This window comes from Catenisphaera adipataccumulans (assembly GCF_014202755.1).
In the GTDB taxonomy this organism is placed as follows: Bacteria; Bacillota_I; Bacilli_A; order Erysipelotrichales; family Erysipelotrichaceae; genus Catenisphaera; species Catenisphaera adipataccumulans.
Map to the genome: position 1 here is coordinate 115,344 of NZ_JACHHK010000003.1, position 115,343 is coordinate 230,686.

Consider the following 115,343-nt stretch of genomic DNA (forward strand, 5'->3'; position numbering starts at 1 on the left):
TTCAGCGGCAGGATCTCCAGCCGGACGATCTGAACAATTAAAATGATTGCCAATACCACGGAAATCCATGATAATGCGGCAATCAAAGGGATTCTGCGTTTTTTTGTTCCATTCACATTCATAGAAATATTTAAGCATCAAAAAGAGTCCTTGTCAATTTTACGCTATAGAAAAAAGCTCCCGAAGGAGCTTTGTTTTTAACGATTGAAGAAGAAATTCGGGATCGAATCGTCACCATTGTCTTCATCTTCCACACTAGTGACGACGCCGGCATTGCCCGGGGTCTGCACTTTCGGCTGGGTAAACAAAGACTGATCGTCATTGCTGCTGCCGGATAATGCTTGGATCGGTTCGACATCGGACTTCTTCGATTTTTTCTCTTCAAAACCAGTCGCGATGACCGTAACGATGATCGAGTCGCCCAACGATTCGTTGATCGCGATACCAAAGATACAGTCTACATCGCCGCCCGCTGCATCCTGAATGACAGCGACCGCATTCTGAGCATCGAACAAGCTGACCTTGTCGCCGCCGGTAATATTGATGATCGCAGAACGAGCACCGTCGATCTGGCTTTCCAACAGCGGTGACTGGATCGCTTTCTCGGCTGCCGTAACGGCTTTGTCTTCGCCTTCGGCCATACCGATACCGATTAATGCGCGGCCTTGGTTGGCCATTACCGCACGAACATCCGCAAAATCCAGGTTGACCAGTGCCGGAACGGCGATCAAATCAGAAATCGTCTGAACCCCCTGACGCAGTACGTTATCGGCTGCCTGGAAAGCTTCCTCGATTGGTTTACGTCCGATGACATCCAGCAGATTGTCATTGCTTACGACAATATAAGAATCAACGAATTTCTTTAATTCGTCAATGCCTTCTTTGGCGTTGTTGGCACGGCGGCGTCCCTCAAATGTGAACGGACGTGTAACAACAGCGACGGTCAATGCGCCTTCTTCTTTGGAAATCTTGGCAATGAACGGAGCTGCACCGGTTCCGGTTCCGCCGCCCATGCCGGCCGTGATAAATACCATATCACTGCCTTTGACCGCTTCACGGATCTCCGCTTCAGCTTCTTCTGCGGCTTTGCGTCCGAATTCCGGATTGCCGCCGGCGCCCAGACCTTTCGTCGTATCTTTACCCAATACGATCTTATTTTCACACGGAGAGTTTTTCATGACCTGTACATCGGTGTTGCAGATATAGAACGTTACACCCTGCACACCACCTGCGACCATGCGGTTAACGGCATTCGATCCGCCGCCGCCGACTCCGAACACTTTAATGTTTGCGACTTGATTCATTTCTGGCATTTTACTTCACTCCTAATCTTCTTCTGTTAAAATAACACTTTTCAGTTTCTTCGTAAATCCGCCCTCGCCCGAACGGGAACGCTGACGAATCGAATCGATGCTTGCTTCCAATTCATTGTTGTTGGGACTGGTCTGTTCCGTGTGGCGGATCTTGTTGATATCGTCAAACGCATAGATCATTCCCAGACAGCAGACATAGGCGCCGTTGCGGGCACCGACGCTCTGCGGCAAATAAACTTCAGCATCGCTGTTGAATTGTTTCATGAACGATTTCATGACTGCGATATCGGCTCCTTTTCCGGTCAGAACGTATAATGTCTTTTTCTGCTTGATGATCGGTTCGCAGGCCTTGTTGACTTCATCGATCCACGAACGGATCTTCGGCAGACAGGTTTCCATCAATTCTTTTGAAGAAATCTCGACGCGGCGGTCTTCCTGCTGTTCAATATAGACGATCACATCGCCGGCATCTTCTTCATCGGCTGTGAAGATATTCTGCAGCAGGCGGAAACAGACGTCATCCGTCAGATCGTACTTTGTCTTGAGTTCTTCAATAAATGAATTATACCCCTTTTCCAAATTTGCACAACTCATTAATTTACCGTCCGCAAACAAGGAAAGCACACAATGGTTTGCTTCCAGGTCCAGCTGGACCACATTACGGTCTTCGCTTTTGACCTGAACAGCCGATTCCTGCGCGATCGCATAAGAATCCAGGCACAGATCCAGAATTTCCAAATTGGCTTGTTCAATGCATCGCACATAAGAATATATGGTTGTTTTATCCGCATATAACAGATCCACATCCATGTAGAAATCTTCACACTCTTCATCGATCGGCATCTTGTCGAAAACTTCATCGTTGACACGATAGCTGATCCGATTTGTGTTGACCAATTCCACATCATCCCCCAGCTTCTTTTGGATCACTTTACTGTAGCCCTGCTGGATGTGAAATAAACGAATGCTCTTGGTGCCGTCCTCAATTTGAATATGGGCACGCTGACTGGTACGTCGGACATTGACGCTCGGTATCGCCAGCAACACACGCTCGATGCGGAATCCCAAAGCCGCTTGTGCATGGTTCAGTGCATCGCGCAGCGCCTGGACCACTTTGACTTCATCGACGATCTTCTGATCGACGACCCCCTGGCAGGCGACCCGTTCGACACGCAGAACGTTGATGCGTCCTTCAAAAACTTCCAGGATCGCAAGACGAACTTCCCGGTCCGCTATTTCTACGGATGCGTACACTTTTTTTCTGCTCATTCGACTACTCCTTTTTCATTCTACCAGTAAATAATACCATAAAATCGGCACTTAGAATATATCCCGATTTATTTTTCTAAAAAAGAACTCCTTGCGGAGTTCTAAGAAAGCGTTACCGAAATTTGTGAGTTCGAATCGATGGTTTTTCCCTTCTCGACCGACTGTTCCTTCACTTTGCCATGACCGGAAATCGCAATGGAAATTCCGGACAATTCAGCGAACGTCGTAACGTCTTTCCGCGTCCAGCCTGTCATATCCGGCATCGTGATCTCATTGCCGTTGGTCATCAGGAAAATATTATCGTTGGTATTGATCGGTGTTCCGGCATCCGGATATTGATCGATGATGCTCGAACCATCGCCGATATAGACTACATTCACGCTCTTGCCGCTCATCTGTTCTTTCGCATACGATTTTGTATGGTTGACCAACGACGGCATGGAATATGTATCCCAGGAATCATCACTCGTACTGCTGGTATCGGATGTATCGTTGCTTCCGGAAATTCCTTCGGCAACCAAGGCCGCTTTCATCACTTCCTGGAACGGTTCCGCAGAATAATTCAGATAATTATCCGAAACCATGCCCCAATAGACCATGACTTTTGGGTCATCTTCCGGAGCAGCTGCCATGACACTGCTGGTATACGTATTCTCATCGTACTCACCAGTCTCCGTGTTATAGATCTGGCCGGTACCCGTCTTAGCGATCATATCCACACCGTCCATCTTGAATTTTTCACCGCTGGCACCGTCATCCAAAACATGTGACATCAAGGAACGAACTTTCTCAGCTGTGCTGGATTTGATCGGCTGACCGACGACTTTCGTACTGTATTTTTTGATCACTTTTCCTGTATCCGGATCCTCAATGGATTCCACCACATACGGACGGACCATCTTGCCGTCATTGAAGATTGCTGAATAAGCCTGTACCAGTTGAATGACTGTAATGGAACTGCCCTGTCCAAAGCCGGTCGTCAAATAGGACGTCGGCATATCCACATTTTTCGTACCCAGTACCTCATTGACATACGGAATGCCGGTTGCCTGAAACAATCCGAATTTATCAAGATATTTTGAGAATTTTTTATAGTTGACATAATTCGCCAACAGTTCACAGATCCCGACATTACTGGAATACGCCAGACCTTGATCAAATGTGATCGTACCGAAGTTGTTGCCCATGGCTTCGGAAATGCCCGGATATTCCGTTGAATAATTCACACGGGTAATTTTTTTCGTGGACGGATCATACGTATAATAGAATGTCCCGGACTGGAAGGTTTTATTTTCCGGATAGACGCCGGTATCAATAGCGGTCGCATAGGTCAATGCCTTCATGACTGATCCAGGCTCATAGGCCATCTCTGTGACATTGTCCGTAAAACTTGGAATGTTGGTATGCTTGTTCTGGTTAAATGTTGGGTAGCTTCCCCAGCCTAATATGCGGCCGGTTTCCGGTTCCATGACCACGCACCAGGCGCTGGTCGCCTTGTTGTCGGAAATCGTTTCTTTTAAGGCGCTTTCTACGGCTGCCTGGACATTGGAATTCAACGTCAGATGCACATCATAACCATCTTGTGCCTCTTTGATCACTTTGGTCGTGCCTGGCAGCACGTCACCATCGACGGTCTGCTGATACTGCACTTCCCCGTCGGTCCCGGATAGATATTTATCCAGACTTTTTTCCAGTCCCATCTGACCGACAATTTTTTGTTTATCCTCGTCATAAGAAGCAAAACCGATGAGATTGCTGGAATATGGCGTCGTCGGATAATTGCGGCTGACGGTTTCCGTAAAATGGATGCCGTCCAGATCGAGTTTTTCAATTTTCTTCATTGTTGATTTATCCAGACGCTTCGTACCGGAGCCCAATTCTGTCTGAGCCTTGCCAGATTTCTTGGCTTTCTGGATAATTTTCGTCACACTGTCCACATCGATGTCTTTGAGCACAGTTTTTAATTTTTTGGCGGTCTTCCGGGCATTTTTCACATAATCCGGATTGCCGTCGGCATCAACCGTACTGGAATCGAGATACGCAACAATGGTATATGCTTTGACTTCCTGTGCAATCACCTGTCCGTCTTCATCATAGATCGTACCGCGTTTGGCGGATACGGTCGTATCAACAATACTGTTGTGTATGCGCTCATCCAAAGCAGAATTTCCGGACCACAAGTGTGTTTTTGTGACCATGGTAAAAAGAACATTAGCTGTCACTAATGTTCCTGCGATTACCATAATTTGAATGATGCGAAGTAATTGTTTATTGCTTCTTTTTCTATTCATCCTGATCATCCGTTCTAGTCGTCAATCACATAAATGTTTTTTTGATTGTCAGTGACTTTTTCATCTAACAATCCTAACACACGGCTTTTCTCTTGTAAAATATTTACTTCCGATGTTAGTTGATCGACTTGTTCCTGCTCTTTGTTCATCTTCTTTGTCAGCGTCTGATCCTGGTTGGATAATGTAATGTTATAGGAATAGACAAAGAACTTCGTTCCGATGAAGAAAGCCGCAGCGAACACGAACAGCGTCTTTACGAATCTTTCGAATGTAAATTTCTTTTTCTTTCTTCTGATTCTTTTCTTTTTAGCGGTTTTCATATTGATCCCCTATCCTCTTAATTCCGCGCAGCTTGGCGCTGTGTGCGCGATTATTATAAGCAAGCTCCGCTTCTGAGGCCGTAATCGGCTTTTTATTTAATAGTTGGTATTCTAATTTCTCTTCCCCTAATACCGGCAGCCGGCGATCATGCTTCTGCGGCACGGCCGCACGCCGGAATGTCTGCTTTACCATGCGGTCTTCCAAGGAATGGAATGTGATCACGCACATTCGTCCGCCCGGTTTTAATCGCCGCAGTCCCTCTTGTAAAGCAATTTCAAGCTGTTTTAATTCTCCATTGACTTCGATGCGGATGGCTTGAAAACTCTGTTTGGCCGGATGCCCCTTTTTTTTCAAAACATATGCCGGTACGGCGGTTTTGATCACATCAGCCAGTTCAAGCGTTGTGTTGATCGGTTTTCGTTCCCGTTCCCGGACGATCTTGCTCGCGATCCGTCCTGCAAACGGTTCCTCCCCATAATCGTGCAGTATGCGCATCAAATCTTCTTGTGAATATTCATTCACTACGGTCCATGCATCCAATTCCTGTTCCTGATTCATTCGCATGTCCAGTCGGGCATCGTGTCGGTAGCTGAATCCACGGCTGGTGTCGTCAAACTGGGGGCTTGATACACCAAGATCCATGATGATGCCGTCCACCCGGCCGATCCCGTAGGAATCCAGGACCTCTTTCATATTGCCGAATGGCTGGTGAATACAGGTAAAATTATTGCCGATTTTCTGCAGGATCGGGCTGCTCTCCGCGATCGCTGCTTGATCCAAATCGAATGCATACAAATGACCATGCGTACATCGTTTCAGGATGGCACTGCTGTGACCGCCCCGTCCCAACGTACAATCGACGTAAAGCCCATCGTCTTTTACGTCCAACATCGTGATCGACTCTTCAAGAAGTACACTTTTATGCTCCATCAAGTGTTACCCCATAATATCGGAAAGCTGCTCAGCAACATCTTCGAAAGAATCACTTTCGATCTGTTCCATTTCTTCCCAACGAGCCTTGGCCCAAATCTCCAAATGATTAGCCATTCCGATGATCAGACACTCTTTTTCCAAACCGGCCAAAGAAATCAATGACGATGGAATAAGAATTCTTCCTTGGCTGTCCATTTCACACTCTGCTGCCTTGGATAAAACCATACGCTGATACCAGCGCGCGTTTTTATTCGTGGTGGGTAAGGCGGCCAGTTTCTGAAATACGCTCTGCCATTGCTCACTGGTGTAAACGTACAAACATCCATCCAGTCCTCGCGTAACAACAACGTGCTCACCGAGTTCTTCTCTGAACTTAGCCGGCATGATCAATCGCCCCTTACGATCGATGTTGTGACTATATTCACCCATGAACACGTGTCATCACCCCCCACTTTCTGACACAAAGTGCTACTTTGTACCACTATAATACATCATGCTTTCCTAATTTTCCACAAAATATTTAAAAAACTCGCAATTTTCCAAAACATACTACTGATTTGGTATAATCAAAAAAGAAAGAGAGAGAGAAAAATGAATTTCCTATTTTTTATTCTGGGATTATGTCCCATCATCTGGCTCATCATCGCTTTGATCGGACTGAAGATCCCGACTTTTAAAGCTGCGTTTGGTTCCCTGGTCATTTCTGCGGTCTTAGCTCTCATTGTTTGGAAACTGCCGATCGGGCAAGTAACGACAGCTGCCTTGGAAGGATTTCTAATGGCCCTCTGGCCGATCATCCTCGTCATCATCGCGGCCGTCTTTACCTATAATTTATCGTTGAAGACCGGCGGCATGGAGATCATCAAACAAATGATCGCTTCCGTATCCAACGACAAGCGCATCCTCGTCCTGCTGGTGGCATGGTGCTTCGGCGGCTTTATGGAAGGCATGGCCGGATTCGGTACCGCCATCGCCATTCCCGCAAGCATGCTGGTGGGATTGGGCTTTGATCCGCTGTTTTCCTGTCTGGTCTGCCTGATCGCCAACGGCGTGCCGACGCCGTATGGATCGATCGGTATTCCGACCGTTACGTTGGCCAATCTGGTCGGTCTGGAAAATACCGGCTTGGCTGCGATGCAGACGATCCAGCTGTTTCCATTCATTATCCTATGCCCGATCTTGATCGTGATGGTCACCGGCGGCGGCTTCAAAGCCATGAAAGGCGTCTGGGGCGTGACACTGGCTTCCGGCATCAGTTTTGCGATCCCGCAGCTGATCGTTGCCAATTTTGTCGGCGCGGAACTGGCCGTTGTGGTCGGCAGCGTCTGCTCGCTGTTGGTTACCGTATTATTGGCATCGAAAAAAGAAACCGATCCAAATTATGCGATCGTCGTACCGGCTGAAGAAAAAATAACGGCCAGCCGTGCTTTAAAAGCTTGGTCGCCGTTCTTATTTATATTTATCTTCCTGCTGCTGACATCAAAATTGGTTGCACCGATCAATACCTATCTGGCACAGTTCTCATCGACGGTCACGGTTTATTCCGGCAAGGATCCAAACACGCTGACATTCAGCTGGATCAACACACCGGGAGTCTGGATCTTCTTATCTGCGATCATCGGCGGATGCATCCAAAAAGCCAGCCTGCATGACTTCACGGAAACGCTTGGCGCCACGATCAAGCAGATGAGCGAGACCATGATCACCATGTTATGTGTATTGGGGTGCGCAAAGATCATGGGATATTCCGGAATGATCGCAGATATTGCAGCGTTCGCAATTGCGGTCACCGGCAGTTTCTATCCGTTCTTCGCGCCTTGGATCGGAGCCCTTGGTACGTTTGTCACCGGTTCGGGCACTAACTCCGGGGTACTGTTCGGAGCCGTGCAGAAGCACGCTGCAGATACCTTGAAGCTGGATCCATATTGGGTCGTCGCACTAAATTCACTGGGCGTGGCAGCCGGCAAGATGCTCTCTCCGCAAAGTATTGCGATCGCGTTGAGCAGTGTCGATGCGAAAGGACAGGATTCCAAACTGCTTTCCATGATCATGCCATATGGCATCGTATTCCTTATTATTATGAGCTTCATCGCTTATTTCGGTGCGCAGATGGTATAAAAAAAACGATGGGCAAAACCCATCGTTTTTATTCATAATCTTCTTCATCGTCGGGATCTTGTTCGCTGCCGATCAGGATCTCACGATTTTTTAATGTCAGAATATACGTGCCGTCTTTCGGATACGGATTTGCTTCTTTATCATCCGAGAGGATCTCCAGTTCACACGGATATCCTTTCTCTTCCAGTATTTCCAACAAATTGTCTTTGCCTAATTTTTTTGTGATCGCACGTCCGCATGCGCAGTTGCCGTACTGATCCAGGCATTGAAAGATCCAATCTGGTATTTTTGTTTGTGTGGCCATAGTACCTCCTGTAAGCAATTTGCATTATACAATGAAATTTTGGAAAAGAAAAGGTGAACGCATGCGCTCACCTCATCATCTAGCTTTCCAGAATGTTCTTGATATCCGGATAGTATTTATAACGGTCATCGACATACTCCAATGCGCTGTTGGCAATGGATTTCGCTTTATCACGGTCGATATCATTGAAATAAACATTTGCGTAACGGAAGTAGATATAATCTTTGATCTGGTTCTCACGCAGAATGTAGTTGTAGTTGGCATCGCCCAGGCCGTAGTCTCCGTGCTGGATATACAAATCAGCGACATCCATCATCGCCTTGTTGCCTAATTTCTTATGCAGGTTTTCGAACTGCGACAAGACTGCGTAAATGAAGTTTTCATAATACTTCACATCATCGTACTTCCATAATTTCAATACGTTGTAGGCCAGATCCATAAATTTTTCGATCATGTCTGCCGGATCGACCTTGATCACTGCGACCATATCTTCGCTGCTGCTGATATTTTTGCGCTGCGCGATCATCAGGATCCGTTTGACCAAATCAAACTGTGCATTGTATTCATCATTGTTCGCGGTACTGTCATCTTTGATCTCGTAGTTGACGTGTTCCTTGACTTCATCTGCGATCTTCACGAAATCACTGGCTTTGATATCCATCGTGCCGGCGATCCGGTTCAGCAGTACTTCGATCAATTCCGCATCATAGCCATCATCTTCAAATGTGAAGTTCTTTTTATCCAGTCCATATTTTGCGACGATGTCTTTTGCCAACGCACTCAGATCGGCATTGTCCATCAGTTCGTTGACATATTGGTCATATTCCATATCCACGCCCATGGCTTTTGCCATATCGATACAAGTTTCTAAAGTGAAGCTGTTGTACTGAGCCAGTTTTTCTTCACGAGCAGCATCTTTTTTCGGTGCAGTTTCTGCAGCCGTTTTCTTAGCTGCTGGTTTTGCTGCAGTCTTCTTTGCAGCCGGCTTTTTCGCTGCTGGCTTTTTGGCAGCCGTGGTCTTTGCGGCCGTTTTTGTTTCCGCTTTGGCAGCGGTTGTCTTTTTAGCCGTTGACTTTGTTGTTTTAGCCGTCGTTTTCTTTGCGGCCGGTTTCTTGGCTGCTGCCTTTGCCGGAGCGGTCTTTACCGCAGATTCAGTTTTGCTTTCAGCGCTTTTTTCAGCAGTCTTTTTAACCTCTGTTTTCTTCGCTGTTGTTTTAGAATCTGCTTTTTGTACTTTTTTCGTTCCGCTCTTTGCTGTTTGCTTAACTTCTTTCTTTTCAACAGGAGCCTCCGTTTTCTTCACTGTGGTTTTTTTCACTTGTTTTGTTTGTTTCTTTGCAGGCATAGAATTCATCCTCCTAATCAACCGTAAACATTATACCATAGTTTTCTATTCGTTTCTAAAACGATGAAAAGAAAGGCATAAAAAATAATTTTTTCAGTTGTTTTTAAATATTTAATCGTATAGTTTATATATTCGGAGGGATATTTATGGAACAAGATATGGATAAAAAGAAAAGGATAAAACGGATCATCGCCGTCATTGCATTAGTAGCTGCCTGCGGCATTTCCGGATTTGCGGGTGCAAAACTGGGCGGCGGAAATTCTGTGACCATCAACCAAGTGACGGGCAAGGCCAGCAACAGTATCAAATCGAGTTCAGACTATTCGGATGTTGCCAGCAAATGCGGTCCAAGCGTTGTTGAGATTTCTACCGAAGGTGTCTCCTACGGAAGCAACCTCCAGCAATATGTCGAAGAAGGTGCTGGTTCAGGGGTCATCATCAGCAGCGATGGCTATATCGTGACCAATTATCACGTCATCGAGAATGCTTCGAACATCACAGTTAAAACAACGGACGGAAACAGCTATGATGCCACCATTGTAGGAACGGATTCAGATACAGATCTCGCCGTACTGAAGATCGATGCAGACAATTTGACAGCAGCAACCTTAGGTGATTCCGACAGTCTTGAGGTCGGCGACGATGCGATCGCGATCGGCAATCCGCTGGGGATGTTAGGCGGCACCGTAACGACAGGCATCATTTCAGCCCTGAATCGTGAGATCACCATTGATGATACGACCATGACCTTGCTTCAGACAGATGCAGCCATCAACCCGGGCAACTCAGGCGGCGGCCTGTTTGATGCGGACGGCAATTTGATTGGTATCGTCAACGCAAAAGCGTCGTCTTCCGGTATCGAAGGTTTAGGTTTTGCGATCCCGATCAATGATGCGATCGCCGTTGTGAATGAATTGATCGCCAACGGCAAAGTGACCAGCCGGCCGTCGTTAGGCGCGACATTATATGACTACAGTCAGGACTCTAACTATTACTACAGCGACAGTACGGAAAGCGGTGTTTACATCGTTCAGTTAACAAAAGGCGGTGCGGCGGCCGAGGCTGGTCTGCAGGAAAATGACCGGATCGTTTCGGTGGACGGTGAAAAAGTCTCCAGCGCATCCGAAGTCAAATCAATCATTCAAAAGCATGAGATCGGTGATAAAGTGAAGATCGTCGTCGAGCGGGACGGCGAGAAAATCACGAAAACCGTCACGTTGCAGCAGTCTACAGAATAATGTCAGGACTATGTGCAGAAAATGCACATAGTCTTTTTTTGTGAATTTGGAAGCGGTTTGATTTTCTGATTGTGAATACTGATAAAATTGTCTATAATATTAATGATAGTTATACAATTCAGTAGGAGGAGAAAGAGAATCATGGCAACTGAAAAAATTTCTAAAAGAAAGATCATGCTGGTCGGTACCGGAATGGTCGGTATGAGTTTTGCTTATTCATTATTATCAGAAAAAGGTATTGATGAACTGGTATTGGTCGATGTCAATGCAGATAAAGCAAAAGGTGAAGAGCTCGATATGAGCGGCGGCCTGCTGTATGCCGATACGAAAATGAAGATCAGAGCCGGTGACTACAGTGATGCAGCGGATACAAACGTTGTTGTCCTGACGGCCGGCGCACCGCAGAACCCGGGACAGTCCCGTCTGGAACTGGTAAAGATCAATGCCGGCATCACCCAGAATGTCTGCGAATCATTGAAAGCCAACCACTTCGACGGTATCCTGCTTGTCGCAAACAACCCAGTTGATATCATGGCTTACGTGGCTTGGAAAGTCAGCGGCCTGCCGAAGAATCATGTCTTTGGTTCCGGTACCGTACTGGATACGGCCCGCCTGCGTCACGCATTGAGCGAAAAACTTGGTTTTGCCGACAGCAATATCCACGCTTATATCATGGGTGAGCATGGTGATTCCAGCTTCGTTCCTTGGATCCATTCCTACATCGGTGTCAAGAATATCCTGGAATATCTGGATGAAGAAGATATGGATCTGTCCGAACTGCAGAACATCTACATCGAAGTACGTGACAAAGCCTATAAGATCATCGAAAAGAAACGTGCGACCTACTATGGTATCGGTTTGGCGTTGAAGCGAATCGTTACTGCCATCGTCAACAACGAGCGCTGCATCCTGACCGTTTCTTCCTACCAGAACGGTGAATACGGCAAGACCGGATACTTCATCGGCACCCCGGCTGTTGTCGGATCCAACGGTGTTGAAAAGATCATCAAACTGAACCTGAATTTGAACGATCAGGCACGCTTCGATAAATCATTCGATACCTTAGCAGAAACCATCCATCAGAATTTGGATGATATGCTGAAACAATACGAATAATCATTGAAAGGACGGCAATGCCGTCCTTTTTTCATGCCATGATCTGCCATAAAACCAATAAAGCTGCACTCGCTTTTTCGGCATCCACCGAAGCATAGTTAAGCACGAACGTATGGACAGCTTCCGGCGGAACCGGGCCTGTATAGTAATCCGCTAAAGCAGAAATACGAATGCCCTGTTTTGCCGCCTGTTCACAAATTATCCGATCATCTCGATTGGTTTTCACTTTTATTAAAAAATGCAGGCCGGCTTCCTGCCGTAAAATTGTCACATTTTTCGCAAACGGCCCCGCCGCAATGGCATGGATGATCGCATCGCGCTGACGGCGGTAATCGTTGCGCATCCGCGTGATATGCCGCTCAAAATATCCTTTATTGATAAAAGCGGCTAAAGTATATTGTTCAAAATTAGAAACCGTGCAAGTATAAAAATCTAACGTATCATAAAACTGTCTGACCAATGGGCGCGGCAGGACCATGTAGCTGATGCGGATCGTGGATGAAAGCGTCTTTGTAAATGTATTCATATAAATGACTTTTTCCTGGACGTCCATGCTCTGCAAGGTCGGGATCGGCCGGCCTTTCATTCGGAACTCACTGTCATAGTCATCTTCAATAATGTAGCGGGAATCGCTTTTGGCTGCCCATCCTAACAATTCATACCGACGGGCAACCGGCATGACGATCCCGGTCGGAAAATGATGAGAAGGTGAAATGTGGACGACTTGCGCATCAGTTTTTTCCAACTGATCGACCCGGATCCCTGATTCATCCATGGGAATATGACGGCAAGTCACATGATAAGCTTGATAAACTTGTTCGATCTTTCGATAGCCAGGATCCTCGATCGCATAACTTCGATCCAGTCCCAGCAGCTGAACCAGCAGACCGTATAGATATTCTGTTCCGGCACCGATGATGATCTGCTCTGGTTCGGCCTTAAGGCCATGAAACTGCCATAAATGATCTGCGATCGCCTGCCGCAGGATCAAACTGCCGCCGGCCGGTGAATTGGACATCAGTTCACTTTGGTGCTCGGATAACTGCTGCCGCATGAAATGAGACCAGATAGAAAACGGAAAATTTTCGGACCGTGTCCGGCTCGTCACGAAATCAACGCTGTATTCTGCCGGCACGGAAACTTCATAAGTCTTCGATGGCTTTATTGGTTCAGGAACCTGCCGGCTGACATCGCAGACAAAGTATCCTTTCTTCGGCTTTGAAAAAATATACCCTTCGGTCTGCAGCTGGTTGTATGCATTTTCGATCGTGATGGTGCTGACACCTAGATTTTTCGCAAATCCTCGTTTTGACGGCAGTTTCTCTCCGGCTTTTAGTTTGCCTTGGAGAATATCGTTTCGAATACATTTATATAAGTAGTCATACAGCGGATCTGACCCTTTTTCAACAAATGAATATGTCAGCATGTTTTCTTCACCTCTTCCATCTGACCATATAAAATTGTTTCAAAATGAATATTTTCATATGTTCAGATTCAATTATAATAAAACCTGTATAAAAAGTAAACGGAGGTTTTAGAAATGGAAGAAAATCGATATGAATTAAACAAGAACCTGGCACAGATGTTAAAAGGCGGCGTGATCATGGATGTCACCACGCCGGAGCAGGCAAAAATTGCCGAAACTGCCGGTGCCTGCGCCGTGATGGCACTCGAACGCATCCCTGCCGATATCCGGGCAGCCGGAGGCGTCTCCCGAATGAGCGATCCAAAGATGATCAAAGGCATCCAGAATGCGGTTTCCATTCCGGTCATGGCCAAATGCCGGATCGGCCATTTTGTCGAAGCACAAGTCCTGGAAGCCATCGATATCGACTACATCGATGAAAGTGAAGTACTCTCTCCGGCAGATGATATCTATCATATTGATAAAACAAAATTTAAAGTTCCTTTTGTTTGTGGAGCGCGCAATTTAGGCGAAGCCCTGCGCCGGATCGCCGAAGGAGCCGCCATGATCCGGACCAAAGGCGAACCAGGTACCGGTGATGTCATTCAAGCCGTGCATCATATGCGTCAGATGAATAAAGAAATTTCCCAGCTGGTCAGTCTGCGGGAAGACGAAGTCTTTGAAGCAGCCAAACAGCTGCAAGTTCCTTATGACTTGGCGCTCTATGTTCATGAGCATGGCAAGCTGCCGGTGGTCAATTTTGCGGCCGGCGGCATCGCTACACCGGCAGATGCCGCATTGATGATGCAGCTGGGCGCGGAAGGCGTCTTCGTCGGTTCCGGGATCTTTAAATCCGGCAATCCGGCCAAACGGGCTGAAGCGATCGTACAAGCCGTGACCAATTATACGGATGCGGCCAAGATCGCAGCTTTGTCAGAAGATCTGGGTGAAGCTATGGTCGGCATCAACGAAGAAGAGATCAAGATCTTGATGGCTGAAAGAGGCCAGTAATGAAGGCTGCTGTCTTAGCGGTCCAAGGCGATTTTATTGAACACGAAAACATGCTCCGACGCCTTGGCGTTGAAACCATGGAGATCCGACAGTCGGCCGATCTTTCTGAACCATTTGATGCTTTGGTCCTGCCGGGCGGCGAAAGTACGGTGCAAGGTAAGCTGCTCAACGAGCTGGATCTGATGAAGCCGCTGCACGATAAGATCGCAGCCGGTCTGCCGACGTTGGCAACGTGCGCAGGATTAATTCTTCTGGCTGAGCACATTGAAAACGATGGGTCCTATTTGGGAACGCTGCCGGTCACCGTACGCCGCAATGCCTATGGCAGACAACTGGGCAGTTTTTATACGGAATCCCAATGGCAGGGAATCGGCAAGATTCCCATGACATTTATCCGTGCGCCGTTCATCACCGCAGCCGATCCAACCATCGTGCGGGCAACGGTCGACGATCATATCGTCGGTGTGACCTACCGAAATCAAATAGCATTGTCGTTTCATCCCGAACTCAATGATGATCTTCGCATTTATGAACAGTTTATAAAAATGGCGGATCGTAACTGATCCGCCTTTAATGTACCACTTTGGAATAAGCCGTCTTGACGCTGATCCCGGCCAGCCGGCCGATCTTGCCGGATAAAGCAGAGATTTCATCCTGCGGTGCATCCATCGCAATAGAAATAATATGAATATTTTGTTCCCGGTACGGAATTCCCATTCGGCCGATAATATACGGACCGTATTCATGAAGCAGGTTATTCAGCTGATCCACCGATTCCGTGTTCTCCACGATGATCCCCATTACTGCTATTCGTTTTTCCATCATTCCTCCTCCGGCAGACGCTCGATCCAACGATCGACATCATCATATCTGATCACTTGATCATATAAACAGATGCTTGGGCGCTTCCCTTTTAAATAGACACAATCTCTATGATAATGCCCATGGAACCAATATTTGTAATCGAGGCGCTTTTCGATGCAGTCCAGCACCTGACGGATATCGCAGTAACCGGCGCCGTAAGGTGCCATGGAAACCGAATGGCTCCGTGACATCGGATCGCGCAGATAAACATCATGAGTGATCACACCGTCGACCTTCCATCCGACCCGATCCAGATTTGCGAATGCATTTTCGACATCCGCTTTCGTAGCCATCTCGCCGCGCCACCAGCTGATATGCTCGATACGAAACATCAGATCATGCGAAAACGCTCCGCCGAACGTGAAAAAGCGTCTGCCGTCAATATCAAAGACTTCGCCGCGCTGTAAATGCACGATATTCGATCGAATGCGATGCACACGGCCGCCGTGCCAGTCCGCGGTCGGAAACTGCTCGAGCAGCTCAAAATTCTCATGATTGCCGTCCACAAAACACGTGGTCCACGGCAGCGACTCGAGCCAGTCCAGCCAAAACGAGTCACCGGAGCCGCCGTCCCAGATACAGCCGAAATCCCCGCATATGATCAGATAATCCTGATCGGTCATCGTTTTCCCGGCCGCAAAGCGGTCATCCGGATTGATTTTCGCAATATCAATTTCCCGATGTGTATCTCCTGTAATGTAAATCATAAAACACCTCTGATAAAAAAACTTGGCAGACGAATCTGCCAAGTCCGTATTATTCTACACCGATAATGAATGAATAAACTGGCTGCTGGCCTGAAACGACATTGACTTCCGCATCACTGTTTTCTTCAATATAATCCGAAATTTCCTCTGCCTGTTCCTTTGTCGCATCGGTTCCATAAATCAACGTGACCAGCTCACTGTCCTCATCAAGCATTTTATCAGCCAAATGTTTGGTGGCAGACATCATATCCGGCTCTGCGACCTCGATGGCTTTGCCGAAAATTCCCATATATTCGCCTTTTTTAATTTCCATTCCTTCATACGTTGTATCTTTGATCGCATAGGTAACTTCACCGGATTTTACCGACTCCAATCCATTGTTCATTTCCGTCAGATTGTCTTCCGGTTCTACATCCGGGTTGAACATCACACAAGCCGTCAGGCCCTGCGGAATGGTCTTGGACGGCAAGACCTGCACATCCTTATCTTCGCAGACCTGCGCTGCCTGTGATGCCGCTAAGATGATATTTGAATTGTTCGGCAAAATAAAGATATGATCGGCCGGCAGATCGTTGATCGCGGAAACGAAATCCTCCGTGCTCGGATTCATGGTCTGACCGCCGCTGATCACAATATCTGCGCGCAGGTCCTTGAACATCTTTTCAATACCTGGGCCTGGTGCTACGGTAATGATGCCGTATTTTTTATGTTCTGCCGGTACTTCGGCTTTTTCTTCCTGTTCTTTTTCCAGGATGTTGTCGTGCTGCTGCTGCATATTTTCGACCTTGATCTTCATAAAACGGCCGCGGCGGCGTCCCATCTTCAAAGCCGTATACGGCTCTAACGTATGGACATGCACTTTGACCAGATCTTCATCCTGAACGCAGACCAGTGAATTACCGATCGATGCCAGTTCGTCCCGGAAATCGCTTTCGGAGAAATTCTTGCGGCCGGTTTCGCTTAGCTGCAGGATGAATTCGGTACAGAAACCATACTCTTCTTCCTGAGATTCGACTTTTGTCTGCGCTGCTTCCGAAGCTTTTTCGGTTTCTTCTTTAACAATGGCTTTGCCCTGCATAGCTGCAAGGAAACCTTCCAAAATTGTGCATAAACCTTTTCCGCCGCTGTCGACCACGCCGACCTCAGCTAAAACCGGCAATAATTCTGGTGTTCGTTCCAACGATTCGTTGGCTTCGGTCACCATTTTCTGCATCACTGCCGTGCAGTCGGTCACTTCCTCAGTCACTGTATACGCATAAGTATAATCAGCCGCTTCCCGGACGACGGTCAGGATCGTTCCTTCCACCGGCCGCATAACAGCTTTATATGCCACACGGGATCCATTGACAAATGCATAGGCCAGCTGCATGGCATCCATTTCTTTGACCTCTTTCAATGACTGATAAAATCCGCGGAAGATCTGTGAAGTGATCACACCTGAATTTCCGCGGGCGCCCATCAGCAATCCTCTGGACAAAGTTTTGCAAATTTTCCCAATTTCGTCTGCATCTTCTTCCAATGCAGCATTGACACCGTTGGATACGGTCAGATACATATTCGTTCCCGTATCACCGTCCGGCACCGGAAACACATTCAGTGAGTCGATCTCACTGGAGTGGTTCCCCAAATTGTTCATTCCGGAGGCCAGCATCTCTTTAAACATCTTTGCATCGATCTTCTTCATACTTCAAAAGCCCCCTATTTCGATAAACGTACACCCTGCACAGTGATGTTGACGTTCAGGCAATGGATCTCCAATGTTTTTTCGATCACATACTTCACGCGCTTCTGCGCTTCCTGAACCACTTCCTGCAGACGAATGCCCTGCATGGCGATAATGTACAAATCTAAAATAATTCCATCATCCTGCTGACGTACGACTACGCCTTTGGAATAGTTTTCTCTCTTCAGCAATTCAGCCCAGCCGTCACGAACCATTTTCTGACTGGCCATACCGATCACACCGTAACATTCGGTGATCGTTCCGCCGGCTAAACTGGCAATGGCATCCAATGAAATGGAAATCGTGCCATATTCTGTCGATTTATTAATAGGCATACTCCGAACCTCCTGACAACATTTTTTATATTATACCGCATCAATAACGCTAAAACAAACTATTCAGTCACCGGCTCCAGCTGCTGGGTTTCCTCATTCCAGTAATACTGCGTACCGTCCGAATCCATATACAAACCCGTCGACTCACTATACTGCAGACCGGTTGATTCATCATAGGTCCAATCCGAAGTCGTATCCGTCGTCTGTGTTTCGTCTGTGACGGCCGAATCGGTTGTCTGGGTCTCATCCGTTGATGTTGTATCCGTTGATTCCGTGCTGCTGTCGCTTGACGAATCATCGCTGGACGAATCATCCGAACTGCTTTTCTTGGAACTGCTGCTGCTCTTTTTCTTGCTTGATAGCTCGCTGCAGTCGACCTTATCAATTGCTGAGTTTTCTTCATCCAGCAGCAGGCAGACCGACTCGCCCTGCAGTTTTGTCAGCATTGCTTGATAGTTGGCCATCATCGCCAATCCAGAGATACTGGAATAAACCACATTCCCATCGACCATGGTCATCTTGACCATATTTGAGTCAAAGGATGTTTTATAGGGCTGGATCTCCGCGATCTTTTCGATCACCTTGCGATTCAGATCTTTATTCTTTTTAAACACCTTGCAGATTTCCGAACGTTGCGAGGCACTCAGTCCGCTCAGCAGCGGAAAATGGATGATCGTCTTCTCATATTCCGCAGGCACTTCGATGGATTCGTTATCTGTCGTCAGCATATATTTTTTTCCTTTGCGGATATAGTAACCAACCACCGTTTTTTCTTTGATATGGATCGTCAGCTTCTGTCCGCTTCGTTCAATGTCAACTGATTTTACCAGCGGCATATCATAGATGCGGTTCTCCAACAAATGTGTCGGCGTTAAATAAAGCCGCGTCTTGGTACTGACACCGGCAAGATCATACACCTGGGCATCGGTCAGATAATAATTTCCTTCACAGGAAAGCACATGTACTTGAGAATCGAACGAGAAATAATAGACGAACAACGTAACCAGGACCATGACCAAAACACTTAAACGGCGTACGGAAGCCATACTGCGTTTTTTTCTTTTTCTTACCAATGCAGCTGCTCCACTTCCGTGATCAAATCAATGTCATATGTGTTTTTGGCTTTTTCCTTGATCAATGCGATCAAATTCCGGACATCTGCTGCCGTTGCTTCGTTATTCTCGTTGACGATAAAATTACAATGTTTCTCAGAAACCTGTGCGCCGCCGATGCGGAAACCGCGCAGACCCAAATTCTCGACCAATTTCCACGCCGGTATTTGTTCCGGGTTGCGGAACACACTGCCTGCGCAAGGTTTATCCAGCGGCTGCGCTGCCATACGGCGCTGCCGTCGTGAGTCCATCAGATCCCGGATCTCATCACGGTCAGCCGGCTGCAGCTGCAGCCGGGCAGCGAGGATCGTCCAGTCTTTGTGCTTTTGAAAAATCGAATGACGGTAAGCCAGTTCCAATTCTGATTTATCCATCCAGACAATTTGATTGTCCCGCATCACGAAAACATCTTTGATGATCTCCGCCATGTTTGACTTATAAGCGCCGGCGTTCATATAAACCGCCCCGCCGATCGAGCCGGGGATCCCGCTGGCAAATTCCAGCCCGGACAACGAATGTTTCATCGCTTCAGCAGCGAGATTGACGACCGAACATCCAGCCTGAGCGACCAGGATACCGCTGGGTTCGATGTAAGCTTCGTTTAAAGTTCGATCCAAATTGATGATCGCACCATGAAAGTCTTCATCGTCGCACAGCACATTGGAACCACGTCCCATCACAAAATATGGAATGTGATTTTCATTTAATATATTGACAACACATAACAAAGATGTGCAGTTTTTCGGATATATAAAATAATCCACCGTTCCGCCGATATGGAACGTGGTATGTTTTTTCATGGATTCATGTTCTTTGACACGTGCATACGTCTCTAAACGTTCTAAAACCGACATAAATCTCCCCTACCTGTTTTTATTTCGATGCATTTACCAATTGATTACATAAATCGATCATATCATACGCCGCATGCGGCTTGCCCAGCCGCTTCGCATTTTTCATCGTCAGCTGACGCTCTGTTTCATCCAGAAACAAAGCATCGATCTGTTCACGCAGCGTCTTTGCGTTCAGATCTTTCTCTTCGATCATCCGGGCCGCATGTGCCTGCACCAGGACACTGGCGTTGTAAAACTGATGATTGTTGGCGACATACGGGCTTGGGATCAAGATGGCCGGAATACCAAGTGCTGTTACTTCGGCGATCGTTGTTGCGCCCGCACGGCAGATGATGCCGCTGATCTTCTTATAGATCTTCAGCGTATCCACATACGGTGTCACAAAGATGTTGCCGGATCCGTCAAACAAATGCAGATCCTGGTCATTATCTTTACCGCATGCATACAAAAACTGCAGCGATCGGTCGGCGTCCGGCAGCGCTTCTTTCATCAGTTCATTGACACTGCTTGAACCCAGACTGCCCATCATCACTAAGATCGTCTTCTTATCCGGATCCAGTCCGAGCGAGCGGAAATAATCCGGATCAAATTTCGATTCCTGTGCAACCGTCGCCCGCGGATTGCCCAGCAGATGGATCTTATCCTGCGGAAATACTTCGGAGCATTTCTCGTAACAAGTGACGATCGCGTCTACCTGATTCATGACCAGCTGATTGGCTTTGCCGACAATCGAATTCTGCTCATGGATCATCGTCGGAACATGCAGCGAATGCGCGGCTAAGATCACCGGCGCACTGACGTACCCGCCGAAACCGATCACGATATCCGGCTTGAATGCTTTCAAGTAATCCTTTGCCTGCCGACGGGCGCGGACCATCTGCCCGACCGCCTTTGCTTTATCAAAGACATTACCGACCAGGCCGGATGTATGCAGTGCTTTGAAGGCATAACCGGCCTTGGGCACCACGTCCGATTCCATGCGGTCATCGTTGCCGATGAATAAAATATCTACACTCGGAAAAAGCGCACGGATCTTATCCGCCAAAGCCAAGGCCGGATAAATATGTCCGCCGGTTCCGCCTGTTACTATACAAACTTTATCCATTTTTATTCCTCTAATCTGTAATTTCAATTTCATTGACCGGTTCCAGCACACCCGTCAGGATATAACGCTGATTGCTGTTGAATCCATAATCCAGGTTGCATGTCGAAAGCGTCACGAAATGACCTGTCGTCGTATCTACTTCACGATAGAACGTAGCCTGATCCTGCATGGTCTGCAGGACAGAGTCCTGTTCTGTCCCGAACTGTGTCGTGTAGTATACGGAACCGTCCGTCGTTTTCGCAAAGACCATGATATTGACACGGTAATTGCCCTGCGGCGTTGACAGATAAAAATACGGATGTTTCTTGAAGAATGATTCATCCGCGAAATTCTTCAGATCCGTAAACATGCCGCCGCCGTCGACCGAGTGGCCGTAAATCAATGAGTTGTCGTTGCCGAACTGTGCATCGGCACCAGCATCCAGGAAGATCGCACCGCGCGGATTCTCTGATCCATCGGCAGAATGCGTCAAGTAATACGAATTGTCGCTGCCCTGCACGACCGGAAAAGAAATGCCGCAGTCCGGAACATAGATCCAGGCAATAATATTCTGATTTTCCTCTTGGAGCTTCTCCCAATCAGGGTCCAGATAGCTCTTCTTATTTTTACTCGTTAAAGCACTTTTTTTGTATTTTTCTGTTTCTTGTTCAATTTCTTTTTTATCGCTGTAAATCGTGTACAAATTGTATGCACTGTAGCCAAAAACACAAATGCACACGATCAATATGACTCTCTTTATCCACTTTTTCATGACTTCATTTTACTATAAAAACATATAGTCTGCCAGTCAAGTAAAAAATTTCTGTCTGTGCAAGCCTGTGTGTTTATATTAAAATAGAATTATGCATATCCATACCTTTAAACGGATCATCGAACTGATCAACGAAGAAAGTCTGGAAGTTTTTCACAAAGAACCGCTGGTGCATACGATTTATTTGGAAACGGGCATTCAGCCGACGATCATCGAACATGCCATGAACAACCTGGAAAAAGTTGGTCTGCTGCGCTGGCCGCACCGGCAGCCCAATATCCTGCCGGCTATCCTGATCTATGCCAAATGCGGACACGGAAGCCGTCTGGAAGCCCTGGCACTGTATGAAAGCCTGCTGCTGCATTTTCAGAATTTTCTGCACCCGCATCATTTACAGATCGAACGGCTGCCGGTCTTCTGGCAGCGTCTTCTTAATAACACAGTGCTGACCGAGGATCCGGAACTGCAAAAATTAATGGAGCAGATCTACGAAGAATCGAAGCATGCGATCATCAGCGACACGCTTTGTGTGCTTTATACAAAACGGATCATGGATTTTTCGGATCAAATCGAATATAAAAACCAAAACCGCAAAATGATTTCCTTTGAACATGCAGATTTTATTCTTGAACAGCTGCCCCAGCACGGCATTCCGGAAAATCGCGATCTCAGTAAAAACCTGCAGGTCTTTTATAAAGATACGCAGATGCATGAGTTTGCGAAAACGTGCCCGATCTGCGGCATCACGCTGCCGCGGATCCTGATTGCCAGTCATATCAAACCGTTCCGTGACTGCGCACATATTTATGAAGCCGCCACTCATGAAAATGGGCTGCTGCTCTGCCGCAATCATGACTATCTTTTTGATCAAGGTTATATCTCTTTTGAGGATGACGGCACATTAATGGTCAGTCCGCAATTACCGGACAGCCGCCGGGAAAGCTATTGTCTGCATTCAATTGATGCGCGCTATATGACGGCGCATCGCCGCCAGTTCATGGCTTATCATCGGCAGCATATTTATAAAAAATGAGCAGACGGTCAATCTGCTCATTTTAATTCTGAGATGGTTTCTTCTTCGTTCATCGGCGTGCGCTGCACTTTCAGATGAGCGCCCATCTCTTTCATCTGACGGAAGGCCTCCAGGTCTGCATCGTCAACTGCTACACTGACAGCCACCTGTCGTTTTCCGGCCTGCATATGCATATTGCCGATATTCATGACATCGCAGGTGATATGATTTTGAAGCAATGTCAAAGCGTCCTGGGCATCCTTGCAGAGGATCAGCGTCGTCTTCTGCGGATCCACGGCGCCGGCTGCATCACGAAGCGTGGTATAAACCGGTTTGATCGCTTTCGGAGCAGCCAGGTTCATCAAGCTTTGATGAAAAGCATCATTGGCGACTTCATCATCGGCAACGATCAAGGCATCTGCCTGCAGCGCCTGCATCCAAAGGGACGTGATCTGACCGTGAATGAGCCGACTGTCAATACGTATCATTTTCACGTTCGGCATAAGCTACCTCCTGTGTCTCTTTTTATTCTATCATAAATCCTGCAGAACAAATCATGCGATGTGTCTATTTTGAAATGAATAAAAATATGATAATTATATATTATGCCAAATTTAGAGAAAACAGTCAGCGACTATATGTACGACAAAACCTATAACGATCCCGATGTCGCCCGGAAACGCTTGCTTCAAGCCTATAAAGCGTATGCCTTCAAACTTCGATACTTTCCGGACAAGAACCTGCCAAAATCAAGACAGTATCTCGGCCGCATCAGCATGGATCATATCATCCGTGCGTACGATCACCCAGAGCAGTCTGCCCTGACCAGTTTGTTCATGCCGAATGAAATCAATAAAGCGTTCGGCCTGCACGATCTTTGTGCTGAGCAGTTTGCCGCTTATATCGGCGGAGCCTGGTCGACAAAAGCGTATGTGGAAATTGCTGAACGGGCCGGCATTGCCGAAACGTTCTGCTCCTATCATAAGATCCTGATGGGAGCAGCCGTCCAGGGCATTCTGCCGAAACCGAAAGTCATCGTCAATACATCCTTGGCCTGCGATGCCAACAACCTGAGCTTCCGCGCTATTTCCAATTTATATGGCGTCCCGCAGTATTATGTAGATGTACCATATACGCAAAGTCCGGCAGCGGTGGAATATGTTGCCGATCAGCTGCGTAAGCTCGTGCCGTGGCTGGAAGAACATACCGGCCGCAAATTTGATGAACAAGCATTCCATGAAGCTATTCTGAATTCTAAGCACACCATTGAAAATATGCAGGAAGTACTGCGGCTGAAAAAGGACCACTACCTGCCGACCACTTTGACATGTGAACTATACGAAACGTTGGCACTGCACGGCGGTCTGGGTTCCAAAGAATCCCTGCGGTATTCTGAAAAACTTCTGCATGATTATCGTCATGCGGAAGCAAGACCGGGCAAGCGTATATTATGGATGCATACGAATCCATTTGGTCAGAACTGTGTCAAAGAACTGTTCAATGAATCGGAAAAATACCAGTTGATCGCCGGCGATATTAACTTTGATTCACTGGTGGACATGGATCCGGATCATCCGTTTGAAAGCATGGCCCGCCGTCTGGTCTATGGCATCATCAACGGACCGGTCACCAACCGCATCAACGGCGTCAGAAAAACGGCCGATGCGCTCGATATCGACGGCATCATTTGTTTCTGCCACTGGGGCTGCAAAGAAACCTGCGGCGCCAGCTCGCTGATCAAGGAACAGCTGGAACAAGCCGGTTATCCGACCTTGATCTTAAACGGTGACGGCGTTGATCCAAGCAACCGCAACGACGGTCAGACCCAGACACGGGTCGAAGCATTCCTGGAAATGCTGGAAAGGGACTGACATGATTTATTATACGTGTAAATATGCACCGGTCGAAATGATGGCTGGGTTCGGGCAGACATGTGAACGGCTGGATCCCAATCCGGCGAATTTTGAATGCGCCGACAGCTGTGCGCACCAAAATTTATGCGGGTTTGCCAAAGCGGTCATCGAAGAGATCCATCAAAAAAAGATCAAAGAACTGATCATCACAGATTGCTGCGATTCCATGCGCCGCATCAATGATGTGCTGAAAAACAGCGGCTGGCTGGATTTCCTTTATTTTCTGCCGTTGCCGCATACCGGCGGTGAAAAGTTCTTTGCCAAAGAACTGGAAAACCTCTGTGAAGCCTACAGCGAATACAGCGGCATCCCCTTTGATCTTGACAAAGCGCTGGCAGCCTTTCAGCCGCCGCAGAAAGAACCGTCCGGTCCGTACATTCGGTTTACCGGCGCACACGGCGGCCACATGCTCAAGAAACGGGTCGAGGCAACCTTCCCCGGCATCCCGATCGTCGATGATACCTGCACCGGCAACCGGGCCATGGAACGAGTCGCCGATGCCGATAATTTCTTTGAAGATTATGCAGAAATCCTGCTGCATCAGAAAGCATGCATGCGGATGTGGAATGTCCGCAATCGGACCATGCTCCATCCGCCGATCGGCACGATTTATCATACGATTAAATTCTGTGATTATTACGGATTTGAATACATGAACATGAAAGAGGATACGAAAATGCCATTATTGAAGATCGAAACCGATACCACGCCGCAGAGCAGCGGCCAGATCAAGACCCGTTTGGATGCATTTGCGGAAACAGTTACAAACAATGTGGAAGATCTGCATGTCAATATCGACCGCGATCACTTCCTGGTCGCCGGCATTGACAGCGGTTCGACCAGTACAGATGTCATCATCATGAATGAAAAACAGGCCATTCTGGCCAGCACGATCGTTCCGACCGGCGCCGGCGCGACCCGCACGGCCCGTCAGGCATTGGACCTGGCGCTGAATTCTGCACATAAGACGATCGATGATATCGATCTCGTGGTAACGACTGGATACGGCCGCGAAAATATCGCCCCCAATACGATGTCGATCACCGAAATCACCTGCCATGCCAAAGGCGCACATTATTTGGATCCCAAAGCCAAGACCGTGATCGATATCGGCGGTCAGGATTCCAAGGTCATCCGCATCGATGAAGATGGCCGCGTTGAAAACTTTGTCATGAACGATAAATGTGCAGCGGGCACCGGCCGTTTCCTGGACATGCAGGCGCGGGCTTTGGAAATTTCCTTGAAAGAGATGAGCGCACTAGGACTCGAATGGAAAAAAGATGTTACCATTTCTAGTATGTGCACCGTCTTTGCGGAAAGCGAAGTCGTCTCTCTGGTTGCCGAGAACGTCGCAACACCGGATATCATCCATGGCCTGAATAAAGCCGTTGCCTCCAAGACTGCTACCTTAGTGACGCGGGTCAAAGGTGAACCGGAATACATCATGACCGGCGGCGTCGCCCAAAACAAAGGTGTGGTCACTTGTCTGGAGGAAAAATTGGGAGCCAAGATCTTTATCTCCAGTCAGGCACAGTCGTGCGGTGCGATCGGCGCAGCCCTGCTGGGTATTGAAGCAATCCAACGATAAAAAAATCAGCGAAAAATTTTCGCTGATTATTTTTTTATAAAATTTCTATCACGTAGCCAATGGACCACGACTGGTTCGGTTCCAGCAGTTGGGTGCCTTCCCGATGATAGAAATCCACATCGACATCATCATAATCGGCATGTCCCATCCACGGTTCAATACATAAGAAATCGGACGGTGTCGGATGCGTCCATAAGGCCAGATAACGGAACCCGTCAAAATGAACACGCAGGCGGGCCTCATCCTGATGGAAAAGGGTCACATATTTTGATTTCAGATTGTCGTAAACAATCGTCGCATATCGATAAATGTCCTGGCGGTCGACTTTCCATTCATGGAACGTACGATTTTCCCAATGGCTCGGGCCGTTTCCGAAAATACACTGCCGACAGTTTTCTTCCTGCGCAAACCGCAGTGTATACTCTTCGTATGTTTCGCCTTCCCGCTGCGGAACGCGGAACGCCGGATGCAGACCGAAGCTGAACGGCATCACTTCATCCCCGGTGTTCTTGATCATATAATCGATGTGCACCGCATTTCCGTCCAGCGTATATTTCATTTCATAATGAAAATCGAACGGGTACTGTGCTTTGGTCGTTTCATCGGCATCATAAGTAAAAATGATCGCATCATCCCTTTGATTTCCTTTTAAATCCAGGTAACGGATCAGACCATGATTTTTCATCGCATACGTCCGGCCGTTGATTTCATAGCTGCCGCTGTAGGTATTGCCGACCAGCGGGAACAATGTCGGATTGCGCCCAGACCATCCTTGATCTCCTTGATATAAAATTTCGGTATTGTTTTTCTTGTCGATCAAATGACTCATCTGACCGGCGCGCTCGATGCATTCTAATTTGAGCGCATCATTTTCTAATTGATACATTATTCTACCTCACAGAATTTCTTGATTTCATGGATCCGTTCATGCGTCTCATCATATCCCAGCTGGAACCATGGTCCGAGTTTTTTCGGATCGGTCGTATAACGCGTGACGCCTAAGTCTTTATGCGGGCGCAGCACGATCGCATTGCCCTTTGCTTCTAAATCGTTGACTTTGTCCCACTGTTCCTGGTAGCGGATGTGTCGATTGCGGAAATCTTCGACGATCCGGTCATCTTTATACACTTTCTTTGCCAGTTTCAGCTGCCATTCCGGTGCCGGCTTGCGCACATAGCCCAGTTCTTTGGTGGAGATGACAATATGCTTGCGGTTGCCCTGGCGGATGCTTTGATTGATGCTGATCATATCGACCAATCCGGCATCCATGACTTTGCGGCCGCGGAACTCATATGGATGCGCCAGCAGCAGCAGCGCACAGCTCGCTTTGACCAAAGTATGATCTTCATCCAAATAGGATTTATTATAATAGCGGACCTGGTGATCGGCTAAATCATACAGTCCGAAATCCATCTGTGTTTCACTGCGCATAAACCGATCCATATCCAGCGGGGCATTGGATTCAATAAAGTTTTCCGTCTCTTCCAGTCCATATAAACTGCCTTCCGTCAGCAGCGGGCGTAAGCCAAAGACACCTTTCTGACACGGTGCCTGAATGCCGGTCAGTTCCAGCCGGTGCATTTGACGGGAAACATACGGTACAAGGATCTCACAGCCGGCTGAGATCCCGACCGCATACGGCAGGTAGATCTTTTCTTCCAAAAGACACTTCAGCACACCGGCAGAATACGCTGCCTTGGTGCCGCCGCCTTCCACGACCAGTCCAATATCTTTCCGCATGGTTACTCCCACTTCCGGATCACACCGGTTTTACGTGCGGCGTCGGCAACCGCCTGCGCCACTACATCCGAAACACCCGGCTGCAGTGCAGATACAATGATATTTGTTTCATTCAATTCATCTTCCGGCACCATCGAAGCGATCGCATAAACGGCAGCGATCTGCATTTCATAATTGATGCAGGTAGCTTCTGCTTCCAAAGCGCCTTTGAAAATGCCCGGGAATGCCAGTAAGTTGTTGATTTGGTTGGCATGATCGCTGCGGCCGGTACCGACGATCCGAGCACCTGCCGCTGATGCTTCATCCGGCTCAATCTCCGGTACTGGATTGGCCATCGGGAAGACGATCGCATCTTGATTCATCGAAGCGATCATTGCTTGGGATACGATATGACCGGCGCTGACACCGACAAATACATCGGCGCCTTTCAGCGCATCAGCCAATGTACCGGTTTTATGCTCCGGATTCAGACGGTCGATCAAGTTTCTCTGGCCGCTGGTCAGATCCATATCCGGCGTCAAAATACCGGCACGGTCCACCAGGATCACTTGACCTAGTTCCATGCGCAGGATCAAATCTGCAATGGCGCAGCCGGCCGATCCGGCCCCGTTGATCACAATGGTCGGATTGGTTTTATGCACGACGCGCAGTGCATTCACCAGCGCACTGCACACGACAATGGCCGTGCCGTGCTGATCATCATGGAAGACCGGGATATTCATCCGTTCCTGCAGCCGTTTCTCGACTTCAAAACAGCGCGGAGCCGCAATATCCTCCAGATTGATGCCGCCGAAGCTTGGCTCCAGGCGGGCAATCGTATCGACCAGTTCATCGGTATCCTGCGTCGCCAGCGCGATCGGTACAGCGTCCAATCCTGCCATGGCTTTAAACAGTACGCATTTTCCCTCCATGACCGGCATGCCGGCTTCCGGGCCGATATTGCCTAATCCTAAAATGGCCGAGCCGTCAGTCACGACGGCAACGGTGTGTTTCCGGCCGGTATATACATAACTCATCTTCGGATCGTTTTTAATTGCCAGACAAGGGGCAGCGACCCCCGGCGTATATGCAACCGATAAATCATCTTTATTTTCTATTTTCATTTTTGGGACGGTTTCCAATTTTCCGTTCCACTCTTTATGCAGGCGTAAGGCCTCTTTCGAATAATCCATAATGACCTCCCATCTCTCCATATTTTACAAAATCTGCACTAAAAAGAAAAGAAGCCGCTCAGACTTCTTTCATGATTCTAAGGACAATGCGGACCAGTTTTTCCATCTCATCGACACTGGCGTATTCATAACGGCCGTGATGATTGTAGGAGCCGGTGCCTAAATTCGGACAGATCAGGCCTTTTTCCGTCAGCATCGCCCCGTCGGTGCCGCCGCGTACCGGCGGAGAGACCGGCTGAAGTCCTTCAGCCTGAATGGCCTTTTTCGCTCTTTCAACACTGGTCAGATCGCCGTTCATAAAACGAACCATATTGTGGTATTGATCATGCATCTCCAAGGTCAGCCGGCCGTCGTATTTTTCATTCATCTGCTGCACGATCGATGTCATGGTCTTTTTACGTTCATCAAATCTTTCTGTATCGTGATCACGGATGATATAGACCAACTGTGCTTGTTCACACGTTCCTTCGATTTTCAGCAGATGGTAAAAACCTTCAAATCCTTCGGTCGTCGCAGGTGTCTCATCCGCCGGCAGCTTGCCCGTAAATTCTGCAGCGAGCAGTCCGGCATTGACCATGATGCCTTTGGCATCCCCTGGATGAATGCTTTTTCCTTTGATCGTGATCACAGCCTGTGCGGCATTGAAATTCTCATACTCGACCGCATCGATGCGGTCCCCGTCCACTGTATAAGCATAGGCAGTCGGGAACTTCTTCAAATCAAAGTGATCGGTCCCCTCCCCGATTTCTTCATCGACCGTAAAGGCCAGGAAGATCGGACCATGCGGGGACTGTTCGTCGATCAGGCGGGATGCGGCTTCCATGATGACAGCGATGCCGGCTTTGTCATCGCCGCCTAACAAGGTATTTCCGTCGGTCGTGATCAAGGTCTCACCGATGTGACCTTCGATCTGCAGCGTTTCGGTTTCGTTCAGATGGATGATCCTGCCGTCATATTGTTCAATGATCTGCGGCTGAACATCGGCTCCGCTGATTTCGGTTGCGGTATCCATATGTGCCAGAAAGCCGATCGCCGGCTTTGTTTCATCGCCGTTGATCTTCGCATAGACGATGCCGCAGGGATCCATTTCAACTTCATCGCAGCCGATCGCACGGCATTCATCGGCCAGATAGGCACCAAGCTTTTTCTGTTTGGCAGTGCTTGGTGTAGTGTGGGTCGTTTCATCCGATTGGGTATCAAAACGGATGTAATTCAAAAATCGTTCTTTTACGCTCATACCAATGCCTGTGCCAGTCCTGGAACGATTTGTTTCTTACGGGAAACAAAACCGCGGTCGGCGAATTGATCGATCGACGATGCCAGCATTTTTGACAAACTGCCAACATATAAGAACCGGCTTCCCTTTCCTTCTACATTCGTGAAAACCATCAGCGTCAGATCATTGCGATGGTTCTTATTTTTTTCTTCTTCCTCCATGAATTTGAGGAAGTCATCATGGATCGTATCCACCACGTTCAAATCATACGTGAAGACCTGACTGATGGAAATCCGATAACCGCTCAGTACGTACTCTTTCACATCGTTGTATAAAATATCTTTGAACGCACGGCCTTCGATCGTCGCTGTATTCTGGAACAAATCATCGGCCATCGCCTGGGTATCCAGACCATATTCTTCTTCCAGACGTTTTTTCAGGTTCCGGTCAATATCGGTGCAGGTCGGCGAATGAAAATTCATCGTATCGCTGATGACGCCGTAGGCGACCAGACGGGCGACAGTATCGCTCATGCGGATGCCGGCTTCCCGGTACATCATTTCTACGATGGTGCACGTGCTGCCCACGGTCATATTGCGGAATACGATCGGGCGGTCGGTTTCGATATCACCGATGCGGTGATGATCGACGATTTCCACGATCTCTCCTTGTTCAATATCATCAATGCTTTGTTTCAGTTCATTATGATCCACCAGGATCAGTTTCTTTTTTTCCGATTTCAGCAAATTATAGCGGGCCACTGATCCGACCAGCTTGTCCTGGGAAACGACCGGATAACTGGAGTGTCTTGTCTTCAGCATTTCCCGCTCGACGTCTTCGACAAATTCCGTTTGATTGAATGTGATCAATTTATCTTTCGGCGTCATGATCAGACGGACCGGAATGGCCCGGTAGATCATCTGGATGATCTTCATCGTATTATATGGTGTGTTGATGAGCGTGACGCCCTCGGATTTTGCCATTTCAATGATATAGTCGGCCGGCACATAATTTTCGGCGATCACGATGACAGCGCAGCCGCGTCCCATACTTTTGATCATTTCATCTTCATGATCGCTCAGGACCATGATCGCGCCTTCCAGATCCCGTTCCATCAGGCGTTTGTCGCTGATGCGGACATAGCCGCTGCGTTCGTTGGTGCCTTCATAAAGGATCTTGCCTTTGACGACCTTGGCCAGATTCTCCAACGGTGTCTGCTTCAGAAGATCTTTGGTGATGTTTAGATCCTGCATCTGAACTTTGGAAATATCCCCCAGCGTGGCCATGCCGATGTATTTATCTTCATCGTCGATCACATATAAGGTCTTCACACTTTTTTCCATGCACAGATCCCAGGCTGAACGAATCGTCTCACCGTCGTGGATGGTGACGGCTTCGTCGATATCGATTTCCTGCAGCGTGCATTTTGCGGATGTTAAATAAAACGGCAGATCGAGATTTAATTTATTTAATATGAATTTGGTTTCCGGATTGGCATGACCCAGACGGGCAGCTACTGCATCGACCCCCAGACGCTGTTTTAACTCTGCCAAAGCCAGCGCGGAACAGATCGAATCAGTATCCGGATTTTTATGTCCAATCACATAAATCGGTAATGACATACTACTTACCTCCGTTAATTTTTATTATAACAGAAAGCCCTTTCTTCATCTCATATAATACACAAAAAAAACAGGTACATCATGTACCTGTTGTGTGCAGTTCTTTTACTTTACTGCATCTTTCAAAGCCTTGCTGGCTTTGAATTTTACGGCTTTGGTTGCCGGAATTTCAATTTTTTCTTTGGTTGCCGGGTTGATGCCGGTGCGGGCACTGCGCTCGGTAACGGTGAACTTACCGAATCCAAATACGTCAACGGTGCCGCCGTCTTTTAATGTTCCTGCAATCGTATCAAAGATCGTCTGCACATACTGAGTAGCGTCTTTTTTCGAGCAGCCGCTTTCATCTGCGAGCTTTTCAGCTAAATCTTTCTTATTTAAAATTTCTGACACAATAACATCCTCCTTTATAAGTATTCTAATTCTAGCACCCTTTATAACTTCATGCAAGGAGTTAATATTGGAATGATCCGCTCCATCGGCAGGCCGATCACATTCGTGACAGAACCATCGACCCACTCAGCAAAATCAGTATCTTGAATGGCATAAGAACCGGCTTTATCCAAACAAGTACCTTGGGCAATATAATTTTCGATATCAAAGTCAGAAAGTTCACGGAAGTGAACTTCGGTCGTTTCGGTAAAACTTTCCTGCTTTCCGCCGACCATGATGCATACGCCTGTCTTGACCAGATGGCTTTCATCACTCAAGGCATGCAGCACCTTCCTGGCTTCTTTGATGTCTTTCGGCTTGCCCAGACGGCGTCCTTCGAACCAGACGATCGTATCGGCTGCCAGAACGCAGCAATCCGGATACAGGTCATAGACATCTTGTGCCTTGCGGCAGGCGACTTTTGCCAGTGCGTCATCAACATCCAATGTCTCATCAAAAATTTCTTCGGTTTTTGACGGGACGACCTCAAAGGTAAATCCTGCTTGTTCCAGCAGTTCTTTACGCCGCGGTGATTGTGAAGCCAAGATCAGTTTCATTTTTCTTCCTCCCAAGCAATTGGTGCTTTTCTTCTCTGGTAGTAGATACAATAACCAAATAAGACCGCAAAAACGATCAGATCCGTGATGACAATACGTGTAACTAAAGCGTTAAAGACAAATTCCGGCAGCATGTCGATCATGAAATCGACTCCCGGCGTCAGGATCCAATAGTCGTTCTGCGGAAAAAAGACATAGTGAAAATGCACCCAGAAATCATTAAAATCGGTCGCCATCCAAATTCCCAGAAAGGCCATGATCGTCACAAAGCACAGTCCTGCCTGCAGGATCCCTCTTGACAGCCATTCGCGCCAATGATCTTTACGCAAATACAAAAATGCGCACAGCGCAAAGACAAGACAGCCATTCCCCAGTTTCAATACATTCTGATACAGATTTTTCACATCGACCATATGCAGACGTTCCCGTTTATCAAAAGCTTCCTGAGATCGACCATCTTTAGTGATCGTACAGTGAATGTCCTGCCGCTCATCTTCCAGATACGCAAGCAGCACTTCGATACAGCGGTTCAGATCCTGTTCGGATACATCAAGCTGTTCAGCCAGATGATTTTGTTTATACAAGGTTTCATAAAAAGACGGACGGAGCGCCCAAAATCGGATACTGCCGATCAATATCACGAGGATGATGCTCCATCCGAACAAAAACGAGATCAGTTTTTTCATTATTCGACCGCCACCAAATCGATCTTATCGACAATATCCAGCTCGTCCATCTTGCCGATCAACGATTCGATGCTGCCGTTCAATTCCGTGATATCCAACGTCAAAGACAATGTATGAATGCCGTTGATCGGAATGGTCTGATTGATCGCGAGCACGTTTGCGTTTTCATCAGCCACCAGATTCATCACCTGTGAAAGCGAACCGCTCGCGCTGCTGATGACCATTGTGATGACGGCCTTACGCGTTTGGGAATCATCAAACGTAAACACTGCATCCTTGTATTTATAGTAAGTGCCGCGTGAGATCCCCACTTGTTTTACGGCTTCGCTGATACGTCGGACTTTCCCCGACTGCAGCAAGGTCCGGGCTTCGATCACTTTCTCCAGAACATCCGGAAGGATGTCGGTTGATACTACATAAAACTTACTCATAAACTGCTGACGCTCCTTTGCGCGCGATCTGCACCGGCCTGCACGTTATGCCGAAACGGGTCTCCACTTCGTTTTTGATGTGATCAATTTCTGCTGCCGACATCGAGACTGCCAGCATCGTGCTGCCGGAACCGGAGATCCACATCGGTACGCCGGCCGCTGTACAAAGATCATGGACCGCATCAAATTCTTTTATTAATTTTTTGCGGTATGGCTGATGCAGATAGTCGACCGCATTCTCCAATAAGATATCCTGCCGGCCGGTCTGCAGCGCCTGAACGAACATCATCGCATGGGCGACCTGCTTGCTGGCTTGCTGATGCGGGATCGATGCCGGCAGCACTTTTCGCGCTTCCTTGGTACGCACCGGATAATCCGGCACCATGGCTAATCCTTTCCAATCAGCGCATGGCAGCACCGACGTATGCAGAGTGTCTCCCTGATTGCTGATGCAGAGATTGCCGTAAACTGCCGGTGCGGCATTGTCCGGATGACCTTCCATTTCGGTTGCCAGCCGTGTGATCGTTTCCCGGTCCAGCTGTGCATGATACCAGAGGTCAGCGGCATAAATGCCGGCGACCACACACGTGGCACTGGAACCCAGGCCGCGCTGGAACGGAATGGTCGTTTCCAGTTTGACGGATAAGGTCGGCATCGGTTTGCCTAAATACTCAGCCGCATGCCGAAAGGCACGGACGATCAAATTGTGTTCGTTACGATAGGCCGGCTCCACCCCTTCAATATGGAACGTATCGGATTCTTCAAATGTAAAGAGGCTCGACCAAGTCAGCGCCAGTCCCATGCAGTCAAAGCCCACACAGCAGTTGGCACTGGTGGCCGGCACGGTCACCTTAATCATGGAACAACGTCTCCATAGCGTTTTCAACGGACTGCTTCATCTCATTCACTTCGATCACATCTTTGTGCAGGATCGGCAGGGTCGGTAATTCTGCCAGTCCTTTCGGAACAGGATCGCTCCAGACTTTGTGCAGTTCGTTCATGGCCTGCAGTTGATCATCGGCCTTTTTGCCGATGGCATCGAGCACATCGACGCTGAATTTATAAGGTGAAGCCGTTGCCAACGAGACGACCGGCCGGTCCGCTTTTTCTGCAACTCGATAGCCGATCGCTGTATGTGGATCCAAAACGACGCCATCCTTTTCATATACTTCGCGAATGACGGCTTTGGTGCCTTCATCATCAACGTATCCGCAGTCAAACCGTTCGCGGATGCGTTCTAACATCGCCTGCGGAATAGTATATTTACCTTCTGTTTTCAGCTGTTCCATGCAGGAAGCGACAAATGCATTGTCTTTGCCGCTCATATAATACAGAAGACGTTCCAGGTTGCTGGAAATCAAAATATCCATGCTTGGGGAAATCGTCTGAATGAACGGACGATTGCGGTCATAGGTGCCTGTCGTCAAAAAATCAGTCAGCACATGGTTGGCATTGCTGGCGACATAGAACTTTTTGACCGGCAGACCCATCAAATATCCATAATAACCGGCCAGAACATCACCGAAATTACCGGTCGGCACGCTGAAGGAGATCGGATCACCGACAGTGATGACATTCTGTTTGACCAGCTGTTTATAGCTTTCAAAATAGTAGACGATCTGCGGCACTAAGCGGCCGATGTTGATACTGTTGGCACTGGTGAGCATGATCTTTTCTGCTTGTGCTTTTTGATTCAGTTCCGGATCCAGGAACAGCCGTTTGACTTGGCTTTGCGCATCATCAAAATTGCCTTTGACGGCATAAACTTTGACATTGCTGCCGCGCTGGGTCGCCATCTGACGATATTGGATCTGCGAAACTTTCTGATGCGGATAGTAGACTACGATACCGATATCGTCGACATCTCTAAATCCTTCCAGCGCAGCCTTGCCGGTATCGCCGCTGGTCGCTGTCAGGATCAGCGCCTTTTGGCCGGCGGAGCGCAAAGCGACACGCATCAGCTGCGGCAGCAGGGTCAGAGCAACATCCTTGAAGGCGGAAGTCGGTCCGTGGAATAGTTCGCAGACATAAATATCGCCTACTTTGCGCAGCGGCGTGATCTCTGGTGTATCGAAATTATCGGTGTATGCCGCATCGATACATTCTTTCAGTTCTGCTTCCGTATAATCCGGGAGCAGTCTGCTTAAAATATAGAGGGCGTTTTCTTTATAAGACTGGCGGCAGATCGTATTGAGATCAAGCTGGATCTGATCCAGATCCGGCCGTACATAGAGGCCTCCGCCTTTTGAAATCCCTTCCAAAATAGCTTGTTTACTACTGATTTTTCGTTCATTATTACGAGTCGATTCATAGTATGTAGGCATCGTAAATCCTCCTTGAAAAACTCTATACCTTATGATACAATGTGCACACTGTAAAAACAAGTGTTTTTTATCGGGGCACAGCCCGTAAACACGGCAGGACAGATATGGAGAAAATATATGCTGAAAATCACAAAATTCGGAGGCAGCAGCGTCGCAAACGCTGAGCAATTTAAGAAAGTCAAAGCGATCGTGCAGTCCGATCCGGCACGGCGATATGTGGTCGTCAGTGCACCGGGCAAGCGCAATTCGTCCGACAACAAGATTACCGATTTATTGTATTTACTGGATGCCCATCGTCAGTATCACGTGGATGCCAGCAATGTCACGAAGATCATCCGCAAGCGGTTCTTGGATATCAAGACCGAGCTTGGCCTGAAACAGCCGATCGAAAAAGAACTGGATGAATTCTTTGCCAAAGTTCCGCGCATGAGCCAGGCGGAAATCGTCAGCCGCGGCGAATATTTCTGTGCCAAATTAATGGCTGAATATCTTGGTTTCCCTTTCGTGGATGCCAAAGATACGATTCGCTTTCATTCCGATAAAACCATCGATTGGGAAGCGACAACATCCCGGATCCAGGCGAAAACAACACAATATGAAAATTTTGTATTCCCGGGCTTCTACGGTACAACTGCCAATAACCAGGTCCAAGTATTCTCCCGCGGCGGCGGCGATATCACCGGATCGATCCTGGCCCGCTGTACCAATGCCGATGTTTATGAGAACTGGACCGATGTGTCCGGTTTCCTGATGGCCGATCCGAAAATCGTCAAAAATCCGGAAGCCATCACACACATCACCTATTCCGAACTGCGTGAGCTTTCTTACATGGGCGCCAGCGTCCTGCATGAGGAAGCCATCTTCCCGGTCAAGGAAGCAAACATCCCGATCCACATCCTGAATACCAACCGTCCGCAGGATACCGGAACGATCATTCAGGAACAAAGCAAGCATAAGAATCCTTATGCGATTACCGGTATTGCCGGCAAGCCTGGCTTTGCGAGCATTTATGTATATAAAAAGCATATGCCCAACGAAGTCGGCTATATCCGCAAGGCTTTATCGGTCGTAGAAGACTATAACATCAGCGTGGAGCACATCCCGAGCAGCATCGATTCATTCAGTATCGTCGTTGCGGAGCAGGATATCCGCGACTGCGAATATGAACTGCTGGCCAAGATGAAAAAAGAACTGAAGCCGGATGAACTGAAGATCACACACGATCTGGCATTGATTTCGACTGTCGGCCGAAATATGATGGATAAACCGGGCACCAGCGGCAAGCTGTTCGCAGCGTTAGGCGAAAACAATATTAATATTGTCATGATCGCCCAGGGCAGTGATGAAATCAACATCACGGTCGGTGTGAAGGTCGATGATTTCAAAAAGACAATTCGAGTCATTTATGATACATTTGTGAAAAAGGAGAATAAGTAAGATGAAAATTGCGATTGTAGGGGCGACCGGCGCTGTCGGTCAGCAGATGCTTCAGTGTTTGGAAGAACGTAATTTCGACTGTGATCTGAAGCTGCTGGCAAGTGCCCGGTCAAAAGGAAAAGTCTTTTCGTACCGCGGCAAAGATGTCGTCGTGGAAGAATTAAATGAACATAGCTTTGATGACGTTGATTACGCTCTGGGCGCGACCGAGAATGATCTGACCAAAAAATGGATGCCGTGGGCACAGAAAAACAACGTCATCGTCGTAGATAATTCCAGCGCATTCCGCCTGGATCCGGATGTGCCGCTGGTCATTCCGGAAATCAACCCGGAAGATATTGCGAAAAACCACGGCCTGATCGCCAATCCAAACTGTGCGACGATCATCGCCCTGGTCGCATTGAACGGACTGAACAAACGGTATAAGATCAAGCGCATCATCTGCTCGACCTATCAAGCCGTTTCCGGTGCCGGTGTCAAAGGCATCAAGGATCTGGAAAACCAGTCCAAAGATCCAAGCATCCCGTCACAGGCATTCCAGTATCAGATTGCGTACAACCTGATCCCGCAGATCGGCAGTTTCGATGATCTGGGCATCTCAAAAGAAGAGTGGAAGATGCAGAACGAAGGCCGTAAGATCTGGCACAACGATGATCTGCTGGTCAACTGCACCTGCGTACGCGTGCCGATCTACCGCTCGCATTCCGAATCCATCACGATCGAGTGCGAAGAGGAAGTCGATGTCAAGGAAGCACAGGAAATCGTTGCCAAGACGGAAGGCTGCGTTCTGAAGGACGATCCGAAAAATGGTATCTATCCAATGCCGCTGGATACCACCAATCAGGATCTGGTTTATGTCGGCCGCATCCGCAAGGACATCAGCGACCTGACCGGCCACAGTCTGATCGTGTTCTGCTGCGGCGATCAGATCCGCAAAGGTGCTGCAACCAATGCGGTGCAGATCTTAGAAAAATTAGTGAAGTAAAACAAAGAGGCAGATGTTCGGCTGACATCTGCCTCCTTTTTTTCTGCTCATCGATTAAAAAAGACATCGAATTTTTCGATGTCTTCTTTATGACGTATTGATGTGCCGAAGCACATTTCCCTTGATCTTTCGGGATCTTTTTTTCAGAAGATTTAGTTATCTTTTCTTAAATCTTTTTTCTTTTCTAACTCTTTTACTTTTTCTTTTTTAAACTGTTTCTTTTTTCATCAAGAACATTGTGGAAAGTGCCGCCAATACACCAATCATCCACATCATCCAACCGGTATCTGTTCCGGTCTGGACACCGCTTGATGCTGCTTGCTTTGCTTCTGTTTTTTCTGTTTTCTGTTGTTTTGTTGAATCTTCTGTCGTCGATGTTTCTGTCGATTCGCTGCTATCTTCTGTTTCCTGCGAATCCGTTGTATCTTCTGAATCTGTATCTTCTTCTGTATCAGAATCATCTTCTGTTGTTGACTGCTCTGTAACAAGATAACGGAAATTTTCAGCATTCATTACTTCATCACTGATCGACGTAAAAGTGCCACCAGTTACTGTAAATGATGAAATTCTATTAGCTACGCTATCGTAATCAACCAAATCACCATTAAATGTACCACCAGTAATTACAACACTACTAGATACAGAATCAGTTGTAGTGGTGATAATTGGTGCATCATCTGATGTAAAAGTTCCACCGGTGATAGTTAATGACCCTAAATCAGGTGATTCTCCAGTACCGTTATTTAAAATCAACGATTTTCCATCAACTGCTGAGAAAGTACCTCCAGTAATTGTGGTTTTATTCCAATTCAGCAATGCGCCTTCACCACCACCTGTAAATGTTCCTCCGGTGATGGTCAAATCACCGCCGTCATCATTTTTTAAATAACGACCGCCTTTGAATGTTCCACCGCTGATTATCAGCGTTGGTTGTGCTGAATTTACACTGGATACATAACCTGTCCGAGAGTTACCATTGCTATTATAACTATAATAGCCGTTCTCAACCAAACTGGAAATCGTGCTTCCTGTCGCAGAAATTGTTCCGCCGGTAATACTCATTGTACCATGGTTAACAATTGTGTAATACGTATTGTCATCCGTATTTGCACGAGTCACGGTTCCACTTTCAATCGTCGTTGTACCATTGTTGAATATCGCTGCATAACCATTGGATGTGTTTTCAACCGTTCCGGTCTGAGCAGTAGATGTGTCTTCCAAGGTAAAACTTGCGCCAGAATTCACTGTAATCGTATCGGTATCAGTAGAATTTGTTAATGTGAAACCATTCAAATCGAGAATCGTATTATTAACGACCGTAATACTTGCCGTAATATCATTCGTCATCTGAACGGTTCCGCCATTTGCGACTGCAGTTGCCAAACTCGTCGCATCGCCAGCTTGCGTCACACTTGTTTCTTCAGCTTGTACACCAGTTGCAAAGAAAAACATTCCGCAAAACAAGAACAATAAGCTGTATATAACCTTTTTCATGTTTATCCTCCTCTCACTATCCGCTTATTCTTCTTGGCTGTATCATATCGCACGAAAAAAGGTATTTCAAATTAATACATTCAATTGATCAGCTCTGAACAAAACATCACTATCCCAAAATGCAGAAATTATTAATGTATAAAATAAACACAAAATAAATTTAGCTACTTAAATGTAACAATTTGTTCAAAAATGAAAAAAAGGAAAAATTTGTATAAATGACCTATTTTTCCACTTTTTTGACCGACTTTTCCACCCAATAAAAAACCCTGCATGCGCTGCAGGGTCTAAAATTCTATTTTGCTTGGTATTGTCCGACAATGTAATCGATAAATTGCTGAGCGGTCCTTCCGGACAGTCCGCCGTGACGCAGTTCCCACTGATTGGCCTTGGCATGCAGCTCTTCCTGTGAAATCTGCACTTCCGGGTACCGTGCCATCAAAGTATCGACAATATGGTAGAACTCCTTCGTCGATGGTTTGAAATAACCGATCCGCACTCCGAACCGGTCGACCAGTGAAAGTTTTTCTTGGATCGTATCGCTGCGATGCAGACCGTCCGTGCTCATATCGCTGCGGTCGCTCCACGTTTCGCGGATCAAATTGCGGCGGTTGCTGGTGGCATAAATCAACATATTTTCCGGCTTCGGTTCCAGTCCGCCTTCGATGACTGCCTTTAAATACTTATATTCGGTTTCGAATTCTTCAAACGACAAGTCATCCATATACAGAATAAATCGATAATTCCGGTTTTTGATCGTCGCGATGATACGGGTCAGTTCCTTGAATTGGTGCTTATAAATTTCAATCAGGCGCAGGCCCTGATCATAGTACTGATTCAGAATAGCTTTGATACTCGTTGATTTACCGGTGCCGGCATCGCCGTACAGCAGCACATTGTTGGCGCGGCGGCCATGCACAAACGCCTCGGTATTGTCGATCAGCTGCTGCTTCTGGATCTCATAGCCAACCAAATCATCCAGCCGTACTTCACTGGTGTTGGTGATTGGGATGAGCAGTTCTTTCTCCCCTTTCTCACCGACCCGGAATGCTTTATTCAAACCGAATTTACCGACGCCGTATGCCTGATAAAAGCGTGTGATCACATCATACAGTTCATCTTCATTCTGTGTTTTTTCGATTTGTGCACTTAGTTCCTGTACTTTTTCGCTCACGCTTTTATTGTAGATTTGATCTTTCTTGCCGACGGATCGATAATTCGAAATGGTCGAAAAGCAATGAATACCTAGCTCATTTTCCAACGGGTGGAAATTGTAGTCAAACAATGCCTTGAAGATCTTAAAATCATGCTTGGCAAATTCATTGACCGAACCTTGGATCGGGCCGACTTTCTCGGAAACCAACGTAAACGGTGTTTCCGTTGTTGCCAGTAAATAAGCCAGATAGTTGTGCCATAGGTTGGTGTTGAACCCGTATGTCGTAGCCACATCCAGCAAGCGGTGCACTTGTTCATAAATATCGGAAATCAGTGCTTCGCGCTGATAGTTTCCGGAATCGAAACGGCGGGTGATCTCACCCAGTTGATATAAAATACTGTCTTCATCTAAATCACGATAGACAATGAACTGAGAAATTAAACGATACATATTTCATCTCCTTTCGTCTATTATACAATAAATAAAAATGACTGTTATAGCTCAAATATATTATAATAGTTTTGTTATATTATATATTTATAGAGATTGACGAGAAAAGGAATCATCGATATAGTCCTTACTTAAGGGGTAGCTTATGAAATTTACAGAATTAACTGAACAAGAATTTGATGCCTTCGCACAGGCATATCCGAAAAACAACTTATGGCAAAGTACCGAAATGGCACAGATGCACAAATTACGCGGGAATACGATTTATTATGTCGGCATAAAAGACAATGATACGATCACCGCCGGAGCAATGATCTCCTGCCGGCCGGTCTTCCGCCAATATTGCATGGCCAGCGCGCCGCGCGGCTTTCTGATTGATTATAAGGATCAGTCTCTGCTGACTTATTTCAACAACGAACTGGTGCGCTTCCTGAAAAAGCGGCATTGTATCCGTCTGCGCATCGATCCATATATTGGCTATGTGCAGCGCGATCTGGACGGCAATGAAGTACCAGGCGGCTGGCAGAACAAAGATGTCTATCACACATTGATCTCGCTGGGATACACCCATGAAGGGTTTACACGCGGAATTGACATGGCACAGGAACCGCGTTGGATGTATACGATCCCCTATCAGGGACAAACGGCCGATCAGCTGCTGCATTCCTTTGAGCGCAAGACCATCCGTTCGATCCAGAAAACTGAAAAATATCAGATCGAAGTCCGGGAGCTTCCTTATGAAGAACTGGATTTGTTCATGAACGTCATCAAAAGTACGGAGGAACGTCGCCACTTTACCGGCCGTGACAAAACATATTATGAAAATTTATATAAAGTTTACAGTGCACATGATCACATTAAATTCCTTTACACCGAATTGTTTGTCGACCGTTATCTGAATGATCTGGAAAACGATCTTGCGAAGCAGAAACAAATTATTGCGGACGTCAAAGCGAAACATGGCGACGCTTTATCCAAAAAAATGCGCACCAAGATCCATTTAGCTGAGGAACAAATAGATGGCTTGAATAAAAAGATCGCAGAAGCCAAGCAGCTGCAGGCAGAAAAGGGAAATGCCATCCCGCTGGCAGCGGGTGTATTTTTCACTTATGGACGGGAAACCTTGTGCCTGATGAGCGGTGTATACGAAGAATATATGAAATTTGCTTCGCCTTATGCGATGCACTGGTACATGATGAAAAAAGACATCGAAGCACATCGGGAGCGCTATAATTTGTATGGTATTTCCGGTGAATTTGGCGAACAAGCGGATGACTACGGTGTGTACTTATTTAAAAAAGGATTCAACGGCGAAGTCATCGAACTGATCGGTGTCTTTGACTATGTGCTGAATCCTTTCATGAATACGATGTATGAGAAGATGCGGCGCATCAAACATCATAACGATTAGCAGGGAAAATTCCCTGCTTTTATTTTTTTAACGATTTATACATGGAATAAGCGCCTTTGCGCAGCGGATAAATAAAGTCGCCGACCAGCTGCTCTACGACACCATTAAATCCCTTCTTGAACATATACACGCCATAATCATCGGCATCTTCTGAGAAATTGCCGCTGATACCGTAGAAATTGTAACGCGGGATGCGGTGTTCCAGCGCATAACGGATCATATACCACTGAATCGCATACGGCGCATAATATTTACGGAACTGATCATGCGTTGCACTGAACAAGTAAACAACTTCATTGTCGTAAATTGTAAACACAGCCGAGGCCATGTAAACAATTTCCCCATATTTATCCATCAGTTCCTGCGCTTCCTTGGTCTTTTTCGCATTCAGATCCAAGGCTTCCTGTGCGACCCGCTGCCTTTTCAAGAACTTCTTCGACTTCGCAACCTCGGCCAGTTTCGCATCGATTTCCGCCATTTCTTTGTCTAAACGATCTTTTTCCTGTGCCAATTTATTCAGATAATCACTCACATCCAAATAGGCTGCAACGACTTTGACATGATCGCCGTATATTTCTTTCTGCAGTTTGAAAAAGTTACGATCTCGTGTTTCAAAGTGACGGCGTTCGGCGGTCTCGGTCATCATCGTATAGAAGATATCCATCTCGTCATCTGCCAGTTCTCGGACCTGAACGCCTTCTTTGCGCGTACGGTTCACGGACCAACGTGTCTGCTGGTGCATCTCTTTGAGAAGTGTTTTTTCGTCTTTGCCGTCTAAATACAAAGAAAACATCCATTTCACTTCGCCGCCGTCGTAAGAACGGATAAATGGCTGATGTTCAAAACCGCAGGCTTCCATATTTTCGATCACATAAGAATTGTCAAAGCCGCCTTCCACCAGCTCACCATTGATGTCACGTTCTTTATACAGCACGTAAGGATCCGCCAAGATGTACAAGCCTTTCTGATTTTTTGTATACTTCACAAGCTCATCCGTAAAGAATTTCAGCAGTTCCCGATCGGAATAATCAATCAAGAAGCCGCGCTGTACATAGAAATATCGATATACTTTCATGACCGGAATCGATGAGATCAATGCGGCGCACAATATACTGCCGTTTTCTTTTACGCCCACAAATTCCGTCTTCCAATTTTCTTTTTTCTTCAAAGCTGCCGATTCCGGCGAATTTAAAAAGGTACGATTTGGATATTGTTCCCAAAAGGAACGATATTCTGCTTCAGTCAAATTTACAAACTCCATCATTTATCCCTCCGCTCGTCCCTATATTATACTAATTTTCTATGACAGTTCAAACATTCCAGTATACAATTTATGGTAGACTCCGTCCTTAGCCACCAATTCTTCGTGGCTGCCCTGTTCAACGATCCGGCCATGATCAAGGACAATGATCAGATCCGCATTGCGTACGGTGGAAAGCCGGTGCGCGATCGTAAAGACTGTCCGGCCGTTCATTAAATGATTCATTCCCTTTTCGATCAATTTCTCGGTCCGGGTATCAATGGAACTTGTCGCCTCATCCAAGATCAGGACCGGCGGATCGGCTACCGCAGCCCTGGCAATGGCCAATAACTGGCGCTGTCCGGCAGACAGATTGGCACCATCACTTTTCAGGATCGTTTGATACCCTTTCGGCATACGGCGGATAAATGAATCCGCATTGGCCAGTTTCGCCGCTGCGATGCATTCGGCATCGGTCGCGTCCAATTTGCCGTAACGAATGTTTTCCATGATCGTGCCCGTAAACAAATGTGTATCCTGCAGCACCATGGCGATCGAACGGCGCAGATCGTCTTTTTTGATCAGCCGGACATCGATGCCGTCATAGGTGATCGAACCTTGATCGACATCATAGAATCGGTTGATCAGATTGGTGATCGTGGTCTTGCCGGCACCGGTCGCACCCACGAAGGCAATTTTCTCACCGGCATGTGCATGCACATTGATCCCATGAAGGATCATTTGTTTTTTTGTATATCCAAAATAGACATCGTGCAGCTGTACATCACCGCGCAGCGGCACCAGTTCAAGGCCATTCTCACGCGGATGGGCCCATGCCCATTTTCCTGTATGTTCAGGGGTCTGCACCAATTTTCCATTTTCCTCTTTCACATTGACCAAAGTGGCCTGCCCGCTGTCCACTTCCGGTTCGATCGACATGTATTCAAAAATACGTTCTGCACCGGCTAAAGCCGAGAGCACAATGGTTCCCTGCTGGGTGAATTGGTTGATCGGCATCGCCGCCTGACGGACAAAAACCAAGTAACTGGCCAGGGAGCCAATGTCACTGGTGTGATTTAATACCATATATCCGCCGATTACTGAAACCAAGGCATAATTGACATACGACAGACTGACGACCATCGGGATCATCGACTGCGCATAGCTGACAGCCGTGCGGCTGCTTTGTTTGAGATGACGGTTCATCGTATCAAATGTTTTCTGATTGGCTTTTTCATGATTAAAGACTTTGACGACTTTCTGGCCGGTCATCATCTCTTCGATAAAGCCGTTCATCCGTCCTAATTCGTGCTGCTGATCGGAGAAATACTGCTTGCTCTTATGGCTGCTGTACCGAATATATAAAAACATAAAGAAGTAGAAGATCACCACGATCCATGTCAGACGTGCATTCAAAATGAACAAGATCACCAGTGTACCGATCATTTGGATCAGGCTCTGGATCATCATCGCAAAGGAGTTGTTCAGCGCATCGCTGATCGTATCCACATCATTGGTAAAGCACGACATCAGCTCCCCATGCGGCCGGGTATCAAACACAGATACCGGAAAACGCTGCGCCTGCCGGAAAAGATCGCGCCGGATATCCTGCACGACTTTCTGTGCACCTAATGCCATTAACTGTGTATAGCCAAACGCGGCTGCCACACCAATCGCAAAGATCAATGCCATGGTGCGGATACTGCGCAGGATCTGAGGAATGTTTCTGGTCGGAATTTCGTTGATCACCGGCCGGATCATATACGTTCCCAGCAGGTTTCCCAAGGCACTGATGGCCACAAGGATACCGATAAGCAAGAACAGAAAACGATGATTGCCCATATAGGATAGGAATTTCTTCAATGTTTCACGCAAATCATGCGGCCGCATCCGGATCACCTCGTTTCTGCGAAAGATATAAATCATGATAGATCGATGAAGACTTCAGCAATTCATCGTGTGTGCCGATATCACGGACCTTGCCGTCTTCCAGGACCAGGATCTGATCACAGGACGCAATCGAAGAAATGCGCTGGGCGATCATGATCACCGTCATCGGCAGCCGCGACAATCCATCGCGGATCCGGCGGTCTGTTTTCGTATCCACGGCACTGGTCGAATCATCCAAGATCAGGATCTTGGGCTTTTTCAATAAAGCACGGGCGATGCACAGGCGTTGTTTCTGGCCGCCTGAGAGATTGCTTCCACTTTGTGAGATCTGCGTCTGGTAGCCATCCGGCAGCCGCTGGATGAACTCATCGGCACAAGCGATGCGGCAAGCTCGGTCCAAGTCTTTCTGTTCGGCATCCGGATCGCCCCAGCGCAGGTTTTCGGCGATCGTACCGGTAAACAAGACATTGTTCTGCAGCACCATGGCCACATCATCCCGCAAAGCATTTAGATTCAGCTCTTTGACATCATAGCCGCCGACTTCTACTGCGCCCTGCGAAGCATCATAAAGACGCGGGATCAACGCGACCAGTGTGGATTTGGCACTGCCGGTCGCGCCGATGATGCCGACATTCTGTCCGCTTTTGATCGACCAATTGATATGGCTGAGAACATCTTCTTCGGCCTGCAGATCGTACTTAAAGGATACATCGTGAAAATTGACCGAACCATCTTTGAGAAATTTTCCATCTTCCGGCGAGGTCAGCGTGACTTTTTCATTGAATACTTCCTCGATCCGGTTGATACTGGCCATACTTCGGGTCAGCAGCAGGAAAACACTGGAAATCATGACCAGTGAATTCATGATCTGCAGTACATAACTCAGCAGCCCAGTCAGTTCGCCGACTTGCAGCGTACCGCCGAAGATCATCTGCATGCCGATATAGATCAATGCGACGATCGTTGTATACATCGCTGCCTGAAAAGCAGGAATGTTCAGCGTCGCCACTTTGAATGTATCACGGGAAATGTCTGCCAGCTGCGAATTCACCGTTTCGAATTTTTCCGCTTCATAATCCTGCCGTACAAAAGCTTTAACGATACGGATCGCGGTCAGATTTTCTTGTATTCGTTCGTTCACGGCATCCATTGCGGCCTGCAGCCGCGGAAATTTTGGCCGCACATTGCGCACGATCAAATAGAGCACCAAGCCCAGAAACGGCAGGATCACTAAATAGATCCAGGCCATGCGGGCATCAATTAAAAAAGCCATGACCATGCCCGTGATAAGCATGACCGGTCCGCGGACCAATGGCCGGATCGCAGAAATGAGCGCATTCTGCACCGTTGTCACATCGTTGGTCAGACGCGTGATCAGGCTGCTGCGTTCAAAGTGATCCAGGTTTTCAAACGCAAAACGCTGAATGGCCTGGTATTCTTTGCGGCGCAGAACGGCGGCAAGTTCTGATGTAAAGGATGCTGCCATCCGTGCATAAATGATGCCAAATAGCAAAGAAAGTCCCGCACATATCAACATTTGCAGCCCTTTGGCTAAAAAAATGCTTTCGTCTTGTTTCATGATGCCGTCATCGATGATCTGTGCCATCAAAAACGGAATAATGACTTCAAACATCGTTTCCAAAGCGATGAAGATCACCGCTCCGATAAAATAATTACGAATCTTTCCCTTCGGGATCCGTTTCATGACCTCACCTCTTCAATAAAAAATGGTCCGCCTTCCGGCGAACCCATTAGATTTCCCACATATCGCCGGATCGAATGGACTGTGAGATTTCATCATAAAAAAAATAAACCAACACAATCAGCACGGCGATGATACAAATGATGACGACCCTGTTAAAAAGAAGATGTCTTTTCGAATCACGCTCATCTTCCTGCGGCATCGTATCCGATAGTTCCGATTCCGACAGCCGGATCCACTTCCGTTCCGTTCCCGTTTTCCAAACCAACGAAAAACCATCCAATGTTCCGTCTGCGATCAATGCGGTCATTTCCGCTTCGCTCAACGGACCGATGGGTTTATTTTTCCGCACATAATACCATTGTTTTATTTCCTGGGACGGTTCCGGCTGTTCATTTTTTTCAATATCTTCCGTCAGCTGCACCCGGGCATCTTCACCGACGTCATTGGCGTCAAAATCCGAGGCGCTGAATTTTTCTTTTTCTGCCATAACCTCATTATACACAAATTCCCGCAATTTGGCAGATATTACATCTGTTTTTCCGCCGTCACAGACTGCGCATTTTGAATAACGTTCAAAACTTCCTGCACCGTACGGCCGGCCAGATCATTGCGGAAATCCTGATCTAATTCTGCCAGCTGCCCATCCAGCGCGCGGTGGATATTTTTTCCGACCGGACACTGCGGGCTCGGGTTTTCATGAAAATGGAACATTTCATTTTTGCCATTTGTCTCCACGGCTTCATAGACATCCAGAAATGTGATATCATCCAGCGAACGGCACAGCGTGATACCACCGGGGCCGCGCTTGACTTTGATCAGACCGGCGTCCTGCAGATTGATCATGATATTGCGGACGATCACCGGATTGCTGCCAATACTGGAAGCCAGAAAAGCACTGGTGATCTTGTAGTCTTTTTCAAAAAATTTTACGGCAGCCAGCAGATGGATGGCAATCGTAAATTTTGTCGACACTTGCATAGGACTCTTCCTCCTGCCTTCATTATACATCCGGTAAAAGAAAAAAGTCCCGCAGGACTTTTCTTCATATTCATTAACAACTCTTTATTTTCATTCAATATTCAACGTTTTACTGCTCAACCGCCGCATACTGTTGGTCATCGACTGGTTCACACCACTCATTGGGTGTATTGTCACCAGGCAGTTCAAACGCCAAATGTGAGAACCAGGAATCTTTTTTAGCACCATGCCAATGTTTAACACCGGGTGCGATATAGACACTGTCACCTGGCTTCAATGCCTGCGCCGGTTTGCCCCATTCCTGATACCAGCCTTGTCCATCTACACAAAGCAGCACCTGACCTCCGCCTTTGTCTGCATGATGAATGTGCCAGTTGTTCCGGCATCCCGGTTCAAAGGTCACATTGAAGATATTGATCCCTTCTGTTAATACAGGGTTCAAATAACTCTGTCCTGTAAAATATTGCGCAAATCCATCGTTTGGATCACCCAATCCAAACATACCGCCATGATTATTCGTTGTCATCTGCATAAACCTCCTTTGCCATCCGGAATGCCGCCCAGGCATTCGGCCATCCAGCATAGAATGCCGCATGTGTTAATATTTCTGCCATCTCTTCTGCAGTAATGCCATTGTTTTTCGCATTTAGAATATGATACTTCAACGACTGGTCCAAAATTCCTTTTGACATCAATGCCGTCACCGTGATCATACAGCGGTCGCGCGTCGACAATTGCGTTTCGCGGGACCACACTTCTCCGAACAATACATCATCATTCAATTCCGCAAATTTAGGAGCAAATTCCCCTAATGCATCGCGTCCTGCCGTTACTTTTTTCATTTTGATCCTCCTGTCGTTTTTCTTTACAATTTATTTATATCGCATTTTCTGCAAAGACGGAATTTCCGATGTGTTATAATTGTATAAACTTTATGTTCAAACAATAAGGAGGTGCTCCGATGTACAATCCCTTGCTGGATACCTTTTTGATCACGGTGGACTGCGGCAGTTTTAACGCCGCCGCCAAGAAACTCTATCTCTCCCCCACTGCCGTCATGAAACAGATCAATACGCTGGAAAATCAACTAGGCCTGTCACTGGTCCGGCGCACACGCTCGGGAATTCAGCTGACTCCAGGCGGCAAGATCATTTACCAAGGCGCTTTGTTTCTGAAAGATTATTCCGCTAAAACACTGGCAGAAGCACGCAGCGCAATGGCAGAAGCGGATCATACATTCTGCGTCGGCACATCCCTGCTCAATCCCGCCAAGCCATTCATGGACCTCTGGTATCAATACAATGCACAGTTTGCGGACTATAAACTGCATCTGGTACCATTTGAAGACAACCATGAAGGCATTCTCAGTGAGATCGGTTTACTGGGAAGGAAATTTGATTTCCTGATCGGCGTCTGTGATTCCCGTGCCTGGCTGTCCATGTGCGAGTTTCTGCAGCTTGGCTATTATCGAAAGATGATCGCGGTTTCCCGCAGTCATCCGCTGGCAAAGAAAAAAGTGGTAGAGGTTTCTGATCTGCACGGACAGACATTGATGATGGTGCCGCAAGGCGATTCCGGCACCAATGATTTCATCCGCCATGATTTATCGATCAATCATCCAGAGATCCAGATCGAGGATACTTCGCAGTACTTTGATTTATCGGTCTTTAACCGCTGTGCAGAAAGCAATAAAGTGCTGCTTACCATTGAATGCTGGAAAGATGTCCATCCGGGGCTGGTAACCATTCCGGTCAACTGGAAATACCGGATCCCCTATGGCTTGTTATATAGTGCGGATGCTCCTGAAGACGTGAAAGCATTCGTGGAAACGGTGCGGAAAAACCAGCCGGATATGGAAATATAGATCCACGTTGAAAATAAGCGCTTCGATATCTGATATCTGAAGCGCTTTTTGTATTTCATGTTTTAAATTTTGATATTTTCATTTTTCCATTATTGAATTTCCCAAAATATTTTTTTACAAAGTTTTAAGATTTTGTAAAAATATGTAAATTTTATTTGCTTATTGATTTTATTAAAATAACCCTTCTCACTATTCAATATTTATATAATAAATTTTTTTGAAATTTTCAGATGAATTTTCATTCATTTTTTCATTTTTCCAATGATCCATTTTAAAAAAAATATTTTGTGATTTATATGTACTATTCACTTTGAATTTATTATTATCCTAATTTGAATATAATATTTTATTACGGTATTATTTAAGTGGCCAATATTTTATAAACCGTTTTCTTTGGTCTCCATACAAAGAAAAATGGATAGAGAGAGGGTGAAATGGAAAAATGAAACATCGGCTTATAAAATACCTCGCCATGCTCTCAGCTGTGATCGTGATTTTTGGCTTCAGTATCGCATTCACGAGAGCAGAAGAAACAAATACGCCGGTTTCTGACACGACGGTCCAGGAGGTAACCACTGTACAAACGGATACCACCCAGGAAGCTACGGAACAGGAAACAGATGATCAAAGTACTGCTGCTAAGCAAACGCAGACAGCGGCAGATCAAGATGCGTCCACGCAGCAGGATCAGTCACAGAAAGCGGCCGTGCAGCCAAAGAAATCGAGTTCTGCACAATTATCAGCAGCGTCTAGCGGAAGTAGAGATGTAAGCTCAACGGCTGTGGATTCCATCACTATAAATGATTCTACTGAAGACAGCGAAATTTACGCTGGAGAAGATTTTTTTGTCGAAGTCGCTTTTTCAGAAAAAGACAAAGGAAATTTTAATTTCCAAAGCGGCGATACAATTAAGATCAATTGGGATGCGCCGGATGGTGTAACATGGACAGGATATACAGGAACGATTGAGTTGCATCAAGATAATGAAGACAACAAGCCAATTATGGCAACTGCTGTAGTTAACGAGACGAATGTAATAATCACATTTAACGAGAATGTCAATTCGATGCAGCAAGTAAACGGATCCGTTTATTTTACGATCAGAAACGAGGGAACACCAACCACAGATGAGAATAATACTGGTAAAATTTATACTTCAGATATGTCAAAATCTGTTGCGATCAAGAGATATACAGGCCCAACTTTCACTAGTAAAGGCGGAAATCCAGTTGAGGGTACGAATACGATTGAATGGACAATTCAGATCAACAATACTTCTCTCACTAATCTGACTGGTTCTATTACGATTACCGATGAACTTCCGAGTACTGAGACTTTTAATGAATCTCAAGGAATTGTGGCTGGGTTATTTATTAAAAATGCCCAAAATGCCCAAGGAGAAACAAAAACAGTATACACCGGATTTCCTGAAAATGATTTTAATTTTTCTTATCAACTGAATGGGAAAAAAATTATCATTACAATTCCGGAGGGATATGTTTCGAAGTTAAATAACTACTCTTATACTGATAGTGAAGGGTATAGTTACACAGGTCCGATCGGCGTCTTCTTTACTTTTTATACAACGTCGGAGGCTACAGCAGGAAAAACCGTGACAAACAACATAACTACAAGTTATCAAGTAAGCGGAGAGACAGAAAAAACAGAAGAACAAACTGGCACAGCTACAATCCCTTCCTCAGGAGGAAGCATTACTGGTGCCCCGCAAGGAACGATCTGGGTCCATAAGGTTGTCAACGGCACGACGGATCCAATTGAAGGTGTACACTTCCGCGTCTACAAAGTAACAGACGAAACTGGCAATACAGTACAAACCGGATGGTACAATAATCAGGACTATGTCGAAATTGTATCTGATTCAACCGGCTTAGCTTCGCTCGCAAATCTGGATGACGGTTATTATAAGATCGTCGAAATTTCAGATCAGCTGCCGAACTGGATCGCTTCCAGCAGTTTAAAAACTATCGTGGTTCAATTAGGCGGAACGGCCGGAACCGAAACCACCATAGAAAATGATGTCAAAACAACAGACATTACAGCCACGAAGAATTGGACGCAGAGTGATGGTCAGACAGCAGATACAAGCGATCATCCAACTGTTTACTTCAAACTGTTCAGAAGTGTAAACAATGGTACAGCAGAAGCAGTAGATGCAGAAATCAAAGCAGTTCAAACATTAAGCGGACAAAGTACAGCATCTGTCACTTGGGAAGACCTCCCGCAATATGACAATCAAGGAAATCTGTATACGTATTCTGTCATCGAAGTCGATGCCTCGGGCAATGACTTCACACCGGATGGCTATACCAAGACCGAAGACGGCCTCATCGTCACCAACATGGCAAAAACCGGAGAACGGGAAGAAAAAGATTCCCTGACGATCATCAAAGTAGATGAAAATGGAAATGAAATTGATGGTGCTGAATTCACGCTGTATGATGGCAATCAGGCTGTTTTGACCTTTAACGGCGGAACATATGTACTGACTACGGATGAACTGAAAGCTTTGTTAGGTGATGCCGATCAAAAGACTTTCACACTGAAGGAGACAAAAGCTCCGAACGGTTATCAATTATCTACAAAAGAATATCAAATCACATTGTCAAAAACCACTGCGCAAGAGTGGGAAGGCGAGGGAGCCGATCGCGCCTATGTCACGATCACGACTTATAAACTCACTTGCGGTGATGCAGAAGACAATGTGCTTCAAGTTGTGAACACACCGGATGTCCCGGCAGAAGAAAAACCAAAGACACCGGAAAGCCCGAAAGCAAAACAATCAGGCGTTCCGACCGGAACCAACAGCAATTCCTTGCTTTGGATGTTCACGATGTGTGCCGCAGCGGCTGCTGCAGTGATCTTGCTGAAAAACAGAAAGCACGGTACGGATATTCATTAATTTATTCAAACAAAAAGATGCACAGACCTTTGGCCAGGTCCCTGCATCTTTTTATTATTCGATCACGATATGAAAAACGGGATACCGAAATATCCCGCTTCAAACAGCCCTGTTCTTACTCCTGTGCATCAAAATCCGGCCGCATTTCTTCATAACGTTTCAGCTGTTCCGGGGTCGCATGGTAATACCGGATGTTTTTATCCACACCTGCAATTTCTTTCATTTCCTCGTCGGTCAATTTGAAATCAAAGATATTGAAATTATCGCGGATGTGTTCCGGATTGCGGGAACCTGGGAATACGACATGACCCGACTGCACATGCCAGCGAAGAATGATCTGTGCATTGGATTTTCCATACTTTTTCGCCAGTTTCGTAAACACCGGTTCCTGCAGCAGGCTCTTATCCCCGTGTCCCAGCGGATACCAAGCCATCAGCCCAATATGGTTCGGCTTCAGGATCTTCTTCAGCTCGGTTTCCGGATAATATGGATGGGCTTCGACCTGTACCATCTGCGGTTTGATTTCCGCATTGTCCAATACCCACTGCAATTGGTCTTCCGGGAAATTGGAAAGGCCGATGGCTTTGATCTTGCCTTCTTTGTATGCCTTCTCCAACAATTTGTATCCAGCTTTCCAGTTGCCTGCCGGCTGATGCAGGAACATCAAATCGACATAGTCGGTATCCAGACGGCGCAGAGACTTCTCGACTGCATCCTCATCTTCATAGACGCTCGGCCAAAGTTTGGTGACCAGGAAAATCTCTTCCCGCGCCACACCGCTGCGCTTGATGCCCCGGCCGACACCGCGCTCATTTAAATAGGCGTTGGCTGTATCGATCAGACGAACGCCCTCCGTCAGCGCGTGATACACTGCATCTTCTGCTTCCTGCGGGCTCATCATAAATACACCGATGCCGTCCATCGGCATTTTGATTCCGTTATTCATTGTAAAATATTCCATGTTGATTTACTTCCTTTCGCACTTTCAATATAATGCGTTTTCCTCTCGATGTACAATATCAAATCCGATACCCTGTATTCATTCCATGAATGCTTAGCGAATAAAGTTCGTGCTGATCCTTGGCTCCGGTTCCGGCTTTTTGACACCGGCCTTTTCGCCGGCCTCCAACGATTTCATCAGCCAGGCCAGGTTCTGTCCCAAGACCCGCATGATCTGCACGCCTTCTGTATCCTTCCATACATCTTCAGGCGTCTGACCGTGCACCATGTTCCAGTAGCGAGATGTGGCAATCGGCATCTGCGCATAAAACAAATACTTATTCAGCACATCCAGCGATGCGGTCGTACCGGCGCGGCGGGCCGAGACAATGGCGGCACCTGGCTTCTGCGCAAAACAGTGCAGTCTGCCGAACTGATCGGCAAAAAACGCGCGATCCATGAAGCCGGCCATCGATGCCGCAATGGAGGCAAAATGCACCGGTGCACCGAACACGAATCCATCTGCTGTCTTTGCCTTTTCTAGAAACGGATTGACCGTATCCTGTACATGACAGGCATGATGTTCCCGGCACCAGCCGCAGCCGATGCACCCTGTGACCGGCTTGTTGCCGATCCAGAAATCCTCGGTCTCGATGCCGGCTTTATTTAACTCATCACCAACCAGATGCAAAGCTGTATACGTACAGCCCTTCGGATGCGGACTGCCATTCACAAGCAATACTTTCATACTTCCTCCTTTGCCGTAAATATCTTCGGCAGTGCATGCCGCAGTTCAGCACGCATCGATGCAAAACTGTGGCTGCCATCGTTATTTTCCCAATACTCCAGATTTTCTTCGTTGAACAAGCCCGAATCATCGGCACGCAATGCATCGATCTGCGGGATCATATCCTGCTTGGTGCCGTCGTTTTCACCAACCATTGCCTGAATATGCAGATCCTCTGCCTGCAGACCGGCCTTCTGAACCCCTTGGATCACATCGGCGGTGCCATTTTTTGACCAACAGTCCCCTGCCATCGGCAGATATTCCGAAAACCAATCCGCATGATGAATGATCACTTCCCATGTCGTAACGCCGCCCATGGAATAACCGCCGAACGCGCGATGTTCCCGATCCGAATACACATTGAAGTTTGATTCGGTTTTACGAATAACTTTTTTCAATTCTCTGCGCGCAAAGAACCGGTTCAGCGGATAATCTTCACTGTAATCATCCTGCACGAAATCCCGGGACGGATAATAGGTCGGAAATACGACAGCCATCGGCGGTATTCTTCCTTGTTTGATCCAGCGGTCCAACAAAGGCTGCATCTGCTTTGCCAAGGATCCTGCATCACCGGTCGATCCATGCATCAAATACAGTACCGGCAGTTTCTCATCAGTATCCGGCAGATACACATAGGCCGTCTTATGATATGTTTTATTTTTATATTGGATCGTATAGTCAAAATGTGAAAGTGAAGAAGCAGCCTGCACCGGCCGGCCTGTCAGACCAAAGCCGATACAAAATACTGCGAAGATCTTGATCCATCTTCTCATGCGATGCATTCTGTCAGGATCGTATAAATCTCATCAGCATCCATCTGACGGGCACAGCCTTTCGTGATGATCGTCGAATCTGCAATTTTCCGCAGAAGTTCCGGATCCGTCGGATCACCAGTGCCATGACGCATATTGTTTTTCAGTTCCGTCAGCGTACACGGCAGTCCAATTTCGCGGATGAACGCCTGCAGTGCATCAATTCCTTCACTTGCTGCTTGTTCCTCCGACTTTCCTTCGGTATCAACGCCGAAGACTTCTTTGGCAAAGCGGGCAAATCGTGCCGTGTTATCTTTCAGCAAGTGGCGGTAAACCGTCGGATGAATGACCGCTAAGCCCTGACCGTGGTTACAGTCGGTATAAGCTCCAAGTTGATGTTCCAGCATATGATTCTGGAAATCGGTGATCTTTCCAATTTTCAAGATCCCGTTTTCCGCCATGGAAGCATCCCACATCAATTCCGAACGGACTTTCACATCCTTCGGATCTTTGATCATGGCCCGGATATTGCGGATCACATTGCGCATCACGGATTCATTCATTTCATCGGATACATTGATCTCAGCCGGTTTGCCGAAGTACGTTTCCATACAGTGGGACAGTGTATCAAATGCACCGGAAACTGCCTGCATCATCGGTACGGTCAATGTATACGACGGATCTAAGACCACAAAGTCGGCCATCGCCCCTAACATGCCGTTTTTCTGCAGGGTCGATTCATTCGTGATGACCGCACCGTTGTTCATTTCTGAACCGGTTCCCGAAACGGTCGTGACGGCTGCTAACGGAATGTGATCGGTCGGATAGATGTGATCGACAAATTCGGACTGCCAAAGATCTTTATCCGTTTTTGCCTGCACGGCAATGACCTTGCAGCAGTCGATCACCGATCCGCCGCCGACTGCCAGGATCAGATCGACCTGTGCATCAACAGCAAGTTTGGCGCCTTCCTGTACTTTCGCATACGTCGGATTGGGCATGATGCCTGAAAATTCTACATACTTCATATTGCGGCTGGACAAATAATCAACGATTGAATCAAAGATCCCCGTCCGCTTGATACTGCCGCCGCCGTACGCGATCATTACTGTATGGACCGTTTCCGGAATTTCGGCATCCAGCGCCGTTTTTAAAATACCTTGGCCGAAATAGACTTTCGGCATCCCCATATACTGAAATGTCTCCATGATTGGTTCCGTCCTTTCTACAATTCACTTTACAAATGAATTTGTTTCGAATATATTTTTATTTATAGAAGATCATAAACATTCATTATTCTAATAATGAATACAAAGAAAGTGAGGCCGCCGATGCTTACATACGAAGAAATGCAATATTTTGTCGCCTTTGCGCAGGACGGCACATTGACCAAAGTCGCTGAACAATTCACGATCTCCCAGCCGACGATCACACGGGCAATGAAGAAAGCCGAAGAAACCTTCGGCGTCCCGTTGTTTGACCGCACCAAGAACAGTATTTCCTTGAACGAATGCGGCAAACTTGCTGCCCGGGAACTCTCGATCCTGCTGAAGCAGACCGATGACGTGCTCTTTCGGGTGCGTGCCTATGATAAAGCGAACCGAACCATTGCGATCGGCTCAGCAGCCGCCGTGGAAATTCCCGGTCTGATCCAGGCACTGACCCGCCGTTTTCCGGAAAAATCCATCAGCACCGAGCTGAAAATGCCGGATGAGTTGATACAAGGCCTGGAACAAAACACCTATCAGCTGATCATCCTGCCCTACGTGCCGGAAAGCAACAGCTACAGCGTCCGCAAGATCGGCGAAGAACATTTAATGTTCCTGCTACCCAAATCTCATAAGTACGCCCATCGCAAATCATTATCCTTGGCGGAAATGAACGGCGAAAACTTGCTTCTGTATTCCGAAATCGGCTTCTGGGCAGATCTTGTCCGCAAAGCCATGCCGGATTCTCGTTTCCTGGTCCAAAATGAACGTTACTCCTTCAGCGAACTGATTGAAAACTCGATCCTGCCCTGCTTTGTCACTGATCTGACCAATACTCAATATAAAGATCGTGTGGCAGTGCCGATCTCGGACGAAGCGGTCAATGTGACCTATTATCTCGTTTGTAAAAAATCGATGCGGCGGGAATACGCAGCTGTTTTTGATTAAATACGGACTTTGCGCGCTGATTTCCGGTCGGTGATCATACCGCCCCATTGAAAACCATACATGGCCGCAAAGCGCGACATTGTATATTCCCCGGCCTCCAACATCCATTGTTCCGGTGCTGCTCCCTGAAACAGGAAATACAACGTCTTGCCGCGCATGCTTCCCGAAGCGACCGGACCGTAAAAACGATCCAGCACATTCCGCACGCTGCCGCAGATATTATGCCAGTAGACCGGTGAACCGATCACAACGACATCCGCCTGCTGCATTGCTTTGACGACCTCGTCAAATTGATCGCCCGGCAATGTCTGACCATATGCGTTGATCCGATAATCCGTCAAATTCAATGTTTCATACGGTGTATCTTTCAATAAAGCGTCTGCCAAGGCAGCCGTATTTCCGTTCGGGTTCGGACTGCCGTTGATAAATAATGCTTTCATAAAATCCTCCTTGATTTAGTCTTCTTCGATCGAGTCGATCCATTCTTCGACATCTTCTTCTGATACATCAGAAGCAAATCGATGGCCTTTCTGCCAATCGCCGGTACCAGCCATCTCAGCCAGGTGATCGCCGCTGTCCCCGATGCCAGATTCCGAAGACGTACAGAATGGAATCACGGTCTTACCGGAAAAGTCGTTGTTTTTCACAAAGTTATTGACCGGCCAGGCAGCATCGCCCCACCAGATCGGATAGCCAATCAGTACAACATCATACGAATCCCAGTTCTCGACCTCTGTCGTCGTCAGCTCGATATCCTGCAGGTCTTCATTTTCATGTTCCTGCACCACACGGCTGTTGTCATTGGTCCAGTCAAGATCGTCATCCGTATATGGATCGGTCGGAGTAATTTCAAAAAGATCCGCATCCAGTTCATCGGCAATCATCTGTGCCGCTGACTTTGTATTGCCCGTTGCAGAAAAATAAGCAACCAGTACCTTCGCATCTTCCGGAATTAAAGCCGATGACCGATCAGAAGAGCCAGAAGATGCTGACCCAGATGAACATCCCGTCAATAATAGAGCTGCGGTCAGTAAAGCCGCAAACCATTTTTTCCTTGTTTTCATATTGATCCTCCTTGATCTCATCCTATACGAATAGTGCTGATCCGTACAGAATCGATTCTGTAACCTGCTTTACAAATTTTGAATCGTCATTCGTTCCCAAAACGCCAAAGCATCCTCGATCCAGCCTTCTGCATTGGTATGCAGACCCAAACCAAAGCCATGCCGCCTTCCGGGATACATGTGAAATTCGGTCGGGACCCCTGATCGATCCAAACGGGCCAGGCGATCTTTCATGCCTTGCCACCAGGCGATCCCATCTCGGTCTCCGACACACGCATAGGTCGGCGCATCGTCTTTTGAAACCGTATCATATCCCGTATACTGCATGATCACGGCTGCAGCCGCCGGCAAGTCCGTGCGGCCGGTGATCTGCCGCAGGCCTTTGCGATTGCCGCCGATAGCTGCCATCCGCGCGCCGGCCGATCCGCCCCAAAGTGAATACCCGGTGCGTTTTACACCAAGCGTTTCGGCATGATCTTCAATAAAGGATAGCGCACGTCCCAGATCTTCAAACGGATGATCCGGCCGATAGATCAACGCAAACGCCGGATGGCCGTGCCGGCTGATGGTCAGCGCCTGCGGAAAACTGTCGTGCAGAGCCGCTACATACATGAACCCGCCGCCCGCATTGACCAACGCAAACTCCTTTTCAGGCTGGCCGCGAAAGAAAAACAAACCCGTATTCCTGCGGGAAGGATCCTGTCTTTGTTCCACTGCTGAATAAATCGGATAAAAAATCTGTTCACCGGCACTGGCCCGTGCCTGCAGATCATTGAGCACATCCACGGTTGTATCCGCATTGATTTCCGAATACCAAATAAATGTTCTTTCGTTCGAAATGGCAGCCAGACTTTGATCCGGATCGATCGGTCGGTCCACTGGAAACAAGAGCCGGCCAAAATCACCGAATGCCGGATCATTGATGACCTGACGGACCGTCGTTTGTCTGGTAAATTTATTCAAAGTCGGCCTCCTCACTGACTGTCTTCCAGGCGCCGATCTCGTGCAGACGATTCGTATAATAGTTCTCGGCCACGCGGACCGCATCGCTGCCCAATAAGAGATGATGCACATCAGCACCGCTCTTTGCGATTTCATAGATGATCCGGCCGCATCGCATGGGATCATCCGGCTGCTTTGCGGAACCATCGATTTCTTCCTTACGGTAACGTTTTGCCAACGGGTCATAATCGGCGATCGTATGGTGCGTGCCGCCCATGCGGGAACCATAGAACCCCGTGCGCATCGCACCCGGCTCCACGCACATGGTCCGAATTCCTAAATGCCGGACTTCCAGACCCAGTGCTTCCGTTGCTAGTTCCATCGCGCCTTTGGACGCGGAATAATACCCGTTGCCTAAAGCACCGCGCAGCGCGCCGATCGATGTCACATTGATGATCAGACCGCTGTGTGCCTGCCGCATCGAAGGCAAAAGCGCATGGATCAGATGCATCGGACCGAAAAAATTGGTCTCAAATAATTCCCGGACGGCTTCCGGTTCACTTTCTTCAATGGCTGCCCGATAACCATGACCGGCGTTGTTGACCAGCACGTCGATCGGGCCGAACTGCTGGGCGGCATCTACGGCTTCTTCAATGCTTTCCGCCCGGGACAGATCCAGCGCCAATGCCAATGCCTGCTGCGGATATTCGGTTTCAAAATGTCGCACATGTTCCGCATCCCGTGCTGTCACAACAGCACGGTCGCCGTTTTCCAGCACAGCTTGTGCGATCCCTTTTCCCAGCCCGTCTGAGCATCCAGTGATCAACCAAGTTTTCATCAGATTCCTCCTTTTCTTTGCATTATAAAGATAGGATCTTTCTATGAACAGAATCAATTCTGCACACATGTTTTCAAAATTTGAATAGAAAAAAAAGACTGACAACGTCAGTCTTTGGTAAACAATGTCGGTACCGTCCGCTCATTATATTGTGTGGATATGATGCCGCCGTCGCTCATCCTTGAGTAGACGCCCGCAAATTCTCCCGCAAAAACATAGAGACCCGTCATATTGCTGAAGGTGCGGAACGCATCGCTTTCCACCAAATCAATATTCTCCGTTTTATACGGCACAATGTATTCCTGCACGATATAGTCTGCATCGGCAGCATCGTTCAGGATCTCATTCCACTTCTCTGCCGGCACATCGATCCCGGCCCAGACCCCTTTCGAGGCAAAGCCGTCCTTCGGTTTGATGATCCACCGATCCTTTTCCTGTAGTTTTCCGATGATCTCCGGACGCAGATCGTATGTCTTCGGCAGATGGGCATCGATAAACTGCTTTTGTTTCTCAGTGAAATATTTCTGCATGACTGGGTTGACCAGCACCTTGGAAATTTCCTTGTGATGGATCAGCTGGGTCTGAAACGCACCGATCAGGCAGACATGGTCATCCTTGACCGCCTGGATAAATGGCTGGATCTCATCATAGTGTTCCATGATATCCCGCGTCACGGCCCTTCGATAAACAACATCGATGGTCCGGTGCGTATACTTTGAGATCAGTTTTCCGTCTTCATACAGCAGATCCCGCAGATCCAGCACTTCTGCCTGATAACCACGATGGGAAAACAGACTCTGATACACGTAAAGCTCATTTAAATACGCATTTTCCAAAATGTCCACAATAGCAATGGTCGGCCGTTCCGGAACGTTCGGATCCTGCTGAAAGATCGTCACAAAATCGGATGCCCAGCGTTCCATGATCTCCATGATCTCATACGAACGCGGATCCCGGGCAAATACATTGTTTTGATCCAGCAGCACGTTCAGCCGGTTGTTTTCCATCATGGCACTGGTACCATCCGTATTGAACTCGCAGACATGGAAATCTTTGGTTTCTTCATCATAGAAAATATCGATCCGACAAATGGGGATCGGCGTCTGATAGTGCGGTTCCAGCAGGATCAATTCTTCCAATTCGTTTGAAAACGGAAATAAAGCCCGTACCGCCGGATCGATCCGGTAAGCTTCTATGACCCGCGTAAAAATGGCATAAAACGTATCAACGATGGTTTGAAAATTTCGTTTGTCTTCCTGACAGAAAAATTTGGGGATGTGCAGCGTCCGGGTATAATACCGTCCGCCGGCATTCAGTTCGCTGTTTTGGATGGCCATCGTCATCTGCAGCGCACTTTTCTTACTTTCAATGGGATGTTCTTTGATATATTGAATATATTCGTCGTTAATTTCTAAACAATTCACAAAACTATTGTACGACCGGTTTATAGTAAACAGATGCTTTTACTTGATCGCAGTGCTCCTTTCCGCATAATTTTTCCATAATTGCCCAGGCAAACTCAATACTGGCAGCCGCTGACCGGCCAGTGATCAGATTGCCGTCGGTGACGGCATACGCATCGACATACGTACCGCCGAAATCCTGATTCAGTGCAGTAAAGCAAGTGTAGCGCTTACCTTTCAAAAGACCTTCCTGTCCTAAGATCGTCGGGGAAGCACAGATTGCCGCAAGAACTTTTTGATCATCTTCGGCAAAGCGATGCAGTAATTTTAATACAGCTTCATTCCGGCGAAGCGTTTCGTGCTGCGGGCCGCCCGGCAGGATCAAACAGTCGGCTTGATCAAAATCATAGGATGAAAACGGCAGGGTCGGCTGGTACGCGATCCCAAAACGTCCGACCACCGGTCCGTCCTTCACGCTGACCAGATCCACATCCACACCTGCCCGCTTCAATAAGGCTGTCGGTCCCATGGCTTCCAGCTCTTCAAATCCGTTATCGAGTAGTACAGCTGCTTTCATTCTGTTTCCTCCTTATCTGGTTTTAGTATACTCTTTAAAAAAAAGAAGGGCAATTTAACAGCCTCTGGCGTATAATAGACGAAGAAAGGAAATATTATGAAATCACTATTAAAACAAGAAAGCAAAGAAGTCATCGGTTTAGCGATCTTCTTGATCGCGGCCGGCTGTCTGCTGCTGTTTCTGGGCATGGAAACGCTGCAGTTCGTGCTCGGCATCGTAGGCTGGGTGCTGATCGTAGCAGGCATCATTCAGTTATACATTTTCTTTATCAGCCGTGTTTCCGTCAGCGCCATTCCGCTGCTGCTGGGGATCATCAGTTTGATCTTCGGTTATTTCTTCGTCCGGGAACCGCGGCAGGTCTTGAACTTTATCACGACCATTGTCGGAGTGATCTTGATCATCAACGCGGTCCTGCACATTCAGCAGTCGTTTGTCTTCAAGGACTTTGGCTTTGAAAAGTGGCCCCGCCTGTTGGTCTATCCGATCATCATGCTTGTGATCGGTATCTTCCTGGTCAGCCGTCCGGATCAATCTTTGGATCAGATCATGAAGATCTGCGGCATCCTGCTGATCGCTGAAGGAATCGTCACTCTATGGAGCCAGCGTAAGCTGCATACGTTCACGAAACAAACCGATGACAACATCTATGATGTAGACGCGGTTGAAACCGAATCAAAAGATGATTAAAAAAGTTCGGCATTGCCGAACTTTTATTGTACCTGACTTTTTAAATAGGCGAAGATGAACTCATCCAGATTGCCGTCCAGGACCGATTGGACCTGTGTTGTTTCATATCCGGTGCGCACATCTTTGACAAGATTGTATGGATGCAGCACATAGCTGCGGATCTGGCTGCCCCATTCATTGGCTGCCTGTTTGCCTTTGATCGCCGCCATCTTTTTTTCCTGCTCTTCGATCTCACGCTGATACAAGCGGGATTTCAGTACGCGCATTGCCTCTTCACGGTTCTCGTGCTGGCTGCGCCCGTTCTGGCACGTTGCCACGATTCCGGTCGGTTTATGGACGATGCGTACGGCAGAATCGGTTTTATTGATGTGCTGGCCGCCGGCACCGCTGGCCCGCTTGGTCTCGATTTCGAGATCTTCCGGTTTGATGTCAATTTCAATTTCATTGTTGAACTGCGGCATCACATCCAAAGACGCAAACGACGTATGGCGCCGTGCCCCGGCATCGAACGGACTGATGCGCACCAGCCGGTGCACGCCTTTTTCCGACTTCAGATAGCCATATGCCTTATCGCCTTCTACCAGGAAGGTCACGCTCTTGATGCCGGCTTCTTCGCCCGGCAGATAATCTAAGACCTTGACTTTAAACCCCTTCTTCTGGGCGTAGTGCGTATACATGCGGTAAAGCATGGCACACCAGTCGCATGACTCGGTGCCGCCGGCGCCCGGATGCAGTTCCAGGATGGCATTGTTCTGGTCATATTCATGGCTCAGAAGCACCTGGATCTCAAAGTCTTCAAATTTCTTTGCGGTTTCTTGATATTCTTCTTCGGCAATTTCCATCAGCTCGTCATCAAATTCTGCTTTCAGTTCATCGGCGGTTTCATCCAATGAATTCAGCCCGGCATCCAGGGCTTGATAGTCATCGATGATCTGCTTGATACTGTTGCGCTTGCGGATGACGGCTTGTGCCTTCTGCGGATCATTCCAGAAATCTTCCTTCATGGTCTGCTGATCTAAATCATCTACTTGTTTTTGTTTATCATCCAAGTCAAAGCGACTCACCCAGAGCCCTTAACTTCTCCAGGTGAGTACGAATGCCTTGTTTCAGTTCATAAACTTCCATGGCGTTCTCCTAACGTTTCTTTTTCTTTTTCTTCGCCGAACGTTTCGGTTTCCGATGATCGGCTGCCTTTTTGGCTGCCCGGCGTTTGGCCTCATCGCTTGCCGATTCCGGCTCTTCCTGACGGATGCGGACTTTCAGTAAGAAGAACGTGATCTCACGCACGATTCGTTTATTCATTTGATCGAACATGTCGAAGCCTTCTTCGACATACTGCTGCAGCGGGTTGTTCTGCGCATAAGAACGCAGATAAATGCTGCCGCGCAGTTTATCCATCATATCAATGTGCTGCACCCAGTTGCGGTCGATGTTGCGCAGCACGACGGTTTTTTCAAACGGATAGAACTGCTCTTTGACCAGTTTGATCTCCTCTTCATATCCGTTCCACATATGATCCAGACAGAAATCATGGATCTCATCATATGACTTTCCTTCCAATTCACTTGGATGAATGGCTTTCTCCTCCTGCATGCCCATCATTTCCAATGATTTGCATAAGCCGGTAATATCGATCGGTGCTTTCTTATTGTCCGTCGCATTGGCTTCCAAGGTCTGGTTCAGCGTCTGATCAAAGATGTCATGAACCGTTTCATGGATCTCCTTGCTTTCCAGGATCTTATTGCGCTGTGCATAGATGATCTCACGCTGACGGCGCAGAACATCATCATAATCCAGCAGCTGTTTACGCATATCGTAGTTATAGCCTTCGACCCGTTTCTGTGCCATCGCGATCGAACGCGTCACAGTTTTGGACTCTATTTTCTCATCACCGACTTTTTCGAACAGCTTCTTCAATTTATCGCCGCCGAAACGAACCATCAGATCGTCTTCCAGGGAAACATAGAAACGGGAGAAGCCCGGATCGCCTTGTCGGCCGCTTCGTCCGCGCAGCTGATTGTCGATACGGCGCGCTTCGTGCCGCTCACTGCCTAAGACCGCCAGCCCGCCTAAGGAACGCGATTCTTTGGTCAGCTTGATATCCGTACCACGGCCGGCCATGTTCGTGGCAATCGTCACCATTTTCGGACGTCCTGCCGTCGCCACAATTTCCGCCTCTTTGGCATGGTTCTTCGCATTCAGCAGGTTATGCGGAATGCCTTCTTTCTTCAGCATATTACTGAGCAGTTCGGATGTTTCCACCGCAATGGTTCCGACCAGTACCGGCTGGCCTTTTTCATATAAACGTTTGATTTCACGGACCAATGCGGCATATTTATCTTTCTTATATCCATACACCTCATCCGGCAGATCCTTACGGATGACCGGCTTGTTGGTCGGAATACAAATGACCTTCATGTTATAGGTGTTCAGGAACTCTTCCTCTTCGGTCTTAGCCGTACCGGTCATGCCGGCCAGCTTTTCATATAAACGGAAGAAGTTCTGATATGTGATGGTTGCCAAAGTGCTGGTTTCCTCGCGGATCTCCACACCTTCCTTGGCTTCGATGGCCTGATGCAGACCGTCGGAATACGCACGGCCCGGCATCAAACGGCCGGTAAATTGATCGACAATGATGATGCCCGGACGGCCGTCGACATCGCCGACCACGTATTCGACCTCGTTGGTCATGATGTAATTGGCACGCAGGGCCTGATTGATGTGATGGACCAATTGAGTATGATCCACATCATATAAGTTATCGATCTTAAAGTACGCTTCTGCCTTGCGCACACCTTCCTCACTCAGCATGATCTGACGGGTCTTTTCGTCGATGTCATAATCCCCGCTGATCAAATGTTTCTCATGCGTGAAGGAATCCGTTTCATACTCCGGTGCTTCCAGCGTCTTCACAAAGTTGTCGGCCTGAATATATAAATTTGCGGTATTCTTTTTGCCGCCGGAAATGATCAGCGGCGTACGGCTCTCATCGATCAAAATGGAATCGACCTCATCGACGATGGCCATATGCAGACCGCGCATGACTCGATCTTCGACGCGTGTGACCATATTGTCACGCAGGTAATCGAAACCCAGCTCGGAGTTGGTCGTATACGTGATATCGCATGCATAGGCATCACGCTTCTGACGCGGCGAAAGCTCGCGCTTGTTGACGCCGACGCTCATGCCCAGGAAGCGATAAATTTCTCCCATCCAGGCCGCATCACGTCCAGCCAGATATTCATTGACCGTAATGACGTGCACGCCTTGTCCGGCCAACGCATTTAAATAAACACACATGGTTGCGGTCAGGGTCTTACCTTCACCGGTCTTCATCTCGGCAATATCGCCGCGATGCATGGCAATGGCACCCATGACCTGTACTTTAAATGGTTTTTCGTGGATCACACGGTAGGCAGCTTCCCGTGCCGTCGCAAATGCTTCCGGCAGTAAACTGTCCAGCGACTCGCCGTTTTTGATCCGTTCACGATATTCATCCGTTTTATTTCTCAGTTCTTCATCGGTCAGCTCTTCCATCTGCGGTTCCAATTTCAGAACTTTTTTGGCCTCTTTTTCCAGTGCGGAGATCTCTCTTTGCTCCTCGGAAAATACATTCTTGATTAAACCCACTCAGTAATTCCTCCTTTATAGGTATATTACGACTTATATATATTATCACAAGTGAAAAAAAAGTTGCAGTCTTATTGAAAATTTAACCATATTTTAATATTATTAGTTCGTATGCGTTAGGAGAGGATCATATGGAGAAGAAAAGGAATACATTTTCTGGACGCCTCGCTTTCGTATTGGCTGCCGCGGGTTCAGCCGTCGGATTGGGAAATATCTGGCGCTTTCCGTACCTGGCAGCAGAATATGGCGGCGGTGTCTTTTTATTTATTTATTTGATTTTAGTAGCGACTTTCGGTTATACGATGATCATGTCCGAGTCGGCTTTGGGACGAATGACCCAGAAAAGTCCGGTCGGTGCATTCGGGCATTTTGGTTCATCGTTTGCGTATAAATTCGGCGGCTGGATCAATGCGGTCGTGCCGATGTTGATCGTACCGTATTATTCCGTCATCGGCGGCTGGGTCTCAAAATATTTGTTTGAATACATCTGCGGTCATGTCGACCAGCTGGCAACGGACACATATTTTTCGTCCTTTTTGGCAGACGGCACGAGCGTAGAATTATGGTTTGTCTTCTTTGCCCTGCTGACCATCGGCATTATCTACATGGGCGTACAGAACGGCATTGAACGGGTATCCAGCATCATGGTGCCGATCTTGGTCGTATTAGCCGTGATCGTCACCATTTATTCTGTCACTCGTCCGGGCGCATTTGCCGGTGTGAAGTATTTTCTGATCCCGAATATGAAGCACTTCACATGGATGACGGTCGTCTCGGCCATGGGACAGATGTTCTATTCCCTTTCGATCGCGATGGGTATTCTCTACACGTTCGGTTCTTACATGAAAAAAGAAGTCGATATGGAGAAAGCAACGACCCAGGTCGAATGGTTCGATACTGCGATCGCCCTGCTGGCCGGTCTGATGATCATTCCGGCCGTGTTCGCCTTTTCCGGCGGCACCCAAGCCAAATTATCAGCCGGTCCGTCGCTGATGTTTATCACGATCCCGAAAGTGTTCGCAAGCATGGGCATGGGCCAGTTCGGCGGCATCATGTTCTTCCTGCTGGTTTTCTTCGCCGCCCTTACCAGCTCCATTGCCTTGCTCGAAAGTGCGGTATCCACCCTGGAAGATGAAATGGGCTGGAGCCGGAAAAAATCCGATACCATTGCCGGGATCATTGTCATTGCGTTGGGTACGTTATCATCGCTCGGTTTCAATGTGTTAAGCAATGTCACACCGCTGGGCATGGACTTCTTGTCCTTCTTTGACTTTATCACCAATTCGATCATGATGCCGATTGGTGCCATTGCCACCTGTCTGCTGATCCTGCGCAAAGTCACGATCCAGAAAATCTACGACGAAGTGCTGCCGACTTCAAAATTCAAACGTCGGAAAGTCTATGTCTTCGTCTTGAAATACTTGGCCATTCCGTTTCTGATCATCATTCTGCTCAGTTCGGTTGCCAACGTTTTAGGCATCATTCATATGTAAAAAAGAAGCAATCAACGGATTGCTTCGGCAGCGGCCGCATTGGCCGCTTTTATTATGGGACGAAGATCACGATCTTCGGCCAGCAGTTTCAAACAGATCCCCGCATGGGTATCACCGGCTCCTGTTACATCCTTGCTTTTTATCGGTATGCTCGGCTCTTTGATCAAACAACCATCATACGCATAAGCGCCTTTATCGCCGTCGGTCACGATCACCGGCCGGCCGGTCTTTTCCCACAGGTCCTTCATAGCCTCATCGCTTGGCCGTCCGGTCATTGCCTCTGCTTCCTCGCGGTTCATATGCAGGACCGGTCTTAATGCCAGGAGGCGCTTGACGAGCGTCGGATCCAGATGCGCAACTCGCGGTCCGGGCGCAAAAAAGATCTGCGCCGAACTGTCTTCCAATACATCGACCAAGCAGGCATTCTGCTTTTCTTCCAGATCGATGCCGCAGATATAGATCCAGTCCGCTTCCAGCTTGTCAAACCATTCCGGCCGGAAATGATACTCTGCCCCATGTGCGGGTAAAAAGGTCCGCTGGCCGTCCGGTTCGATCAGACAGACACAGATCCCGTTTTCCTCTTCGACCGTTGGACTGATCAGTCCAAACGGAGCAGAAAATAGATGTTCTTTGACGAAATTCCCGAACAAGCCAGTGCCGATCGGTGAAAACAACGTACAGTCTTCAATTACGGAAGCAACATTGTAGGCGCAGCCGCCCAGCTGGATCGTCCGTTTCCGGACCGCCTGATCGCCGGCGCGCTGCGGCAGAGCGTCCACATGCAGACGCAAGTCGACGCATGTCGAACCGATGACTAAAATACTCATACGATCTTTCTTTCATACGGATCGTCGGAAATGCCCTGTTCCAGGACCTGCTTGGCCCATTCTTTCGCACAGAACAAACTGTGATCGCGGTAATTGCCGCATTCTTTTTCTTTGGTGCCCGGTACATCTTCCCATTCGACATGATCCACAAAATCCTGCAGCGATTCTTTCAGCGCCAGCGCAATTTCATGCGGCGTATGTTCGCCCCAGGTCAATAAGTGGAAGCCGGTCCGGCAGCCAAACGGGGAACAATCAATATAGCCCTCGACCTTCGGGCGCAGTTCCATTGCCAGGATATGCTCCAACGTATGCATGCCGGCAGTCGGGATCGCCTGCACATTCGGCTGGGTCAGACGGACATCAAAGTTGGAAATCACATCGCCTTTCGGTCCTTTCGACGTATCGATCAAACGGACATACGGTGCTTTGACTTTTGTGTGGTCTAAGGTAAAACTTTCAATTTCTACATGTTCTTTCATTTTAAGATCTCCTTTACTTGTTGGTAAAACGGCTGGAATGCGCCGGGGATCGCATAATCCCGGTCGATTTCTGCCGTACTTTTGTAATCTGCATCCCATTGATCGGTAAAGACCGCATAGGCATCCATGTGCCATTCAACGTGGGAAAAAATATGGGTATATGGTTTCAGCGGCAGCAGATCCTCATATTGATCCGGCAGAGCAGCATCAAATTCGTACAAGCCTGCCAGCAGACCGGTTTCCGGCCGCTTGTGCAGATGGATCCGGCGGCCGCTGATCCAGATGTATATCTTCTTCTTTACGATCTTCCGCGGTTTATTTGCCGATTTCACCGGCAGCGTTTCTGCATCCTGATAATGATACGCCTGACAGTCTTTGCGGATCGGGCATTGTTCACAGTGCGGATGTTTCGGCAGACAGATCAGCGCACCCAGTTCCATGATCGCCTGATTGTACGCACTGATCCGATCGGTGTCCGGCAGGCTTTCATCCACCTTGGCCGTGATTGCCTTCCGGCCGGCACTGGTCTTGATGTCCTGGGTCATATGAAACAGTCGGCTGAACACGCGCAGCACATTGCCGTCCACGGCACTGACCCGTTCATCAAAAGCAATCGAAGCAATGGCTCCGGCCGTATACGGACCGATGCCCGGCAGTTTGACCAATTCAGCTTTTGTGCATGGCAGCTTGCCACCGTATTCTTTCATGCAGACTTGCGCGCATTTTTTCAAATTCCGACAGCGGGAATAGTAACCCAGCCCCTGCCAAAGTTTCTGCAGCCGCTCATCGTCGATCGAAGCAAGTGTTTCGATATCCGGTATCTCTGCCAGAAAGCGGGTATAATACGGCAGCATCGCTTCGATCCGGGTCTGCTGCGCCATGATCTCACTGATCCAGATTTTATAAGGATCTTTGTCTTTGCGGAAGATCAAGTCGCGCTTATGTATGTTGTACCAATTGATCAAATCATCCTGAAACATAAATTCATGATAAAACATCCTACCGCTTCTTTTCAAGCTATGCGATAATGAAAAAAGCCCAGGAGGTGTTTTTATGAACATTACCATGATCCAAGTGCCGGTGACCCCATCGGCTGAACAAAATATTCTTTATCTGCAGTCCATGACGGATGCCTGTAAAAACTCCGACATCGTCGTACTGCCCGAAATGTGGAATGCGCCCTATGACAACGAAGCCATGAAAAAAGCCGCCGATTCGCAGGAAAAATGCATGGAAGCGATGCGCTGCTTTTCCAAGCAGACGCATACGTGGCTTGTCGGCGGTTCGATTCCTTATAAGCAAGGTTCGTCTTATTATAATATGTGTCTGATCTACAATGACGGCCAGCTGATTTCTTCATATGCTAAGATGCATCTGATGGAATTCCACGGCCGCAGCGATTACCAGGAAAAAGATCTGTTCCGCGCCGGCAGCCGGCTGTGCCTGTTCGATACGCCTTGGGGCAAGATGGGCGTCATCATCTGTTACGATATCCGTTTTCCTGAAGAAGCCCGGCTTTTGGCAATGAACGGCGCTAAGATCATCTTCGCGCCGGCCGCTTTCAATGAAAAAGTCGGCAAAGCCCATTGGCAGCCGCTGTTTCAGACCCGTGCGATGGAAAATCAGGTCTTTATGGTCGGAGTCAATCCTTCCAACTATACCTACGGCAATTATACCGCCTACGGTCATTCGATCATCACGGATCCATACGGATATGTCCTTTGCCAAATGGATGAAAAACCAGGTTCGTTATCGGCCGAGATCGACCTGCACCGGATCGATGTGATCCGGAAACGGATGCCGCTCTGGCAGATCCGCAGGGATGATGTGTATCATTTAGATGATTGAAACATTTCGATCGGCAGCGGCGTAAAACGGCTGCCGTCAAATGTCATCAGTTCCCGATATCCCGCCTGTACGATCAGGTCCAGTGCCGCATCAAAGGCGCAGTCTAACTGCCGGCGGTCATGGCAGTCGCTGTTCAAGATCAGCGGGATCCCATGTTCATGCATATACCGCATCAGATGGATATCCGGATAGGGACGCTTGCGGTATCCGCGCGCGATCGCACCAGTGTTGACTTCAAATAAACGGCCGGACAGCGCATCGATCGTATCACAGGCCAGTTTCAAATAGCGTGGATCGTCAAAAGTGATATACGATTCATCTTCGTTGTATTTTGTCAATAGATCTACATGCCCGATGATGTCGGCTTCCGGATGACGGCGCAGTTCTTGTACATTTTCATAGTATGCTTTCGCGTAAGCGAGAAAATCTCCGCCGAACCAGTCTTTTACCATCGCATCCGTACGGGATCTGCTTTCATCGACACTGCCGATCTTGTCTTCATGCCGGATAAAATGCACGCTGCCGATGATATAGTCAAAATCTTCCGGATCCTCGACCGGCTGAAACAAGTCTTCCTCAATGCCTAAATAGATGCGGATCCGGCCCGCATAGGCGCGCTGCAGTTTTCGCACCTCGGCCATATATGCCTTCTGTCCGGTTTCCGACATCGAAACATCATCGCAGAAACAATGCCCATGGCCGGAGAATCCGAGCACATCAAAACCTTTATCGATCGCAGTTTCGACCATTTCTTTCGGTGTATCTTTGCCGTCGCACCAAGTCGTGTGCGTATGCATGTTCTGTTTCATTGCAGTTCTTCCTTCCAGCGCTGCAGCCACTGCGTGCAGCCTTCGATGATATCCCGATACGTGGTATTAAAATCATCCGTATACCATGGGTCCGCCACACTGCGGTCCGAAAGCAGCGGATAAACTTTATGGTCCGGATCGTGGTGCGTGAACCAATCCAGATCGTACCGATTTTCCCGATCCATGTAGATGATATAATCAAAATGCGCATAATCCTGACGGGTCATGATACGTGCCTGCCGGTGCGTGAACGGGATCCCTTCTTCCCGCAGTTTCCGTTTGGCCGGTGGATACATATCATTGCCAATTTCTTCCCGCGTCGTTGCCGCAGAAGCAATCTCAAATTGATCCGCGATCCCTTCCCGCCTGACCATGTCTTTCAATACAAATTCACTCATCGGCGAACGACAAATATTGCCGTGACAGACAAATAATATTTTCATCTTGTTTATCCTTTCCAGTGATGTTCCTTTTAAAAAGGCTCTTTGAACATTCAAAGAGCTAAAGCAGCTGCAGTCCCAGACAGAGCATCCAAATATACATGCATGTTTTCGGGATCATCAACAGGCCGACTTTGGGATGTGTCTTTGACCAGATTGTCACCGGCAAATAACATAAGAAACTGAAAAAGATCGCGGCAGCCATCTGGTTTCCGAAAGATGTGTGCATCGTCGCAAACAGATAAATCATACAGATACCGACGATCGTAAACGGAACATTGCGGAAGAAAGACCATTTCATGTTGCCTTCCTTATGGAACCAGTTGTTCTGCGGGAACAGGCACAGCACGATGCGCAGCAGGGCCATGCTTACGATCAGGATCTGCAGTCCGAAAGGAACAATGGGAGCACCCATCATGGTACGGATCACAAACAAGATCATATAGAAGATCGTCATCGTAATGGACGAGATCATCAAGCCCAGGCCTATTGTATATTCGGTATAACTGTCTTCACCGCGCAGGCTGCGCTTGATGCGCGGCACCAGATGAAACGCATCCCCGGTGCCGAGAAATAGGGTCAGGAATGCATACAAAATAAACATCTGCCGTCCCTGCGACTGACTGATGAACAGAACAAATGCGATCAAATCAAATAATAAATAACCGATTTCAAAGACAGATTCCATGATCTGTCCGACCGAAATCTTTCTTTCTTCCTTCATAAACAAAACTTCCTTATGGATATTATACCGAATTCCAAGTAATTTTCCATAGAAATCATTATACCGCTTCCCTTGCATATCTTTTTTAAATCCTTTAGGATAAAGCTATGCCACGACTCTATCAAGACTGTGTCTATTCAGCAGAAATCAAAAAAAGCAAGTTCATCACCTATCTTCATCGAACCGACAATGAAGAAGACGCAAAAGCTTTTCTGATGATGATCAAAAAGAAACACTGGGATGCGACCCATCACTGCACGGCTTTGATCATCGGAACGACCGTCCGTTCCAACGATGACGGCGAACCGGCTCAGACCGCCGGCCATCCGATGCTTGCGGTCCTGCAGCACGAACAAATGGATCACATTCTCGCAGTCGTGGTGCGCTATTTCGGCGGCACGAAACTGGGCACCGGCGGATTGGTCCGGGCTTACAGTTCCGGTGTGCAGAATGCTCTGAAAGAGGCTATTCTCTGTGAGGTACAGAAAGTCAATGAATATGAAATCTGTTATCCATACGATCAGACTGGCAAGATCGAGTCGTTTCTGCGCCGGCGCCATTTAGAAGCCGGTGAACAAGAATACGGTGAACAAGTGACGCTGCATTTTTTCTCGCCGAATGATGAAACCGAGGCACTGTCCGCTGCCACCAACGGCCGGATCGTGCCGAAGAAATTACGGACCATTGAAAAAGAAATACCGATAGAAAGGAAATAAGCCGATGTTCTTTATTTACTTTATCAATTTTTGGCTTTACATGATCCTGATCGTGCTGATCATCGGATTTGTCCGCTTTTTGATCGGCGGACGGAACCGGCCGCACAATAGCGGACCGTATGATCATACACCGCACGAAGATCCGGAAGCACAGGCACGCCGGAAAAATGCGATCGATGCGGAATATACAGAACGGGAAGATGACGAGCATGAAGATTCATAGCGGCAGAGCCATTGACCGCCGCACTTTGGAAACGTTTCTGACCTATGCCTGTCTGCAGAAGGAATCCGATATCCAAGCCTGGATCAAGTACCGCTATGAACCGGATACAGCCTTTACAGCTTATGAAGGTGAACAGCTGATCGGCTTGATGCAGTGCAGGATGGTGCCGATGCAGTTCGGCCGTCATCGTGTGCAGGCCGCTCAGATCGTCGATGCCGCTGTTCATCCTGACTTCCGTCAGCAGGCGGTCTTCAGCCATCTGCTGGATCAGGTCATGATCTGGGCCGATGCCAATGCGCTTTGTACCCTCGTGCTGACCAATCAGCCTTTTTTATACCGATCCCATCGATTCGAGCCCTATGGCCAAACCATCACCTATTGGCTGGAAAAACCGGACCGGCCGCTTTACACATGTGAAACACGTACCAATGCGGATATTTTTTCATTATATGAATATTTTATTTCCTGTTTTGACGGCTCGGTCCGTCTTCCGAAAGAAGCATTTACACGGCAGATACATTATCAACGCGGACAGATCTTTCTTTCCCGTTATGATCATGAGATCGACGGCGCTGCATTCTGTCATGCGGATGAACATACGATCCAGATCGAACCGGCTTTCTATACCGATTCATCGGCTTTGATGAACCTCGTCGGACATGCCTTCGAACAACGGCCGGCTGTTTCTCTGACCGTCGGTGAAGACGAACGCATCGAACGGTTTCTCACCGTCAAACAAGCACGGCGAAAGGATACCTGTCTGATCCATCTGAATACGGCTTCTTTGTTTGAACCTGTTTTCAAACAGCCGATCCACCATGCCGAAGAACTGAAAACCTTATTGAAAGCGCCTGCTTGGAATTACTGGATCTGAAAAGATCTTTTTTCTATTTGATATCACTGTACTATTGTATTACTGTATTAGTACAGGAGGGGTGAATATGACTTGGAAACTTGATCCGGATCGGCCGATCTATCTGCAGATCATCGATCGGATCCAAACAGATATCGTTACAGGGGTCTACCCGCCCGGAGGGCAGCTGCCTTCGGTGCGTGCCCTGGCACTGGAAGCAGGCGTCAATCCCAACACCCTGCAGAAAGCCATGAGCGAATTAGAACGCAGCGGACTGGTCGAAAGCCATCGGACGAGCGGCCGTTTCGTCACAACGGACGAAGAGAAAATCCGCAGGCTCAAAGAATCCTTGGTAAAGCAGGAGATCCAGACACTGTTAAAAAAGCTTAAGATCTACGGATTGACCAAAGCAGAATTGATCGAATATATTGAAAGAAATGAGGAAGAACAATGAATATATTAGATTGTCATGATTTGACAAAAATTTATCCCGGCCAAACCACGGCACTGGATCATATCAATTTATCCTGCGCGGACGGAAAGATCATTGGCCTGCTCGGCCCCAACGGCAGCGGCAAAACGACACTGGTCAAATTGATCCAGGGGTTATTGACCCCGACAGAAGGTGAAGTTCTGATCGACGGAAAAAAGCCCGGGCCGGAAACAAAGGCAATGGTTTCCTATCTGCCGGATCTGATGTCTTTCGATGAATCGATGAAGATCCGTGATCTCTTTTGGCTGTATCAAGATTTCTACGCCGATTTTGACAAAAGCCGTGCGGAAGATATGATCCAAAAGCTTCAGTTGGATCCATCGGAGAAGATCAAACTGCTTTCGAAAGGAAATAAAGAAAAAGTGCAGCTGATTTTATGCATGGCCCGGAATGCCCGTCTGTATCTGCTGGATGAACCGATCGGCGGCGTCGATCCGGCCACACGTGATTTTATCCTGCACACGATTTTATCCAATTACCAACGTGACAAGGCTTCGATCCTGATTTCGACGCATCTGATTGCCGACGTGGAAAATATCCTGGATGAAGCCATCATTATCCAAAAAGGACATATTCAGCTGCATGAATCGGTCGAGACCATCCGCGAACAATATGGCTGCAGTGTCAACGAATACTTCAAGGAGGCCTTCAAATGTTACTAAAATTATTTAAATATGATATGAAATCCGTCAGTCCGGCATTATTGCTGATATTCGGCGCAACACTGATCCTATCCTATATAAGCGGAAAGATAATGTATGATTATGATCAATCATCCCTTATCCTTTTCCAGGTTTTTAATTTATTATTGTTTGGGATGTTTTTCGTTTCTTCGATCGGCATCCACGTCGTTTTGATCCGGCGTTATAATCAGCGTATGTACCTGGATCAGGCATATTTATATAACTCTCTGCCGGTAAGCAAAGATCAGCTGATGGTATCTCACATCCTGGCGTATGTGGTCTGGGACGTGCTCAGTCAAGTGATGTTAGGACTGTCACTGCTCTTTTTATCCGATATGGCCATCTACGATCAATTTATTGATCATAAAGAGGGACTCAATAGTATGCTTCTGCAGAACTTCGATATTTCACTGAACGGCTTGATTGGCTTCTCATTTGCGTTCATCATTCTGCAGGCGCTTCTCTATGCGGTCTTCTGTCATTTCACATCAGCAATTGCGAACTTCTTTCCGACCAAACGAACCATGGTGTTGGTTTTATGCTACGCGGCCGGGATCATTGTTTACTCGATTTGTTTGGTGAATGTTGGTTCCGTTTCCTCTGCGGATGATCTGAAAAACAATGTCTTATGGTTATTTTTTGTCACTGCCATATTGGTCCTGGTGATCTATTTGATCAATCGGTATTTACTGAAAAGGAAGTACAATTTAATCTAATATCCTGCAAGGCGGAAACGTCTTGCTTTTTTGCATGAAAAAAGCTCCGTATACGGAGCTTCTTATTCACGGATTTGTCCGCTGCCATAAATCAGATATTTTGTGCTGGTCATTTCCGGTAAGCCGATCGGCCCGCGGGCATGCAGCTTCTGGGTACTGATGCCGACTTCGGCACCAAAACCAAACTGGCTGCCGTCCGTAAAACGCGTAGACGCATTATGATAGACACAAGCCGAATCCAAGGCATCCATAAAATACTGAGCCGTCGCTTTATTTTCAGTGACAATGGTTTCCGAGTGCTTGGTGGAATGATCATAAATGTGCTCGATCGCTTCATCCACATCATTGACCACTTTGACGTTCAATTTATAGTCATCATATTCGGTGCTGTAGTTTTCATCCGTTGCCGTCTGTCCCGGCAGATAGTGCAGCGCGGTCTGATCGCCGTAGACCTGCACACGTTCAATTTCCGGTTTCAGTTTGGTCAGAAACTCTTCCGCTACATCCTTATGAACAAGCAGCGTCTCCATTGCGTTGCATACCGAAGGTCTCTGCAGCTTGGCATTGACCGCAATACGCACCGCCATATCCAGGTCGGCTTCCTTATCTACATAGACATGACATAAGCCGGCACCGGTTTCAATAACTGGTACTTTCGCATTCTGCACCACGTGCTGGATCAAGCCTTTGCCGCCGCGCGGAATGACCACATCTACCAGACCGATACCATTTAAAATATCATTGACTGCCTGCCGATCCGTTACCTGGACCATATTGATCACATGAGCCGGCAGCACATCCTTGATGGCTTCGTTCATCACTTCAGCCAGCGCGATATTTGAATGGATAGCTTCCTTGCCGCCTTTGAGCACGCATACATTATTTGTCTTGATACAGATGGCAGCGATATCCACCGTCACATTCGGACGCGATTCATAGATCACCGCCACTGTGCCGATCGGAATGCGGACCTGTTTAATCAGCAGACCGTTGGGACGGTGAATTTCCCGAACCACTTCCCCGATCGGATCCGGCAGAGCAGCGACATCCAAGACCCCTTGGGCAATTTCCTGCAGCCGCGCCTCACTGAGCTGCAGACGGTCGATCATGGATTCGCGCATGCCGTTGGCCCGGGCAGCCTGAATATCTTTATCATTTTCCGAAAGGATATATGACATCCGGTTCAATAAGTTGTCATGGATTTTCTTCAGCGCTTCGATCTTCGTATCCTTGTCGACCAGCTGCATCGCCCGGCACGCAAATTTTGCTTCTTTTAAAGTTTGTTCGATCATCCTTGCATCTCCTTCTTTAAGACCATGTTATTGGCATGGATCACTTCGTCATAATCTTTATAGTGTAAGACCGATTCAATTTCATTTGTCTTCAGACCTTTGATCTTGTTGATTTCTTCGCTGTTATAGTTGACGATGCCGCGGGCGATCAGCCGATCCTGGATATCGATCACGTCCACGACCGCCGACATCGAGAAGTATCCTTCGACTGAAACAACGCCGGAAGGCAGCAGACTTTTATGGCGGCGGATGGCTTTCGCACACCCGTCATCGATGACGATCCTTCCTCGCGGACGGCTCCGATACAGGATCCAGTGCTGCCGGGCGCTTAACGTACGCCCGGATTTTCCGTTAAAGAATGTACCGATCGGTTTGCCGTCCATCAGATCAAGAAAACCATTTTCCGCATCCGCATTGATGATCGCCATATCACAGCCGAATTCGTTGCAGATCTTCGCTGCCCGCAGCTTGGTCACCATCCCGCCGGTACCAACATTCGTATCGGTATCTCCGGCCATCGCGGCCACAGCCGGCGTGATCTCATCGATATCATGGATCAGTTTGGCATTCGGATTCTCGTGCGGATTTTGATTGTATAAACCGTCCACATCACTGACCAGAATGACCAGATCCGCATTGGCGACCGGGACCATCAGACTGGCCAGCGTATCGTTGTCCCCCACCTTGATTTCATCCACTGCCAAGGTATCATTTTCATTGATGATCGGGATGACATTATAATCAAACATCGCCTGCAGGGCATTGTATAAGTTGAGCAGGCGCTTCCGGTCATCAAAATCATCATGATTCAGCAGGATCTGTGCACATTGCAGATGAAAGAGGCGGAACAAATTCTCGTAGGTCTTCATCAACGACGCCTGGCCGATGGCTGCCAGCGCCTGTTTCTGAGACAGCTTATTCGGCCGGCGGCGTAATTTTAGCTCCTGTACACCGGCATTGATCGCGCCGCTGGAAACCACGGTCACTTGGATCCCGCGCCGATGTAACATCGCGATCTGACGGATAAAATTTAATATTCGTTCCGGATCGATGCGGTCATGGTCATCGCACAATGACGAAGAACCAAACTTAATGATCATACGCTTGGTATTGGAAAAATCTCTCATAAAATGTTCCTCATTTTTTTCAGTATACTCTATTCTGCGGTATTTGACAAAAGCGGAAAGACCGTCTTATAGTGAAAGCAGCAGAAAAGAGGAAAGCTATGAAATACGAACAAAAAATCAAAGAACTCGGCATTGATCTGCCGGCTGGTTCTGAACCAAAAGCCATGTACATTCCGGTCAAACAAGTCGGTAACTTATTGTTTATCTCCGGCCAGCTGCCGGCCAAAGCTGACGGCAGCCTGTTGTATGAAGGCAAACTGGGCAGCGAACTGACGCTGGAGCAAGGCCAAGAATGCGCCCGCCTTTGCATCGTCAACATGCTTGCGGCCGTAAAATTCTATTTAGGCGATCTGGACCGCGTGAAAAATGTCGTGAAAGTGCAGGCTTTTGTGGCATCGAAAACGGGATTTGACCAACAGCACCTGGTGACCAACGGCGCCAGCCAACTGTTATTTGATGTCTTCGGCGAAGCCGGCAAACATGCCCGTACCGCGGTCGGTATCAACCAGCTGCCGATGAATTCCCCGGTCGAGGTGGAAGCCATTTTCGAAGTGGAATAAAAAAGTCCCGTGTGACCGGGAACATCCTTTCCAAAAAGAGCATCACAGATGCTCTTTTTTATAAACTCATTTCAAAAGCGATATCCGCCCGCTCAAACGGAAATTTCTCCCGATCGACCGGCATTTCCTGGAAACCGAATTTTCGGTACAAATGGATCGCATGAGTACATTTGCGATTGGAGACAATGATCAAATGCGGGATTTGTTTTTCCTTGGCATAATCGATGCATGCCTTTAAACAGGCACTGCCGGCGCCGGTCCCCGTATACATGCCGCGGGCCGCAAATTTCATAATTTCCCAATCGCCGTCCTCCCGCGGTGCGATCATACATGTCGCCATCACCGCATCTTGATCATCGAGGGCGAAAAATATCTGGCCGCCGTTTTTCAGATAATGATCGATATCGTCAAACTCATTTTCATCCTGTCCCTCGATCTCAAACATGGCCGAGATCCATTCTTTATTTATATCAATAAAATCTTGTTTATATTTTTCTTCATACGGAACGATTTTCATTGTCTTCTCCCTTCTGCATCAACTGCATGATCCGACACATGGCCTGTTCCAGTTCTCTTAACTCCTCATCTGTCAAACGGCCGATGATCTGCCAGATTTCTGTATCCGAAGCCTGGATAAAGGCTTCGGCACGCTGCTTTCCTTTTTCCGTCAAATAGAGACGATACGAACGGCTGTCCTGCTGCGACTGCCGTCGTTCAATATAACCTTTCTTGACATGACGATTGATCACGCGGCTTAAATAGCTTTTATCCATATTCATCACTTTCGAAATATGAGCGGCATTACAGCCTTCCTGCTCATAGATCTCATAAATGACCCGTGCCTCCGAAGCCGAATATTCCGAACCCAGATAATGGTTTCCGAGCAGATTCATCGCCGGCAGATAAAAACGATTAAAGGCACGTACTTGATGGACAATATCACTTTTTGTCTTTGAATCCATAGATTCCTCCATTTAGTTGACTAAATCAACTATTTGTATCCTACTCTAAATAGTTGACTTTGTCAACAAAAAATGATCACGTTTCCGTGATCATTTTGTATCGATCCTTGCTTAGGAAGATGTGTTATTGCTTGTCGACGACGAGGAAGACGACGAATCGTCAGAATCGTCTTGGAGCGCTTCCAGCTCTGCTTCGGCATCATCCAATGCCTCCTGCGCCTGTTTCTTATCGCGTTCTGCCAGCTTTTCGTTCACCAATGCATCTTCTTTATCTTTCTGCGCCTGCTTCAATTCTTTTTTCAGACGCTTGATTTCTTTGGCCTGATCTTTATTTTCTTCCTGCAGTTCCGCTAATTCCTTCGCATTGGATTGCTTCTGATTATAGAAATAGTAGATCCCACAGCCAAAGCACACGATCACTGTGATAAAGACCGCGATCATGATTCGTTTTAAAGACTGCCAGAAAGTAATGCCGCCGGTTTTCTTTTCTTTCTTGGCTTTTTTCTTTTCACGTTTTAAAAAACGTTTGCTTTTCTTATCATTGCCTTTATTTTCCGGTGCTTTTTCTTCCGTCTTTTCTTCTTTTTCCGGTTCGGGTGCCGTTTCTTTCTCTGTTTCTTCTTCGGGATCATCGTATAGATATTCACCACAGTTGACACAGAATTTTACCTGATCATCGTTTTCGTATCCGCAGTTTTTACAGATCATACACATTCCCCTTTGCTTATGTTTTATTCTATCACCTTTTGTTCCGGGGAAAAACCGGAATTCCATTTTTTCACTGTCAATCTTGTATGAAAAAAAGCGCTATTATGCGCTTAACTATTTAAATAAAAACGAATCTGATCCAGCTGATCTAAAACATCGTTGTAGCCCAGGTAATAGAGATCACCTAGTTTTTCCATATTTCGTTCCAGACGTCCAATATCAGGATCCCGGCTCGGACAGATCACATAAACTCGTCCTTGTCGGCGAAGCTTTTCCAGCTCATTGCACTCATCATTATATCGTTCGTCCATATTTTCCAGATTCTTTTCAAACTCCGGATAATTCATATACATCGTCTTCGTGATTGAATGATTTTTCGGTTCGACTTCGTTGCGGTAATCATTCGGTCTGGTTTTCACGACAATGATCTTCTCATAACCTTCTGCCAGTGCCCACGGAAACGGAATGCACATCGAACAGCCGCCGTCCAAATAGGGCTGACCGTCTAATTCCACCATCTGCGACACATACGGCATGGATGCCGAAGCCCGGCAGGCCTGAAAAATGTCTGTGCATTTTCCTTTTTCAAAAAATGCCGGCTGCCCCGTCACACAATTGGTTGCCACGGCGACAAACCGCCGATTCGGTGCATTGAATCGGATCATATCCATCGGATGCTCTTTATCCGCCTCATGAAACATGAAATCAAACCCGATCACACCGTGATTCTGGACCATTGCCTGCGCACCGACATAACGGGAATCATGACGATACGTCAAGTTGATCCGGGCAGCGCGGCCGATCTGGCCGCAAACATAACTGGCTCCGTTCAGCGCACCGGCAGAAACGCCTACCGTTGCCCGCAGGTTGATGTCTGCCTCCATCAAGGCATCCAATACCCCTGACGTATAAACGCCGCGAAAGGCACCGCCCTCGAGCACCAGACATCCTTCTGTTATATGGTTGGTCGCAATACCGGAAGGCAGATCATCTACACCGGAAAACACGCGGTGTGTCCGGCTGATCTGCAGATCTTCCGGGATATCATGTACTTTTTCACGCAATTTCGAAACATTGGCCGCTTTGACACGCTGTTTAATTTGTGCCAGCTCGATTGAATTGATTTTCAAGACAACGCCCCCCTTCGATGACGTGCCCTTACTATAATCAAATCAATATCAGATGTCAAATTGCTTTCTCTGCAACGTGGATCTTCTTGATCTTCCACTGGCTGTCCTTGAAAATCAAAGAAAATTCCAGATTGATTGCAGTTCTGCGGCGCTCCATCAACACATGATCCGCCTGCTGGACCAAAAAGTCCAGATATTCATCATAAACTCGATTATAGGCAGACAGCAGACCTTTTTCTTCGATGATCTGCGCCAATTCCTCCTGATGTTCCTGATAATAATCGTTCCAGCACACTTCATCCAGCCAATTCATACAGCGTACAAAACGATCGTTCGTCACCTTTTCAATATCCGTCCACGCATTTTCATCAATGCTGACGACCTGCAGAACGGCATCTGCGGTCTGATCCATCACATCGATCGACTGCACTTGATAGTCCTGCATACTGGCTCGGATGTAGGCATGAAAAATCTCAACCACAAAATGTTCAAATTTTTCCTGCAGCTGTGTATCGACCGGGATGTCCTTGGCAAAATCCTTCTTCAAAAAATCGATCACATGATCGACACGGGCCGGCGCATCGGTAAAACGTGTCTCATCATCTGCATCCGCATCCAGAGTTTCCAATACACCACGAATATTCCCAGTTTGGGCTTCATCCATGTAGTGATTCAGTACTTGTTTGATTTGTTCCTCTGTTTTCATAAAACTGCCCCACTCTCTTCCGCTATAAACATAGCCTATTTTCAAAAACATTTCCACTTTTTTTCTATAAAGAACAGATATTTCACCATTCTTTTATAAGTTTAATTTATTATAGATTGTTAATGTGACATTCTTTATGTATAAAACAGAAAAAAAGCCCGATATCGGGCTAAAATGGCAGAACGACGGTCTGCGGTTTATCCACATCTTCGACCAAATAAACGGAATCATGGATGCGGACCACAGGATCACACAGCTTTAAATACGGGTCAATCGTTTGGATTTCCGAATAACCGTATGGTCCATGCCGATAGTGCATTGGAATCAGGACTCGGGGCTGCAGACGATCCGCAATATGTTTGATCCGTGCCGGCTCCAATGTATAGAATCCGCCGACCGGCATCATCATCACATCGGCATTTTTCAGTTTTGCTTCCTGCTCCGGCATCAGCGGACAGCCAATATCTCCCATGTGGACAATTTTTTTCGTCCCGTCGGATAAGATATAAATTCGATTGGTTCCGCGCTGCCGGCCGTGATTTTCGTCATGGAACGAATCAATATAGGCGATCTGCCAAGGATCTGGATGCCCTTGCCGTTTCTTGACACATTCTCTGCCGCTGTGATCGGCATGTTCGTGGCTGCACAATACTAAGTCCGCTTCTGTGCGCAGCGGCGGATATCCAGGTACAGAACCATCTTTATATGGATCGAAAACAATGATGAAGTCATCCCGGATCACTTGAAAACAGCTGTGTCCAAGCCATTTGATCTGAATCATAAAGTCACCTCCGTTGTTTTTATTATAGCATGCTCCGTTTTGACAAAAACACCGGAATCTTGTAAAATACAGGAGATAAAAGGGAGTAGTCACATGGGAAACCATGTTGATTGAATCGTCATCACGCTAATCCATTTAGCCGGTTTTCTCAGCAAGCACAAGACTTTTATCACATGTTTTCATGTGTGATAAAAGTCTTTTTCTTTTATCACCGGAAAGGAGCACATATATTATGATGTATGTCCTGTTATTGATCGGGTTCTTCTTCCTGGTCAAAGGAGCGGACTTGTTTGTCGACGGCAGCTCATCGCTTGCCGGAATATTAAAAGTTCCCAGTGTCATCATTGGACTGACCATCGTTGCCTTTGGAACCAGCGCCCCGGAAGCAGCTGTCAGTATCAGCGCCGCTGTGGCCGGTAATAATGACATTGCTTTCAGCAACGTCGTGGGGTCCAACATTTTCAACACCTTAGTCGTTGTCGGCTGCAGTGCGATCATCGCAGATTTTACGGTCAACAAAAGCATCTTAAAACGTGATATGCCGTTAAATATTATTATTTCTGCCCTGCTGATCGTGTTTGCCGCCAATCTGACCATGAGCCAATGGGAAGGCCTGATCCTGACCATCGGCATCATTCTCTATGTTATCGTGATGGTGCGTTCCGCCATCAACAACCGTGCGGAAGAAGAGCCGATCAAGCAGCTCAGTCTGCCGAAAAGTCTGGTCTTCATCGCAATTGGTTTGGCTGCGGTCATCGTCGGCGGCGATCTGGTCGTCGACAACGCCACGTTGATCGCGCGCAGCTGGGGCGTATCGGATAACTTCATCGCCCTGACCATCGTTGCGATCGGCACCTCACTGCCGGAACTGATGACCAGCGTCGTCGCTTCCCGCAAAGGACAAAGCGGGCTCGCGTTAGGCAATGCGATCGGATCAAATATTTTCAATATCTTATTCGTTCTTGGCTTCTCTTGCCTGCTGCATCCGCTGCATCTGGAAGCTGAATCCTGGATCGACAGCATCATTCTGTTGGGCGTTGCGGTCCTGATTTATCTTTTCAGCCGCACCAAAGGCAAACTTTCCCGCAAAGAAGGCATCATCATGGTTGCCGTTTATGTGGTGTATACAATTTATTTATTCATTCGATAAAAAAAGAGAACGGTCGTATGCGTTTACCGTTCCCGGGAGACTGCTTCGGCGGTCTCCTTTTCTATTATAGACCAATTCCGTCTAAAATCAATCACCCATCAAAGTAAGCATAATTGCTTTCTGCGCATGCAGGCGATTTTCTGCTTCTTCGAAGATTTCATCCGCATGGGCTTCAAAAACCTCTTCAGTGATTTCTTCGCCGCGGTGCGCCGGAAGGCAATGCAGCACCATCGCATCCGGATGTGCTTCTGCCATCAAAGCCGCGTTGACCTGATACGTTCCTTCAAACACTTGACGGCGTTTTTCTGCTTCGCCTTCTTCGCCCATGCTTGCCCAGACATCCGTCAAGATCACATCGGCATCTTTGACAGCCGTCATCGGATCATCGACACATTCGAAGCAATCGTATGCTTCCGCAAACTGCAGCACCTTCGGATCCGGCTTATATCCCTGCGGACATGCACAGGAAAAAGCCATTCCCGTTTTCAGTGCACCGACCATCAAAGAATTGCACATATTGTTGCCGTCACCAATAAAGGCCATCTTCAGTCCGGCCAGCTTGCCTTTCCGTTCACGAATGGTCTGCAGATCGGCCATGACCTGGCACGGATGCGCAAAATCTGTCAAGCCGTTGATGACCGGGATCGAACCAAATTTAGCCAGTCCTTCAACTTCTTCCTGCTCATAAGTTCGGATCATGATCCCATCCAGATAGCGGGAAAGCACACGCGCTGTATCCTGCACCGGTTCGCCGCGGCCGATCTGCATGGTCGCTGCATCCAAATGCAGCGGATAAGCCCCTAGCTGCACGGCACCAACTTCAAAAGACACGCGGGTACGGGTACTGGATTTCCGGAAAATCAGACCGATGGTTTTATTTTTTAGATACGGTCTGAAGATTCCCTGTTTGGTCTCTTGTTTCAGCTGATCAGCCAGATCCAGCATTTCGATGATCTCATCGGCCGGTGTCTCCAACAATGTTAAAAAGTGTTTCATTTACGCTTCCTCCCAATGACTCAGTACATCTTTTAAGATATTCAGTCCTTCATCGATTTCCGCTTTCGTCATCACCAACGGCGGCAGCAGACGCAGACGGTCCTTCGCCGTCAGAAACAGCGCACCTTTTTTCAGACACGCATTCACCACATCGATGCCCTTCATCTCATCAAACTGTACGCCAAGCATCATTCCCAAGCCGTCAACTTGAACCACATGCGGAAGTTTCGATAATTCACTCTTTAAATAATCGCCCTTTTCTTTCACTTCGTCAAGGAAAGCCGGCGTTAATGTATCTATGACCACATTGGCACCGGCACATACGATCGGATTGCCGCCGAATGTCGAACCATGGTCACCCGGCTGAAAGACATCTTCGCATTTTTCACCGATCAGCGCAGCACCGATCGGCAGACCGCCGCCCAGCCCTTTGGCACTGGACACCAGATCCGGCTGAATACCGAACTGCTCATACGCAAAGAATGTACCGCAGCGGCCGATACCGGTCTGTACTTCATCCACCATCAGCAGCCAGTCATTTTCTTTGCATAAATCAGCCACATCCTGAACAAATTTCGGATCCAGCGGCACGACGCCGCCTTCTCCCTGGATCATTTCCAATAAAATGGCCGCCGTATGTTCATTTGTCTTCGCTTTCACATCTTCCAGATTCGGATCGGCGTACTGAAAGCCGGTCGGCATCGGGAAGAAATCTTGATGGAACACTTCCTGACCGGTCGCCGATAAGGTCTCCATGGTCCGGCCATGGAAAGAATTATTCAAGGTACAAATTTCGGTGCGCCGGCCATGATAATGATCATTGGCATACTTGCGGGCCGCCTTGATGATGGCTTCGTTGGCCTCGGCGCCGGAATTGCCGAAAAAGACTTTTTTCATGCCGGCTCTGGTCACCAGCTTTTCGGCCAGTTCCAACATCGGTTCATTGTAGAAAAGATTGGAAGTATGCGCAATCGTGCCAGCTTGTTCCCGGACCGCCTGCACCCAGGCTTCATATTGATAGCCAAGAGAATTGACACCGATCCCGCTGGTAAAATCTATATATTTTTTCCCTTCGTCGTCATATACATAGACGCCTTTTCCGGACTGGATCAAAACCGGAAAACGCGCATACGAATGCGCGACATATTGATCATCGATTTCTTTAAAGTTCTTCATATTCATCTCCTACGATCATCGTTCCGATTCCTTCATCACTGAGCATTTCAATCAACAGCGCATGCGGAATGCGGCCGTCGATGATCACCGTTTTCTTGACACCCTGTCGGACACAATCCACACAGCACTGCACTTTCGGGATCATACCGCCGGAAATGATCCCCGCTTCCATCAGATGCTGAACATCCCGGACATGGATCTGCGGGATCAAGGAACCTTCATCCTCTGCATCTTTCAATACGCCTGGCACATTGGAAACAAAGACCATGTTTTCTGCATTCAGCGCACCGGCGATCGCACTGGCTGCCATATCCGCATTGATATTGTATACATGATTGTCATCCGTACCGATGCTGGCGACGACCGGAATATAGCCGTCATCCAGCAGTTTGAAGATCAACTGCGGGTGGATCTCGACGATATCGCCGACATACCCCAGATCCGGCGTTTCATGTTTTTTTGCTTCGATGATATTTCCGTCCATGCCGCAGATACCGACGGCTTTTGATTTCAGATCCGAGATCATCGATACCAGATTTTTATTGGTCTTTCCGGCCAGGACCATCTGCACATAGCTCATGGTCTCTTCATCGGTATAACGCAGGCCGTCGATGAATTTGGATTCCTTGCCGACCGCCTTCAGCATCGCGTTGATATCCGGTCCGCCGCCGTGCACCAGTACGATCTTGACCCCGATCTCACTCAGCAGCACGACATCTTCCATGACATTCTTTTTCAGTTGTTCATCGGTCATCGCGTTGCCGCCGTATTTGATGACCACGATCTTATTGTTGTATTTTTGAATATACGGTAAGGCCTGCGATAAAATACGGGCCTTTTCAATTGCCTGATCTTTCATGTCCGATACTCCCCGTTGATCTTTACATAATCATATGTCATATCACAGCCCCAGGCTTCCGCCTGTCCGGTACCGTCGTGCAGAACCACGGACACGGTGATCTCATCTTGTTTCAGAACCTCCAGGGCTTTGTCTTCACTGAACGGGATGCCATGACCATCCCGGCAGACTGCTACATCGCCGCCGGCACTGATCAGATCAACATCCACCTGATCGATATCCACTTTGGCATCGGCATATCCAATGGCACACAAGATCCGGCCCCAATTGGCATCCTCGCCAAAGATCGCACACTTCAGCAGGGTCGAAGAAACTACCGACATGGCGATCGCTTTTGCATCTTTCACCGATGCACCGCCCGTCACTTTGCATGTCAGCAGCTTGGTCGCACCTTCGCCGTCTTTGGCAAGCATCTTGGACAGATGCATCGCCACTTCATACAATGCCTTTTTAAATATTTGGTAATCTTCATTCTTTTCCGTGATGCATGCGTTGCCGGCCATCCCATTGGCCAATACCCCGAAGGTATCATTGGTCGAGGTATCTCCGTCGATATAGATCATATTATAGGTGTCGGCACAAACTTCATGCAGCGCTTCAGTAAGCATGGCCGCGCTGATATTCACATCCGTAGTCACGAATGAAAGCATCGTGGCCATATTGGGATGGATCATGCCGGAGCCTTTGGCCATGCCGCCCAAGGCGCAGGGTTTGCCGTCCAGTTCAAAAGTAACGGCATATTCTTTCGGATGGGTATCCGTCGTCATGATTGCCTGGGCCGCATCTGTATGTCCATCCTGATCCAAACCGGCTGTCAATTTTGCCATATTGGCGGTGATCGGTCCTAACGGCAGCGGCTGTCCGATCACGCCGGTGGATGCGATCATCATTTTTTCCGGGTCAATGTCCAGCGCGTGCGCCGCACTGTCACACATTGCTTCCGCGATCTCAATGCCGTCCGCATTGCAAGTATTGGCATTACCGCTGTTGACGACAATGGCTTGGGCCGTTCCATTCTTCAAATGAGCTTTGGTTACTTGGATCGGGGCTCCTTTTACTTTATTGGTCGTGTAAACGCAGGCAGCGGTCCCCGGCTGTTCACTGTAGATCAGTGCCAGGTCTTTCCGGGCCGGATCCTGATCGCGGATCCCGGCATGGATGCCGTTGGCCGTAAATCCTTTCGCTGCACACACTCCTTTTGCGGAACACTTCATAGTTTTTCCTTTCTAGAACGAAGGCGCGATCCCTTTCAGACCGGCATCTTCCTCAAAATGATACATGATATTCATATTCTGGATGGCCTGGCCGGCTGCGCCCTTGACCATATTATCGATACAAGAAACAACAATGAACATACCGGTATGTTCATCCATATGCAAAGAAATATCACAATAGTTTGAATACTTCACAAATTTCAGATCCGCGGTCTTGCCAAGATCCAGCACCCGCACAAATGGAGCATCCGCATAGGTATCGACATACAGCTGATGGATCTGTTCCAGATCGACTTTCTTCGTACAATGCAGATAGATGGTCGAAACGATGCCGCGGTTGATCGGCAGCAGATGCGGAACAAACGTCACCTGCACGGGTTCTTCGGCAAATCCGGACAGCGTTTGTTCAATTTCCGGGGTATGACGGTGGCAGCCGACCTTATAGGGCGCAAATGCTTCATTGGTCCGCGGAAAATGCGTTCCTTCTGTCAATTTTTTACCAGAACCGGTCACACCGGATTTGGAGTCAATGATGATCGGCATTCCCTTTGCCCAATGGTTCTTGAGCACCGGGTAACATCCCAATGCCGCAGAAGTCGGATAACATCCCGGATTACCGATGACCGAAGCTTGTTCAATTTCATCGTGATAGATCTCACTTAAACCATAGACCGCATCGGCATGTAACTTTTCATTCTGAAAAGAATGATCATACCATTGTTCATATACATCGGCATCCTTTAAACGAAAATCGGCGCCAAGATCGATAAATTTCTTTCCTTGTTGAACACAGGCTTCGGCGATCGGTTCAGAATAACCGCTTGGCAGCGCCGCAAATACACAGTCACTTTTGGCGATGACTTCATCCTGCTCAACGAACGTCAGATCGCAGACATCCTGAAATCCTGGATACAACGAAGCCAGCGTCTGGCCGGTATATTGATGCGATGAGACCGCTGTCACCTGCACGTGCGGATGCCGCAGCAGCAGACGAACGAGTTCGGCGCCGCCATATCCGCTGGCACCGATCACACCGACATGTAATTTAGACATAGTTCTTCAGCTCCTTTTTCACACTTTCAATATGCGCCTTGACCGTCTCCGGGGCCGGTCCGCCGATTGCTTTCCGTTTGGAAACACATGTTTCCAGCGCGATCGCATCATAGACATCCTCATCAAATAACTCACTGGCTTTTTGATAATCAGTCAGCGACAAAGTTTCCAACGTCAGCCCATGATCCATACAATATTTCACCAACTGACCGACCGTTGTATACGCATCCCGGAACGCCATGCCTTTTTTCGTTAAATAATCGGCACAATCCGTGGCGTTGATAAAGCCTTTGGCGGCCGCCTTGCGCATATTTTCCGGCAGCACCCGCATCGTTTCGATCATCGGCGTCATTGTGATCAGACAATGATGAACCGTTGCGGCACTGTCCATAAAAGCTTCTTTATCTTCCTGCATATCCTTATTATACGCCAGCGGCAAGCCTTTCATCATGGTCAAGAGGGTCTGCAGATTGCCGTATACCCGGCCGGTCTTGCCGCGTACCAGCTCCGCTACATCCGGATTCTTTTTCTGCGGCATGATGCTCGAGCCGGTCGCAAACGCATCGCTTAATTCGACATATTTGAATTCCCAGCTGCACCAGAGGATGATTTCTTCACACAACCGAGATAAATGCATCATGATCTGGCTGAAGGCACTGACCATTTCGATGGCAAAATCCCGATCGCTGACACCATCTAAGCTGTTTAATGTCGGTCCGTCAAAACCAAGCAGTTCAGCGGTCATTTCCCGATCGATCGGATAGGTGGTCGTCGCCAAGGCACCGCAGCCCAGCGGGCATTGGTTAGCTCGTTTCTCGGCGTCAGCCAGACGGGACAGATCCCGCTTGAACATTTCGACATACGCCATCAAATGATGGGCAAATGTGATCGGCTGTGCCCTTTGGAGATGGGTATAACCTGGCATGATGGTTTCTGTATTGGCTTCTGCCTGCTCCAGCAGGGCATTTATCAGATCGATGACGTCTGCCGATACGATCCGGCAGGATTTGATCGCATACATTTTAAAATCCACGGCGACCTGATCATTGCGGCTGCGTGCGGTGTGCAGCTTTTTGCCTGCCGGGGTCCGTTTGGTCAATTCCCCTTCGATAAACATATGAATGTCTTCTGCTTCTGGATCGATCACCAGCGCACCCGTTTCGATATCGGACTTGATCTGTTTCAGATGTTTCACAATTTCATCAGCCGATTCCTGATCGATGATGTTCTGATGCGCCAGCATCGTCACATGCGCGATGCTTCCGGCAATATCTTCATTGACCATATTTTGATCGACGGCGATGGATGAATTAAATTCATCCAGCCGGCGGTCGCTTTGTGTGTGAAATCTTGCGCCCCATAATGCCATAATTCTGCTCCTTTTTATTTCTTGTTTTTCTGATCCTGCAGCGCTTTGACCTTGATCGGCAGTCCGAACAAGTTGATGAAGCCAGCCGAATCGCTTTGATCATAGCTGTCGTCTTCACCGAAGCTGGCGATCTGCTCTGAGTACAGCGTGGTCGGCGAAGTCATGCCGGCCGGAATGATGTTGCCCTTATACAATTTCAGTTTTACATCGCCGTTGACACTTTCATTGGCTTTATTTACAAACGCATCCAACGCTTCGCGCAGCGGGGTGAACCACTGACCATTGTAGACCAGTTCACCGTATTTGACCGATACATGCTGCATAAAGTGCTGCGTTTCTTTGTCCATGGTGATCGTTTCCAGCAGCGCGTGTGCTTTATACATGATCGTGCCGCCCGGCGTTTCGTATACGCCGCGGGATTTCATGCCGACCAGTCTGTTCTCGACCATATCGATGATACCGATGCCGTTCTGGCCGCCGACTTCATTCAGCTTCAGCAGCAGCTGCTGAGCAGACATCGTTTCGCCGTTCAGCTGTGTCGGTACACCGTTTTCAAAATGCAGCGTAATATATGTCGGGGCATCCGGCGCTTTTTCCGGCGTTACGCCCAGTTCCAGGATCTTATCGTAATCCGGTTCGTTGGCCGGGTTTTCCAGATCCAGTCCTTCATGGCTTAAATGCCAGATGTTTTTATCTTTCGAGTAGTTGGTCTCCCGATTGATCTTCAGAGGAATGTGATGTGCTTCTGCATAGTCGATCTCTTCATCACGGGATTTCAGTTCCCATTCTCTCCACGGTGCGATGATCGGCATCTCCGGAGCGAATGCTTTGATCGATAACTCAAAACGTACCTGATCATTGCCTTTACCGGTGCAGCCATGACAGATCGCATCAGCGCCTTCCTTTTTCGCAATGTCCACCAGACCTTTGGCAATCAGCGGTCTTGCCATGGATGTACCCAGCAAATACACACCTTCATAAACGGCGTCTGCCTTTAAACATGGGAAGATATAATCTTCAACAAATGCATCTTTTAAATCCAGCGCATAGAACTTGCTTGCGCCCGTTTTCAGTGCTTTTTCTTCCAGACCTTCCAATTCATCTTTTTGTCCGACATCGCCGGATACCGCGATAATTTCAGGGTCGTTATAGTTTTCCTTCAGCCACTGGATCATGATCGAAGTGTCCAATCCGCCCGAATAAGCTAATACAATTTTTTTGTAATCTTTTGTGTTGTTCATGTACTTGTCCTCTTCTTTCTACGCTCGTCCAGCTAAGAAAAAAGCGCCTTTGAATAGAAATATCCAAAGACGCTGTCAACGCGGTACCACTTTAGTTGCCTCAAACAAGGCCTCTCTTCCGTAACGTGGGGAAACGTTTCAGACTACTTGATTCGCCTGAACTCTCATAGGTGCGTTTCTGCCTGCTTCCGCCCGGCGGCCTTCCACTCTGTACCGCCTCGCTGGTGACTTCATCAAGCTTACTCTCCTAGTCAACGATTTATTGATTACGCGTTTATCATAGACTCCCGCTGAAAGAATGTCAATACCTTTTTCAAAAAATGTAAATTTTTCATTCCACTGAAATCTGCAGACGGATATTCAGCGGTGCGACATTGTTCTGTATCGTTTCCAGTTCCGCCAGCCGTGCTTCATTGACTTCCGTCAGCCGGATATCCAAAAGACACAAAGACAAATCAAACGGAACCGAAGCCCGATAATCCTTATTCAGAAAATAGGCACAGGCTTCATTGATCTTTGTTTCCAGTTCATCGGCTTCCGGCCGGATCAATAAAACCAGACAATCTCTGACAAGATCCGCTTTCATGCCTTCAATCATACAAGTCCTCCCACAGCTGTTGCTGCTGCTTCGCGTATTGACGAATATCGATGCCCAGTGCCGATGACCAGATGGTTTCAGGCAGTTGTTCCTTGGCCATATGCGCCAACAGGCAGCCGTCTTTGAGGAACAGAAAGTCATCGCCGATGGTCAGCGGGGCCTCCAGATCATGGAACACCGCGATCAAAGTATGCGGGATGATCCTGCCGTTAATTTCCTCTTTTCCCTGCATCCATTCTTGAAGCAGATCCAGCCATTCGCTGCGCATCTTCAGATCCAGATGATTCATCGGTTCATCAAGCAGCAGGATCGGTGCCTCTTGGGCCAATGTCCGAGCCAGCAGCACACGCTGCAGCTGACCGCCGGATAATGTGTTCAGTGTCCGGTGCTTCAGATCTTCGATGCCCGTTTTTGCCATCACTTCCGCAACAATGCCGGTATCGCTCATATCATGGACATACCGCCCCATTCGCACGGTCTGCTCAACGGTATAGTCGAAATAAGATCGTGAAAACTGCGGCAGCATCGCAAAATACTTTGCATACTGTCGGCGTGACCAATGCGATACGGAACGATCATCAAAGAAAAGATCTCCTTCGTGCGGCAGTACCCCGCAGATCGTTTTTAAAAGTGTTGTTTTCCCGCAGCCATTGTTGCCCAAGATACAGACCGACTGTCCCAGTTCGATAGAAAAATTCAAATGATGCAGTATTTCTGTTGAGCCATATGATGTACAGATATTTTTTCCGATCAGTTTCATAAAGACCTCTTTCGAAAATAAAGCAGGGCGAAAAACGGGGCGCCGACCAAGGCCATGATCGCGCCGACCGGAATTTCCAGCGGAGCGGCCAGACAGCGGGAAAGCATATCCGCAAATGCCAGCAGGCCGCCGCCATAGACGAAAGCCATCGGCAGGACCACTCGGTGCTGCGGGCCGAAGATCCGCCGCACCACATGCGGTGCGACCAGATCAATGAATCCGATCGTCCCGGTAAAGCAGACCGAGATCGCGGTAAGCATGGTCACGGTCAAGATCAGAATGCGCTTGACTTTCGACGTCTGTACACCCATCGCCATCGCCTGCTCATCCCCGAACGTCAGCAGATCCAGCTCTCTTGTGCAGCGGGATAAAATGATACAGCCGACAATACAGACTGGAAGCATGATTTTGATGTGCTGCCAGCCGCGTGAGGAAAACGATCCCATCATCCACATATAAAGCTGACGGATATTATCGGCATACAGCACGTTGATCAATGTCATGACCGCATTGACAAAAAGAGAAAAAACGATACCGACCAGAATAATGGTCTCATTGTGCGCCGACCGGTCAAGAAGCCGTGTCAGTCCCAAGACCACGAGCACCGTCGCCAAACCGAACACAAAAGCCCCGGCCGGCAGCGCCCAGGCTGCTGAGATCGGCAGGACCATGAACAGCGCCGCACCCAGACAGGCACCGGACGAGACACCAAGCGTATATGAAGAAGCCAGCGGATTTTCCAATACAGCCTGCAGCACCGCTCCGCTGACCGAAAGCATGCCCCCGACCAGAAAAGCCACCAGCACCCGCGGCAGACGAATTTTCCAGAAAATTGTATCGGTCATCGCCGAGATCGAAGACGGCAGCGAAGCATGAAACAGATGATGACGAAGGATGGCCGCCATTTCCGTGCCGGAAATAGAAATACTGCCTGCAGCCACGGCGATTCCCGTCAGCAGCAGGCAGAATAAAATGGAAAGGATAATTTTAGTCTTCGTCGTCACCGAAGTTCGCATATTCTTCCGGATAAACATCCTTCGCCATCTCGATCATCGCATCCACGACATGTTGATTTGGGCGGCTGCTGGTATCCGTATCAATGGAATAAACTTGTTTTTTAACAATTGCTTCCACATCCTGCCAGCCGTCATCTGCCAAGATCGTACTGACCGGGTCATCCGTGTAGTCGACGTTCGTGATGATCACATCCGGATCCATCGCTACGGCTTCTTCTTCGGATACACTGATCCAGCCTTTTTGACTATGCGTCGCATTTTTTGCACCGATGGTCGTGATCATCTCATCAATATAGGTCTTTTTGCCGGCGGTATAAATGGTCGGTGAATCATCGCTTGGCAGCGACAGTTCAAACAGCACGGTCTTGCGGTCGGATTTTTTGATCGTCTTCGCGACATCTTTGATATCCTCGATCTCATCTTCCATATCATCGACAATATCTTCGGCTTCATCTTTTTCTTTCACACAGCGGCCGATGAACGTAATATCTTTTTCGATGCCCTTCAGCGATGTGCTGCTCGGAATATCCGCTACGCAAATATCCGCATCGCGGACCGCCTGGAAGGCATCATCGCCCTTGGTCGAGCTCATGCCGCTGGTAAACACAATATCCGGATCCAAAGCGACGATGGCCTCGTTGTCCGGGTTCATCATATCAAAGGACTGTACATCCGCGTTCAGCTGACTGGCGAAATCCTCTTTGGAATTGGTATCGACGGCGACGATCTTGTCAGCCAGTCCCATATCGATCAGGACCTGTGTGGTCGAAGGCGCCATCGATACGATGGTGTTGACTTCTTTTGGCAGCACGATGGTGTTGCCGCTGCGGTCCTTTACAGATTTGGCAGATGCCGGCACCATGGCCATACTGCAGCACAATACCGCTGCCAACAGAAAGCTGCATAATTTTTTGATCTTCATACATTTTACCTCACTTGTCTCTATTATACCCAATCTGCATGACAGTGACTATAAATTTTCCTTAGCGTCAGTCATAGGTAAAATCGATAAAAGCCAATGGAGATAAAATGATATACTATATCGAAAGAGGTAAAAACTATGAAAATTATCGATATATTGAATCAAGATCAAGTAACACTTTCGTTTGAAGTTTTTCCGCCGAAAAAAGCGGATACATACGATGTAGTGGAACAGGCAGCCCGCGCGATCGCGTCGCTGCATCCCGACTTCATGAGCATCACCTACGGTGCCGGCGGCGGAACGAGCCAGTATACAGCCGATCTGGCAGCCGATCTGCACGACCGCATGGGAGTTGAAGTGCTGCCGCATTTGACATGCGTTTCGTCCGACCGGGCACACGTTCATAAAATGATCAAGACCTATCAGGAAAAAGGCATTGAAAATATCATGGCGCTGCGCGGCGATCTGCCGAAAGACGGTCATCGATCCCAGGATTACACCTATGCCTACGAACTGATCCAGGATATCAAAGCGCAGGGCGATTTCTGCATCGGCGGTGCCTGCTATCCGGAAGGACATATTGAATGTGCACACAAAGCCGATGATATCCAGCATTTGAAAAACAAGGTCGAAGCCGGCTGTGATTTTTTGACCACCCAAATGTTTTTTGACAACACGATCTTTTATAACTTTCTGTACCGGATCCGCGAAGCCGGCATTCAGGTACCAGTCTTGGCCGGCATCATGCCGATCACCAATCCGCGGCAGCTGCAGCGCAGCGTACAGATGTCCGGCACCAACGTACCAGAACGCTTCCGCGCCATTGTCGATTATTTCGGAGACGATCCCAAAGCCATGGAACAAGCCGGCATCATCTACGCCAGTGAACAGATCATCGATCTGATCGCCAACGGCATTAAACACATTCATGTTTATTCCATGAACAAACCGGAAGTCGCCGCTGCCATTCAGGCCAACATTTCGGCGATGCTGCGGTCATGATCGACCGGAAAGAAACCGAGCGATACCTCGGTTATATGAAAGTCCGTCCGGACGCACAGATCGACGCCCGGATCGACGCCTGCATCGCTCAGATCGAAAAAACGATGGACTGCCGCAGCGTCAAACGCTATGAGCCCATGACGATCGAGGATGAGACCATCCGCATCGCCGATATGGAAATTCACAGCCAGAGCCTGCTGCGCAACTTGAAAGACTGTACGTCGGTCTGTCTGTTTGCGGCGACGATCGGGCCGGAAATCGATCGATTGATCCGGCGGGCCGAAATCGTCAGCATGACCGATGCAGCCATTTATCAGGCAGCCGGTGCGGCCGCCATTGAAAGCTATGTGGATCAAGTGAATCAAACCATCATCGCAGAAGCCGACGGCTATTGCCGGCCGCGGTTTTCCTGCGGATACGGAGACTTTGATCTCCATCACCAGCGGGATTTTGCCCGCCTTTTGAATTTACCGAAAACCATCGGTGTGACATTAACAGATACTTTACTGATGCAGCCCAGCAAGTCAGTCACGGCTTTGGTCGGCATCAGTCCGAAACCATCGCACTGCATCCTGCAAGGATGCGAAGCGTGCAGCCGCACTGATTGTACGTATCGACGTTAGGAGCTGAATATGAAATCATTACGATCAAGACTAGGAAAAGAATGGCTGTTCTGCGACGGCGGCACCGGCACTTCGCTGCAGGCGCTGGGCTTGGCCGGCGGCGAACTGCCCGAACGTTGGAATCAGACCCACCCGGACCGGATCCGCGCTCTTCATGAAGATTATCTGAAAGCCGGATGCGATATCATCAATACGAATACCTTCGGCTTGAATACCTTAAAATTTCCAGGTGAAGTCGAAAGCTTGACCGCTGCAGCGGTCCATTTGGCACAAGAAGCTAAAGAACGGACCGGCCGCGAGGATGCGTATATTGCGCTGGACATTGGTCCGACCGGAAAACTGCTTAAGCCTATGGGCGATCTGGATTTTGAAGAAGCCGTAGCATTGTTTGCGGAAACGATCCGGGCCGGTGCCCAGGCTGGTGCCGATCTGGTGCTGATCGAAACGATGAGCGACAGCTATGAATCCAAAGCAGCCGTCCTGGCCGCAAAAGAAAACTGCAGCCTGCCGGTGCTGATCACAAATATCTACAACGAAAATGGAAAATTGATGACCGGCGGCACGCCGGAAACCGTCGTCGCCATGCTCGAAGGCCTTGGTGTGGATGCGGTGGGCGTCAACTGCGGATTCGGTCCGCAGGAGATGATCCCGATCGTCAAACGCCTGACAGCTTGTGCTTCTGTTCCGGTCATCGTCAATCCCAATGCCGGCCTGCCGAAGCAAATCAAAGGCCGCACGGTCTATGATCTGGGCGCGGAGGATTTCGCTCAGACCATGGTCGACATTGCCAAGCTGGGCGTTCAAGTGGTCGGCGGCTGCTGCGGTACGACGCCGGACTACATCAAACGGGCCCGGGAACTGGTCTTAAAGCACGTCCCGTTCAGACCCATCGAACCAAAACATCGCGCGGTCATCTGCTCCGGCAGCCAGCTGGCAGAAATTGGGCCGAAGCCTTTATTGATCGGCGAGCGCATCAATCCAACCGGCAAAAAACGTTTGAAGCAGGCCCTGCGTGAACACGATCTGAATTATATCCTCCAACAAGGCTTGGCCCAGGAAGAGGCCGGAGCCGATGTGCTGGATGTCAACATCGGCCTGCCGGAACTGGATGAACCAGCCATGATGGCGGAAGTGACCACGGCGCTGCAAAGTGTGACGACGCTGCCGCTGCAGCTGGATTCTTCCGATCCGGAAGCACTGGAACGCGGCATGCGGCTTTACAACGGCAAACCGATGATCAACTCTGTCAACGGGAAAGCCGAATCCATGGCAGCCGTATTCCCACTGATCAAAAAATACGGCGGCGTCTGCGTCGGTCTGGCGTTGGATGAAAACGGGATCCCGGATTCAGCCGACGGCCGGATCGCCATCGCTAAAAAGATCTACGCAAAAGCAGCCGAATACGGCATTGCTCCGGAGGATATTGTGATCGACGGACTGGCCATGACGGTCTCTTCGGACAGCCGCTCGGCATTGATCACTCTGGAAACGATCCGGCGGGTGCGGGATGAGCTGCAGGGTCATTCGATCCTCGGTGTTTCAAATATTTCTTTTGGTCTGCCGCAGCGGCAGATCATCAATGCGCATTTTCTGACGCTTGCCATGCAGGACGGCCTGTCCTGTGCGATCATGAATCCGAACAATGCGGAAATGATGAAATCGGTCCGTGCCTATATGGCTTTGATGGATCTAGATGAAAATTGCCTTCAATATATTCAGGCCTACAGCGAGCAGGAAACCGCCCCGCCGGTACAGACCAAAACTGCTTATACCCTTTCGCAATGCATTCAGAAAGGGCTGGCAGAACAAGCCGCGGAAGCGACCCGCAGCAAACTGGCAACGACCGATGGACTGACACTGATCAATGAAGAAATGATCCCGGCCCTGGATCTGGTCGGAAAAGGATTTGAAAAAGGTACGATCTTCCTGCCGCAGTTATTGATGGCAGCGGAGGCCGCAAAAGCGGCCTTTGCGGTCATCAAAGAATCCATGGCCGGCCAGCCGCGCGAAACCAAGGGCAAAGTCATTCTGGCGACCGTGAAAGGAGATATTCACGATATCGGCAAGAACATCGTCAAAGTTATGTTAGAAAACTATGGCTACGAAGTCATCGATCTGGGCAAAGACGTCCCGCCGGAGACCATCGTGCAGACAGCTGTCGATCAGCAGATCAAGCTGGTCGGATTAAGTGCGCTGATGACCACGACGGTCGTCAGCATGGAAGAAACGATCAAGATGCTCCATACCGTAAAGCCTGATACCAAGGTCGTGGTCGGCGGTGCGGTGCTGACGGAAGAATATGCCGAAATGATCCATGCCGATGCCTATGCGAAAGATGCAATGGCAACTGTACGGTATGCCGACCAGGTATTCGGGGCCGACAATTGAGTCTGTCTTAGAATTGTACTATACTTGGAGGTAGAAAGAGAGCAGAACAATGAGCTTCCAATTTAATAAACAACTTCCCAAACCTCGGGAAATCAAAGCAAAATATCCGATACCAGATGAACTGGCAAAAATCAAGGCAGCCCGCGATCAAGAAATAGCGGACATTCTGACCGGCAGGTCCAATAAATTCCTGCTGATCATCGGCCCGTGTTCGGCCGACAATGAAGATGCGGTGCTCGAATACGTCACCCGTCTGATCAATGTACAGGACCGTGTCAAAGACAAGATCCTGATCATTCCGCGTGTTTATACGAACAAACCGCGGACCACGGGAATCGGCTATAAAGGCATGCTTCATCAGCCGGATCCGGAAAAAGGAGCCGATTTATTGGCCGGCATCGTTGCGATCCGCAAGATGCACATCGATGTGATCAAAAAGACAGGAATGTCGGCAGCCGATGAAATGTTATATCCGGAAAACCACTGGTATCTGAATGACGTCCTGTCATACAATGCGGTCGGTGCCCGTTCGGTCGAAGACCAGCAGCATCGTCTGGTGGCCAGCGGGGTCGAAGGCGCCTGCGGCATGAAAAATCCAACTTCCGGCGATTTTAGGGTCATGCTCAACAGCATCGTTGCCGCACAGGCCAAGCAGCAGTTTATCTACCGCGGCTGGGATGTGCGTACATCCGGAAACCCGTTAGCACATGCCATCTTACGCGGCTCCGTCAGCAAGCATGGCAAAAACATCCCGAACTATCATTATGAAGATCTGAATTTATTATGCGATATGTATCATGAATTCGATCTGAAAAATCCGGCTTGTATCGTCGACTGCAACCATAGTAATTCCGGCAAGCAGTATCTGGAACAGATCCGCATCACCCGTGAGATCTTGTACAGCCGTAAATATTCGCAGGATATCCGGTCCCTGGTCAAAGGTTTGATGATCGAAAGTTATCTGCAGCCCGGCAGCCAGAAGATCGGCGACGGTGTCTTCGGCAAGTCCATTACCGATCCGTGTCTGGGCTGGGAAGACAGCGAGGCTTTGATTTACGAAATTGCTGAAAATGTATAAAAAAAGCGTCCAAGACGCTTTTTTATTTGATTTCAGAAGGATCGGACACAATATGGGAAGCGCCGTGGGCTTGTAAAAAGGTGCGGCTGCGGAAGCCCCAAGTCACACTGATGCAGTCCATCGCACAATTGGCCGCTGTCTGAATATCAATTTCCGAATCGCCAATATAGACGCATTCGCGGCGGTCCACTTGAAGAACTTCCAGACATTTTTCCAACATATCCGGTGCCGGCTTGCGCCGGATTTCATCTTTCTGTCCCAGCGCAAAGTCAAAGACCCCCGCAAAGTGCTGTTCACACAATTTCTGTACCGCGCCATCCGGTTTATTGGAGACAACGGCTGTCCGGACGCCGGCCTGCTTCATCGTTTGGATCATCGGTACGATGCCGGCATACGGCTTGGTATGATCGCGGCAGTGCAGTTCGTAATAAGGCTGGTAGGTCACTTTTAGTTCCTGGATCAGGCCAGGATCGATCTTCGCGGAGACCGGATCATCCGGTGTGCCGACTTTGACCAATTCGCTTTTCGGCAGGCCTGCTTCATAAGCAACGGCCCGTGTCAGAGCGACCACGACACCGCTGCCGAAAAATTCTTTCGTATCATGATCTGTATAATTATGACGGCGGCCGTGTTTTTCCATGGTATAGTTCAAGGCTGTTGTCAGATCCGTCACCGTATCCAGGACCGTGCCGTCCATATCGAAGATATATGCTTTATAGTTCATTTGTGCCCCTTTCCAGGTCATTGACCATCCGGCGGTAGAAAATGGCCGCAATAACGAAGCAGATCACTTCCGTGATCGGTACGGCCAGCCATACCAGCGCCAGCTGATCGGTCATTTTTGACAAGATATAAAATGCGCTGACGATGATCACAAACTGCCGCAGAATATTCAAGATCAATGTATATTGTGCATGATCCAAAGCCTGCATCATCGTCGAACGGACAATGCAGATACCGCCGAAGATCAATGAAGCAACGCAGCAGCGCATGGCCGGCAGACCGATGGCCATCATATGATCCGAGGCGTTGAACAAGTGCAGCACACTGCCCGGATACAGTTCGAGCACAACGGTCAGAATGATCATCCAGATCAGCGCAAACACTGTTGCCAGCCGATTGGTCGTGCGGACACGGTCAATTTTATTCTGCGCCTGATTATAGGATAAGATCGGGATCATGCCATTATTCAGTCCGAACAGCGGCATGAAGCAGAAGTTCTGCAGCTTGATCCAAATACCATAGACAGCAGCGGCCGTCGTACTGTATCCTAACAAAATGATATTGACAAAGAAGGACGTCAGCGAATTCAGACCAATCGTGATCATGCTCGGCAGACCGATCTGAAAAATCTGACCGGCAATCTCATGATCGTAATGAATGTCCTTCAAACGAAAATGGACCCAGGTATTTTTTCTCATATTCATGGTAATGCCGACCAAAGCGCCGACAATTTGTCCCATAACGGTTGCCCAGGCGGCACCGGCAATTCCCAGCTGCGGAAATGGACCGATGCCGAAGATCAGCAGCGGATCAAAAACAATATTGAAGACGGCTCCCGATGCCTGTGCGATCATCGCATACATCGCATTGCCGTTTGCCACCAACATTTTCTCGAAGTACTGTCCGCTGAAGACACCGATCGATACGCACCAGCAGATCGTTAAATAGATCGTTCCTAAATTGACTATTTCCTCCACGTCCGTCTGGAATGCATAAATCGCATGAACGGCAGTCAGTCCTAAAATCAAAAAGATCAAATAGAAGATCATGTTCAGAAAGATCCCGACATGCGCCGTCCGATTTGCCTTGTCCATATTGCCCGTTCCGGCAAACCGCGGCATCAAGGCACTCATACCTACTCCCAGACCGACAGCGATCGCATTAGCAACCTGCTGCATCGGATAAGCCAAGGAAACAGCCGTCAGTGCCTGTTCCGAGATCTGGGCGACAAACATAGAATCGACGATGTTGTAGAGTGCCTGAATAAAGAAAGAAATCATCATCGGAAAAGACATGGATGCCAGCAGTTTCGGAATCGGCATGACGCCTAATTTACTTTCTTCCATTTACAGCACCTGGTACATCACGTAGATGTCGTGATCGCCTTCCTTATTGCGGTATCCGCCCGGGATCCGGCCTAAATTCACAAATCCCAGCCGTTCATACAAATGCACCGCATGTACATTTTCACATACGACCGCATTGAACTGCAGAATACTGTATCCCAGTTCTTTGGCCTGCACCAGACAGTCATTGACGAGCTGTTCACCGATATGACGGCCGCGCATTTTCTTATCCACGACGTAGGTCGCATTGGCGATATGGCCGCAGTGGCCGATATTGTTGGGATGCAGAATATACAAACCTGCAATCTTGCCGTTCTCTTCATAAACAGCGGTATACTGATCGGAAAAGAAGTGCATGGCTTCCTGTTCGCTCATGGTTTCCGTCTGCGGAATGGAATTGTTTTCCAGCACCGCATCATTCCAGATACGGGTCATATCAAAAATATCATCATCGTTAAATACTCGGATCATACGCTACCTCCCAAATACTCTTTTACTCGTTTCACGGCACCTTTGCCATCCTGCAGCCCCATAAAATATAACGCGCCCAGCTTATTGACATCGGCTTCCAAGCGCTGGATCCGCACCGGTTCACTGGGTGCGATCACGCAGATATGGCCTTCGCTTTCCAGCTGATCCATCAGATCACATGTGTCATTATAATTTTGATTGCTTTGTTTCAGGCTCTGTAAAAATTCCGGATAATGCCGATAGGTCACGTCCATGATCGCATGTCCGCGATGATCGACGGCTTTACGATAATCGCGCGGCCGGGTCCGGACCACGACCACTTTCTCGAATCCTTGATGAATCGCCCACTGCACCGGGATCTTATCCGAACAGCCGCCGTCTAAATAGCCATGACCGTCGATGTTCACCATCCGGCTGACAAACGGCATCGAAGCCGATGCCCGCACCGCTTCCAGAATATTTTTGGTTGAACTTTTTTCAAAATATTCCGGCCGGCCGGTATCACAGTTGGTCGCGACCGCATAAAACTGCCGCGCCGGATCGTTGAAACGCTGCCAGTCAAACGGTTCATATTCTTCGGCTTCTCCGTAAAACATCATATCAAAGCCTATCACACTGTGGTTCGCGTGCCGGGCCTTCAGTCCGACATATTTCGGATCGCTGCGATATTTTAGATTCAGCCGTGCGGAACGGCCGATCTGCCCGGACATATAATCCAGTCCGCTCAGGGCGCCGGCCGAGACACCAATTGTCGTTTGTAAATTGATATCCGCAAGCATCAAAGCATCCAGCACTCCTTGGGTATATAAGCCGCGGAAAGCACCGCCTTCTAATACGATGCAGCCTGGCTCGATCGTCATGCCGGCTTGTCCGGTCGGGATCTGATCCAGCGCAAAATAGGTCTTTGTCACCATTCGGCACGCTCCTTTATTTTTTCTTTGACATATTGATCGATTTCCTGATCGATCTGATGCAGCTGTTCCTTTGTTTTAGGGTTTTCGCTTGGAAAATCCAGCAGCTGTCTCAAATAGCCTTGTTCCATTACGATTTGTACACTTTTCGGGTACACCAGACCGAAAATAAAAGAAATATGTCCGGCGATCGCATCCATCGCCGTTTGTCTATGCGTTCGATCGACCGTCCGATGCTGCATCAAATCTTTCATCACCGGTTCTGAAATTGAAGACTGTTGGAAAGCTGCCATCGGCAGATCATAAATTGTTTCCACCGAGGATTCCCGGTTCACCCGCAGGATATCGATCTTGTCGGCATCCCGGATCAAATCGCAGAACAGTTGTTCCCGTTCATTCAGTTCAGGCAGTATATACACATTGTGCAGCGCAACGGCTTTTACGATCAGCGCATCCACCGGCCCCAACGCGCCGCGCAGCAGCAGCGAGGCGCCCAGCTGGGCATGATTGACAGACTGGGCATCATTAAACGTATGATAAAGCCGCAGTTGTTCAAAACGTCCGACATCGTGATACATACCAATGGTCCATGCCAGATCCCGGTCTTCCTGATTCAAGTGCAGGGAATCGCTGATGGTATCGCATAAATCCGCGACATGCATCGTATGCACAATTTTTAATTGGATCTTCGGATCCGCCGTATCGTACTTCTGGATGAAGCGGCGGAAATTTTCGTTCACTTCAGCTCTGGTCATGGCGTCATTATACCACATTTGACAACCAGTGACGGGCACACTAAAATGAAAGTATGAAACTTGCCGTATTTTTTCCCGGCATTGGTTATCATTGTGATAAACCCTTGCTTTATTATTCAAAAAAGATTGCCCGCCAAAACGGATATCAGACCGTTGATCTGCATTTAAGCGGCCTGCAGAAGACAGCAGACAAAAGTGCTGAAGCGACACGTCTTCTGATCATGGATGCTTTTAAACAGTGTGAAAGCCAGCTGGCCGGTATCCATTGGGATGAATTTGACTCCCTGCTCTTTGTCGAAAAAAGCATCGGCACAGCGGTGGGCTGGCTGTATGCCAAAAACAAGGCCCTGCCCAATGTCCGTCATATTTATTTTACACCCGTTGAGCTGTCTGCCGCATGGATCCAGCCGGAAGGCATCGTCTTCCACGGCCTGGCCGATCCGTGGGCATCCAATCAGACCGTCCAGACAGAATGTCAGAAACGGCATCTGCCGCTGTATACGATCCCGGAAGCGAACCACTCATTGGAAACCGGTGATGTGATCCGCGATCTGCGTATTCTGACTTCGGTCATGAAAACAGTCAAACAATACATTGAGTCCGAATGAATCGGACTTTTTCTTTCCCATTATTTCACATACATCTTTGATAAAAAACATATAGGTTTTTTGTATCTTGAAACTGGGCAGAAGCAATGCTCATATATTCTCTCTCTTTGTAAAAGCGGTCAGTCTCCGCTTTTATTTTTTGCGATAATTTCACATGAACCTTCGATATTTATACAATACTGGTTTCCTAATATATAGGAGACAAAGCAGATGCTTTATCATAAGAAAAACCAACCGTCCTCCTGCATACTTTTCTGTGCTATTAGCGGTTGGTTTTTTATTTTTATTTCGTACTGAACCAAGATCCATCCTGGCCGGCACATTGATCATCCCCGGAGCCGTCCACATTGCGGTTCTGGATCGTGACACGTGAATTTGGTTTGATGCTCGAAGTCACGAAGACGTTGGATCCAATGATCGAATGATTGCCGATCACCGTTTTGCCGCCTAAAACCGACGCTCCGGAATAAATCGTCACATAATCTTCAATGGTCGGATGACGCTTGACGCCATGGAGCTTTTGGCCGGCACTGGTCGACAAAGCACCCAGTGTAACGCCCTGATATACTTTCACATGATCGCCGATTTCTGTGGTCGCACCGATCACGATGCCGGTGCCATGGTCGATCATAAAATACTTACCGATCCGGGCGCCCGGATTAATATCAATTCCCGTCTGCGAATGCGCATATTCCGTCATCATGCGCGGGATCAAAGGTACTTTTAATTCAAACAATACATGAGCCATACGGTAAATCGTTACTGCCAGCAGACCTGGATAGCTCAGCACGATTTCATCCTTGCCGCTGGCTGCCGGATCCCCGTCGTACGTTGCCTGCACGTCGGTGTCAATATATGTCCGCATTTCCGGAATGCGTTCAAAAAACTGCATCGTGATGACCTTCGCCTGTCCGCGGACTTCTTCTTCGGAAGCATCCGCATATTTCTGGTCGTTGCGCAGTGCGATCCCGACCTGTTTCTGCATATTATACATGACGTCTTCGATCAATGCGGATAAAGTGTGCCGCATGTTAAAGATCTTGTAGACCTCATCCCGATAAAATCCCGGAAAAAAGATCCGCAGCAGTTTATGACAAATTTCCACGACCTTATCATGATCCGGCTGATGGAAAATGGTCATGGAGTCGATGAAACGTTTTTTATTGTAGTCGTTCATCAACAAGCTGACGATATCTTCCACCTCTTTGTATTGTACATCATTCATTATTCCCACCTCTTCTCCAATTCTAACAAATTCAGTCGGAATTGTCTTGTGAAACGGTGTCATTCCAAAATGAAATCCATGCCGACCGGATTATGATCACTATAGGCAAACTGCGTATCCCGGACAAAAGACTGTTTGACCGTAACATTATCCGAGACGATAAATCCATCGATCGTGAGCACAAAATCATCCTCGCTGTACGGCATATTCGCATTGCGGCACGTCGGCACCGGATCATCTTCATCATACGGTACTTCCAGACGAATATCCTCCGGAATGAGCTTTTTATTGACTGGTTTTGCCCAATTGTCATCCAATGCTTCGCCTTGTTTGAAAACGGAATAAGAATCCCCAAGCAAGTCCTTGTTGAAGTCGCCGCCGCCGACCACATAGTTGCCTTTCTTCACTTCTTTTTCCATATCCCCAAACAGCATTTTTAACTGTTTATCCGCCGTGTCGGCTTCTTTCGTATAAGCAGATAGATGGAAGTTGTAAACGATGAGCTCTTTGCCGTTGTCGACCGGAAAACGCTGTTTGATGTAGCACCGATCCAAATCAAAGAATTTCGAAAAGCCGGTTTCGATCGGCAGGGAACGCCTTACGGCAGACGTCGATTTGAATTTTGAAAACGTTGCGATGCCGGCTTTATTTTTGCCGTGCGGACTGGTCAGCGGATAAAACAAATACGGACTGTCGTAGTTCTGCGCATAAACATAGGATGAGCCTTCGCTCTTTTCTTTGATCAAGTCTAATTCATTGACATGGTAACTGCGCGTTCCGTCAATATCCACTTCCTGATACATCTCAAAATCTGCCTCCATGGCATGCACTTCCTTGACACTGCCGTTGATGTTCTTGATCACAGCTGTTTTTGAAAAAGCGCGGGAATATTTTCCGCCGTCCATAAAAAATGAATAATCTGCACTGTAAGCGCCGAAGCCGATATTGGCTGACGTGATCCGATACGTCTTCCCCGCCTTTGTTTCGCTCTTTCCTGGATCATGAATTTTCAGTTTCTGATTGTCTTCCACTCGATAGTACGACGCAAAAACATACACAACATAGACTGCAACAATACAGACGATCGTCAGTACGATCACGCCGATGATTTTTAATTTCTTCATCACGAATACCTCTTGTTCCATCATATCATGAATAAAGAAGCGAAAGTCATGTCAAATCCATTCGTTTTATTTCAATTGTTTTCAATATAATGAAAATAATTGCGATTTTTTTCATCTTACCGCATAATAAAGAATATAGAGTGAGGAGTGAATCAACTTATGTATAAAAATACCATCTGGATCACCGGCGCAGAAGGCCGTCTCGGAGCCGCTTTACAAAGCGTGCTCTCCCAAGATCGAAGCAATAAAGTCATTGCGACCGATCTTGATGTCGATATCACGGATCAAAAGTCCATCCAATCCTACGCGGATCTTTACCGCCCCGATGTGATCATCAACTGCGCCGCTTTATCGGATGCCAGATACTGCGAAGACCATATGGTCGATGCGTTTAAGGTAAATGCCTTAGGCGCCCGCAACCTGGCGACCGCCAGCCGCCGCATGAACGCAAAGATCATCCAATTTTCCACCGATGATGTCTTTTCCGGTTTTGAGCAGCATAAATGGATCGAATACGATATGCCGCATCCGGATACCGTCTACGGCAAATCCAAATATGCCGGCGAAACATATATCCGCGAACTGAATCCAAAGCACGTGATCGTGCGCAGTTCCTGGGTCTACGGCCACGGCAAAGATGACTATCTGCACTGGGTCCTGGACAAGGGCAGAAAAAATGAATCCTTTGAAGCCCCGGTCGACTGGATCAGTACACCGACCAGCAGCATCGAGCTGGCCAAAGTCATTCAAATTTTGATCAATACCAACGATTATGGTTTGTACCATATCACGTGTGAAGGCACATGTTCCCGTCATGAGTATGCCCGTACAATTCTTTCCATGGCAGGCTATGATCCGACCCTGGCCAAAGGCAGTTTCCTGCCGAATAACCAGCCGCGTTCGACCTTGTTGGAGAATCTGATGCTGAAAATGACGAATCTTTACGAAATGCCGCATTGGCACGATGCATTACAGTCTTACATGAATATGATCTTAAAGGAGGAACGCAATGGCTGAAAAAAGTAAAAAAATGTCCCTGACCACGAAAATTTTTATCAGCTTGCTGGTGGGTCTGGCAGTCGGTGTAATCTTTAACCTATGGGTGCCGAAAGGTTACATCCGCGATACGATCATCGTCGACGGCATCTGCTACGTGATCGGCAACGGCTTTATCCGGCTGATGCGTATGTTGGTCGTACCGCTGGTGTTCTTTTCACTGATCTGCGGTGCCGCCGCGATCGGCGATACAAAAACGCTGGGCAAGGTCGGCGGCAAGGTCATCCTGCTGTATATCTGCACCACCGCAGTAGCCGTCACCGTGGCTTTATCACTGGCTACCGTGATCAAGCCGGGCGTCGGGCTGGATATGTCTTCGATCGCAAAATCCGATGTATCGACAGCCAGCCAGACTTCGATGGTCGACACGATCTTGAATATCATTCCCGAAAACCCGTTTAACTCCCTGTCTGAAGGCACGATGCTGCAGGTCATCGTCTTTGCGCTGATCGTCGGCATCCTGCTGGCCAAGATGGGCGAACGGGCTGAACTGATTGCCAATTTCTGTACACAGTGCAACGATTTAATGATGGAAATGACCAATATGATCATGGGACTGGCTCCGCTGGGTGTCTTCTGCATGATCATGCGTACGTTTGCGAACTTAGGTTTCGATGCTTTTGTGCCGCTGCTGAAATACATCGGCAACGTCATTCTCGGACTGGGCATTCAATGTTTTGTTGTCTATATGATCATATTCTTTACCTTTACCCGTCTGAGTCCGATCAAATTTTTCCGGAAATTTTTCCCGGTCATGGCTTTTGCCTTTTCCACTTCGACATCCAATGCGACCATTCCGCTGAATATCGAAACATTGGAAGAAAAAATGGGTGTCTCCCGCCGGATCTCTTCTTTTACGATCCCGCTGGGTGCAACCATCAATATGGATGGAACCGCCATTATGCAAGGCGTTGCCGTCGTCTTTGCCGCACAGGCCTATGGGATGAATTTAGGTATCCAGGGCTATCTGACCGTTATTGCGACCGCCACACTGGCATCGATCGGTACCGCCGGCGTGCCGTCGGTCGGTTTGATCACGTTGACCATGGTCTTCTCCGCCGTCGGACTGCCGGTTGAAGCCATCACGTTGATCATGGGTGTTGACCGGATCCTGGATATGCTGCGGACCGCCGTCAATATCACCGGCGATGCTGTATGTACGTGTGTCGTTGCCTTCCAGAACGGCGATCTGAACAAGAAAGTGTTCAACGACATGAGTCTGGTGAAAAAAGATGTTTAGAAAACTCTTAGCCGGTCTGCTTTGTCTATGTTTGTTCTGCGGCTGTTCCGCTTCAACAACACAAACAAGCAAGCACGAAGAAAAAGAAAAAAAGACTTTCACCCTGCCGTCTGCTAAGATCATCGATGACATTCAGGAACGCGGTTATCTGATCGTCGGTGTAAAAACCGATGTTCCTGGACTGAGTGATTACGATGAAACAACGCAGACGTACAGCGGGGTCGAAATCGAATTGGCTTATAAAATTGCCGGGTTGATCTTTGACTGTTCCGCGAAAGAAGCCGAATCCAAAGGTTATGTCCATTTTGAGCCTGTTACGGTCGCAAATCGGGAAACCAAATTAAAGAACGGTGATATCGACTGCCTGATGGCCACTTATACCATCACAGCGAGCCGTAAGAAAAAATTTGCGCTGTCAGAAAGTTATTATAAAGACTATATCGGTTTGATGGTTCGCAAGACCGAAACAGATAATGAATCGCTGGGATCTTCCGGCATCCAAAGCCTGGCAGATCTGGACGGCAAGATCATCGGTACAGCAAAACATTCTACGGCCAGAAAGGCCACGCTGAATTATATCAATAATCATGCCTCTTTATCGATTTCACCGATCTTCATGGAATACGATTCTTATGATGAATTGAAAGAAGCGCTGGTCAGCGGAGAAATCGATGCGATGTGTGTCGATGTCAGTATTCTGGAAGGTTATGTTGATGATTCACTGACCATATTAAATGATCGGTATGCCCCGCAGGATTACGGTGCTGCCGTGCTGCCGAAAAACCGCGCATTGATCGAAGTCATCAATTATGCGATCGAAAATTAAAACAGATGTTGAAAAACATCTGTTTTTTTATTGATCTTCAAGATGTATGTCGGCTTCGGCATACAAAACAGCATGACCGCGCAGAATGGTACGCTCTCCTTCCTGCCGGCAGTAAAGTTCACCGCCGCGGGCCGAGGCCTGATAGGCCTTCAGTTCTTTTTTCTGCAGCTGATCTGCCCAATACGGAATCACATGGCAGTGGGCCCGGCCGCAGACCGGATCTTCTGCGACCCCGCATTTTGGCGCAAAAGAACGAGTCACACAGTCATATTGATCGCCCCGGGCGGTCACATTGAACGTGGTTCCATCCAGCTGCCGGATCACATCCAGATCCGGGATCACACGGCGGACTTCTGCTTCATCCTTCAGGACGCAGACCATATCTTCGCCTAGATAGGCCGCCTGCGGACAAATACCAATGGCCTGTACGATTTGATCTGTGACTTCAATCGGATGCATCGGAAAAGATGGAAGATCCATCGCAAATAGTTCTCCTTCCTGTTTGACCGTCAACACCCCGCTTTTCGTATGAAAACGGACTTCCGTTCGTTCCGGATCGAGAAAATGCAGGATCACGTAGGCAGAAGCCAGCGTCGCATGTCCGCACAGATCAATTTCCCCGCCCGGTGTAAACCAGCGCAGCTGATAGTCCTCTCCCTGCAGCAGCGCAAACGCAGTTTCTGATAAGTTGTTTTCAATGGCCATCTTCTGCATCAGATCATCGGACAGTTCATGATCCAGGATACAGATGGCAGCCGGATTGCCGCTGAACACATGCTTCGTGAACGCATCGACAATATATTGTTTCATTTTCTTCCTCCTATGCTTACTTTATTATAAAGCAGGATCGCAGTAAATTTCCGTTTCCGCCCGAATTTATGGTATATTGTTCCTATGTCAGACCACAATAAACAAAAAAAGATCGCCGTCATCAATGATTTTACCGGCTTCGGCCGCTGCTCGCTGACCGTTGAGATCCCGATCATTTCAGCGATGCACGTGCAGTGCTGTCCGATCCCGACCTCGGTCCTTTCCAATCATACCGCCTACGATCGTTATTTCCTGCAGGATATGACCGATTCGATGGAACCGTACATCGAAGAATGGAAGCTGCTGGACCTGCAGTTTTCGGGTATTGCCACCGGTTACTTAAGTTCACTGCGCCAATTTACGATCACGGAACAATTCATCGATGATTTCAAAAGGAAAGATACCATCGTGGAAGTGGACCCAGTCATGGCCGACGGCGGTCAGTTTTACGACAGTTATTCGCCGGAAATGTGCCAGGCCATGAGACATTTGCTGACCAAGGCCGACTTGATCACACCGAATCTGACCGAAGCCTGTTTCCTGACCGATACGCCGTATCATACAGGCAGCTGGCGCATCAAAGAACTGCATCAGCTGACCGAAAAACTGCACCGTTTTGGACCGGAAAAAATTGTGATCACTGGTATTCCGCAGGGACAGTTTGTCGCCAACATCTGTTCCTATGATGACATTTTTAAAGTGGTTCGTTCCCATCGGATCGGGATCTCCCGCTCCGGGACCGGCGATGTCTTCGCCAGTATATTAATTGCGGATGCCGTGCGCGGTATTGATTTTGAATCCTCCGTCCGCAAAGCAGCCCGCTTTTTGAAACGCTGTCTGATCCGTTCGGACGAATTGGGGATCCCCAAGGAAGACGGTGTCTGTTTCGAGGAATTTTTGACCAAATTAAAATAGAGCCGCAGCTCTATCCGTGAATATAGTTGGCAAAATATTCTGCATTGATCTCAGAAATTTCTTTTTTGCCGTCGATGTAGTCTTTATAGATCTGATCCGGCGATCCGCCGCCCAGCCAGCAGGATGAACAATTCTCACAGCTGGTGCCGCAGCTGTTCATACTTTCGCGGATGATCTCCATCCGCTCTTCGCGGGTCGTATCTTTGAT

Annotated in this window: 117 protein-coding genes, 1 pseudogene and 1 other annotated feature (2 of these 119 cut by a window edge); of the genes and pseudogenes, 34 read left to right on the forward strand and 84 right to left on the reverse strand. The window is 48.0% G+C overall.

What is annotated here, in order from left to right; all coding sequences use genetic code 11:
• The 7 genes from HNQ47_RS04580 to mraZ form a co-directional block, all read right to left on the reverse strand.
• On the reverse strand, window positions 1–122 hold the beginning of the coding sequence (locus HNQ47_RS04580; RefSeq protein WP_183328030.1) for an LCP family protein. The gene continues 1,570 nt to the left of window position 1, outside the view; only the first 122 of its 1,692 coding nucleotides appear in the window; the start codon lies at window positions 120–122; the stop codon falls past the left edge of the window.
• Between the two features lie 75 nt (window positions 123–197).
• Window positions 198–1,313 carry a cell division protein FtsZ gene (gene ftsZ / locus HNQ47_RS04585; protein WP_183328031.1) on the reverse strand — a complete coding sequence of 372 codons (1,116 nt, stop codon included), beginning with the start codon at window positions 1,311–1,313 and terminating at the stop codon, window positions 198–200.
• A 12-nt stretch (window positions 1,314–1,325) separates the two neighbouring features.
• Window positions 1,326–2,582, reverse strand: a complete 1,257-nt coding sequence (locus HNQ47_RS04590) for a hypothetical protein (protein ID WP_183328032.1) — start codon at window positions 2,580–2,582, stop codon at window positions 1,326–1,328.
• 101 nt (window positions 2,583–2,683) lie between these two features.
• Window positions 2,684–4,873, reverse strand: coding sequence for a penicillin-binding protein (locus tag HNQ47_RS04595; protein WP_183328033.1), 2,190 nt, complete (start codon window positions 4,871–4,873; stop codon window positions 2,684–2,686).
• 14 nt (window positions 4,874–4,887) lie between these two features.
• Window positions 4,888–5,193: a hypothetical protein gene (locus HNQ47_RS04600; protein ID WP_183328034.1), complete on the reverse strand. Its 306-nt coding sequence runs from the start codon at window positions 5,191–5,193 to the stop codon at window positions 4,888–4,890.
• On the reverse strand, window positions 5,180–6,124 hold the full coding sequence (gene rsmH, locus HNQ47_RS04605; protein ID WP_425486188.1) for a 16S rRNA (cytosine(1402)-N(4))-methyltransferase RsmH: 945 nt from the start codon (window positions 6,122–6,124) through the stop codon (window positions 5,180–5,182). The genes HNQ47_RS04600 and rsmH overlap by 14 nt, the downstream gene beginning before the upstream one ends.
• Window positions 6,125–6,130: 6 nt before the next feature.
• Window positions 6,131–6,556 (reverse strand): division/cell wall cluster transcriptional repressor MraZ, encoded by a 426-nt coding sequence (gene mraZ / locus HNQ47_RS04610; RefSeq protein ID WP_221248020.1) that lies wholly within the window; start codon window positions 6,554–6,556, stop codon window positions 6,131–6,133.
• Window positions 6,557–6,718: 162 nt separating this feature from the next.
• Here mraZ and HNQ47_RS04615 point away from each other — a divergent pair, with 162 nt between their 5' ends.
• Complete coding sequence (locus HNQ47_RS04615) at window positions 6,719–8,245, forward strand: L-lactate permease (RefSeq protein ID WP_183328038.1); 1,527 nt, start codon at window positions 6,719–6,721, stop codon at window positions 8,243–8,245.
• A 28-nt stretch (window positions 8,246–8,273) separates the two neighbouring features.
• Here the strand turns inward: HNQ47_RS04615 and HNQ47_RS04620 are convergent, their stop codons facing one another.
• Both HNQ47_RS04620 and HNQ47_RS04625 read right to left on the reverse strand, forming a co-directional pair.
• Complete coding sequence (locus tag HNQ47_RS04620) at window positions 8,274–8,549, reverse strand: hypothetical protein (protein WP_183328040.1); 276 nt, start codon at window positions 8,547–8,549, stop codon at window positions 8,274–8,276.
• Between the two features lie 79 nt (window positions 8,550–8,628).
• On the reverse strand, window positions 8,629–9,894 hold the full coding sequence (locus tag HNQ47_RS04625) for a neurofilament protein (protein WP_183328042.1): 1,266 nt from the start codon (window positions 9,892–9,894) through the stop codon (window positions 8,629–8,631).
• A gap of 146 nt (window positions 9,895–10,040) precedes the next feature.
• Between HNQ47_RS04625 and HNQ47_RS04630 the strand changes: the two genes are divergently transcribed.
• Window positions 10,041–11,132 carry a S1C family serine protease gene (locus HNQ47_RS04630; RefSeq protein WP_183328044.1) on the forward strand — a complete coding sequence of 364 codons (1,092 nt, stop codon included), beginning with the start codon at window positions 10,041–10,043 and terminating at the stop codon, window positions 11,130–11,132.
• A gap of 141 nt (window positions 11,133–11,273) precedes the next feature.
• Complete coding sequence (locus HNQ47_RS04635; protein ID WP_183328046.1) at window positions 11,274–12,248, forward strand: L-lactate dehydrogenase; 975 nt, start codon at window positions 11,274–11,276, stop codon at window positions 12,246–12,248.
• 31 nt (window positions 12,249–12,279) lie between these two features.
• Here HNQ47_RS04635 and pdxR read toward each other — a convergent pair whose 3' ends face one another.
• Window positions 12,280–13,674: a MocR-like pyridoxine biosynthesis transcription factor PdxR gene (pdxR, locus tag HNQ47_RS04640; RefSeq protein WP_183328048.1), complete on the reverse strand. Its 1,395-nt coding sequence runs from the start codon at window positions 13,672–13,674 to the stop codon at window positions 12,280–12,282.
• A 114-nt stretch (window positions 13,675–13,788) separates the two neighbouring features.
• Here pdxR and pdxS point away from each other — a divergent pair, with 114 nt between their 5' ends.
• Together pdxS and pdxT are read left to right on the forward strand one after the other, a co-directional pair.
• Complete coding sequence (gene pdxS, locus HNQ47_RS04645; protein ID WP_183328050.1) at window positions 13,789–14,664, forward strand: pyridoxal 5'-phosphate synthase lyase subunit PdxS; 876 nt, start codon at window positions 13,789–13,791, stop codon at window positions 14,662–14,664.
• On the forward strand, window positions 14,664–15,227 hold the full coding sequence (gene pdxT, locus HNQ47_RS04650; RefSeq protein WP_183328052.1) for a pyridoxal 5'-phosphate synthase glutaminase subunit PdxT: 564 nt from the start codon (window positions 14,664–14,666) through the stop codon (window positions 15,225–15,227). Before pdxS ends, pdxT begins: the two co-directional genes overlap by 1 nt.
• Before the next feature lie 7 nt (window positions 15,228–15,234).
• Here pdxT and HNQ47_RS04655 read toward each other — a convergent pair whose 3' ends face one another.
• From HNQ47_RS04655 to srtB, 8 genes are read right to left on the reverse strand one after another with little or no spacing between them, the layout of a single operon-like run.
• Window positions 15,235–15,486 carry a TM1266 family iron-only hydrogenase system putative regulator gene (locus tag HNQ47_RS04655; protein WP_183328054.1) on the reverse strand — a complete coding sequence of 84 codons (252 nt, stop codon included), beginning with the start codon at window positions 15,484–15,486 and terminating at the stop codon, window positions 15,235–15,237.
• Complete coding sequence (locus tag HNQ47_RS04660; protein ID WP_183328055.1) at window positions 15,486–16,235, reverse strand: metallophosphoesterase family protein; 750 nt, start codon at window positions 16,233–16,235, stop codon at window positions 15,486–15,488. Before HNQ47_RS04660 ends, HNQ47_RS04655 begins: the two co-directional genes overlap by 1 nt.
• Window positions 16,236–16,284: 49 nt before the next feature.
• Window positions 16,285–17,919 carry a DAK2 domain-containing protein gene (locus tag HNQ47_RS04665; RefSeq protein WP_183328057.1) on the reverse strand — a complete coding sequence of 545 codons (1,635 nt, stop codon included), beginning with the start codon at window positions 17,917–17,919 and terminating at the stop codon, window positions 16,285–16,287.
• A gap of 14 nt (window positions 17,920–17,933) precedes the next feature.
• Window positions 17,934–18,293 (reverse strand): Asp23/Gls24 family envelope stress response protein, encoded by a 360-nt coding sequence (locus HNQ47_RS04670; protein WP_183328059.1) that lies wholly within the window; start codon window positions 18,291–18,293, stop codon window positions 17,934–17,936.
• A gap of 59 nt (window positions 18,294–18,352) precedes the next feature.
• Complete coding sequence (locus tag HNQ47_RS04675; protein ID WP_183328061.1) at window positions 18,353–19,339, reverse strand: FtsQ-type POTRA domain-containing protein; 987 nt, start codon at window positions 19,337–19,339, stop codon at window positions 18,353–18,355.
• A 20-nt stretch (window positions 19,340–19,359) separates the two neighbouring features.
• The gene (murB, locus tag HNQ47_RS04680) at window positions 19,360–20,259 is read right to left on the reverse strand and encodes a UDP-N-acetylmuramate dehydrogenase (protein WP_183328063.1); all 900 of its coding nucleotides are present in this window, start codon (window positions 20,257–20,259) and stop codon (window positions 19,360–19,362) included.
• Between the two features lie 19 nt (window positions 20,260–20,278).
• The gene (gene murG / locus HNQ47_RS04685; protein WP_183328065.1) at window positions 20,279–21,364 is read right to left on the reverse strand and encodes an undecaprenyldiphospho-muramoylpentapeptide beta-N-acetylglucosaminyltransferase; all 1,086 of its coding nucleotides are present in this window, start codon (window positions 21,362–21,364) and stop codon (window positions 20,279–20,281) included.
• A gap of 10 nt (window positions 21,365–21,374) precedes the next feature.
• Window positions 21,375–22,115, reverse strand: coding sequence for a class B sortase (srtB, locus tag HNQ47_RS04690; protein ID WP_183328067.1), 741 nt, complete (start codon window positions 22,113–22,115; stop codon window positions 21,375–21,377).
• Window positions 22,116–22,206: 91 nt separating this feature from the next.
• Here srtB and HNQ47_RS04695 point away from each other — a divergent pair, with 91 nt between their 5' ends.
• Complete coding sequence (locus HNQ47_RS04695) at window positions 22,207–23,148, forward strand: HNH endonuclease (RefSeq protein ID WP_183328069.1); 942 nt, start codon at window positions 22,207–22,209, stop codon at window positions 23,146–23,148.
• A 17-nt stretch (window positions 23,149–23,165) separates the two neighbouring features.
• Here HNQ47_RS04695 and HNQ47_RS04700 read toward each other — a convergent pair whose 3' ends face one another.
• Entirely contained in the window at window positions 23,166–23,630 is a 465-nt protein-coding gene (locus tag HNQ47_RS04700; RefSeq protein WP_183328071.1) for a PTS sugar transporter subunit IIB, read from the reverse strand.
• Window positions 23,631–23,732: 102 nt separating this feature from the next.
• On the opposite strand from HNQ47_RS04700, the gene HNQ47_RS04705 reads away from it, so the two are divergent.
• Window positions 23,733–24,998: a 2-hydroxyacyl-CoA dehydratase subunit D gene (locus HNQ47_RS04705; protein WP_183328073.1), complete on the forward strand. Its 1,266-nt coding sequence runs from the start codon at window positions 23,733–23,735 to the stop codon at window positions 24,996–24,998.
• A 1-nt stretch (window position 24,999) separates the two neighbouring features.
• Entirely contained in the window at window positions 25,000–26,628 is a 1,629-nt protein-coding gene (locus HNQ47_RS04710; protein WP_183328075.1) for an acyl-CoA dehydratase activase, read from the forward strand.
• A gap of 34 nt (window positions 26,629–26,662) precedes the next feature.
• Here the strand turns inward: HNQ47_RS04710 and HNQ47_RS04715 are convergent, their stop codons facing one another.
• The 11 genes from HNQ47_RS04715 to thrC all read right to left on the reverse strand — a co-directional run bounded on the left by HNQ47_RS04715 (window position 26,663) and on the right by thrC (window position 36,805).
• Window positions 26,663–27,514 (reverse strand): aldose epimerase family protein, encoded by an 852-nt coding sequence (locus tag HNQ47_RS04715; protein ID WP_221248022.1) that lies wholly within the window; start codon window positions 27,512–27,514, stop codon window positions 26,663–26,665.
• Window positions 27,514–28,368, reverse strand: coding sequence for a patatin-like phospholipase family protein (locus HNQ47_RS04720; protein ID WP_183328077.1), 855 nt, complete (start codon window positions 28,366–28,368; stop codon window positions 27,514–27,516). The genes HNQ47_RS04715 and HNQ47_RS04720 overlap by 1 nt, the downstream gene beginning before the upstream one ends.
• Window positions 28,369–28,370: 2 nt before the next feature.
• Entirely contained in the window at window positions 28,371–29,540 is a 1,170-nt protein-coding gene (locus HNQ47_RS04725; RefSeq protein WP_183328079.1) for an NAD(P)-dependent malic enzyme, read from the reverse strand.
• A 58-nt stretch (window positions 29,541–29,598) separates the two neighbouring features.
• Window positions 29,599–30,777 (reverse strand): peptidase T, encoded by a 1,179-nt coding sequence (gene pepT, locus HNQ47_RS04730; protein WP_183328081.1) that lies wholly within the window; start codon window positions 30,775–30,777, stop codon window positions 29,599–29,601.
• Window positions 30,774–32,378 carry a putative manganese-dependent inorganic diphosphatase gene (locus HNQ47_RS04735; protein WP_183328083.1) on the reverse strand — a complete coding sequence of 535 codons (1,605 nt, stop codon included), beginning with the start codon at window positions 32,376–32,378 and terminating at the stop codon, window positions 30,774–30,776. The genes pepT and HNQ47_RS04735 overlap by 4 nt, the downstream gene beginning before the upstream one ends.
• Window positions 32,379–32,483: 105 nt before the next feature.
• Window positions 32,484–32,768, reverse strand: coding sequence for an HU family DNA-binding protein (locus HNQ47_RS04740; RefSeq protein ID WP_183328085.1), 285 nt, complete (start codon window positions 32,766–32,768; stop codon window positions 32,484–32,486).
• A gap of 41 nt (window positions 32,769–32,809) precedes the next feature.
• Entirely contained in the window at window positions 32,810–33,364 is a 555-nt protein-coding gene (locus HNQ47_RS04745) for a Maf family protein (protein ID WP_183328087.1), read from the reverse strand.
• Entirely contained in the window at window positions 33,361–34,050 is a 690-nt protein-coding gene (locus tag HNQ47_RS04750; protein WP_183328089.1) for a TIGR01906 family membrane protein, read from the reverse strand. The genes HNQ47_RS04745 and HNQ47_RS04750 overlap by 4 nt, the downstream gene beginning before the upstream one ends.
• Window positions 34,050–34,481 carry an ACT domain-containing protein gene (locus tag HNQ47_RS04755; RefSeq protein WP_183328091.1) on the reverse strand — a complete coding sequence of 144 codons (432 nt, stop codon included), beginning with the start codon at window positions 34,479–34,481 and terminating at the stop codon, window positions 34,050–34,052. Before HNQ47_RS04755 ends, HNQ47_RS04750 begins: the two co-directional genes overlap by 1 nt.
• Window positions 34,474–35,340, reverse strand: a complete 867-nt coding sequence (gene thrB, locus HNQ47_RS04760) for a homoserine kinase (RefSeq protein WP_183328093.1) — start codon at window positions 35,338–35,340, stop codon at window positions 34,474–34,476. The genes HNQ47_RS04755 and thrB overlap by 8 nt, the downstream gene beginning before the upstream one ends.
• A complete protein-coding gene (thrC, locus tag HNQ47_RS04765; RefSeq protein ID WP_183328095.1) occupies window positions 35,333–36,805 on the reverse strand; it encodes a threonine synthase in 1,473 nt (490 codons plus the stop codon). The genes thrB and thrC overlap by 8 nt, the downstream gene beginning before the upstream one ends.
• Window positions 36,806–36,922: 117 nt before the next feature.
• On the opposite strand from thrC, the gene HNQ47_RS04770 reads away from it, so the two are divergent.
• Together HNQ47_RS04770 and HNQ47_RS04775 are read left to right on the forward strand one after the other, a co-directional pair.
• On the forward strand, window positions 36,923–38,242 hold the full coding sequence (locus HNQ47_RS04770) for an aspartate kinase (protein WP_183328097.1): 1,320 nt from the start codon (window positions 36,923–36,925) through the stop codon (window positions 38,240–38,242).
• Window position 38,243: 1 nt separating this feature from the next.
• The gene (locus HNQ47_RS04775) at window positions 38,244–39,227 is read left to right on the forward strand and encodes an aspartate-semialdehyde dehydrogenase (RefSeq protein WP_183328099.1); all 984 of its coding nucleotides are present in this window, start codon (window positions 38,244–38,246) and stop codon (window positions 39,225–39,227) included.
• Between the two features lie 207 nt (window positions 39,228–39,434).
• Here HNQ47_RS04775 and HNQ47_RS04780 read toward each other — a convergent pair whose 3' ends face one another.
• Entirely contained in the window at window positions 39,435–40,721 is a 1,287-nt protein-coding gene (locus tag HNQ47_RS04780) for a hypothetical protein (RefSeq protein WP_183328101.1), read from the reverse strand.
• Between the two features lie 295 nt (window positions 40,722–41,016).
• A complete protein-coding gene (locus HNQ47_RS04785; protein ID WP_183328103.1) occupies window positions 41,017–42,327 on the reverse strand; it encodes an ATP-binding protein in 1,311 nt (436 codons plus the stop codon).
• Between the two features lie 145 nt (window positions 42,328–42,472).
• Between HNQ47_RS04785 and HNQ47_RS04790 the strand changes: the two genes are divergently transcribed.
• A complete protein-coding gene (locus HNQ47_RS04790; protein WP_183328104.1) occupies window positions 42,473–43,738 on the forward strand; it encodes a peptidoglycan bridge formation glycyltransferase FemA/FemB family protein in 1,266 nt (421 codons plus the stop codon).
• 19 nt (window positions 43,739–43,757) lie between these two features.
• Here HNQ47_RS04790 and HNQ47_RS04795 read toward each other — a convergent pair whose 3' ends face one another.
• From HNQ47_RS04795 to HNQ47_RS10130, 6 genes and pseudogenes are all read right to left on the reverse strand, one after another.
• Window positions 43,758–45,002 carry an aminoacyltransferase gene (locus HNQ47_RS04795; protein WP_183328105.1) on the reverse strand — a complete coding sequence of 415 codons (1,245 nt, stop codon included), beginning with the start codon at window positions 45,000–45,002 and terminating at the stop codon, window positions 43,758–43,760.
• Window positions 45,003–45,038: 36 nt separating this feature from the next.
• The gene (locus HNQ47_RS04800; protein ID WP_246346061.1) at window positions 45,039–46,904 is read right to left on the reverse strand and encodes an ABC transporter ATP-binding protein; all 1,866 of its coding nucleotides are present in this window, start codon (window positions 46,902–46,904) and stop codon (window positions 45,039–45,041) included.
• Window positions 46,855–48,573: an ABC transporter ATP-binding protein gene (locus tag HNQ47_RS04805; protein WP_183328106.1), complete on the reverse strand. Its 1,719-nt coding sequence runs from the start codon at window positions 48,571–48,573 to the stop codon at window positions 46,855–46,857. Before HNQ47_RS04805 ends, HNQ47_RS04800 begins: the two co-directional genes overlap by 50 nt.
• A 46-nt stretch (window positions 48,574–48,619) precedes the next feature.
• Window positions 48,620–49,060, reverse strand: a complete 441-nt coding sequence (locus HNQ47_RS04810) for a DUF4339 domain-containing protein (RefSeq protein WP_183328107.1) — start codon at window positions 49,058–49,060, stop codon at window positions 48,620–48,622.
• Window positions 49,061–49,098: 38 nt separating this feature from the next.
• Window positions 49,099–49,551, reverse strand: a complete 453-nt coding sequence (locus HNQ47_RS04815) for an Rrf2 family transcriptional regulator (RefSeq protein WP_183328108.1) — start codon at window positions 49,549–49,551, stop codon at window positions 49,099–49,101.
• A 109-nt stretch (window positions 49,552–49,660) separates the two neighbouring features.
• Window positions 49,661–50,393, reverse strand: a pseudogene (locus tag HNQ47_RS10130) (carboxymuconolactone decarboxylase family protein).
• Between the two features lie 119 nt (window positions 50,394–50,512).
• Between HNQ47_RS10130 and HNQ47_RS04830 the strand changes: the two are divergent.
• Together HNQ47_RS04830 and HNQ47_RS04835 are read left to right on the forward strand one after the other, a co-directional pair.
• The gene (locus HNQ47_RS04830; RefSeq protein WP_183328113.1) at window positions 50,513–51,415 is read left to right on the forward strand and encodes a LysR family transcriptional regulator; all 903 of its coding nucleotides are present in this window, start codon (window positions 50,513–50,515) and stop codon (window positions 51,413–51,415) included.
• 442 nt (window positions 51,416–51,857) lie between these two features.
• On the forward strand, window positions 51,858–54,335 hold the full coding sequence (locus HNQ47_RS04835; RefSeq protein WP_183328115.1) for a SpaA isopeptide-forming pilin-related protein: 2,478 nt from the start codon (window positions 51,858–51,860) through the stop codon (window positions 54,333–54,335).
• A 115-nt stretch (window positions 54,336–54,450) separates the two neighbouring features.
• Here the strand turns inward: HNQ47_RS04835 and HNQ47_RS04840 are convergent, their stop codons facing one another.
• The 4 genes from HNQ47_RS04840 to HNQ47_RS04855 all read right to left on the reverse strand — a co-directional run bounded on the left by HNQ47_RS04840 (window position 54,451) and on the right by HNQ47_RS04855 (window position 58,021).
• Window positions 54,451–55,296, reverse strand: a complete 846-nt coding sequence (locus tag HNQ47_RS04840; protein WP_183328117.1) for an aldo/keto reductase — start codon at window positions 55,294–55,296, stop codon at window positions 54,451–54,453.
• 93 nt (window positions 55,297–55,389) lie between these two features.
• The gene (locus HNQ47_RS04845) at window positions 55,390–56,022 is read right to left on the reverse strand and encodes a flavodoxin family protein (RefSeq protein WP_183328119.1); all 633 of its coding nucleotides are present in this window, start codon (window positions 56,020–56,022) and stop codon (window positions 55,390–55,392) included.
• Window positions 56,019–56,834 carry an alpha/beta hydrolase gene (locus tag HNQ47_RS04850; RefSeq protein ID WP_183328121.1) on the reverse strand — a complete coding sequence of 272 codons (816 nt, stop codon included), beginning with the start codon at window positions 56,832–56,834 and terminating at the stop codon, window positions 56,019–56,021. Before HNQ47_RS04850 ends, HNQ47_RS04845 begins: the two co-directional genes overlap by 4 nt.
• Window positions 56,831–58,021, reverse strand: a complete 1,191-nt coding sequence (locus HNQ47_RS04855) for an iron-containing alcohol dehydrogenase (RefSeq protein ID WP_183328123.1) — start codon at window positions 58,019–58,021, stop codon at window positions 56,831–56,833. Before HNQ47_RS04855 ends, HNQ47_RS04850 begins: the two co-directional genes overlap by 4 nt.
• Window positions 58,022–58,144: 123 nt before the next feature.
• Here HNQ47_RS04855 and HNQ47_RS04860 point away from each other — a divergent pair, with 123 nt between their 5' ends.
• Window positions 58,145–58,969 (forward strand): LysR family transcriptional regulator, encoded by an 825-nt coding sequence (locus HNQ47_RS04860; protein ID WP_221248028.1) that lies wholly within the window; start codon window positions 58,145–58,147, stop codon window positions 58,967–58,969.
• Here the strand turns inward: HNQ47_RS04860 and HNQ47_RS04865 are convergent.
• The 6 genes from HNQ47_RS04865 to HNQ47_RS04890 form a co-directional block, all read right to left on the reverse strand.
• Window positions 58,966–59,409 carry a flavodoxin family protein gene (locus HNQ47_RS04865; protein ID WP_183328127.1) on the reverse strand — a complete coding sequence of 148 codons (444 nt, stop codon included), beginning with the start codon at window positions 59,407–59,409 and terminating at the stop codon, window positions 58,966–58,968. The two genes, HNQ47_RS04860 and HNQ47_RS04865, sit on opposite strands and share 4 nt — an antisense overlap.
• 15 nt (window positions 59,410–59,424) lie before the next feature.
• A complete protein-coding gene (locus HNQ47_RS04870) occupies window positions 59,425–60,033 on the reverse strand; it encodes a flavodoxin (RefSeq protein ID WP_183328129.1) in 609 nt (202 codons plus the stop codon).
• Between the two features lie 69 nt (window positions 60,034–60,102).
• The gene (locus HNQ47_RS04875; protein WP_183328131.1) at window positions 60,103–60,996 is read right to left on the reverse strand and encodes an alpha/beta hydrolase; all 894 of its coding nucleotides are present in this window, start codon (window positions 60,994–60,996) and stop codon (window positions 60,103–60,105) included.
• Entirely contained in the window at window positions 60,989–61,813 is an 825-nt protein-coding gene (locus HNQ47_RS04880; RefSeq protein ID WP_183328133.1) for an SDR family NAD(P)-dependent oxidoreductase, read from the reverse strand. The genes HNQ47_RS04875 and HNQ47_RS04880 overlap by 8 nt, the downstream gene beginning before the upstream one ends.
• A 107-nt stretch (window positions 61,814–61,920) precedes the next feature.
• Window positions 61,921–63,237 (reverse strand): hypothetical protein, encoded by a 1,317-nt coding sequence (locus tag HNQ47_RS04885; RefSeq protein ID WP_183328135.1) that lies wholly within the window; start codon window positions 63,235–63,237, stop codon window positions 61,921–61,923.
• A gap of 4 nt (window positions 63,238–63,241) precedes the next feature.
• Entirely contained in the window at window positions 63,242–63,793 is a 552-nt protein-coding gene (locus tag HNQ47_RS04890) for a DJ-1/PfpI family protein (protein ID WP_183328136.1), read from the reverse strand.
• 96 nt (window positions 63,794–63,889) lie between these two features.
• Here HNQ47_RS04890 and HNQ47_RS04895 point away from each other — a divergent pair, with 96 nt between their 5' ends.
• Complete coding sequence (locus HNQ47_RS04895) at window positions 63,890–64,480, forward strand: HdeD family acid-resistance protein (protein ID WP_183328138.1); 591 nt, start codon at window positions 63,890–63,892, stop codon at window positions 64,478–64,480.
• A 23-nt stretch (window positions 64,481–64,503) separates the two neighbouring features.
• Here the strand turns inward: HNQ47_RS04895 and prfB are convergent.
• Both prfB and secA read right to left on the reverse strand, forming a co-directional pair.
• Window positions 64,504–65,605, reverse strand: a protein-coding gene (prfB, locus tag HNQ47_RS04900; protein WP_183328140.1) for a peptide chain release factor 2 whose coding sequence is annotated in 2 segments (ribosomal slippage) — window positions 64,504–65,532 and window positions 65,534–65,605 — 1,101 coding nt in all. Because the reading frame shifts where the segments join, the coding sequence is not laid out codon by codon here.
• A 9-nt stretch (window positions 65,606–65,614) separates the two neighbouring features.
• The gene (gene secA / locus HNQ47_RS04905) at window positions 65,615–68,110 is read right to left on the reverse strand and encodes a preprotein translocase subunit SecA (protein WP_183328142.1); all 2,496 of its coding nucleotides are present in this window, start codon (window positions 68,108–68,110) and stop codon (window positions 65,615–65,617) included.
• 131 nt (window positions 68,111–68,241) lie between these two features.
• Here secA and HNQ47_RS04910 point away from each other — a divergent pair, with 131 nt between their 5' ends.
• On the forward strand, window positions 68,242–69,603 hold the full coding sequence (locus HNQ47_RS04910; protein ID WP_183328144.1) for a sodium-dependent transporter: 1,362 nt from the start codon (window positions 68,242–68,244) through the stop codon (window positions 69,601–69,603).
• A gap of 11 nt (window positions 69,604–69,614) precedes the next feature.
• Here HNQ47_RS04910 and HNQ47_RS04915 read toward each other — a convergent pair whose 3' ends face one another.
• From HNQ47_RS04915 to mutY, 3 genes are read right to left on the reverse strand one after another with little or no spacing between them, the layout of a single operon-like run.
• A complete protein-coding gene (locus HNQ47_RS04915) occupies window positions 69,615–70,430 on the reverse strand; it encodes a PfkB family carbohydrate kinase (RefSeq protein WP_183328146.1) in 816 nt (271 codons plus the stop codon).
• Window positions 70,427–70,909, reverse strand: coding sequence for an S-ribosylhomocysteine lyase (locus HNQ47_RS04920; protein WP_183328148.1), 483 nt, complete (start codon window positions 70,907–70,909; stop codon window positions 70,427–70,429). The genes HNQ47_RS04915 and HNQ47_RS04920 overlap by 4 nt, the downstream gene beginning before the upstream one ends.
• The gene (gene mutY / locus HNQ47_RS04925) at window positions 70,906–71,889 is read right to left on the reverse strand and encodes an A/G-specific adenine glycosylase (protein ID WP_183328150.1); all 984 of its coding nucleotides are present in this window, start codon (window positions 71,887–71,889) and stop codon (window positions 70,906–70,908) included. The genes HNQ47_RS04920 and mutY overlap by 4 nt, the downstream gene beginning before the upstream one ends.
• A gap of 73 nt (window positions 71,890–71,962) precedes the next feature.
• Between mutY and HNQ47_RS04930 the strand changes: the two genes are divergently transcribed.
• Window positions 71,963–72,757 (forward strand): nitrilase-related carbon-nitrogen hydrolase, encoded by a 795-nt coding sequence (locus HNQ47_RS04930; RefSeq protein ID WP_183328152.1) that lies wholly within the window; start codon window positions 71,963–71,965, stop codon window positions 72,755–72,757.
• Here the strand turns inward: HNQ47_RS04930 and HNQ47_RS04935 are convergent.
• The 3 genes from HNQ47_RS04935 to HNQ47_RS04945 are packed head-to-tail and all read right to left on the reverse strand — an operon-like array spanning window position 72,742 to window position 74,730.
• Complete coding sequence (locus HNQ47_RS04935; protein WP_183328154.1) at window positions 72,742–73,566, reverse strand: histidinol-phosphatase; 825 nt, start codon at window positions 73,564–73,566, stop codon at window positions 72,742–72,744. The genes HNQ47_RS04930 and HNQ47_RS04935 overlap by 16 nt on opposite strands.
• Window positions 73,563–74,009: a low molecular weight protein-tyrosine-phosphatase gene (locus tag HNQ47_RS04940; protein WP_183328156.1), complete on the reverse strand. Its 447-nt coding sequence runs from the start codon at window positions 74,007–74,009 to the stop codon at window positions 73,563–73,565. The genes HNQ47_RS04935 and HNQ47_RS04940 overlap by 4 nt, the downstream gene beginning before the upstream one ends.
• A 58-nt stretch (window positions 74,010–74,067) precedes the next feature.
• Window positions 74,068–74,730: a hypothetical protein gene (locus HNQ47_RS04945; RefSeq protein ID WP_183328158.1), complete on the reverse strand. Its 663-nt coding sequence runs from the start codon at window positions 74,728–74,730 to the stop codon at window positions 74,068–74,070.
• 107 nt (window positions 74,731–74,837) lie between these two features.
• Between HNQ47_RS04945 and HNQ47_RS04950 the strand changes: the two genes are divergently transcribed.
• The 6 genes from HNQ47_RS04950 to HNQ47_RS04975 all read left to right on the forward strand — a co-directional run bounded on the left by HNQ47_RS04950 (window position 74,838) and on the right by HNQ47_RS04975 (window position 78,414).
• Window positions 74,838–75,446: a YigZ family protein gene (locus tag HNQ47_RS04950; RefSeq protein WP_183328160.1), complete on the forward strand. Its 609-nt coding sequence runs from the start codon at window positions 74,838–74,840 to the stop codon at window positions 75,444–75,446.
• A 4-nt stretch (window positions 75,447–75,450) separates the two neighbouring features.
• On the forward strand, window positions 75,451–75,669 hold the full coding sequence (locus HNQ47_RS04955; protein ID WP_183328162.1) for a hypothetical protein: 219 nt from the start codon (window positions 75,451–75,453) through the stop codon (window positions 75,667–75,669).
• On the forward strand, window positions 75,656–76,543 hold the full coding sequence (locus HNQ47_RS04960) for a GNAT family N-acetyltransferase (RefSeq protein ID WP_183328164.1): 888 nt from the start codon (window positions 75,656–75,658) through the stop codon (window positions 76,541–76,543). The genes HNQ47_RS04955 and HNQ47_RS04960 overlap by 14 nt, the downstream gene beginning before the upstream one ends.
• A gap of 67 nt (window positions 76,544–76,610) precedes the next feature.
• Window positions 76,611–76,976, forward strand: coding sequence for a GntR family transcriptional regulator (locus tag HNQ47_RS04965; protein WP_183328166.1), 366 nt, complete (start codon window positions 76,611–76,613; stop codon window positions 76,974–76,976).
• Window positions 76,973–77,677: an ABC transporter ATP-binding protein gene (locus HNQ47_RS04970; RefSeq protein ID WP_183328168.1), complete on the forward strand. Its 705-nt coding sequence runs from the start codon at window positions 76,973–76,975 to the stop codon at window positions 77,675–77,677. Before HNQ47_RS04965 ends, HNQ47_RS04970 begins: the two co-directional genes overlap by 4 nt.
• Before the next feature lie 146 nt (window positions 77,678–77,823).
• A complete protein-coding gene (locus HNQ47_RS04975; protein WP_221248029.1) occupies window positions 77,824–78,414 on the forward strand; it encodes a hypothetical protein in 591 nt (196 codons plus the stop codon).
• Between the two features lie 62 nt (window positions 78,415–78,476).
• Here the strand turns inward: HNQ47_RS04975 and HNQ47_RS04980 are convergent, their stop codons facing one another.
• Window positions 78,477–79,706 (reverse strand): glutamate-5-semialdehyde dehydrogenase, encoded by a 1,230-nt coding sequence (locus HNQ47_RS04980; protein WP_183328171.1) that lies wholly within the window; start codon window positions 79,704–79,706, stop codon window positions 78,477–78,479.
• Window positions 79,703–80,833 (reverse strand): glutamate 5-kinase, encoded by a 1,131-nt coding sequence (proB, locus tag HNQ47_RS04985; RefSeq protein ID WP_183328173.1) that lies wholly within the window; start codon window positions 80,831–80,833, stop codon window positions 79,703–79,705. Before proB ends, HNQ47_RS04980 begins: the two co-directional genes overlap by 4 nt.
• Window positions 80,834–80,931: 98 nt before the next feature.
• Between proB and HNQ47_RS04990 the strand changes: the two genes are divergently transcribed.
• Window positions 80,932–81,393: a RidA family protein gene (locus HNQ47_RS04990; RefSeq protein ID WP_183328175.1), complete on the forward strand. Its 462-nt coding sequence runs from the start codon at window positions 80,932–80,934 to the stop codon at window positions 81,391–81,393.
• A gap of 58 nt (window positions 81,394–81,451) precedes the next feature.
• On the opposite strand, the gene HNQ47_RS04995 is transcribed toward HNQ47_RS04990, so the two are convergent.
• The 6 genes from HNQ47_RS04995 to HNQ47_RS05020 form a co-directional block, all read right to left on the reverse strand.
• A complete protein-coding gene (locus tag HNQ47_RS04995) occupies window positions 81,452–81,910 on the reverse strand; it encodes a GNAT family N-acetyltransferase (protein WP_183328177.1) in 459 nt (152 codons plus the stop codon).
• Window positions 81,891–82,355: a MarR family winged helix-turn-helix transcriptional regulator gene (locus HNQ47_RS05000; protein WP_183328179.1), complete on the reverse strand. Its 465-nt coding sequence runs from the start codon at window positions 82,353–82,355 to the stop codon at window positions 81,891–81,893. The genes HNQ47_RS04995 and HNQ47_RS05000 overlap by 20 nt, the downstream gene beginning before the upstream one ends.
• Before the next feature lie 111 nt (window positions 82,356–82,466).
• A complete protein-coding gene (locus HNQ47_RS05005; RefSeq protein WP_183328181.1) occupies window positions 82,467–83,063 on the reverse strand; it encodes a zinc ribbon domain-containing protein in 597 nt (198 codons plus the stop codon).
• A gap of 110 nt (window positions 83,064–83,173) precedes the next feature.
• A complete protein-coding gene (locus HNQ47_RS05010) occupies window positions 83,174–84,193 on the reverse strand; it encodes a patatin-like phospholipase family protein (protein ID WP_246346063.1) in 1,020 nt (339 codons plus the stop codon).
• Window positions 84,194–84,248: 55 nt separating this feature from the next.
• A complete protein-coding gene (locus HNQ47_RS05015; protein WP_183328183.1) occupies window positions 84,249–84,899 on the reverse strand; it encodes a hypothetical protein in 651 nt (216 codons plus the stop codon).
• Window positions 84,900–85,068: 169 nt separating this feature from the next.
• Window positions 85,069–85,680: an MBL fold metallo-hydrolase gene (locus HNQ47_RS05020; protein WP_183328185.1), complete on the reverse strand. Its 612-nt coding sequence runs from the start codon at window positions 85,678–85,680 to the stop codon at window positions 85,069–85,071.
• Between the two features lie 232 nt (window positions 85,681–85,912).
• On the opposite strand from HNQ47_RS05020, the gene HNQ47_RS05025 reads away from it, so the two are divergent.
• Complete coding sequence (locus HNQ47_RS05025; RefSeq protein WP_183328187.1) at window positions 85,913–86,830, forward strand: calcium/sodium antiporter; 918 nt, start codon at window positions 85,913–85,915, stop codon at window positions 86,828–86,830.
• An 87-nt stretch (window positions 86,831–86,917) separates the two neighbouring features.
• Here the strand turns inward: HNQ47_RS05025 and argF are convergent, their stop codons facing one another.
• The 11 genes from argF to HNQ47_RS05080 form a co-directional block, all read right to left on the reverse strand.
• Window positions 86,918–87,826 (reverse strand): ornithine carbamoyltransferase, encoded by a 909-nt coding sequence (argF, locus tag HNQ47_RS05030; RefSeq protein ID WP_183328189.1) that lies wholly within the window; start codon window positions 87,824–87,826, stop codon window positions 86,918–86,920.
• Window positions 87,827–89,002 carry an aspartate aminotransferase family protein gene (locus tag HNQ47_RS05035; protein WP_246346065.1) on the reverse strand — a complete coding sequence of 392 codons (1,176 nt, stop codon included), beginning with the start codon at window positions 89,000–89,002 and terminating at the stop codon, window positions 87,827–87,829.
• Window positions 88,989–89,861, reverse strand: coding sequence for an acetylglutamate kinase (gene argB, locus HNQ47_RS05040; protein WP_183328193.1), 873 nt, complete (start codon window positions 89,859–89,861; stop codon window positions 88,989–88,991). Before argB ends, HNQ47_RS05035 begins: the two co-directional genes overlap by 14 nt.
• Entirely contained in the window at window positions 89,858–91,075 is a 1,218-nt protein-coding gene (argJ, locus tag HNQ47_RS05045; protein WP_183328195.1) for a bifunctional glutamate N-acetyltransferase/amino-acid acetyltransferase ArgJ, read from the reverse strand. The genes argB and argJ overlap by 4 nt, the downstream gene beginning before the upstream one ends.
• Window positions 91,076–91,087: 12 nt before the next feature.
• Window positions 91,088–92,128: an N-acetyl-gamma-glutamyl-phosphate reductase gene (argC, locus tag HNQ47_RS05050; RefSeq protein ID WP_183328197.1), complete on the reverse strand. Its 1,041-nt coding sequence runs from the start codon at window positions 92,126–92,128 to the stop codon at window positions 91,088–91,090.
• A complete protein-coding gene (argH, locus tag HNQ47_RS05055) occupies window positions 92,121–93,497 on the reverse strand; it encodes an argininosuccinate lyase (RefSeq protein ID WP_183328199.1) in 1,377 nt (458 codons plus the stop codon). Before argH ends, argC begins: the two co-directional genes overlap by 8 nt.
• Before the next feature lie 14 nt (window positions 93,498–93,511).
• Window positions 93,512–94,738 (reverse strand): argininosuccinate synthase, encoded by a 1,227-nt coding sequence (locus tag HNQ47_RS05060; protein ID WP_183328201.1) that lies wholly within the window; start codon window positions 94,736–94,738, stop codon window positions 93,512–93,514.
• Window positions 94,739–94,800: 62 nt separating this feature from the next.
• Window positions 94,801–95,002 (reverse strand) — a binding site (T-box leader).
• Window positions 95,003–95,069: 67 nt separating this feature from the next.
• Window positions 95,070–95,336 carry a hypothetical protein gene (locus HNQ47_RS05065; RefSeq protein ID WP_183328203.1) on the reverse strand — a complete coding sequence of 89 codons (267 nt, stop codon included), beginning with the start codon at window positions 95,334–95,336 and terminating at the stop codon, window positions 95,070–95,072.
• Window positions 95,329–96,096, reverse strand: coding sequence for an ABC transporter ATP-binding protein (locus HNQ47_RS05070; protein WP_183328205.1), 768 nt, complete (start codon window positions 96,094–96,096; stop codon window positions 95,329–95,331). The genes HNQ47_RS05065 and HNQ47_RS05070 overlap by 8 nt, the downstream gene beginning before the upstream one ends.
• A complete protein-coding gene (locus HNQ47_RS05075) occupies window positions 96,093–97,112 on the reverse strand; it encodes a FecCD family ABC transporter permease (protein WP_221248030.1) in 1,020 nt (339 codons plus the stop codon). The genes HNQ47_RS05070 and HNQ47_RS05075 overlap by 4 nt, the downstream gene beginning before the upstream one ends.
• Window positions 97,084–98,034 carry an ABC transporter substrate-binding protein gene (locus HNQ47_RS05080; protein ID WP_183328209.1) on the reverse strand — a complete coding sequence of 317 codons (951 nt, stop codon included), beginning with the start codon at window positions 98,032–98,034 and terminating at the stop codon, window positions 97,084–97,086. The genes HNQ47_RS05075 and HNQ47_RS05080 overlap by 29 nt, the downstream gene beginning before the upstream one ends.
• Before the next feature lie 138 nt (window positions 98,035–98,172).
• Here HNQ47_RS05080 and metF point away from each other — a divergent pair, with 138 nt between their 5' ends.
• The 4 genes from metF to HNQ47_RS05100 are packed head-to-tail and all read left to right on the forward strand — an operon-like array spanning window position 98,173 to window position 103,125.
• Entirely contained in the window at window positions 98,173–99,036 is an 864-nt protein-coding gene (gene metF, locus HNQ47_RS05085) for a methylenetetrahydrofolate reductase [NAD(P)H] (RefSeq protein WP_183328210.1), read from the forward strand.
• Window positions 99,033–99,659 carry a vitamin B12 dependent-methionine synthase activation domain-containing protein gene (locus HNQ47_RS05090; protein ID WP_183328212.1) on the forward strand — a complete coding sequence of 209 codons (627 nt, stop codon included), beginning with the start codon at window positions 99,033–99,035 and terminating at the stop codon, window positions 99,657–99,659. The genes metF and HNQ47_RS05090 overlap by 4 nt, the downstream gene beginning before the upstream one ends.
• 9 nt (window positions 99,660–99,668) lie before the next feature.
• Window positions 99,669–102,047, forward strand: a complete 2,379-nt coding sequence (locus HNQ47_RS05095; protein ID WP_183328214.1) for a homocysteine S-methyltransferase family protein — start codon at window positions 99,669–99,671, stop codon at window positions 102,045–102,047.
• 49 nt (window positions 102,048–102,096) lie between these two features.
• Entirely contained in the window at window positions 102,097–103,125 is a 1,029-nt protein-coding gene (locus tag HNQ47_RS05100; RefSeq protein WP_183328216.1) for a 3-deoxy-7-phosphoheptulonate synthase, read from the forward strand.
• 22 nt (window positions 103,126–103,147) lie between these two features.
• Here the strand turns inward: HNQ47_RS05100 and HNQ47_RS05105 are convergent, their stop codons facing one another.
• From HNQ47_RS05105 to HNQ47_RS05125, 5 genes are read right to left on the reverse strand one after another with little or no spacing between them, the layout of a single operon-like run.
• On the reverse strand, window positions 103,148–103,849 hold the full coding sequence (locus HNQ47_RS05105) for an HAD family hydrolase (RefSeq protein WP_183328218.1): 702 nt from the start codon (window positions 103,847–103,849) through the stop codon (window positions 103,148–103,150).
• The gene (locus HNQ47_RS05110) at window positions 103,839–105,194 is read right to left on the reverse strand and encodes an MATE family efflux transporter (protein ID WP_183328220.1); all 1,356 of its coding nucleotides are present in this window, start codon (window positions 105,192–105,194) and stop codon (window positions 103,839–103,841) included. The genes HNQ47_RS05105 and HNQ47_RS05110 overlap by 11 nt, the downstream gene beginning before the upstream one ends.
• Window positions 105,195–105,665 carry a GNAT family N-acetyltransferase gene (locus HNQ47_RS05115; RefSeq protein WP_183328222.1) on the reverse strand — a complete coding sequence of 157 codons (471 nt, stop codon included), beginning with the start codon at window positions 105,663–105,665 and terminating at the stop codon, window positions 105,195–105,197.
• A complete protein-coding gene (locus HNQ47_RS05120; protein WP_183328224.1) occupies window positions 105,662–106,579 on the reverse strand; it encodes a patatin-like phospholipase family protein in 918 nt (305 codons plus the stop codon). The genes HNQ47_RS05115 and HNQ47_RS05120 overlap by 4 nt, the downstream gene beginning before the upstream one ends.
• Window positions 106,573–107,331, reverse strand: coding sequence for an HD domain-containing protein (locus HNQ47_RS05125; protein ID WP_183328226.1), 759 nt, complete (start codon window positions 107,329–107,331; stop codon window positions 106,573–106,575). The genes HNQ47_RS05120 and HNQ47_RS05125 overlap by 7 nt, the downstream gene beginning before the upstream one ends.
• Window positions 107,332–107,384: 53 nt before the next feature.
• On the opposite strand from HNQ47_RS05125, the gene HNQ47_RS05130 reads away from it, so the two are divergent.
• Window positions 107,385–107,939 carry an alpha/beta hydrolase gene (locus HNQ47_RS05130; RefSeq protein ID WP_183328228.1) on the forward strand — a complete coding sequence of 185 codons (555 nt, stop codon included), beginning with the start codon at window positions 107,385–107,387 and terminating at the stop codon, window positions 107,937–107,939.
• Window positions 107,940–108,222: 283 nt separating this feature from the next.
• Here the strand turns inward: HNQ47_RS05130 and HNQ47_RS05135 are convergent, their stop codons facing one another.
• Both HNQ47_RS05135 and HNQ47_RS05140 read right to left on the reverse strand, forming a co-directional pair.
• Complete coding sequence (locus tag HNQ47_RS05135) at window positions 108,223–109,164, reverse strand: serine O-acetyltransferase (RefSeq protein ID WP_183328230.1); 942 nt, start codon at window positions 109,162–109,164, stop codon at window positions 108,223–108,225.
• A gap of 59 nt (window positions 109,165–109,223) precedes the next feature.
• Window positions 109,224–110,288 (reverse strand): endonuclease/exonuclease/phosphatase family protein, encoded by a 1,065-nt coding sequence (locus HNQ47_RS05140; RefSeq protein ID WP_221248032.1) that lies wholly within the window; start codon window positions 110,286–110,288, stop codon window positions 109,224–109,226.
• Between the two features lie 159 nt (window positions 110,289–110,447).
• Between HNQ47_RS05140 and HNQ47_RS05145 the strand changes: the two genes are divergently transcribed.
• Genes HNQ47_RS05145 through HNQ47_RS05155 form a run of 3 tightly spaced genes read left to right on the forward strand, consistent with a single transcriptional unit; the run spans window position 110,448 to window position 113,410 of the window.
• Entirely contained in the window at window positions 110,448–111,305 is an 858-nt protein-coding gene (locus HNQ47_RS05145) for an SDR family oxidoreductase (protein WP_183328232.1), read from the forward strand.
• On the forward strand, window positions 111,298–112,584 hold the full coding sequence (locus HNQ47_RS05150; RefSeq protein ID WP_183328234.1) for a dicarboxylate/amino acid:cation symporter: 1,287 nt from the start codon (window positions 111,298–111,300) through the stop codon (window positions 112,582–112,584). The genes HNQ47_RS05145 and HNQ47_RS05150 overlap by 8 nt, the downstream gene beginning before the upstream one ends.
• Window positions 112,577–113,410: a transporter substrate-binding domain-containing protein gene (locus HNQ47_RS05155; protein WP_183328236.1), complete on the forward strand. Its 834-nt coding sequence runs from the start codon at window positions 112,577–112,579 to the stop codon at window positions 113,408–113,410. The genes HNQ47_RS05150 and HNQ47_RS05155 overlap by 8 nt, the downstream gene beginning before the upstream one ends.
• A 27-nt stretch (window positions 113,411–113,437) precedes the next feature.
• Here the strand turns inward: HNQ47_RS05155 and HNQ47_RS05160 are convergent, their stop codons facing one another.
• On the reverse strand, window positions 113,438–114,220 hold the full coding sequence (locus HNQ47_RS05160; protein WP_183328237.1) for a PhzF family phenazine biosynthesis protein: 783 nt from the start codon (window positions 114,218–114,220) through the stop codon (window positions 113,438–113,440).
• A gap of 84 nt (window positions 114,221–114,304) precedes the next feature.
• On the opposite strand from HNQ47_RS05160, the gene HNQ47_RS05165 reads away from it, so the two are divergent.
• A complete protein-coding gene (locus tag HNQ47_RS05165) occupies window positions 114,305–115,135 on the forward strand; it encodes a pyridoxamine kinase (RefSeq protein ID WP_183328239.1) in 831 nt (276 codons plus the stop codon).
• A 10-nt stretch (window positions 115,136–115,145) separates the two neighbouring features.
• Here the strand turns inward: HNQ47_RS05165 and HNQ47_RS05170 are convergent, their stop codons facing one another.
• Window positions 115,146–115,343, reverse strand: partial view of a hypothetical protein gene (locus HNQ47_RS05170; protein ID WP_183328241.1) — the 3' portion only. It continues 15 nt past the right edge of the window; only the last 198 of its 213 coding nucleotides appear in the window; the start codon falls outside the window, past its right edge; the stop codon is at window positions 115,146–115,148.

Coding starts and splice junctions, on each gene's coding strand:
- HNQ47_RS04750 (WP_183328089.1), bottom strand. CDS start 34,050: ATGAAAAAACTGATCTCGTTTTTGTTCGGATGGAGCATCATCCTCGTG.
- HNQ47_RS05025 (WP_183328187.1), top strand. CDS start 85,913: ATGATGTATGTCCTGTTATTGATCGGGTTCTTCTTCCTGGTCAAAGGA.
- HNQ47_RS05065 (WP_183328203.1), bottom strand. CDS start 95,336: ATGATTGAAGGCATGAAAGCGGATCTTGTCAGAGATTGTCTGGTTTTA.
- HNQ47_RS04830 (WP_183328113.1), top strand. CDS start 50,513: ATGTACAATCCCTTGCTGGATACCTTTTTGATCACGGTGGACTGCGGC.
- HNQ47_RS05110 (WP_183328220.1), bottom strand. CDS start 105,194: ATGGAAGAAAGTAAATTAGGCGTCATGCCGATTCCGAAACTGCTGGCA.
- HNQ47_RS05095 (WP_183328214.1), top strand. CDS start 99,669: ATGAAATCATTACGATCAAGACTAGGAAAAGAATGGCTGTTCTGCGAC.
- HNQ47_RS04590 (WP_183328032.1), bottom strand. CDS start 2,582: ATGAGCAGAAAAAAAGTGTACGCATCCGTAGAAATAGCGGACCGGGAA.
- HNQ47_RS05005 (WP_183328181.1), bottom strand. CDS start 83,063: ATGATCTGTAAAAACTGCGGATACGAAAACGATGATCAGGTAAAATTC.
- HNQ47_RS04700 (WP_183328071.1), bottom strand. CDS start 23,630: ATGCCGAACGTGAAAATGATACGTATTGACAGTCGGCTCATTCACGGT.
- HNQ47_RS04725 (WP_183328079.1), bottom strand. CDS start 29,540: ATGGATTATTCGAAAGAGGCCTTACGCCTGCATAAAGAGTGGAACGGA.
- metF (WP_183328210.1), top strand. CDS start 98,173: ATGAAAATTATCGATATATTGAATCAAGATCAAGTAACACTTTCGTTT.
- argB (WP_183328193.1), bottom strand. CDS start 89,861: ATGAAAGATCAGGCAATTGAAAAGGCCCGTATTTTATCGCAGGCCTTA.
- HNQ47_RS04895 (WP_183328138.1), top strand. CDS start 63,890: ATGAAATCACTATTAAAACAAGAAAGCAAAGAAGTCATCGGTTTAGCG.
- HNQ47_RS04785 (WP_183328103.1), bottom strand. CDS start 42,327: ATGTATCGTTTAATTTCTCAGTTCATTGTCTATCGTGATTTAGATGAA.
- HNQ47_RS04910 (WP_183328144.1), top strand. CDS start 68,242: ATGGAGAAGAAAAGGAATACATTTTCTGGACGCCTCGCTTTCGTATTG.
- HNQ47_RS05015 (WP_183328183.1), bottom strand. CDS start 84,899: ATGAAAACAGAGGAACAAATCAAACAAGTACTGAATCACTACATGGAT.
- HNQ47_RS04840 (WP_183328117.1), bottom strand. CDS start 55,296: ATGGAATATTTTACAATGAATAACGGAATCAAAATGCCGATGGACGGC.
- HNQ47_RS05135 (WP_183328230.1), bottom strand. CDS start 109,164: ATGAATGATGTACAATACAAAGAGGTGGAAGATATCGTCAGCTTGTTG.
- pepT (WP_183328081.1), bottom strand. CDS start 30,777: ATGAGCGTAAAAGAACGATTTTTGAATTACATCCGTTTTGATACCCAA.
- argH (WP_183328199.1), bottom strand. CDS start 93,497: ATGGCATTATGGGGCGCAAGATTTCACACACAAAGCGACCGCCGGCTG.
- HNQ47_RS04620 (WP_183328040.1), bottom strand. CDS start 8,549: ATGGCCACACAAACAAAAATACCAGATTGGATCTTTCAATGCCTGGAT.
- HNQ47_RS04855 (WP_183328123.1), bottom strand. CDS start 58,021: ATGGAGACATTTCAGTATATGGGGATGCCGAAAGTCTATTTCGGCCAA.
- HNQ47_RS05080 (WP_183328209.1), bottom strand. CDS start 98,034: ATGAAGATCAAAAAATTATGCAGCTTTCTGTTGGCAGCGGTATTGTGC.
- proB (WP_183328173.1), bottom strand. CDS start 80,833: ATGAGAGATTTTTCCAATACCAAGCGTATGATCATTAAGTTTGGTTCT.
- rsmH (WP_425486188.1), bottom strand. CDS start 6,124: ATGGAGCATAAAAGTGTACTTCTTGAAGAGTCGATCACGATGTTGGAC.
- HNQ47_RS04770 (WP_183328097.1), top strand. CDS start 36,923: ATGCTGAAAATCACAAAATTCGGAGGCAGCAGCGTCGCAAACGCTGAG.
- HNQ47_RS04805 (WP_183328106.1), bottom strand. CDS start 48,573: ATGAAACGGATCCCGAAGGGAAAGATTCGTAATTATTTTATCGGAGCG.
- HNQ47_RS04705 (WP_183328073.1), top strand. CDS start 23,733: ATGCCAAATTTAGAGAAAACAGTCAGCGACTATATGTACGACAAAACC.
- HNQ47_RS05035 (WP_246346065.1), bottom strand. CDS start 89,002: ATGAAGAACTTTAAAGAAATCGATGATCAATATGTCGCGCATTCGTAT.
- HNQ47_RS05020 (WP_183328185.1), bottom strand. CDS start 85,680: ATGATTCAGATCAAATGGCTTGGACACAGCTGTTTTCAAGTGATCCGG.
- thrB (WP_183328093.1), bottom strand. CDS start 35,340: ATGATTAAGGTGACCGTGCCGGCCACCAGTGCCAACTGCTGTGTGGGC.
- HNQ47_RS05140 (WP_221248032.1), bottom strand. CDS start 110,288: ATGAAGAAATTAAAAATCATCGGCGTGATCGTACTGACGATCGTCTGT.
- HNQ47_RS04665 (WP_183328057.1), bottom strand. CDS start 17,919: ATGAAGAAGATCGATGCAAAGATGTTTAAAGAGATGCTGGCCTCCGGA.
- HNQ47_RS04670 (WP_183328059.1), bottom strand. CDS start 18,293: ATGCCTATTAATAAATCGACAGAATATGGCACGATTTCCATTTCATTG.
- pdxT (WP_183328052.1), top strand. CDS start 14,664: ATGAAGGCTGCTGTCTTAGCGGTCCAAGGCGATTTTATTGAACACGAA.
- HNQ47_RS04990 (WP_183328175.1), top strand. CDS start 80,932: ATGAAATACGAACAAAAAATCAAAGAACTCGGCATTGATCTGCCGGCT.
- ftsZ (WP_183328031.1), bottom strand. CDS start 1,313: ATGCCAGAAATGAATCAAGTCGCAAACATTAAAGTGTTCGGAGTCGGC.
- HNQ47_RS04870 (WP_183328129.1), bottom strand. CDS start 60,033: ATGAAAACAAGGAAAAAATGGTTTGCGGCTTTACTGACCGCAGCTCTA.
- HNQ47_RS04940 (WP_183328156.1), bottom strand. CDS start 74,009: ATGAAAATATTATTTGTCTGTCACGGCAATATTTGTCGTTCGCCGATG.
- HNQ47_RS04880 (WP_183328133.1), bottom strand. CDS start 61,813: ATGAAAACTTGGTTGATCACTGGATGCTCAGACGGGCTGGGAAAAGGG.
- HNQ47_RS04950 (WP_183328160.1), top strand. CDS start 74,838: ATGCCACGACTCTATCAAGACTGTGTCTATTCAGCAGAAATCAAAAAA.
- HNQ47_RS05150 (WP_183328234.1), top strand. CDS start 111,298: ATGGCTGAAAAAAGTAAAAAAATGTCCCTGACCACGAAAATTTTTATC.
- HNQ47_RS04775 (WP_183328099.1), top strand. CDS start 38,244: ATGAAAATTGCGATTGTAGGGGCGACCGGCGCTGTCGGTCAGCAGATG.
- HNQ47_RS04850 (WP_183328121.1), bottom strand. CDS start 56,834: ATGAGAAGATGGATCAAGATCTTCGCAGTATTTTGTATCGGCTTTGGT.
- HNQ47_RS04745 (WP_183328087.1), bottom strand. CDS start 33,364: ATGAAACTGATCTTGGCTTCACAATCACCGCGGCGTAAAGAACTGCTG.
- HNQ47_RS05100 (WP_183328216.1), top strand. CDS start 102,097: ATGAGCTTCCAATTTAATAAACAACTTCCCAAACCTCGGGAAATCAAA.
- HNQ47_RS04720 (WP_183328077.1), bottom strand. CDS start 28,368: ATGCGGAAAGATATTGGACTGGTCGTGGAAGGCGGCGGCACCAAGGCA.
- HNQ47_RS04915 (WP_183328146.1), bottom strand. CDS start 70,430: ATGAGTATTTTAGTCATCGGTTCGACATGCGTCGACTTGCGTCTGCAT.
- HNQ47_RS05160 (WP_183328237.1), bottom strand. CDS start 114,220: ATGAAACAATATATTGTCGATGCGTTCACGAAGCATGTGTTCAGCGGC.
- HNQ47_RS05120 (WP_183328224.1), bottom strand. CDS start 106,579: ATGGTGACAAAGACCTATTTTGCGCTGGATCAGATCCCGACCGGACAA.
- HNQ47_RS04845 (WP_183328119.1), bottom strand. CDS start 56,022: ATGAAAGTATTGCTTGTGAATGGCAGTCCGCATCCGAAGGGCTGTACG.
- HNQ47_RS04930 (WP_183328152.1), top strand. CDS start 71,963: ATGAACATTACCATGATCCAAGTGCCGGTGACCCCATCGGCTGAACAA.
- HNQ47_RS05145 (WP_183328232.1), top strand. CDS start 110,448: ATGTATAAAAATACCATCTGGATCACCGGCGCAGAAGGCCGTCTCGGA.
- HNQ47_RS05090 (WP_183328212.1), top strand. CDS start 99,033: ATGATCGACCGGAAAGAAACCGAGCGATACCTCGGTTATATGAAAGTC.
- argF (WP_183328189.1), bottom strand. CDS start 87,826: ATGAAACACTTTTTAACATTGTTGGAGACACCGGCCGATGAGATCATC.
- argJ (WP_183328195.1), bottom strand. CDS start 91,075: ATGAAGTGTTCCGCAAAAGGAGTGTGTGCAGCGAAAGGATTTACGGCC.
- HNQ47_RS04710 (WP_183328075.1), top strand. CDS start 25,000: ATGATTTATTATACGTGTAAATATGCACCGGTCGAAATGATGGCTGGG.
- thrC (WP_183328095.1), bottom strand. CDS start 36,805: ATGCCTACATACTATGAATCGACTCGTAATAATGAACGAAAAATCAGT.
- HNQ47_RS05000 (WP_183328179.1), bottom strand. CDS start 82,355: ATGGATTCAAAGACAAAAAGTGATATTGTCCATCAAGTACGTGCCTTT.
- mraZ (WP_221248020.1), bottom strand. CDS start 6,556: ATGGGTGAATATAGTCACAACATCGATCGTAAGGGGCGATTGATCATG.
- HNQ47_RS05165 (WP_183328239.1), top strand. CDS start 114,305: ATGTCAGACCACAATAAACAAAAAAAGATCGCCGTCATCAATGATTTT.
- HNQ47_RS04735 (WP_183328083.1), bottom strand. CDS start 32,378: ATGTCATTACCGATTTATGTGATTGGACATAAAAATCCGGATACTGAT.
- HNQ47_RS04865 (WP_183328127.1), bottom strand. CDS start 59,409: ATGAAAGCATTATTTATCAACGGCAGTCCGAACCCGAACGGAAATACG.
- argC (WP_183328197.1), bottom strand. CDS start 92,128: ATGTCTAAATTACATGTCGGTGTGATCGGTGCCAGCGGATATGGCGGC.
- HNQ47_RS05155 (WP_183328236.1), top strand. CDS start 112,577: ATGTTTAGAAAACTCTTAGCCGGTCTGCTTTGTCTATGTTTGTTCTGC.
- HNQ47_RS04625 (WP_183328042.1), bottom strand. CDS start 9,894: ATGCCTGCAAAGAAACAAACAAAACAAGTGAAAAAAACCACAGTGAAG.
- HNQ47_RS04635 (WP_183328046.1), top strand. CDS start 11,274: ATGGCAACTGAAAAAATTTCTAAAAGAAAGATCATGCTGGTCGGTACC.
- HNQ47_RS05070 (WP_183328205.1), bottom strand. CDS start 96,096: ATGAAACTGATCGGAAAAAATATCTGTACATCATATGGCTCAACAGAA.
- HNQ47_RS04945 (WP_183328158.1), bottom strand. CDS start 74,730: ATGAAGGAAGAAAGAAAGATTTCGGTCGGACAGATCATGGAATCTGTC.
- HNQ47_RS05075 (WP_221248030.1), bottom strand. CDS start 97,112: ATGCGAACTTCGGTGACGACGAAGACTAAAATTATCCTTTCCATTTTA.
- HNQ47_RS05125 (WP_183328226.1), bottom strand. CDS start 107,331: ATGACCAGAGCTGAAGTGAACGAAAATTTCCGCCGCTTCATCCAGAAG.
- HNQ47_RS04695 (WP_183328069.1), top strand. CDS start 22,207: ATGCATATCCATACCTTTAAACGGATCATCGAACTGATCAACGAAGAA.
- HNQ47_RS04960 (WP_183328164.1), top strand. CDS start 75,656: ATGAAGATTCATAGCGGCAGAGCCATTGACCGCCGCACTTTGGAAACG.
- pdxR (WP_183328048.1), bottom strand. CDS start 13,674: ATGCTGACATATTCATTTGTTGAAAAAGGGTCAGATCCGCTGTATGAC.
- HNQ47_RS04835 (WP_183328115.1), top strand. CDS start 51,858: ATGAAACATCGGCTTATAAAATACCTCGCCATGCTCTCAGCTGTGATC.
- murB (WP_183328063.1), bottom strand. CDS start 20,259: ATGTCGGTTTTAGAACGTTTAGAGACGTATGCACGTGTCAAAGAACAT.
- HNQ47_RS04980 (WP_183328171.1), bottom strand. CDS start 79,706: ATGATCGAACAAACTTTAAAAGAAGCAAAATTTGCGTGCCGGGCGATG.
- HNQ47_RS04715 (WP_221248022.1), bottom strand. CDS start 27,514: ATGTATCAATTAGAAAATGATGCGCTCAAATTAGAATGCATCGAGCGC.
- HNQ47_RS04920 (WP_183328148.1), bottom strand. CDS start 70,909: ATGAAAGAACATGTAGAAATTGAAAGTTTTACCTTAGACCACACAAAA.
- HNQ47_RS05115 (WP_183328222.1), bottom strand. CDS start 105,665: ATGATCCGAGTATTTAACGATGATGATATTTTTGATATGACCCGTATC.
- HNQ47_RS04800 (WP_246346061.1), bottom strand. CDS start 46,904: ATGATTTATATCTTTCGCAGAAACGAGGTGATCCGGATGCGGCCGCAT.
- HNQ47_RS04790 (WP_183328104.1), top strand. CDS start 42,473: ATGAAATTTACAGAATTAACTGAACAAGAATTTGATGCCTTCGCACAG.
- HNQ47_RS05130 (WP_183328228.1), top strand. CDS start 107,385: ATGAAACTTGCCGTATTTTTTCCCGGCATTGGTTATCATTGTGATAAA.
- mutY (WP_183328150.1), bottom strand. CDS start 71,889: ATGTTTCAGGATGATTTGATCAATTGGTACAACATACATAAGCGCGAC.
- HNQ47_RS05060 (WP_183328201.1), bottom strand. CDS start 94,738: ATGAACAACACAAAAGATTACAAAAAAATTGTATTAGCTTATTCGGGC.
- HNQ47_RS04615 (WP_183328038.1), top strand. CDS start 6,719: ATGAATTTCCTATTTTTTATTCTGGGATTATGTCCCATCATCTGGCTC.
- HNQ47_RS04600 (WP_183328034.1), bottom strand. CDS start 5,193: ATGAAAACCGCTAAAAAGAAAAGAATCAGAAGAAAGAAAAAGAAATTT.
- HNQ47_RS04995 (WP_183328177.1), bottom strand. CDS start 81,910: ATGAAAATCGTTCCGTATGAAGAAAAATATAAACAAGATTTTATTGAT.
- HNQ47_RS04655 (WP_183328054.1), bottom strand. CDS start 15,486: ATGGAAAAACGAATAGCAGTAATGGGGATCATCGTGGAGAACACGGAA.
- HNQ47_RS04890 (WP_183328136.1), bottom strand. CDS start 63,793: ATGAAAGCAGCTGTACTACTCGATAACGGATTTGAAGAGCTGGAAGCC.
- HNQ47_RS04810 (WP_183328107.1), bottom strand. CDS start 49,060: ATGGCAGAAAAAGAAAAATTCAGCGCCTCGGATTTTGACGCCAATGAC.
- srtB (WP_183328067.1), bottom strand. CDS start 22,115: ATGAAAAAGTGGATAAAGAGAGTCATATTGATCGTGTGCATTTGTGTT.
- pdxS (WP_183328050.1), top strand. CDS start 13,789: ATGGAAGAAAATCGATATGAATTAAACAAGAACCTGGCACAGATGTTA.
- HNQ47_RS04780 (WP_183328101.1), bottom strand. CDS start 40,721: ATGAAAAAGGTTATATACAGCTTATTGTTCTTGTTTTGCGGAATGTTT.
- HNQ47_RS05105 (WP_183328218.1), bottom strand. CDS start 103,849: ATGAACTATAAAGCATATATCTTCGATATGGACGGCACGGTCCTGGAT.
- HNQ47_RS04795 (WP_183328105.1), bottom strand. CDS start 45,002: ATGATGGAGTTTGTAAATTTGACTGAAGCAGAATATCGTTCCTTTTGG.
- HNQ47_RS04965 (WP_183328166.1), top strand. CDS start 76,611: ATGACTTGGAAACTTGATCCGGATCGGCCGATCTATCTGCAGATCATC.
- HNQ47_RS04630 (WP_183328044.1), top strand. CDS start 10,041: ATGGAACAAGATATGGATAAAAAGAAAAGGATAAAACGGATCATCGCC.
- HNQ47_RS04815 (WP_183328108.1), bottom strand. CDS start 49,551: ATGCAAGTGTCGACAAAATTTACGATTGCCATCCATCTGCTGGCTGCC.
- HNQ47_RS04860 (WP_221248028.1), top strand. CDS start 58,145: ATGCTTACATACGAAGAAATGCAATATTTTGTCGCCTTTGCGCAGGAC.
- HNQ47_RS04675 (WP_183328061.1), bottom strand. CDS start 19,339: ATGGCTTCCGTACGCCGTTTAAGTGTTTTGGTCATGGTCCTGGTTACG.
- HNQ47_RS04935 (WP_183328154.1), bottom strand. CDS start 73,566: ATGAAACAGAACATGCATACGCACACGACTTGGTGCGACGGCAAAGAT.
- HNQ47_RS04595 (WP_183328033.1), bottom strand. CDS start 4,873: ATGAATAGAAAAAGAAGCAATAAACAATTACTTCGCATCATTCAAATT.
- HNQ47_RS04955 (WP_183328162.1), top strand. CDS start 75,451: ATGTTCTTTATTTACTTTATCAATTTTTGGCTTTACATGATCCTGATC.
- murG (WP_183328065.1), bottom strand. CDS start 21,364: ATGGATAAAGTTTGTATAGTAACAGGCGGAACCGGCGGACATATTTAT.
- HNQ47_RS04970 (WP_183328168.1), top strand. CDS start 76,973: ATGAATATATTAGATTGTCATGATTTGACAAAAATTTATCCCGGCCAA.
- HNQ47_RS04755 (WP_183328091.1), bottom strand. CDS start 34,481: ATGAGTAAGTTTTATGTAGTATCAACCGACATCCTTCCGGATGTTCTG.
- HNQ47_RS04660 (WP_183328055.1), bottom strand. CDS start 16,235: ATGATTTACATTACAGGAGATACACATCGGGAAATTGATATTGCGAAA.